Origin of the sequence: Planctopirus limnophila DSM 3776, assembly GCF_000092105.1 — a bacterium.
In the GTDB taxonomy this organism is placed as follows: domain Bacteria; phylum Planctomycetota; class Planctomycetia; order Planctomycetales; family Planctomycetaceae; genus Planctopirus; species Planctopirus limnophila.
The window spans coordinates 288,358-403,700 of the sequence record NC_014148.1 but is presented as its reverse complement, the minus strand read 5'-3'; the positions used below and the strand labels follow the sequence as shown (position 1 = coordinate 403,700).

Here is a 115,343-nt window from a genome sequence, read left to right as displayed (position 1 = left end):
CGTCATTCTGCACATCATCCGCAAGCTCGGTGTGCAAGGTGGTGTGGGCTATGCCTATGAGTATGCAGGTGATGTGTTCGACCGGATGTCGATGGAAGAGCGTATGACCGTCTGCAACATGAGCATCGAAGGGGGGGCCCGTTGCGGGTACATCAACCCTGATCAGACGACAGTCGATTACATCCAGGGGCGGCCTTTTGCGCCGCAGGGCGAAGAATTTGAGCGGGCTGCCAAGTGGTGGTTGAGTCTGGCCAGTGGCAAGGACGCTCAGTTTGATGACGTGGTTGTCTTCAAGGCTGAAGAGATTGAACCCACAGTGACCTGGGGGATTACGCCTGCTCAATCCGTCGGTGTCAAAGAGACATTGCCGACGATTTCCAGCTTTCCTGCTGACGATCAGAAGGTGATCAGCGAAGCCTTCCAGTATATGGATCTGAAGGAAGGTCAGCCGATCCAGGGGCTCAAGATCAATGTGGCGTTTATTGGTTCTTGCACGAACGGTCGCATCAGCGATCTGCGGGAAGCTGCCAGGATTGTCAAGGGGCGCCATGTGGCTGCCGGTGTGAAGGCACTGGTCGTTCCAGGGTCACAACTGGTGCGTAAGCAGGCCATGGAAGAAGGGCTGGACAAGATCTTTGAGGAAGCCGGCTTTGAGTGGCGAGGTGCCGGCTGTTCGATGTGCCTGGCCATGAACCCCGACAAACTTCAGGGGAACGAAGTCTGTGCTTCCAGCAGTAACCGGAATTTCAAAGGCCGCCAGGGGAGCCCCACCGGCCGCACATTACTCATGAGCCCCGCCATGGTCGCCGCCGCCGCCGTGACTGGCGCCGTGACTGATGTGCGGGAGCTGGATTAGTCGAGTCGTGCTTCAGGCTGCTACTCTTCCGATGAGTTTGTTTTGATCGCTAGCGCAGTTTCACAGGATAATCGCTGTTCACTTGGAAGAAGAATCCATGGCACAAGCCCTGACAACTCAGCAGAAAGCAGAGACCCAGTTATGGGTCGATGATCTTTTTCGCCAGTTGGAAGGGATCGAGGGGAAGGCTGAGATTGTTGATGGAGGGATCTTTCTCATGTCTCCTGCAGGTGCCTGGCACACGATCGTTTCCACGAGAATCGGACAGTTGATCGAGCATTACTCACAAGCGACCCGCCACGGGATTGCTGTTTCCGATAACGGAACATTTCGGTGTGTATTGCCACATCGGCAATCGTTTTCGCCAGATGCTGCCTATTACGTTGGCCCGCCAGCTCGCTTTGAACCCTTTCCTATACCACCCGTGTTTGCCGTGGAAATTCGCAGTCGAGACGACTATGGCCCCCGAGCTGAAGTGCGTCTGGCAGACAAACGTCACGATTACTTTGCTGCGGGAACACTGGTCATCTGGGATGTTGACTTACGTTCGCCTCAGGTTGTTCGTGTCTATCGTTCAAGTCACCCGGAGGAACCGACAATCTATCGGGATAACGAACAGGCAGAGGCCGAACCTGCTTTGCCCGGTTGGTCTGTCCGTGTGAAGGATTTTCTGCCCGATGATTGGGAAGTTGAAGCATCGCTTTAACATTTCACAATCGGGGGTGAGACTATTGCCCCAGGTGATGGGAAGTTCGTTATCTTTAAGGTTTATTGTTTAACAGCAGTTTTTTGATACGTACCAGAAAGACACCATGGTTCAAGCCATTACTCAAGTGACAGGGTCAGCCGTTCCACTTTTGCTGGATGACATCGACACAGATCGCATCATTCCCGCGCGGTTTCTGCGGTGTGTGACCTTCGACGGCCTGGGCGAGCACGCCTTTGAAGATGACCGGATTCAAGACCCTTCACATCCGTTCAATCAGGCCCAGTTTCAAGGTAGCAAGATTCTGGTGGCTGGCCGTAATTTTGGCTGTGGCTCATCGCGCGAGCATGCACCACAGGCCCTGATGCGCTGGGGCATCCAGGCCATCATTGCCGAATCGTATGCCGAGATTTTCTTCGGGAACTGCGTCTCGCTAGGGATTCCCTGCGTGCGAGCCAGTCGAGCCGACCTCGAAGCTTTGACGAAGCTCATCAATGCAGATCCTCGCACGTCAGTCGCCATCGATCTGCTGGCTCAGACCGTGACTGCACAATCGGAAAGCGGCCAGCAAGTTAAGGCAACTGTCGAGATTCCCCCGGGTGCCAGGCAATCACTGACCACGGGAGGCTGGGATTTTCTGGGCCAGCTGCTGGATGGAGAACCCAAAGTCCGCGCTCAGGTTGCCAGAATCCCTTACCTGCAGAAGTTTGCAGTTTAAATCCAATGACCAGGTCTTTGTTCAGATCGTCGTAACAGTGATCAGGCAAAAATTGTTGTTGCAGGAATTGAAGTGAACGATCCAAAGCCCGGCTCTATTGGCCGGGCTTTTTCGTGGAGATTGCCGACCTTCGATGGATGGCAACTGGTAAATTGCCAAGGGCTTTCCCTTAGGAAAGGTACCAACTGATCGCGTGATGATCTGTCCCGGTGATACAAGTCCTGCGGATACTGAGGGCATGGACTTTGACGAGTGCTCCTTCAAATTGGTTCCCGGGCTTGCGTTGGCCCCCCAATTGAGTTGTATTGGCAGGCTTTGATTCGGGTAGGTTTTGGAGAAATGCCCGGAGAATGCATTTCATTAATTGACGGCGGTTTTCAAACCTCCGATCTCACTCGGAACTTGATCCGCTAGACCTGTTGACGCGTCTCCCATTGATTCCGGGCAGCTTTGCATTCTGGAGGATGCTGCTTCTGAACAATGAGATTTGCCAGAAAGCCAAGCTGATATGCACCACATTGATACACCGGCTCAATCGTCATCTCCTGTCCTTCCCGGGCCCTGGTGGCGATCGATGACTCGCTACCACTGGTTCGTCCTGCTCGTGGCCGCTCTGGGCTGGCTCTTTGATTGTCTCGATCAGCAGTTGTTCGTATTGGCTCGACCCGCCGTGATGGAGTCTCTGATTCCTGGAAATTCTGCCGATCCCGCCGTCAGGAGTGCTCAAAAAATGGGTGGCGATATCGCCACATCCATCTTTATTGCCGGCTGGGCGACAGGAGGGTTGTTCTTTGGAATGTTGGGGGATCGAATTGGTCGTGCCAAAACCATGATGATCACCATCTTGCTCTATTCGCTGTTTACTGGTCTGAGTGCACTTTCTGTGGGGTTATGGGATTTTGCCTTCTATCGTTTTCTCACCGGGCTTGGTGTCGGTGGTGAGTTTGCTGTCGGTGTAGCACTGGTGGCGGAAGTCATGCCCAATAATGCGAGACCTTACACCCTGGGATTACTCCAGGCACTCTCTGCTGTTGGTAATGTTTCTGCCGCCATGGTCAACCTCTCTTTGGGGCTTGCCGAAGAACAAGGGCTGCCGTACAGCCCCTGGAGGATTATGTTTCTTATTGGTGCTATTCCTGCACTTCTCGCTCTGGTCGTTCGTCGATACCTCAAAGAGCCAGAGCAATGGACCGCTGCTTCAACGAGTGAGCTAAAAGAAAAGCAGCTGGGATCTTATACGGCTCTTTTCAAACACCCGGTTTGGCGAAAGCATGCCTTATTGGGGCTGGTGCTAGGATGTGCCGGAGTGGTGGGGTTGTGGTCGGTTGGATTTTACACTCCTGATTTAACAAGAGAAATTCAGAAAAAACCGATCACGGCCCAGGTCCTCGAAGAGTTCAAAGCGGTTCATGGATCCGAAACGATGGATCGTGTTCTCGCGCAGCCCCAAGAAGGGAGTGCGCCACGCAATCCCGACGACCAAAAAATTCTGGAGAGCTTCGAGAAGACTGTAAAAGGGCGACTGAGCCGGTGGCCAAGTTACTCTTCAATCATGCTGAATATTGGCGCCTTCTTTGGAATGTTCGGATTTGGTGCACTTTCACAAAAGATCGGTCGAAAGCCCACATTTGCGATTGCATTGGTAGCCGCTTTTTCAAGCACCGTGATTGTCTTTCTATTCCTGACGGAGCTGTGGCAGATCTTCGTTTTTGTGCCGATCATGGGTTTCTGTCAGTTGTCGCTCTTTGCCGGCTACGCGATCTATTTTCCAGAGCTTTTCCCAACCTGGCTCAGATCAACCGGAACCAGTTTTTGTTACAACGTCGGGCGTTTTGTGGCAGCGACGGGGCCCATCGCCAAAATTGGTCTCGATTCGATTTACGCAGGCTCGGAACATGCGACACGTTACACTGGCGCTACCATGTGCTTTGTGTTCCTGATTGGTTTAGTGGTACTCCCCTTCCTGCCGGAAACCAAAGGGAAACCACTGCCAGAATAGAGTCAGTCGGACACTTCCTAAGAAAAGAAATCCCGGTGGTGGCACTGCACTCCGGGATTTCTCTTTTCAGGTGCCGGGATCTGCATCATCCCCGGCTGTGGAGGAAGTCGTGGTCTTTCTGGAGCGGTGAGCATCGACCTGCTGCTGCAGCACTCGCTGCTGCTCCTTGAGCTGCTCTAAACTGAAGTGGAGCATCGCCCGCGAAGAGAAAAAGTCGGCAACCGCCAGAAGACCAATCCAGAGTGCAATCAGCAGCACGCCAATCCAGAAGGCCGCCATCAGGACGGCGGCAGGCCTTTGCTCCATCCAGAGATCTCCCGCAGGAATTAACAATCCTTCCAGGATGATCAACGCGGCAATCTGGATCCGCCGTCGAGCCCGCTTTTGCTGTGCTGAGATCGCCTTGGAATTGCCCGGATTCTCACTCGATAGGCCCCACGCGTGCAGCAAAAGAGCTGCCCCCGTCAAGACCAGCAGAACGCCTGCGACTAATGCCGGGATACGGGACACGAAGAGCCTCTTGATTGGGGACGGACAACCAGAACCATAAAATGTCGATCAATCCTCGACATGAGTCTGCGCTTGCCGGGCTTTCCCACGCACATATTGTGCACCACCCAGCAGAATACAATCGGTGGTTCCTTCCAGCAGCCGGTCGACTTCCTTCAGGCTGGCCAACGGATGCAGAAACAGCTCTTCCAGGATATCACCCTCAGGCCCGCCGAGCAGATAGACGGTGGCAAAATCGGCTGTTCTCAGCATCTGATCAATCGAGATTTCATCGACAGGCTGTACGGTTTTCACACGACGAATGGCATCACGAGGTTGTGTGCAATCCCGAACCAGCTCCCAGCCTTCGGTCAATTCGGCAGAGAGGTCGGTGAGTAACACAACGCGCCCGCCATTAATGACCAATCGGCGGGCATTCTGAGCAGCCCGGCTGACATCTTCCCAAGTGCAGGGTTGCCCTGTCTGTCCTGTGACCGCAGCCACAACGGTCTCTGACCTGCGATCGACATTGAGCACCCAATGCTCACGAATCGCCTGGCGTCCCAGCCGATGGACAGAATCCGGTTGGCCTGCCAGCACCTGAGCAACTCCAGTTCCACCAGCCGCGGGAACCAGTTCGATGGAGAACTGCAGACCCAGCATCCCAGCGACTTCTTCAGCGAGTTGCCGAATGGGGCGTTCGTCTTCGGCATGCAATTCATCATGACTGGCTTTGTTAAGCCTCTGGAGACTTTCGAGGTTTGTCAGAGCCGGAAAGATGGCGTGGATGGCACCGCAGAGACCATGGACGGGATCCGCTTCGACGGTGGAGACGGGAATAATAAAATCGGCATCCAGCAAGGCCCGTGAAAGATAAATTCGTTCGCCACTGAGACTGCTGCCCAGATAGCCAGAACCATGCGGATCGGCTGGTTGATGGATTTGCCATTGGACTTCGCTGGCGATGTCCGTTGGGAGTAGAGACCTCGGATCCGTCGATGGCTTCGATAAGACAGGAGCGTCGATAATGGTCAGTTGAGCCGGTGCGATGCCTCTTTCAGCCAGAATCTGCCACAATTCTTTGACGATCACTTCCCGACGGGGAACACGGTGATTGAGCACAATCACCACGCGATCATCAGGGATCAGTGCTTCACCCAGAGCGGGAAAATCGCAAGGCATGCGGCAAGCATTGGCAACCGCCTGTGAGAGATCTGCCAAAGGAGCCGGGCCAGTCTGTGTAGCCACAATCGAACTGGCATCGAGCGAACAGAGCCACGAAGAGCTGGCTCCAAACGACATTGTGGGACTGGTATTCGAGGGGGATTGCGAACTCATCGGTATTCTACTTGTCAATAATGCGGTGCAAACTCTGCGAAGCGAAACGATCCATTGTCGAGTTGTATAGCTGCACGCGGGGGGCGATTGGCTCACCGAACTCTGATTGGGCGATCTCTGCAGTTTATGAGGTTCAAGTTTATACAGAAATTCAAAACTTCAGCCTGATTCCTGCACAACCAACTCTTGCCTCACGATAGACAATTTACAGAGGGAATCATACGCTGCGCGGACAGCGATCGTGCAAAACTGGTACTTGTTCACGCCCTGCTGGATGATCACGTTGCCAGAGACAATGCCAGTTCGTGTTGATGTCGAGGAATATTGTTGGTTTTATGAGTTCTCAGGCCCCCACGGATGATGAATTGATGCTGGCCGTCCAGACGGGTGAGACGCGGGCATTCAATCAGTTGGTATCGCGTTATCAGGGGCCACTGATGGGTTTTTTCGTGCGTCAGATCCATGACGTGCAACAGGCGGAAGACCTGACCCAGGAGACGTTGCTGCGGGTTTATAACCAGTCGTGGGATTATCTGCCGCGAGGTGCATTTCGCGGCTGGCTGTTTCGGATTGCCAGAAATCTGCTGGTCGATAACTTACGCCGCAGGTCGAGCGACGCCTTGATCCATACGATTCAACCTCGCCAGGAAGAAGACGAACTGTTGCAGAACATGGTGGGAGAGATCGGCTCCCCGGAACAGGTGGCTGATATTCGCGAAATCGCGGCACTCGTCGATGAGTTTTTGAAAGAACTTCCTGAAGAGCAGCGATTAACGTTCATTCTGCACCACTACAACCAGTTGACGTTGCCCGAAGTGGCTGACTCGCTGGAAGCCAATCTGCCCACCACCAAAAGTCGTCTGCGTCTGGCGAAAGAAAAGCTGCGACAGAAGCTGCAGGCTCGCGGAATCCTCGAATTCCCGAATTTGCTGGCTGAGGCTGACGGAGAAAGCCGCTCGCAGGAGCTGGATTAAGGAATCGGTACTGCAGAAAGTCCATTCAGACAGAAACCCCAGGAAACGATAAAATCTCAGAAGGTGCTTGCCAGAAGTGATCCGCAAACGATATTCAATCGTTCTTGAAGCTATTCAATCGGTTTTGGGATGGAGAATCGAAGATTTGTGTTTGAAGAACAAATGATTCTGCCGTTCATCGATTCGAAAGCCGTCTGGCCAGCTGGTTTGTGGTTTCGAGGAGGTCATCTTCTCTGCCTGCAGCCTGATATCAGTGGAGAGTTGTACGCATTATGAACTACTTCAGCCGATTAACAGATATCGTAACCTGCAATCTTTCCCAGTTACTGAAAGATGAAACCGACCCAGTTCAGGCTCTGGAAAAAATTATCGAGGAGATGGATCAGGGAATTGCCGGCGCCCGGAGGAGTGTGACGGCAGCACGTCTTGCAGTCGATCGCATGGAGGGCGAAATCTCCGAACGCCGGACTCAGATTATGGCGTGGCAGAATCGAGCCAAAACCGAGTTGCAAGGTGGCAACGAAAGTGGTGCCCGTTTAGCTCTGGCCAGAAAAACCGAGGTCGAAGACCTGGTGGCGGGTCTGCAACAACAGCATCGAGCAGCCCAGAATACATTTGAGCAGTTACAAACGACTGAGCGAGCTCTGGAGTCAAAAAAAGCCGAGGCCGTTCGAAAATTAGCCAGTCTCCGTGCGGGATACGCGACTGACGATGCGGAAGACTTCCCGCAAGAGGCCGGGATTAGCCTGCAACAGGATCGAAATGAGCGAATCAATGCCGATCTGGATGCACTGCGGAAAGAGTTGCTGGCCGGATAAGGCCGTTCGCCTCACTTAAAGAAACTCCCTCGACATTCGACGTGTTTTGCCACTCTCTCTGGTCAAATGCTCAACTGAACCAGGCAAACTTCGAGTAATACCCCTCTGGGCTCGAACAGTGCGCTCTTGAACTCTGTGCTCTTGAGTATTGATCCCGTCTTTGGGCCTCGCTTGGCAGCACCTGTCCACTTCTGCTTCCATCCGGACGAGACTTTTCCTAACATCACGGCTCGGGAAGAAATTCCGGCTGCGACAGGCGACATACGTCCATCCATCGCAGACTGAAATTGGCCCAGTATTCTGGTGCCAGTCACCTCTCCTGGTGATCTTTCACGAGTGGTCTTTCAAGTCAACGTACAGCATGCCTGCGGATTTCCTGCAACACCTCCAGGGATTGCTGGATCTTGCTTAGAATCCTCGGCCTGTAGGAAGTCTCGTCAGAGCACTCGATGTTCCTGTATGGCTCCCGAATGATATTTAACCGTTTTGAATTGAATCTGCAGACCAATGGGAAGGTGCCTCTGATGACCGAACAAAAAGCGACGAACGTGACCTGGCATGAACACAAAGTGAGCCGTGCTGAGCGAGAAAAGATTAAGGGACACAAGGGAGCCGTGCTGTGGTTCACAGGGCTCTCCGCCTGTGGCAAGAGCACCATTGCCAACGAAGTCGATTATCTTCTGAACCAGCGTGGCATTCATACGATTGTGCTCGATGGCGATAACATTCGTATGGGTTTGAACAAGAACCTCGGATTCTCCGCCGAAGATCGCGCTGAAAACATCCGCCGGATTGGTGAAGTGGCCAAGCTGTTTGCCACCTCTGGTACCATCGTGGGTACGGCTTTCATTTCGCCTTACAAGGCTGATCGCGATAAAGTGCGCGCCATTCTGGCTCCAGGCGAGTACGTCGAAATTTATGTGAACGCTTCGCTCGAAACCTGCGAAAAGCGTGATCCGAAGGGCCTCTACAAGAAGGCACGTGCTGGCGAACTCAAGAACTTCACCGGGATCGATGACCCCTACGAAGCACCCGAAAAGCCCGAACTCGTCCTGGATTCGGACAACAAAGGGATTGCCGAACTGGCTCAGGAAGTGGTGGCCTATCTCGAGCAGAACGGCTACCTGAAGGCGTAAGTCGATTTGCCACATATCGCCATTTAAGGCCGCGTGGTGAAAGTTCTGACAACATGCTTGCCCAAAGCTGCAAGCATGGCACATTGAGAACTCGATAGAGCCTGAAAAAATGCGACAACCGACGGGAATCTCCTGCATGAGATTGCCGTCGGTTGTGCATTTCAGGCCAGCTTCAAGCGGCCATTTTTCATCTCGACCGCAACTTCTCCATCAATCGTTGTTCATAACGATCACGATGTTTAGAAGTTGTTTCGAGCATGTTCAATACTGATGGTTCCACTTCCCCTCAAAAATGGAGTTCATCAGACTTTTGACCATCAGGCACGGTGAGTTGTCCCAGCGAAAAGGGCCTCATGGCGTCACTTGTCGATCGGATCAACTGATGATTGGATGCACCTGTGGCGATGGTCTCGATAACTGCTTTTGCACCTCCAGGCCTCCAGCAGGAGCCGCGACTCCTGCCGTGAAAACCTGAGTATGGTTGACCAAATCAGAGCAGAGTCGACGCGAGATGATTTCTTCAACAGGCCTTGGCAGTCGCGAAATTTGTCTCGATAAACCCACCAGTGACGGATGGGCATGGACTCCAGATTTCGTCAACACCGTCCGGGCTGGATGAATCATCGTCTGTTGCGATCCCTGCAACCCACAGCAGGGAACACAACCGATCATTTCTCGCACCTGGTGCTCGATAACGTCCTTAGGACTTGGCAACAGGCTCAACGGTTCGCTGATTCTCGCGTTGAATCGCTTCGTAAACTTCCTGCCGATGAACGGGGACTTCAGTCGGGGCTTCAATGCCCAGCCGAACTTTGTCGCCGCGAATATCGACGATGGTGATCTTGATGTTATCTCCGATGAAAATGCTTTCATCGCGTTGACGTGAGAGGACAAGCATCGGGCAATCTCCTGTGTGCTGTCCAGATCGAGCACGGCCATGTGCGTCCGTTGCAGATGCTGGAGGGGTGTGGCTCTGCGGTCATAAATTGTTGTTTGAAACCGAATCCCAGACCTCGAATGTTCTGTGACGCTGCCCGTCATGGGCCCATCCGTCATGGATGGAAAGTGCTGGTCATCAGCAGGCGTCACAGAGATTCGAGAGATGGGACTCAGGGTCGTCATGATCGTTTCACCTCTGATGGCTGACTTTGCCAGGTGAACCGTGACAACCGCGACACCCTATGAATCGGCGATTCCGACGAATGTTAAGAGTTTACGACGACACAAATTGGGATTCCTGCGCAAATCACAGGGCAGTCTGACACTTGTAGAGAGAATTCATGATGTGCCGGTTGTAGCGAGTCCCAAAGTGCTGCATCCCGCCGAAGAAAATGTCAGGATCGATCGCAACTCCCGCTGGACAAGTCCCAGCCATGCTGGTTATCCCGGATGGGTAGGCGGAGGGTTCGCTCCCCGATGCAAACTCAAAGAAGTCGACAGGATCGACTCCAGAAATGTGACTTTGTGAGTGGGAAATCCCGAGAGTCAGTGAGGAATCCGGATGTTTGCAGTCTGTTCGATGTCTCAGAAGTTCAGGCAGGCCTGGTGTGAATCAGCCATTACGCCAATGTTCACACGACTACCGGTTCTGGTATTTCTCATCGTCTTCGTTGCCAATCCCGGTTTGACGATCGGTCAAGACGCAAAAATCGCTCAACAGTTCGTGGCCAATCCCGATCTGGATGTCCCTTTTGCCAAGTCCAATCCCCACATTTCCAGCAGCCCGGCAACCTACCTGGGGCGGCCGGTAGGAACCGACTTTCAGCTTGCCGACTGGAAACAGGTGGCAGGTTACTATCAGAAGCTCGATCAAGCATCCGACGCATTGTTGCTGCAGAATGCTGGTAAGACGACTGAAGGGCGAGATCTGCTGGTGGCGGTGATCAGCAGCCCTGCGAATCTGGCACGTCTGCCGGAAATTCAACGAGAGGCCAGATTAATTGCCGATCCTCGGCTGGGAACAGCCAATGACCGTCTATTGGCCCTCGCCCAGGGAACACCCATTGTCCTGATCTCACTCAGCATGCATTCCGATGAACCAGCCTCAACAGAAATGGGGATGCAGCTGGCCTGGCTCCTGGCAACTTCCGATGAAGCCCCCTGGCGTGAAATTCGCGAAAACGTCGTCGTGGTGCTGATTCCTTCACTGAATCCAGATGGTGTGGATCATATCGTTTCGTTCTATCGGGAGCGGGTTGGTACCCCCTATGAAGGAGCTGCTCTCAATAAGCTGTATCAGTTCTACACAGGGCACGACAACAATCGTGACTTCTTCAGCCTGACGCAAAACGAAGCGCGCCTGATGACCCACTTGCTTTACCATGAGTGGAAGCCGCAGGTGATGTGGGATGCCCATCAGTATGGTGCCGGGACTCGCGAACGGTTTTTTGTGCCACCTTATCGCGATCCGCTCAATCCGAATCTGGATCGAGATGTGGTCGCAGCAATCAATCTCATGGGAACTCGTGCTGTCGCCGACATGACACGGGCCGGGCATTCAGGAATTGCGACGGGGATTGGTTACGACAACTGGTGGAACGGCGGGAATCGATCAGTACCAGCTCGCCACAACATGGTGGGGATTCTGACAGAAGCAGCTTCGGTCAACATCGCTTCGCCAGTTTTCATCAAACCCAGCGAACTGAAAGATCCACTCCAGCGGCCCGAATATCTCCCCTCCAACCAGTTTATTCATCCATGGCCGGGAGGTTGGTGGCGACTGCAGGATATCGTCAACTACGAACTCGCCTTTGCAAAGTCGATGTTGAGCAGTGTCAGCCGGGAGCCTCGATTCTGGCTGGAAACGACACACGCCGCCGCCAGTCGAGCCATCAGCGATGGCCATGGAAATGGCGTGCGGGGCTGGATCATTCCGGCTCAACAGGTGGATCGCCACGCCATTCGTCGGTTTGCCGATATTCTGCTGCTTTCGGGAATCGAGCTGCATGTGGCCACCAAGCCCCTGCTGATCGATGGCCGGAGTTATCCTGCAGGATCGATCGTGATACGTCGTGATCAACCCTATGGTCGCCATGCGAAAGATCTGCTCGAGCTTAAGGGATTTCCTGCCGGGGAAAAACCTTACGATGTCTCTGGCTGGGCGTTGGCCCATCTTTTTGGACTGCGCCGCGTGGAGGTGCTGGGAGATCTGCCTGACGATCTGCAGCCTGTCGCCACGGCTGATGAAGCAATCCGCGGCATGACCATTGATGCGCGTATTGCCGCTGGCGACCGGCAGACATTGTCCACCAGAGATTCAGGCTCATGGAAAGCACTTACAGCCAGCCTGGGTCGTGGTGATGCGTGGGAGGTGGCCACCCAGGGAAAACTGACCGGCTTAATGCGTCCTGCCAACTCTCCATTTGGTATGGATGAAGCCACAGAGAAGGTGACGATTTCCCGTCTGCCCAGAATTGGACTTTATGCACCATGGACAGCGAGCATGGATGAAGGTTGGCTGCGCTGGGTGCTGGATGATGCGGGAATCCCCTTTGTCACAGTTCGTAACGAGATGCTTAAAGCGGGAGAACTGCAGGAGTTTCTCGATGTCCTCATCCTCCCCGATGTGACATCGAAAACCATCAATGAAGGGCGGGCACCAGGAACGATTGAGGAACGCTACGCCGGTGGGCTGGGGCCGGAGGGAATTCTGGCGATTGATCAGTTCGTGAAGCAGGGTGGCAAGTTGATCACCACGGAAGGATCAGCTGCCTGGGCGATTTCCCAGTTCAGTTTGCCCATCGAGAATGTGGTCACTTCGAAGGATGCGGAAGGATTTTCCTGTCCCGGCAGTGTGCTGCGTGTGACGCCTGCAGACGATCCATTAACTGCCGGTTTGCCCGATTCCATCCCCATGATGTTTTCTGGTTCTGCAGCGTGGCAACTGAATGAAGGGAAATCTGGTAAAGCGAATAAATCGCAGTTGAAGACTTTAGCGAGCTATCCGGAAAACAATCTGCTGCTGGCGGGTTTCATTGCAAGGCCAGAAGTTCTGGCCCAGAAGGGAGCCTGGGTCGAAGCTAAAGTCGATGCGGGGAAAATCCACCTCTTCGCCTTCCGCCCCCATTACCGCGCCTGGTCGCAAGGAACGTTTCCTTTACTCTTCCGGGCAATTTTGTTGCCGTAGAGTGCGAAATCATAATTTCCGTCGGGGATCACTGCCTGAAAACATTAATCAAGGCACCAAAAACTAGCCCTTCACACCATTCACCAGCAGGTTCATCAGGTCGCAGCCTCGCGTCAGGCGGGTGCCGGCGCGGGTGGCTTCGGGTTCGCTGTAGTGGGTGGCATTGTCCTGAGGAACATTCGTGCCACAGAGCGCGAAGGGCGAATAGCCGTGGCTGTGCGTTTTTGTCCGCAGAAACGTGGGGTGATCGGGGCAGACGAGCAAGCGGTACTCGCCCTGTGATTTCAGATATTCATGCACAGGGCCGACAATGTGCCGGTCGATTTCTTCGAGGGCTTTCACCTTTTCGAAGGCGTGGCCCTCATGAGAAGCTTCGTCGGTCGCTTCGACATGCACGACCATCAACTCGACGCCGTTTTTCAAAGCGTCAATCGCGTACCGGCCTTTCGCTGCATAATCGGTATCCAGATAACCCGTAGCCCCTGGTACCTCGATGACTTTCCAGCCAATCAATCGGCCAATGCCTCTTAAAAGATCGACAGCGGTGATGACGGCCCCTTGAGGGCCATACTTACTGGAGAAAGCTTCAAGCGCAGGCCTCTGGCCTTGTCCCCACAACCAGATCTGCGTAGCGGCATTGTCGCCGCGAGCCTGATTGGCAGGGTGCTTCGCACAGAAGTCGCGACTCCACTCCATCAGTTTGAGCAGCTCATCGGCACCCTGGCCTTGCGGCAGGTGAGGCGCAAATGGCTGATCAGTGACATCGTGCGGCGGAGTGGTCGATGTCGCTTTATCGAAAGGTGCCGTTCGGCCTGCACCACGGAAGATCAGCAGATTGCGGTAGCTCACTCCTGGAAAAAACTCCCAGGGGGAATCTGCGGGAAGTGCCGCCTGCATCTCTTTTAAAAGTGAAGCTGCCACATCACTGGGAATCTGCCCGGCTGTAAAGCTTTTCATCAAGCCATCATGCGTCGTGACGAGATTGCAGCGGACGGCCCAATCCTCCGGCCCGAGCGTAATCCCTTGAGCAGCCGCTTCGAGCGGGGCACGACCGGTATGAAAAAGCAGTGGGTCATACCCAAAGAGGCTCATAGTGCCGACATCACTCCCCGAGGGCATAGGAAGCGGGACATGATCGGCTTCTCCTACCATTCCTATCGCGGCGACAGCATCCATATGTGGGATGTGGGCCGCTTCGAGAGGGGTTTTTCCCTTGAGGATTGGCTGGGGTTCATCGGCACAGCCATCGGGAATCACCAGCACCAGTTTCATAGGATCGCTTTCGTGGAATCATGTCGAAATGCAGAAAATCACAGCCAGTCGGTGCTGTGATTGGTCGAATTCGGCCAGAGAACTCCGGGAGTCTCTTCGCGGCAGCACTTTTGGTGGCTATAATTCGGTGCAGTGTAGCCGAAGAGAGGAAATGTATGCGACTGAGGCCTCAGGTTTCATCATCGGTTGGTGTACGCAGTTCGCGTTGGAAAGCGCTACTGCTGGTGGCGTTCTGTGAAGTATTCTGTTCGTCATCGGTTTGGGCATGTCCTTCGTGCAAGCTTCTGGCAGACCAGCAGAGTGAACAGCCGCGTGCGTACATGCTCAGTGTCTTCTTCATGCTGGGAATGATCGGTGCTGTTTGCGGAACCGTCATTTTCGTACTTTACCGATTGCACAAATACGAATGCCTGCAATTGGAAGAAGCGGGCTATTATCACTTGTTCGACAATGCAGCCAGCCCTGCCCCTGCTCACGAAGCGACTGATCATTGAGCGGCGAAACTTTGTGATAGCTCGCTTGGAGAAGGCGGGAACCAGGTAATTGACGGATAGCTCATGCACCCACAGGTCTCATTGAACCATCGAGCTTTCCGGAGAGTTCGCCGCGAATTTTCCCCATGGGCCATGCGGCTGATCGTATCAATTATCGGCCTGTTTGCGGGAGCAATCCCCTGTGCCACAGTGACAAGTGGTGCCGAGTTAACGGCTGCTCGCGTCCTCGAATCGATTGATGCAGGTCGTGAATTTCTTTTGACCCGGCAAAAGCAGGACGGTTCGTTTGATGCGGGGAACAACCTCGGGCATCGCTCGGGTGTTTCCGCCTTGTGCACTCTCGCCTTGCTGAACAGCGGGATGGAAGCCAACCAGCCACAAATTCGTAAAGCTCTCCAGTATCTCAGGCGTCTTCCGGAAGACGAAATCTCCCAGACTTACGATATCTCGCTGGTGATTATGGCATTGGTCGCTGCGAAAGATTCCAGCACCAACGATCTCCCCCGGATCGCCCGGCTGGCCAGTCGATTAGAAAGCTGGCAGATCCGCGAAGGGAACAGCGGGTCGTGGACTTACAGTTCGCCTGGTGGCGGGATCAATCTGGGCGGAGACCGCAGTAACGCCCAGTATGCAGTGTTGGGCTTGCGCGAAGCTGCCGAAGCGGGCGTCGAGATTGATCGCAAAACCTGGGAACGCATTCGTACCCATTGGACGAGCCAGCAGAACCCGGATGGTGGCTGGAATTACTCCTCTGATGGCCAGAGCACTGGGAGTATGACTGTCGCTGGTGTGGCCACGCTATCGATTGTGGAACAGATGCTGGTGGAAGATCGAAAAATTGGGCCCGATGGTTCGCCACCTTGCTGTGAACCGGCAGAGCCCAACGAAGCTCTGGATCGAGGGTTAAGGTGGCTGGCCAATCGATTTACACCGCTTCAAAATCCCGGATCGGGAACATGGTTGCTCTACTATCTTTATGGCGTTGAACGTGCTGGCCGGTTGAGTGGACAACGTTTTTTTGGCCAGCATGACTGGTACCGCGAAGGTGCCGAAGTGCTGCTCAAGGTGCAGAACCAAAGGACAGGAGCCTGGGTTGGCGTGGGCTTGTATGAATCGGAACCAACAGTGGCCTCGGCTTTTGCACTGCTGTTCCTATCCAAAGGTCTGGCACCCGTCTTGGTGAACAAGCTCAAGTATGGGCCACCCAACCCGAATCGACCCGGACATACCTTAACCGACGATTGGAATCGGCATCCACGCGATGCCCGCAATCTCACGGAGTATCTGAGTGGTCGGCCGTTATGGCCCAAGTTGCTCACCGCGCAGGAAGTCGATCTTTCAAAAGCTGTCGCTGCCAAATCCGTGGCATCTCTTGCACAGGCTCCCGTTTTATACATCACCGGCCAGGATGCTCTCGATTTGACAGATGCGGAAATTGCCCTGCTCAAAGAGTATGTCGAACAGGGAGGCTTTATTCTGGGAGTGGCCGGTTGCCAGAGTGCACGATTTGAAGAAAGTTTTCGCGAGTTGACGCCGCGATTGTTCCCGCCCGGCGAAGGTGTGCTCAAAAAACTTTCCTTTGATCATCCGGTCTTTCGCAGCGAGTTTCTGCTCGATCCCGAAGGCTTGGAACTCTGGGGCGTTGATGCTGGCTGCCGCACGCCAGTGATCTTTTGCCCAGAGGATATCGGCTGTTTGTGGCATTACTGGAGCCGGCTGGAATCGGCAAACCGAAATCCGAATCTGCGAGCCAAAGTAATTCGTGCGACGCAGATTGGTACGAACATCATCGCCTACGCCACAGGTCGTGAACCGCCGAATAAGCTGGATTCGCAGGAACTGGCGAATCTCAGCTCGAAAACAGATCGCATTGAGCGTTCCTTCCTGCAGATTGCCCGCATTCAACATTCGGGACAGTGGGATGCAGCCCCGGCGGCTGTGCGAAACCTGCTGACGGCACTCGATCAATCGGCAGGGATCGGCACCAATCCCAAGATCCGTCATTTGCCACTTTCCGATACCAATCTGTATCGCTATCCGCTGGTGTACATGCACGGACGTTCGACCTTCGAACTTTCCTCTGCGGAAATTGAAGGACTGCGAACGTATCTTTCTCGCGGTGGTGTCCTTCTGGCGGATGCCTGCTGCGGAGCCAAGGGCTTCGATGAATCGTTCCGTGCAGCGATGAAAAAAGCCTTCCCGGCGACACCTCTCACGCGCATTCCTGTCACTCACGAAGTCTTCTCAGCGAAATCTGGTCAGGATGTCACGCGCATACGTCGGCGGGTTAACTCTTCCCTGCCCGGTCAGGCAGTGAAGTCGCAAGTGCTTGAAGGTGAGCCGTACCTCGAAGCGATCGAGATTGATGGACGACTGGCTGTAATTTACAGCAAGTACGACATCAGCTGCGCCTTGGAACGACAATCGACCGTCAGTTGCGAAGGGTATGTTCCCGAAGATGCCGTCAAGCTGGCAATCAATCTCGTGATTCATGCCCTGTCACAGGAAGTTCCCTTACCTCCCGAACTGGCCAATCCAGCACCTTAATCGGATGACATCACTGTCAATTTCGTGACTTTCAATCGCGAGGAATCGTCGCCTAATCCGTATCGCGAGGGATGCGACCGAAGGCAATTTTGTTCTCCATATGCTGCCGGTAGTTGTGGACTGAGCCGACATAAACTTTCGAGGGGCCCCATTGCAGATTGATGCGATCCATGGCTTGCGAAACCCGCTGTCGCTTCTGGACTTCGTCGAATAATGGCCTCGAAATCTGTGTTGCCAGAACGAGTCCAGAAACCGAAACTTCCACTTGTTTGGGTGGCGCACCTCCCGGTTGGCGGGTCTGCCAGAGATCTTCAAAAGCTCTCATCAGCGTGTGAGTGTCATCCACGCCGGGCAAGCCAACTTCCAGCCTCGTCTCTCGGCTGCGCGTATCCTTCACCCTCAGATGCAAGGCATTGGCAATGTAGCCGCTCTGCCTCAGTCTCTGGCCCAGTTTGCAGACCAGCCGCTGGAGAATACCGTGAGCCCCGGCTTCGGTTCTAAAGGCGGGATCGAGCACGTTGCCATGACTCATCATGCGACGCCGGGTCAGTTGCTCGGGTTCATCTTCGCCATGAAAACCGGCCCACCAGCGCGCCCCGGTGACGGAACCCCAGATCCGAATGGCTTCATCCCGGCTGATGTTCCACAAATCCCGCACTGAGTGAATGTTGTGCAGCTCCAGCCGAGCCAGCATCCCTTTGCCGATCCCGGTTAATTTCGATAGAGGTAAATGTTCGAGCCGGCCAGGAGGATCGGCTGCCGAGAGAATGGTCAGACCATCGGGTTTTTCGAGCCCGCAGGCAATTTTGGCCAGCAACCGGGAAGGAGCAATCCCGATCGAACATGTGAGAAACGGACTGAAATCATGGGCGAGTTGCTGCTTCAGACGAAGTGCCAGACGACATGCTTCATCAGGGTGCTTGTATTCGGCTGTTAACTTGATGGTCCATTCGTCGATGGAATAGACCTTCTCGACGGGAGCAACTTTGTCGATACTGCGGAGAATCGCTCGATGAACTTCAACGTAGGTCGCGGGCCGAGCCTTGATCAGAACAAGACCGGGGCAGATCTCTCTGGCATCGCGCACTTTTGTGCCCGTTTTCGCGCCATGTTTTTTCGCTTCGTAACTGGCAGCAATGAGACAGGTGTGATCCGATTCCAGCGGCACAATCCCCACAGGTAACCCACGGAGTTCGGGCCGCAGATGCTGTTCGACAGATGCAAAGAAGGAATCCATGTCAGTCATCAGCCAGTTCATGCTCCACCCTTCGCCGGCTTATGAAGTCCACGCTTGAACAGTATAGTGTACGCACGATCCATCCATCGGCAAGGGCATGTACGCAATTTCAGATCATTTTGCCAAAGATCGCTGTGGGCGAAGGGATTTGAGTCCTCGTTGGAGACGGAAGAACTGCTGAGGGACGAGGTTTGGATGCTGTCTTCCCCGTCGAATCAATTCTTGTAGGGCGCCGTATTCGAATTAAGTGTCTTCAATGTCTCTGGAAGCACTTATCCACAGGTCACAATCTTCACGATTCACTCCGTAAACCGTGTCTCGATGAGTTACGAAGCAACCCAGAGTCTCTCCGTTCGTCAGCACTCGATGGATTGCCACATCGCAGTTTTCAAGAGGATTCTACCGGTTGAAACGATTGTGCCAGCGGAAATGAGGGTGATCGTCGGATGGTCGTTCGCTCAAGAATTTGCCCGGAGATTGGCACACAACCTGCAATTCAGTGGGAAAGTGAGACAGGAACGGACAGATTGTGGCGAACTTCAACAGGTGATGCGGCTTTCCCGAACAGTTTGCAGCAAGTTGCAGCGATGGCGAGAAAGTCGGTTTAAAATCTTCTAAGGCAAGCCTTTTCAGATCGACACCCGATCGAGGAAACCACATAATTTGTTGAGAAGTCCGAGGCATTCTGGCACGATCGTGCAGAATGTCTTGAAACTCACCTGTCGTCATGATTCAGAGATTTTCCAGAGGTCCCACCAAAGTATCCACGGCAAGCCATTGGTAGCGGATGATTCCACTCTCAGGCATGCAGACCAAAACTTTGGAAGAACCTAGAAAGCCTCGGTCCATCAAAAGCCTATCAACCCGAACCATCACCCAGTTCTTGCAGATCAGAAAGTGGAGACCCGTCAATGAAAGCCCTTCGCCCCACCTGTTTTCGTTCTGGTGGCGCCGCTCGCCCCGGATTTACGCTGATTGAACTCCTGGTGGTGATTGCCATCATCACCACTCTGATCTCGCTGATCGCCCCGGCCGTTCAAGGTGCCCGCCGCGCAGCCCGCAAGCTGGAATGCCTCAACAACATGAAGAACCTCGGCATCGCGATGCACAACTTCGCCTCAGGCCGCGGTGGCAAACTCCCACGTCTGGCAGAAGATCAGACGGTCACGACCACATTCACAACAGCTGACCAGTCCACATTCTCAGCACTGACTCCATCTGAGCAGCACACGTTACGAGTGGGTTGGACCATGCAACTCCTGCCTGTCCTCGACAACGCTGCTCTCTATCGCTCCATTCAGAGTCGCTCAGCGAAGTTCACAGGTTCCGGCGGGCCTTATGCTGTTCTTAGCACCAATGAACGCACCTGGTTGCCGTTCTTTACCTGCCCCGATGACCTCGTCAATCATCGCAAGGCACTGGGCCTCTCGTATGTGGTGAACTCCGGCATTGCCTCTGATGAGAACTGGGGTCAGGTTACCGATAACACCAATGATCCAGCCGGTGGACACAGTTCCGCTTCGATCAGTTGGGCAGATGCGACTCTCACGACCGCCAGCACGAATGATCGCAATATGGGCAAGTCAACAGGGGTGATCTGGCGTGATACCGATATGACACTCGATTTTGTGGGCACTGGCGATGGAACTGAAAACACTATGATGATTGCCGAAAACCTCAACTCGGATAACTGGGCCTCGGGAAATACATGGGATCTGGCTTTCGCCGCTAAGGTGGGCAGCACCGGTTGGGCTCCTGCAACATCGCCCGCCTTCACCCAGGGATCTGCTCCATTTGGCGTCGGAAATATGGCCGCTTCAACCAGTTCACCAGTCGGTGATTCAAGACCAGGGGCTCCCGTTGTTGACAACACACGCAAAGCTCCCCGACCCAGCTCCAATCATGGCGGCAGTGTTAACGTAGTTATGGTTAGCGGTGCCGGTCGATCGATTGCCGATACCATTGACCAGCGAGTCTACCTGAAGCTGCTCACCTCAAACGGCCAGCAGTACGGCGAAACGACTCTCAACAGCAGCGACTTCTAATCGGCCTTAAGTCGAGTCCCTCCGCGAGATTCAATTGCTGAAATTCGCAGCGGAAACTTGATGAACACACAGAGGGTGATCAGCATTCAACAGCTGATCACCCTCTTTTTTGCGCCCGTTGAAAGACAAGTCCCAGATTTTGACAAGAGTTGTGCCGGGCGTACGGCTCCAAGCAAGCATGCTCCACAAATTCCGCTATGCACAGTGGTTTTTGGTTTCGATACCAGGGATCCATGCGTGGAATCAGTCCCATACAGTCGTGGAGAAGCGAAAACGATTCTGCTCACCACTCACAACTTCAGAGCTGATCGCCGGAATCTGTGTGGCAGATGCCTTCAACAGAAAAGAGATCGAGGACTGAACTCGCCACATCGGGGTGCCAAACTGGATTCCGGCAGCATAACCAGAATCAACAATTTGTCTGCTCATCAAGAGCTCAAGGTCACCCGGGAGAGCTAACCTCAGAGTGAGAACTGATCCTGTCTGAGGAAGAGTTTGAAGAAGGAAAGATCTTCGCAACTTCAAATATGGGATCGACCCACACTGAATTCGAAGAGCCTTCAAGCCGCACTGCCAGTTGGACTTACAACCTAGGACAAAGAGTAGTTGACACTCTAACCACAGCATTCGGCAGGACTTAGGAAAAATGCACCCCGGTGGGTTCGAACCACCAACCTTCGGTTCCGTAGACCGATGCTCTATCCAGTTGAGCTAGGGGTGCATAAGGGCAGAAATCTCTTCCCTCCACAGGACTTTAATCTTGCCCGATCGAAGGGTCAACCGTTCCGGCTGGTTTACCCGTGATCAGTTCGGCACTTGGTGCTTCTGAATCACAGTGATGTATCAAATCTCTGGAAAGACACAGCTCGTGGTGACTCGTTTGTTGCCCTTTGTCAAACAATTGGCAGTCATCAGCTTTCTGGCCCCAATAATCGAGTTTCAGGACTTTCGACCTGGAAGCCAAGCGATCACCAGACACCTGCTCAAAAACAAAACGGATCCAGCGCAATTCTCTGCGTGAATCCGTTTCAGCAAACTGAATTTCTTCGAACGATCAACCGCTAGCCCTCAAGCAGCAGCAGCTTAGAACACATCCAGCACAAAGTGGTGACCCATGTGGTAAGGACGTGGTGACGGATAAAAGTTGTGCCAATCCTTCCGGTACACGGGAATCTGCCGTTCCTGTGGGTACCGGTAATACATGTGATTGTATTCCACCGGTGCCTGGAAGTTGTGGGGATAATACACATATGGGTAATAGTAAAAACGGTTCCAGTCGGTGGGTTGACCTTCCCCAGCGGCCTTGGCTTCGGTTGTCAGGCATGCGGCGAGGCACGCAACAAACAAGCCGGACATCATCCACGAACGCAGCATGATCGTACTCCAGTTTGGCTGCCGAAACGAAGCATCTCGTTGCTGTCGCAACCTCGTCGGCTGTATCCATCGAAATGTGAAATAATCTGGTTCGAGAGTCTGATGATCGAATTCAGTGCAATCGGCGGCATGTCCCCACAGCCTTCGATAGCCCACCTGTCCCCTCAACATGGTTGGTTTCTGAATTCCAGCTCGAAACTTTCTGTTCACAGGCCATGTCGTTAGACATTCTGGCATTGAACAGCCAACGAACCGTTAGCACACGAGATATCGGCGGGCCATCAGTCGCTACAACAGGAAACTTCGTAACAGCTGTTATCTTTGGAACCGAGAATCGTTCGATCCGGTCGCAGTTCTTGCGGGTTTCTCCACTTCGTAGCCCGTCAGTTGCAATTCCTGCTGCTCACGCCGTCTCGTGGCCAGTTCCTGATGTCCACGAGCCCAGACTTCGCAGACAAGCTTATCTAGAACTTCGTCATACCCGCAGGCATGAGTGATCTTCCGCTGATTGAACAAGACATCCAATCGAGCAGGGCCCTGATTTTCAGCATTCCTGCGAAAGTGCCCCTCTTTTTCCAGATGACTCAGGATTTGTTCAATTTCACTTCGGGGAAGGTCGAGTGTCGCCACTGCATTGGGCGGAAGTTCCACCCCTTGTGGTTTCGCCCGCCACAACCAGCGATTCACCCACATCGAGTATCTGGATTGCCGCTCACTTTGCCGATCGCTTCGAACCTCCGAAAGCGATTTCGAATCGCAGCGTTCTCCGCACGAAAGAGGCTTGAGCTCAACAGTCGCCCTGCCAACATCCGTGCGTCCATCCGGATGTGGCAAGTCAATCCGCAGTTCAGCCATGGCCCACTGCTGCCCGACGAGATCTGCAGTGGTTTCGTCGTTGCCACCGGCCTGCTGAATGGCAGAATTACTGATAAAGACTCCCCCTTCGGGCATGTGGGCCACATAAGTCAGTGCCACTCTCTTGGAAGACGAAAACGATGTCGACTTGGTGGTTTTCTCTTCGGACTCAAGGTTCGACGTCGATCGCGTGACTGAACTATCTTCAGACGCTGTCGTTTGAGTGACCTTTTCTTGTGGCACACCCGAGGATGATCGAAGCATCGCGCAGCCACAGAGACTGTTCGACCAGGCCATCATCAGACCGGCGACAACTGCCAGTAATGGGGAATATTGCCGGGAGGCCATGAGTCTCATGAGATCACTCCCCTTTCCACACTTGGATTTCACATCGATTTCAAGACATCACTAACACCGCATCTTAGAAAATCGGCGGATTTCTGTTCGAAAATGGCGGGAGAACAGCATTCCGAAGCCAACTGTCCGGAAGACTTTTCCGAATGTATCGATTGTCGGAGTCGAAACAGCTGGAAGCCGTCAAAACCTGCAAGTCCTTCCGGTCGATCAATCCGGAGATATCGATTGGAGGAATCCCGCGAGCTTTCCCTGCACTCTGCAGACGATGAAGCGTTTCAAGCCTTAACGAATTCATCAGTTGCCGTGGCCTTGTTGCAAAAGTCGCTCGAAAACCAATTTCAGTAAATGATGAACCTCGCCCGACACATGGGGGGCCGCCGATGACGATTCAGGAATCGGGCGATTGAATCTGTCCAGAGAATCAATTGTGGCGATCTCGCGTACCACAACCTGTGCTGGACGGAATTTTTAAGCGGATTCGCAAGTTTTTGTTGCGAACTGCCGCGTGACATAATTAGCCTGAAGGTAGCAAACTCCCAATCGATGAAAACCGCCATCACGAAGGTTTTCTTCAATGTTCAATTCATTCAGCTGGAATTCAACCATGCTCAGATCCCTTTCCAAACTCATGCTGGCACAGGGTTCAAAAGCTCTTTTCTCAACATGCCTGGCCTTCACCGTTATGGCAGGTTCTGTTCCTGCTGCTGACGAATCGGAAGTCAAAGCTCCGGCCAAGCCCGTCAAGAAGGTCAATCAGCGTCCATTGACGAAATTGACATACGATCCATCCGCTAAAGAAGTGGAACTCTTTGAGGCCATGGAGCGTGGAGAAGTGGGAGTGCGAGTCATTCCCATGAATGCCATGGGTGCGAACGTGCTCATTGAGAACAAAACAAACGAACCATTGAACGTCAAAGTCCCGAATGCCGTCGTCATGGTCAGTATTCATGCCCAGTTTGGTGGTGGTGCTGGTTTCGGCGGTGGGCAACAAGGTGGCTTGGGAGGTCAGCAGGGCGGTGGGGGTGGCCAACAGGCTGGTGGTGGTGGTCTTGGTGGCCAGCAGGGTGGCATTGGCGGGGGACAGGGGTTTGGCGGTGGACAGCAGCCCGGCATCTTCTCGATCCCTGCTGAGAAAATTGCCTCGATCCCTATGAAAAGCGTCTGCCTCGAGCACGGCAAGCCCGAACCATCACCCAAAAGCAAATACACCCTCGTTCCAGTCGAGAGATTTTCGACAGATCCTCTGCTTCGTGAACTTCTGACATACGTCAATGATCCGCGGGTCAATCCACAGGCTGCTCAGGCTGCTGCCTGGCATCTGACCAACAAGATGACCTTTGCCCAACTGGCTGCCGAGCAAAATCGCTCACTGATCAGCCCCAACGGTCAGCCACTCTTCACTGCCCAGGATCTTTTCCAGGCACAGAGTCTGCTGGCTGCCGCCAAGGAAAAGGCTGAAAAGAATCCATCGCCCGCCACCAAGGGTCAGGGAACAATCCGTTCAGCCACTGAAGCACAGTAGAAGCTTGAACATTTTCAGTTGTGTCTATGAAATGCCCATACGACGAACAAGTTCGAGTATGGGCATTTTCGTTCCAGAGCGTTATCCCTCTCGATATCGATAAACGTCCAGTTCGCTGCCACTCCTGAGTGTTGCACTTAACATGAGACAGATGTTGTTCAACCGCGATCGGCCATCCCAGCGAAGGTGGCGTTTGTGGGTTTTGTCACTGAGCTTCAGCCTCTGGTTCACCTCGAACTTGCCAGCGACATCCGGTGCCGAGCCGACTGAAAAGACGGTTTTTGAACAGAAAATCGCACCCATCTTTGTGAAGCATTGTGTGAAGTGCCATGGGCCGGAAAAACAGGAATCTGGATTTCGTTTAGACCGGCGGGATGACTTTCTCAATGGTGGCGACAACGGTCCTGTAGTCGTTCCCCAGCAACCGGAGGAAAGCCGCCTGATGCATCTGGTGCAGGGAACCGATGCCGATGTCATCATGCCACCCGATGGCAACCGCCTCTCCGATCAGCAGAAAGCCGACTTGAAGCAGTGGATCAAGCAGGGGGCCGACTGGCCGGAGAAGTTGACCGTCCTGCCAGGGCTGTCCAAATAACTTCTGCCTCGCTTTCTTTGGAATCTGCACCCGCAGGAAATCTGTCGTAAACCGCCTCCCAGAACTTGCGAGCCTGGCTGAGAGCAGGCCACCTGCTTGAAATCTGGCATCTGGTGATCAAGCGACTGCAGGCCCTTAACGTCTTGCATCACTTCAAGTTGCAACACCTGACAAGCCACTTGACTCTCGGGAACCAGTTTGACTTGCATCATTTCCACCATCCACTAAGATACTTGCAGATTCCCCGATAGCTCAACCGGTAGAGCGCCGGACTGTTAATCCGTAGGTTCTTGGTTCGAATCCAAGTCGGGGAGCCTTTCAGAAAAGTGTCGAAACTGTTCTCGTTTAGTTAACGCAGAAAGACGGGGTCTCTACCTCGGCTTTTTTGCGTTAACTAAACCCTAGGGTTTTGCGGCTTTCTTGTTAACCGCTGCCTCGAACCGTTCGTCTCTTCCTGCCAAGTCAGCGTCCAGGATCGCTCGTTTCCTGATCCCCACCCCGTCCAGGATAGCGAAATCTCTCAGACTCTCTCGGTTAACGGGGACAAACGGGTTAACAGAATTGGGGCTTTAGAGAGTACTGCCGGCGGCTGCAAACAGAGAGTTTGAGATATGTCCCTTTTGGGTGGGTAAAATGTCGCTTGGCCTACCGAGGAAGTCATCATGTCGACCACACCATCCGCATCGTCCTTGTTCGACGAAGTAGCAACTCTGTTTGCTTCTGCGCCGTCGCAAAACAGTATCCTCGAGTTCCGCCCATCACAAGCAACCATCGAGCGAGCCAAACAGTTGCTTGAGTTGAATCGTGCCAACTCGCTCGACGAGGCATCACGCCGCGAACTGGATCAGTTCGAACAGGCAGAGCTGCTCATGAGATTGGTCAAGGCTCGCATTCGAGCCAGCCAGAACGGAGGCTTGCCCCTGCAATGAGCCAGGCGTCTGCAGCAAACTGTTTACTTCACGGTTTGCGCCCAAGCAGATGAAGAGCTTCGGTCCGCACAGCTAAAGAAATTCACTCAGCTCCAACAGTGCCGATATCCGGGTGTTGCCGGAAACTGTGTCGTACATCTGCCTATCCGTTGCCAAGCTAAGTAACCAATGAAGCTGTTGGTATGTTGCTTTATAGTGCTCCGTATACAATCTGCCAGAACCGTCAAATTGTTCGCGACATCAATCATCACTAACATCAAGCTGAGCCAAAATCGCTATGACCCTAAAAGACAAGATCATCATCATTACCGGAGCCGCTTCTGGCATGGGACGCGCGGCGACTGAGATGTTGTGCAATGAAGGCGCGGTGGTGTACGCCGCTGACCGGCAACAAGAGACTTTGGAACAGGCCTGCGAGACGACCGGCGCTTGTCCAAGTGTGATCGACATCAGTTGTTCGAGCGAGTGCGATGCGCTGGTGACACGCGTTGTTCAGGAGCGGGGAAGACTTGACGGAATCGTTAATTTCGCTGGGGTCCTCAAACGCACCGGAATTGTTGACTGCACGGATGAGGAGTTCGACTTCGTCATGAATGTCAACGTCAAGGGTTGCTTCTATCTTTGCCGCGCCGCCGCTCGTGTGATGAAGAAGCAGGGGTTCGGCTCGATTGTGAACGTCAGCTCGATTTGGAGTGACGTTGGTGCTGCCGGCGTGTTGGCCTACTGTGCCTCGAAAGGGGCCGTCAGCCAAATTACACGCAGCGCAGCGCTCGACTTGGCTGGCAGTGGCGTTCGCGTGAATGAAATTCGCCCGGGCGAAACCAATACGCCCATGCTCGCCTCGGAGCGAGGCCGTTCGCTGACGCAGCAGGAAATCGACGAAAAGCTCAAGCAGATCGCTGCCACCATCCCGGAGAAACGTCTTGCCGATCCGCATGAGATCGTAGCGGCCGCACTCTTCCTTCTCTCCGATGCTTCAAGCTACATGCAGGGAAGCTCTATTACCGTCGATGGAGGTTACACGGCATGCTAGACCATAGTTTTTACCGTCCCTTGGGACGCACGGGACTGTACGTTTCACCGATTTGTTTGGGATGCGACAATTTTGCGAATCCGACATCGGCTGAAGAGTCGTCCAGCATCATCAACTGTGCGATTGATAATGGCATCAATCTGATCGATACCGCCAATGGATATGCCAACGGTCAGAGCGAAGAAATCATCGGTCGTTGTTTGAAGGAAAACGGCCGACGAGACGATGTGATTCTTGCGACCAAGGCGTACTACCCAGTCGGTAACAAAGGAATCAACGATCGAGGCAATTCCCGAAAGCACCTCATCAAGGCTTGTGAAGATTCACTACGTCGTCTGCAAACCGATTACATCGACCTATATCAAACGCACCGCGTTTGTATGCAAACGCCCTTGGAAGAGACACTTGGCGCGCTGACGGATTTACAGCGCCAAGGCAAGATCCGCTATGCCGGCTCCACAACGTCTCCGTCATGGAAGATCACTGAATCTTCCATGCTTGCCGATTACCGAGGTCTGATTCGCATGGTTTCTGAGCAGTTGCCTTACAATCTGCTGGACCGACGTGTTGAAAATGAAATCCTTCCGGCCGCGAGCGCCGCAGGACTGGCGGTATTTGTTTGGTCTCCTTTGGCGATGGGACTGCTAACAGGCCGCTACGACAGCAGCAAACCGGAGTCGTTTGACACGCCACGATTCGGACGCGGCGGGATTTATGCTGAGCGGATCACTCATCGAGCGGCCGACGCCGGCCAGCAGTTTGTGAGGGTGGCGCGAGACTTCGATATCAGTCCTGCCCACTTGGCATTGCTATGGGTCAAAGATCAGCCTGGCGTCACGGCTCCACTTTGCGGCCCCCGAACTTTAGCCCAGCTAGAGGATGTTCTACCCGTCATGAAGATGAGTTTGAGCGAGGCGATGCGCTGTGAGTGCGATCAAGTCGTCCCTCCCGGCAGCGCGATTGCCAACTTTCTGAATTCAGCACCTTGGATGAAAGGCCGACTCTTGTAGTCGTTCCCCGTCTCAGAGGCACACAGAGGTACCGGTTGCATTACCCTGTGCTCTCTGTGTTCTCTGGCTTCGTAACGCCCTAACCCGTTGGCCATATAACTCGTCTGAAAATACTGCTTGCAATCGGCAAGCCCGAGGCGGCCGGCCTCGTTAACGGACAAAACCCAACAAGCGAGGCGAATCCTCGCAGTGTTTTGATCGCTGCATTATTATAAGGAGGCAGATCACTTCTTTGCTTGAACATCAGGTATCATCATGAATTCACATCACCCTTGGATGCTCGCCGTTCTCATATTTGTATCGGTAACCGCGTCGTCGATGCGATGCTGTGTTGCCGACGAGCGGGCCGCGTTGCCCGCACCGATTGCCGGATATACAACGCACGAGGTGGAGGGCTGGGTCGTGCGGGTCAGCGAGCGATTGTCACAGGAACAACCTGAGAAAACAAAGCGAGCGTTGGAGTTGCTCGCCGAGCAACTTCGCATCGTGATCCGCGTTTTGCCTGCGGAGCCGTTGGCGTTCGTTCGCACGGTGCCGATTTGGTTCTCGCCACCTTACGCCGGCGTTCGTCCGAAGGCTGAGTATCATTCCGACAAAGAGTGGCTCGAAAAACAAGGTCGCTTGAAGGAGCTTTATCAATGCGTCGAATTCACCACCACGGCGATTTTCGAGCGTGAGATTGAGCGGATGCCGGTTATCGTGCTGCATGAACTCGCCCACGCGTACCACTACCAAGTGCTCGGGTTCGATAACGCCCTGATCAAAACCGCGTTCGAGCGGGCACGTAATAGCGGCAGTTACGAAGTGGTGCTGCGGAAAGACGGAAATAAAGAAAAGGCCTACGCGCTCACCAACCCGCAAGAGTATTTTGCGGAATCCACGGAAGCCTACTTTGGCCGCAATGATTTCTTCCCCTTTGATCGCGCGGAACTGCAACAACACGACCCGGCGATGGTAAAGGTTTTGCAGGAAGTTTGGCAGGTCGAGCCGGATGCGAGTAACGCCGTTAAGGTCAAGTAAATGCGTCAGTCGCCTCTTTGATGAAACAATTCACCGGACGTGCGTGCGTGGGGGGCAGTAGGTCGCGGCTGGACGGATCGGACTCGTAGTGAGGATATTGTCTCCAAAATTACCAACTCGGGTCAGGATCGATCTAACGTGAAACACGCGATATAGAGCGTTTTCGATGCCTTCAATTGCGAGGGATTTTCAAAATCCCCAGCTTCGACCGTCAACTGGCAGTTAGCTTCATTACTGTACAGACTGGTCTAGCTAGTTCGCTTGACGAGCCGTTTCCAAAGCACCCGTTGCTTCTCCCAGTTTGGGACGATCGCGATGGTGCGCACTTCGCGTTCGCGGAAGCGGGGGACGTGGTCGGTGGTTGGTTCGAGGTCGAGGATCGCTTCTTGGATGTTAGGGGCGAGCTGGGCGAGGTTGATGATCTCGATAGGTAACCCCCACCGAAAGTGCCGGGAGATCAACACATGGCAGACTTGCGCTTCTTTCCCAGGTTGCCGCGATCCTTCACTTTTTGGATATATTCAGGCGCGAACGGGACATTGCAGTCGGTGTCGCCCATGTCGACTTTCAACCGGCCGATTCGATTTCCAGTTTCGATCGCCACTTCGGTTAAGGGGCGAAGATAACTTCCCACCGAGATGACAAAAGAGTTCATCTGATACTGTACGGCATCCTTCGCCGCATGAATTTTGCTTTCGACCTCGGCCAGCAATCGTTGATACTCCGTGAGATCAAGTTTTTCGTCGGGGTCAATACTGGCCATCGCAGAAAGAGTGGCCCAACCGGCGATATTCTCAATTTCCTTCCTGGACTTGATCCAGGCCAGCGCGATGTTCCAACCCGCTGGACTGCCAGCCGCTGTCGGGCCGACGACGAAATTGGCGATCGGCCTGGACGCTGTCTTGACCCATTGCGTCAGGTCTTTCTTGGTCATCAGTTCTGGCTCTGCAATCAATCCGGCAAGATACATAGCGTCGTAAATGCCGGTATCGTAGAGCTCCAGCGATAACCCATAGTTTTTTTTGATCTGCTTCTGCAGGGGCTTCATATCGCCGATTTTAACCCCAAGACAAGGATCATGAGCACCATGTTTACGGAGAACCTTGGCCGTCCCTTCGCTTCCCAGCTTTTGGAGTTGTGCCACGATTTCTTCTGCGGTCATGCCACGTCCCTTATCCAGATCATTAACAGAGGCCGGCCAGCCTCGCGGCGACCATCGGCGAACTCTCCTCGATGGTTTATCCTATGCATGGATCTCACCAAAAACATCAGCCTTGTGGCTACAAAATTGACGCTCTTACCGCGGAGAAACACCAGAGAAAACCTGACCGAACTCTTCTTCGTTGCAACTGCGAACGCAGACTTTTGCCAACGATTCCCCGTGTGCCACTGCTGGCTCGCCAGCAGTGCTCCGACTGTTCCATCACCGGCACCCACCAGACCAAACCTCCCTCCGGCTTCTTTCCTTCCCTCCTTCTTGCCTTTTCTCCTTCCGTTTCTCCTCTCCTAACCCCAAAACCCGCCCCGCGAATGATCGAAGATCGCCTCTTTGCCTCGATGGCCGGTATCCACCTTGCCATCAGCGAAGACGACTTCCCCATGCACCAGCGTCACCACTGGCCAGCCCGTCAGAGTTGTCCCGGCCCAGGGGCTCCAGCCGCATTTGGTCAGTTGGTCCTCGTTGCGGATGGTCTGTGACTTATTGAGATCGACCAGCACCAGATCGGCATCATAACCCGGCTGAATCCGTCCTTTTCCCACGAGATCCCACACACGGGCTGGGGCGTCACACATCCAGCTCACCACTTCTTCGATAGTGCAGAACCCGCGATGAGCCGCATCGAGCATGAGTGCCAGCGAATTTTCGACGGCTGGCAAACCAGAAGGCGACTTCGGATACGGTTGCCGCTTTTCCTCCAGTGTATGCGGTGCATGATCTGTCGCGATGACCTGAATCCGCCCGTCACGCAGCGCCTTCCACAGGGCCGTCACGTCGTCCTGCGTCTTGATCGATGGGTTCATCTGGATCAGCGTGCCCAGACGGTCGTAGTCGTCCACGTTAAAGAACAGATGATGCGGGCAGGCCTCGGCTGTGATCAGCCCGCGATGATCAGCCACAATCTCGGTTTCAATCGCAGTCGAAACATGCAGCACATGGAAGCGGTGCTTGTGCCGATATGCCAGATCGAGTGCCCTGCGAGTGGCGATCTCCGCCGCCTTGTGATCACGAATCAGCGAATGGTCCTGCACCTTCGAGCCACCATTCAAACGAGCGGCATTCGCACGGACAGTCGCCTCATCTTCGCAATGGGCACAAATGGGAAGTGTGGTTTCGGCAAAAATCTGTTCGAGGGCGGCCTGCTCATCCACCAGCAGATCGCCAGTGCTGGAACCGATGAAGATTTTGATGCCGGGCGTTCGCCGGGCCAATTTGAGTTCTTCGACATTGGTCGGCGTTGCACCGATGTAGAACGCATAGTTCACGACCGATTTGGTGGCTGCCAAGGCCAGCTTTTCGTGCAGCCTCTCGACAGTGGTGGTTGTGGGCTTGGTGTTCGGCATTTCAAAGAAGGTGGTGACTCCCCCCTTGGCACAGGCTGCTGAAGCGGTGGCGAGATCTTCCTTATGCGTTAATCCCGGCTCACGAAAGTGCACCTGATCATCAATCACGCCCGGGATCAGATGGAGTCCGGCGGCCTGAATCACATCATCGGCCCTTGCAGAGGCTGGCGGATCCAGATCCAGAATCCTCCCCCCCTCAATCAACACATCCCCCTTCCACAATCCAGAAGGCAACACACACTCCGCCCCCGAAATTCTAATTCGCCGCGACATGATCAATGTTCCTGAGAGATTGCCGACTCCAAGTCTTGAGATCGGATGATTGTCTCCAATTGGAAGGCATTCCTTCAATCGTGGCGGTGACAAACGCGGAAGTGAAACATTTTGCAATCATCCCGCTGACAAAGCAGCCTGAAATTGATGTAAAAGAATTCGGTAAAGCCCAACTCACCCACCGCTAAATTAGCGCGACAACATCTTGGTACAGCGTCCGAAGATGTTCGTCTGACATATCGAGAATTGGCTCATACATGAATGAATTCAGGTGAATATTCTCCGGCGTCATCAAGCATACACGATGCAGAACTTCGTTAGTTGTGACATCATTTGGGAATGTTTTCTTGAATTTTGATACCAGTGCTTGTGTCTGATTCTTGGTGATCGATGAAACAAATGCTTGGTCAGCGATCTTGTCGATCATGTACTTTTCAGCAGTGAGCCTAATGGCAATTGCAAGGACGATCTTGTTTGCGAAGTTGATTCCATCGCTAGCAGACAGACACTTAGTGGCCTCTGACGCCAGCAGGTCAACAACTGGAGTCGTGCTACCTCCGCAAGCTCCCATGCCAACGGCAAACATTGTAATGAAGATGGTGTCAAGGTCTGCCTCTGTGATTGATGGGGTGTCTGACTTCCAATGCAGAAGAGAAGTCAACTTCAGGTACTCCGGGTCTCCGTCACCCTTCGTGTACTCAAGGATGTTTCGCATGAAAGGAATGGAGCCAATCTTCTTCATTTGATCAGTGAAGAAGTTTTTCTTCCAGTCGTTGAGGAACACGTTCTGAATGCCTTCTGCCTTCTTAAAGATAAGTCCAGTGCTTGTCTTGAAAGCCATGCGGCATTGGGCGTAGGGAACGAACCGGCTTTCCAGGGTGCGAAAGAAGTCGAAATTATGGGTAAGGATAATTTGGCGGAAGCTGGGAACATCCGTGATGTCTTGCATGTACTGGATGATCGCGTACTTGTTCTTGTAGTCGAACGAATCCGCGATGTCGTCAAACACGAATAGAGTTTCAACGCCAGCCTTTCGCCTTACCTCCACCTCGAAGATGATGTTAAGGATGTAAAACGCCTTGCGTTCACCCGTGCTAAGCACCTCCAGCAGTGTGTTGCGTTCAACAGACGCGCTGTCAACCCCGTCCTTGAACTGAAACCCCAGTTTAAGGATGCCCTCTTGTCCCAGACAGACCTCAACGCGGTTCTCTGCAATCAGCGTAAACGGAACCGAGAACCGGCTATTGAAGATGCCGATCACCTCTTCCCATTGGCTTCGCTGAGTCCTCGCCTTCTCTTGGATCTCCTTCTTGCGTTTTGCAACCTTCTGAATCTTCTCGATCAAATCGAGGTACAGCGCTGAGTTCGCTTTAAAATATGACTTCCAGATTTCTTCCTTAAGGCTTTTGGGGTTTTCAAGCCGAGGCAGAATCTCCGGCCTGTCGCTGATGTACTGCTGAAACTCGCGACATGCAGCATTCTTTTCAAGAGCCTTCTCGATCTTGGCGTATACCGACTTCAGAGCTTTGTCGTTGGTGATTGCCTCCTTCTCCTTGGTGACAACTTCTTCAAGTTCCTTCTGGCTAGAAATCACTTTGCATTCTTGGGCGTTCAGCGACACCGTGTGGTTTGCATTGAAGAATCCGTTGTCCGCCAGACTCTTCGCAATCTGTCCGGCGTTGTAATAGTTGAAGATGCCATGCTTGAAGTATGTGGACTTTGCCAGCAGGTCGTTGTACTTGGCGACGTAGGTGTGCAAGTCTTTCCTAACGGCCTCTTGCTCAAAGAGAGTTAGCACCTGGTCGGTAAACAGAACGTCATAGAGAATCTCCGCCCATGGAGAACTCGCCATCTCTACCACTTCATCCTTGACTCGACTAAGGGCGAGGTGGAAGGAATTTGAATCACTCGTGAAGGTGGAAGAGATTTCTCGCTTTATGTCCTTTTTTGATCGCGACTGCGCCTTCATGGCGTCCAAGAATGCTGTCTCTGCACGATCCACCTCCAAGTGCAATTGCTCGTACTCTGTTCGAAGCTTATGGTCTACGAGCAGGGTTGATGTCTTCTCTGCGTGGGCACAGTCCCTGTCATATGGGGACACGACAACCACTGTTTCTGGTAGCAGATCCATGCCGTTTTCGTCGCGGACAGTTCTTTCACAGACCCTTTCTGGGAAGATTCTGTCCTTGGATGCTTTACCGTCCGCGATGTCCTTGAAGGTCTGTGCGAAGGACGACTTCATCGCGCCGTTGGGGGCGTAGATCGCAAAGACGTTCGGTCGTGACGACTTACTCGAAGCGAAGTCGAACTCCGTCTTAAGGTGCTTGATCCCATAGCAGTTGGTCAGCTCAATGCTCAGCTTGTTCATGGTCTATGCCCTCAGTGCGTGACTGCTCTCGAATACGATGACTTGTGTACAGACTCCCCGACGACCGTTTTACATGATCCTACCCGGCAGCGAGAAGAGGTTCACCCATAGGCAAACCTGCTTTATCTGCGGGATAACTTCGATTACGTCAACACCATAAGGCAATAGAGAGACGCTGCAAACTCGAATCAAAACGGGAACAAAAACTGCGTCTCAGAAGAGAATTTGGCGAGAAGTTTTCTACAGTGTTTCGATGGGATTTATTCTGCTGGAAGTTTGTGTCGGAAAAAAGGACATTATGCACGACGATGGAATCAGTACTTTCCACCCTATGCAATGTCGGTGCGCGCGACGATTTCAAATGATTCGAAAATCTCCTCGCTCAGCTGGATAAGAGACACTATGTCCAACTCACCATTCTGCGGGATTGCTTCTTTTGGGCGGCAGGAGATTTGTCTGGCACCTGTTGCGGGCCGGAATGTTGATGTTGCGGTGCTGGGGTGCCCTTTTGACTCTTCGGTCAGCTATCGCTCGGGAACGAGGTTTGGTCCGCGGGCGATACGGGAACAGTCGATGATGCTCTGGGGGTATCACAACGCTCTGAACATCGCCCCGTTCGATGTCCTCAAGGTGGTCGATGCCGGCGATGTGGATGTCATCCCGGTCGATATTGCCCGTACACACGCATTGATCGAACAAGCGGCCAGAGCCTGGATTGATCAAGGCACAATGGTCCTGGGACTGGGCGGCGAACATTCCGTCGCATTACCCTTGCTGAAAGCGGCCGCCGCAAAACATGGGCCGCTCGCCGTCGTGCATTTCGATGCACACGGCGACACCTGGACGGAAGAGTATCCGGGCTATCCACTCAGCCATGGCACACCTTTTATTCGAGCCATTGAAGCGGGTGCGATTGATACTCAGCGCTACTTTCAGATTGGTATTCGCGGGCCGACCTATTCGGCCAGCGATTACCTCGATGCCCGGGCTTTAGGAGCACGCATTATCTCTGCCGATGACGTGGGAGAGCGCGGCGTGCGCTCGATTGTGGACGAAATCCGCCAGCAGGTGGGTAATCAGCCGGTCTATCTTTCCTTCGACGTCGATGCCCTCGACCCGGCATTTGCACCGGGGACGGGGACTCCCGAAATTGGTGGGTTAACCAGTCGTGAAGCCACTGGAATTCTGCGTGGGCTGGCAGGCCTGAGAATTGTTGGCGGAGATGTCGTCGAAGTCAGCCCCCCTTACGATCCTTCAGCCATTACCTCGGTATTGGGTGCCAATCTCGCTTTTGAAATGCTGGCACTCATTGCGAAATCAAAATCATCGAGCCAGTAACATCCGATTGAAAAACAAACTCGAATTTTCAAGTCCGCGGACTCAGGGAAGTTTGTCGATGGCACTGGCTTTGTGAAGCGAAAGAACTTCATCATCGCTCAAAGCGCGATTGAACACAGCCAGCCCGCCCAGTTGGCCTTTCATAGCTTCACCCAGCATGCTGCCGACTGCATAACGTGCCGCCACTGTAAAGTCGGCCGGGCCACCTGGTTTTGACTGCGCGTGCAGTTCTGGCTGGAAGTGAAAGATCCCTCGACCGTGATAATAAGGATTAATGCCTCGTGGCGATCCGCCAGGCCCTTCTGTCATAAAGTAAGGGTCGTCCCGCTTGTCGGTCTTGGGCTCTATCGCTCGGGGCTCAAGCAGACCATTGAAGTAAGCTTTGAGATACTTTGCATCGTAGGTAAAAGCGAGAGTCACCCATTTCCCCTCGGGAACAACCGATTTAGACGCGGCATAGTCGGCACACCAGGGAAACGGGCTACCATCCGCCCGACGGGTCACACCGCCTTCACTCGATACATGGGGTGTCAATTGCCGCGGGCCACCATAAGTCGGCATGTTCAGCAGCATGGCATATTGCCGGGCACCGGTATCGTCGTGAGCACCTTTGCCTTCACTCCAGATCCCGGCAATTGTCACGCCTCGTTTCATTTCGGTGAGTTTGACGACTGCAAACATACTGACCTGCGCCTCGGGACCATGAATATCCAGGTCGCCCAGTTCCGCATGCTTCGCCATCAGGTACTGCTGACCATTGAAGTCGATGGAATAGCCCGAAAATGGCCCTCCCGCCACTCGTCCAATCGGCCCGCCAACTTCAACCAAAGGATGCTTTTCTGGAGTACCGGTCGAAAGCCGCGGCTGGCCCGGCTCTTCGCCAAACTTCCAGAAGGCGACCAGTCCCGGAGTTCGTTCGACAATCTCTGGACGACCGACAACTGCTGCGGGATTGACAACAACTTGTGCAGCCAATCCCGTTTCGCCCCGCAGTTGCTGTATAGGCCATTTGAAAGCGAAGATTGCTACCGTGAGAAGAATAGCGAATTTCGTCATCGCTCCAGCCGTGCGACGGATGACTAAAACCGTTCGATCTTGAGAAAGCAGAGAATCACTCATGAAGGCTACCTCAGAGAATGTGGCTTACCCCGTCATGGCATATCGCATGAATGAACATTGATCAATCCATGAGTAGGACAAACTGCGTCTTCTCGCGAGGAAAGGCAAGGACTCGTTCCGTAACCATCATCTTTTGAATCAGCCCCTGACCAAAACCCCGGCTCAAAAGAGCAACTGAGCTGCCGGCTTCGCAATCAGGTGTTGCCTGAGGACAAAACCGGCGGCGGCGATGCCAGAAAGATAGGCCGCTTCGACTCGACTTTCGCTCGTCCAGTCTCCGCAAACAGTCAGGCCATGCTCGGGATCATGCAAGGCGCGCTCGATCGACAGCTTCTGGTAAATCTCCGCAGGAACCTTCGTGGGATCCAGCGTGGAAAACATCCAGCGGTGTGCTACAAGCTCGGGCGTCCTGTGGACCTGAAGGCTGTGGGACTGAAGGCTGATCTGCTCACACCAGTGGTGCCAGAGTTCGGTGGCCACCTGATCTGCGGAAAGGTCGAGGTGACTCCTCGTCCATGCCGGTGTCGCCTGCAACACCCAGCGTTCGGCATCTGTCGGCCGTTTGGGTTTGGATGTATCTCGCGCTGCCCACCCCACAGCCGGTGCCAATGCCGCGTGGCTCAGGTAACCATCAAAGGGAAGATTGAGTCGATCAGATAAAGTGGCCATCACGGTCCAGCAGGGATCCATGGGAATTCTGGCCAGAGTTTCCGCCAAAGGATGTTCACCCACAAGTCGCGCAGCCTGTCCGGCGGGTATTGCCAGAATGAGTTGATCGAAAGGTCCTGCAACAGTTCCCTGTGTGCTCTGCAGTTGCCACTGGTTGGCGATCCGCTCGACTTTTTGAATCTGCACCTCCTGATGAACTTTCAGACCCTGACTTAAATGCCGGGCCATCGAGGTCATGCCGGGAAGCCCCACATAGCGAGGCCCGTTCGCTGCGAGTTCTTTCCACGAACCATCGGTCCGCTGTGCTGCCAAGAGCCCTTGCCAGGGTGTGATCAGCCCCTGGCTCTCCCATGAGCGTAAGGATCTCTCAAATTGAGGCGACTTCGCCGTGATGTACTGGCAGCCATGATCGAACTGACCACCTTCGGGAAGGCGACGAGTGGCCATGCGTCCGCCCAGCCCACGGCTCTTTTCAAAGACCTCCACTTCGAAGCCATGATCGGACAGCGTGCGGGCTGCCATCAGTCCCGTGATGCCGGCACCAATCACAGCCACTTTGACAGGTTCCGCTGTCAGGCGACGGGAGGTTTTCGCCAGATACTTCTCGGGGTTCAACCGGCGGGCATGCTCGGCCGTCGAACGTCCTCGAATACTCCGCAAGATGGGTTCTTCGGGAGTAAATGGCCTGTCGAACTGTCCCAGACACCACAACAGACCGCCATACGATGCCGGATCGCAGCCATCGAGGGCGTATCGATGATTAAGATCGAACAGCAGTCGCAAGGCCTCTTCGGTCGTGCGTGTCCAGAGAGGAATGGCTTTGCCCCAGGTCATCCGCACATTGTTATGGAGTTCTCCCTGGCGAAGGAGTGACATTTGAGCCGCATTCCAGAGGGGATCATGCGTCTGCGCACGAGCCAGCGTTTCTTCATCGTACAAAGCAGGCCTGGTATCGGCTTCTCCAGCCTTCAAAGCCTGTCGAGCCCAGGTGGGGAGTGCTGAAAGAGCCTCGTGATCTGTGCGGTAGTGGCAAAAGCACCAGGCGAGTTCACGCCAGATGAGGAGTTCATCGAGATATTTCTCGGCACTGGCGCCACCGACTTCAAAACAATCTCGCACCAGTGTGAAGGGGGAAACCATGCCGTAATGCAGATAGGCCGACATCCGGCTGACGCCATCCTTGAGGGCATCGTTCCGCTGATCGGCATAGCGTCTCAATCCCTGCTTTTTGAAGTTTTCCCAGCGGGTATAACCTGCCTGAGAACCTCCCACGGTATGTTGAACAGGACCAACCGAGTGATCGATCTGGCTGATTGCCAGCAGATCGGCAATCGACGTCTGCTGCAGATCGACTGATTGGAAGGGTCGCTGATCAAGTGGAAACGGCTTCCCTGCATAACGAAGCACTGGCCACGGGCGGGTATTGCGGGTTTTGTAGAGCCATGCCGTTGCTTCTCGATAGGCAAAGGCGCGATCAAAGGCCCGCTTGACCAATTGGGGCGGCACAATGCACGCACCATTGACACACACAATCGGCGTCTTGATGGAGGCAGCCAGTCGATTGCGCCAGTGAATCGTCGGAGCGGTCGGGACATCATCTGTCACGAGAACCGCCGCGTGAGCAGCCAGTGTCTTGAGGTGAGGCCCGCGATCTTCGGCCCGCGCGACATGGAGCACCGAGGAAATCTTCTGCTCGGCCAGTTCCGCATGAACATCGCGTGCTCCCTGGAGAATGAACGTATGCCTGCGATCATTGGCATAGGGGTGATCTTCCGAGAGCCCCTGATAAACCAGCAGTGGCTTCTCGAGCCAATGTGCCAAATGAATGGCGACATCAAGTGCCGGGTTTTCGTGGCCCCGGAGTGAATGGTGCATCCAGTACAGGACAAAGTCACCATGGGTTGTGGCTTGATCCGGATCATTTGCGGCCGTCGACAAACTCAATGGCGAAGAGAGTATCCGTGTCCGCTCTTGAAGATGCTCAGGAAGGCCCGAGAGCATCGATGTAAGTTCTTGATGTAGCATTCTTTGCGGCTCAATTGCTTAGATTGACGGACTTTTTGAGAAGCAGTCCACGAAAACTCGCCGTCGAGGTTGATCATTAACCCGTGGTGCCTACTGAAGATCGATCAAATAACTCGCAGATTCGACGTGTTGCCTGAATTCTTGACGCATTGCACATTCTGGCGACACCAGAGCGCCAACAGATTCAGAGTTTTTGTCGTAATCCATTGTTAGTGCAATAATTAGGGAATGCGTAAAACCCTCTTTCTTGTGGTGGACTTTTGCTTGAATCGCGCGCTATACTTACAACAGTGAATTTGGATGCGTTCGTCCAAACTGAATTCACACATCCCGCCTGTCGCCTCCTGCCCCGGAAGTTTCGCCTGCCATGCGCATTCGTGTGACATGTCCTGCCTGCGATCATGCCTTTAAGGTGGATGCTAAGTTTGCAGGCAAAAAGGCATACTGTCCTAACACTGATTGTCGGCAGGTGCTCCGGATTCCTGTGGCTTCCGCTCCAGAGGAAGAGCTCGAGGAGTTCGGCTTCTCCAGTGATGATCTCGAAGATTACGAAGAAGCCCCTGCTGCTGCACCTCCTCCTCTCAAGGGAAAAGGGAAAGCTGGCCGCTCGACTGGCGATAGTTCCAAACCCTCTCGAAGCGCTCCACTTCCTGCCTCGCGCCGAAAAGGTTCAGGCAATCGCACTTCACGAGGGAAATCCTCATCATCACAACCCGTCGTCGGCATCATTGTCGGTGGCGTAGCTTTCCTGGGTCTACTGGGGGGAATCGTTGCATTTCTGTGGCCACGCTCACCCAGTGGCGACGCGTCACCGTCGACTGCCGGTGTGGCACAGGCGGCTGAACACCGCCTCCCCTCGTATGCCGAAAATGCAGCCCCCTTCATGCAGAAGTACTGCATTGACTGCCATCAGGGGCCTGATGCCGAAGCCGGTATCGCTTTCGACAAATACTCCGACACCGCTTCAATCCTGAAAGATCGCAAGCAGTGGGAGCGTATCATGCAGATCGTCGAGGGGCAGATCATGCCACCCGATGACAGCCCTCAACCCACCGAAGAAGAACGGGCGAAGCTCGTCAGCTTCCTCGATTCGACTGTGTATTACGTCGATTGTGCGACCAATCCCGATCCTGGCCGTGTGACGGTTCGCCGGCTCAATCGCACAGAATACAACAACACCGTCCGCGACCTGCTGGGCGTCGATCTCCGACCGGCTGACAGCTTTCCTTCCGATGACGTGGGTTACGGTTTTGACAACATCGGTGATGTCCTGTCACTCCCGCCACTTCTCATGGAAAAGTATCTCGATGCGGCAGATAAGCTGGCTCAGGCTGCCATTGTTTCCATCGATCCCAATGATCTTCCCGTCAAAAAATGGAAAGGTCGTGAACTTCAGCGAAGCAAAGTGGCCCACAATCATGGAGGCGAAGACGATCCCAGCATCATTCTCGTCTCCACAGGGGATGCCACCATTCCCGTGGATGTCGCACTTTCTGGTGAATACGTCCTCAAAGTCGTCGCTGCCGAAACACCCGCAGGAACTGACCGCGCGAAGATGGCAGTTCGCCTCGATGGTCAGGAACTCAAAGTTTTTGAAGTCTCGGCTACTGATCGTAAACCTGAAACATATTCGCTTCCGGTCACTCTCCTGCAGGGGAAGCGAAACATTTCGCTCGCCTTCCTGAACGATTTTTATGATGAGAAGGCCAAGGATCCGAAGCGGCGGGATCGCAATCTCGTCATCCTGTCAGCCTCCCTTACCGGGCCATCGAAGGTTTTGCCCAATAGCTATCCCGCTTCGCATACCCGGCTGGTGAAAGCTGTTCCCTCGGCCAGTGGTGAAAATGGAGCACCCGGCAAAACGATCAGCGAAGCAGCCCGGGAGAACCTTACTCCGTTTGTCACGCGAGCATTCCGTCGTCCGCCACAAGACGAGGAACTATCGAAGTTTGTCGGTCTGGTCGAGCAAGCCACCGCAGCCGGTGAAACCTTTGAATTCGGGATGCAGGTCGCCGTTCAAGCAGTGCTGGTTTCGCCACATTTCCTCTTCCGTATTGAATCCGACAAAGAGCCGGAAAATCCCAAGAGTGCCCACATCATCAACTCGTACGAACTGGCGTCACGGCTGTCGTACTTCTTGTGGAGCACGATGCCCGATGACGAACTGTTTGAACATGCCCGGGTGGGCGATCTCGGCAACGAATTGATTCTCGATGCCCAGGTCCGCCGCATGCTTCAGGATCCCAGATCCTCAGCGCTTGTTGAGAACTTTGCCGAACAATGGCTGCAATTGCGCATTCTTGACGAAGTCACCCCTGATCCAAAAGCCTTCCCGCAGTTCAATGACGATCTGCGCCGTGACATGAAGGAAGAGACCCGGCAGTTCATCCGCGCCATTGTACAGGAAGACCGCAGCGTTCTGGACCTGCTCGTGGGAGACTACACATTTGTGAATGAACGACTGGCCGCACACTACGGCCTCCCGGATGTTAAGGGGAATGAATTCCGCCAGGTGAGCCTGGCCGGGACAAATCGAGCCGGCGTGCTGACACAGGCCAGTGTGCTCACCATTACTTCCAACCCCACGCGCACTTCCCCCGTGAAGCGCGGCAAATGGATTATGGAAACGATTCTCGATTCTCCACCTCCTGCGCCACCCCCCAATGTCCCTGAATTGGAAGACAAAAAGGAGCAATCCGCCGGCCTTTCACTTCGCCAGCAGATGGAACAACACCGGTCAAATCCGGCTTGTGCCTCGTGCCATAAGACGATGGACACTCTGGGCTTCGGCCTGGAAAACTTCGATGCTATCGGCCGGTATCGTAAAGATGATGGTGGCAAACCAGTCGATACCTCAGGAACATTGCCCAGTGGCGATTCGTTCAGCGGGCCAGTCGAAATGGTCAATATTCTGAAGACCAAGAAACAAAAAGCGTTCACCGAGTGTTTAACTGAGAAGCTTCTAACGTATGCACTGGGCCGGGGGCTGGAATATTATGATCGCTGCTCGGTGAATCGTATTAATAGTGAGCTAAGTGCCCAGAATTTCCGTTTCTCAGTATTGGTCAAAGAGATCGTCAAGAGCGAACCATTCCGGCTTCGTCGTGGTGAAGGGTCAACACTATGAACATCAATAAACTCTCCCGCTGGCAATCAGCTGTAGATCGCCGCACGATGCTCAAAGGGCTGGGTGTGACGATGTCTCTCCCGGTGTTGGAAGCGATGCTTCCCGCTCACTTGGCGACCGCTGAAGCGGCGATGGCATCGACAGCTCTGAACCGCATGGCTTTTGTCTTTGTGCCCAACGGTGTGGTCATGGATTCCTGGCAGCCTGTCAAAGAAGGTGCCGGCTTCTCACTCCCGCCATCACTGGAACCACTTGCCAAGGTCAAGGAAAAGCTCAACGTCATGTCCCACCTGGCGCAGAACAATGCACGGGCTTTAGGCGACGGGCCGGGTGATCATGCACGCTCGGCAGCAACATTCCTCACAGGTGTGCATCCTCGCAAAACCGCCGGGGCCGATATTCAAGCCGGTGTTTCCGTCGATCAGGTGGCTGCCGCACAGATTGGTGCTGCCACCAAACTTCCATCGCTCGAACTGGGGCTCGAAGGGGGCCGCAATGCCGGCCAGTGCGACTCAGGCTATAGCTGCGCTTACTCAAATACGATTTCGTGGAAATCCCCCACGACACCGATGGCGAAAGAAATCCGGCCCAAACTCGTCTTTGAACGTTTGTTTGGCGGTGGCGTTGATGAAATCAAGAATCGTAAAAAGCGAGATCATTACCGCCAGAGCATTCTCGATATGGTTCAGGCAGATGCCGACCAGCTTCAGCAGAAGCTGGGCAAGACTGACCGCCGCAAACTCGATGAGTACTTTACGAGCGTTCGCGAAATCGAGCAGCGTCTGGAACGGGCAGCGAGCGACTCCGCCAAGATTGTGATCCCTGATATGGATCTTCCCGATGGAGTTCCCAAGGATCAAATCGTTCATACCCGGCTGATGTTCGATCTGCTGGCACTCGCCTTCCAGACAGATTCCACACGCATTGCGACCTTCATGCTCTCCAATGAGGGTTCCAACCGCTCCTACTCAGTCGTGGGGGTCAATGAAGGTCACCACCAGATTTCACATCACCAGAAGAAGGCCGAAAATCTCGAAAAGCTGCGAAAAGTCGATCGACACCTGATCACACAATTCGCTTACTTCCTGGAAAAACTCGATTCGATGAAGGAAGGCGACGGCACAGTTCTCGATCATTCGATGATCGTTTACGGCAGTGCAATTGGCGATGGCGACCGCCACAACCACAACGATCTGCCAGTTCTTCTGGCAGGGGGTGGTTCGGGCCGGATCGATACAGGTCGGCATGTGGTCTATCCAAAAGATACGCCCCTGAATAACCTGTTCCTCTCGATGCTCGACTGCATGGGTGTCTCAGCGGATCGACTGGGAGACAGCACAGGCAAGCTCGATAAACTCAAAGCCTGAGTCGCTGTTTTCTCCAGTCACTGGTTGTCCGACCTTGGGATCGCCAGAGGCAAATATCTTCGCACGTCAGCGGGAGTGGTCAGCAATGCCACTTCCGCTATTTTTTTCAGATTTGTTTCACTTCGTCCAATCACCCGCGACGTTTTTCGTACCGAGTGAGGTCATTGTGAAGAGTGTCGATCACGGGCGTAACAGCGACTGGTAACTCACATCAAGCAGGGCTGATTCCAATCGGTCTCCCCGTCGGCACTACTCTCGTGTATCCTGATGCCGGAAATGCTTGGCGTAACCTGCCTGCACTGGTCCCACTGGAATCTGACAAACAGAAGTCCGGCGGGCATCGATAGTGATTTCGTTGCGAAGACAAGAGGTGAACAAGTGGTTTTCAATCAATTCGTTCAGCGAGCTGGCTTGTTTGGTACATTGGCGACCAGCCTGCTCTTCCTATCGGCCTGTGGCGGTAGTGCCAAGCCCCCCATGTCCACCTCTCAGGCTCCCGGCTCCCAGACGCCCACGGTTCAAGCCACACCTGCACCTGCCGCAACTCAGGCAGATACAAACGCTGCCACCACCAACTCTCAAACTCCTGCGACATCTCAGGCCTCAGCCACTCCACCCAGGAAACGCTTCCAGCCCATTCAGCTCGGCGCCATTGGTTCTGGAACTGATACCGAAACGATCGATGAATCCAAGATCGATTCGGTGATGGATGCCCTGAAGCCACTGCAGGTCCTTCTGGGCCGCTGGAAAGGGAATGCCCGCAAAGCTCTCCTCGACCAACCGGAGTGGATGTGGGATTTAACGACCGACCCCAAGCAGCCCGCACTCGTCATCAAGTCACCCACTGGAAAATACATCCGCGAAGGGCGTTTGACCTTTCTGGTGAAAGATCAGTCCTATCAGCTCACCACGACTGATGCCGATGGTGTGACTCGCAACTGGCTGGGTAGCTTTACGAAAGAAGTTCAGGACGTGGCGGGTGATGACGACAAACTGCAGCGTACTTATAAACTCGAATTTCTGGAAAAGGCAGCCGAACCAGCCGATGAGATCTGGAAGCTCGCCCTGAGCCAGCAGGATAACAATCGCTATCTGATCGAACTCGACCGTCAGCGTGGCAGTGGGACTTACGTGCGTGTTGATACGATCAACACACAGCGCGAGGGAACCAGCTTTGCCCTCAATGACAGCGATTACGGCGAGAAAGAATGCATCGTTTCTCAAGGCCTGGGAACCACCAGTGTCGCCTATCTGGGGCAGACTTACTGGGTCTGTTGTTCAGGCTGTAAATCAGCCTTTGAAGCCGATCCCGTTCGCTGGCTGGCCAAGCTGGCTGAACGCAAAAAGATGGATCCCGCAAAAACGAACTGATACGCATTCTCATTTGAAATAGTGATCTGTGTGCCATGCTTGCAGCTTTGGGCAAGCATGTTGACGTAATCTTGGACTCGCTATTTCATATTGCGATTCGTGTGATGTTTACCACTCCGCTCGACTGGTCTTCCAGCAAGCTCCATCATCAGCAGAAGTTTCTACCATTGCAGCAGCCTCGCTATAGCCCGCCACGACCAGTGCTGCCTGTGGTCCGAAGATCTGTCGATAGCCCAGATAACTCATGCACAGCCTGGGGTTAATCTCGACCACCAGTGGCTCTGCCGATTCCTCTGGCCACACCAAATCAACGCCTGTATATCCGCGTAGACCCTCGATCGATTGGCACGCCTTAAGTGCTAAGGCTTCCAGCGTTGCCCGTTCTTCAGGACTGAACTCATCTGCGGGCAAGGCACCGCCCTGGTACTTCAGGCTGGCCGGAAGATGGCCTTCGCCCGGGCTTTCAATGATCCGTTGAGAAGCCGCGGGCCACACAATCGATGCCATCGAGCTTTGCCCAGATGAGTCACGATTCTCTACATCAACCAAGGCAGGCATAATCACTGCCACAGAAGCCGACCGGCCGCGCAGGTAAGGTTGCACGATCTGGCAGGTCTCCGTCTCTGGGGCCTCTCTCCAGTCGTTGACCACAAAGACGTCGAGACTCCCCGCGCCGTCAATCGGCTTCACGACATATCGGGAGTGTGTGCCAAGTTCTTCTGCGTGTTGAACAAGTCGTGTCGGGATTGTCGGGATCCTGTGCTTCTCCAGATGCTCTGCCAATTGCAGCTTATCCGAAGTGAGCTGAATTGCTGCCGATGTCGAGTTATGGACGCGGGCCCCCAGAAACTCACACAACTGGATGATAGCTGCCAGTGTCCCATCAATCTCGGGAGCAATAATGACCACTTTCCAGCCACCACTGATTGCCGAGTGAATCAGTGATCTCGAGTGATCATCGTCTTCTGTCCAGATCCATCTCACACCCGGGTGACCAGTCCAACTCTCTTTCCAGCCGGCATGCACCAGCCCCGCGACCTGAATCTGGCTGGCAGCGAGATCTTCTGTCAACGCCTGCAGCATGGCGGCGCCTTCCCGCCGAATCTCTGCGGTAGAAGCGGAATCAGTGGCCGGGAGATTTTCACCTTCAAAGGCACAGAGATATTCACAGACCAGACAGGGAGGATTCATGCAGCACTTTCCGACAACACTTCCATCAACGTCATGGTCAGAAGTATGTCTTTCGTCGGACCTCAAGAAAAGCCTGAGATCTCCATCGCATGACGACCATCGTCTCTTGACCAAAAGCAGAAGCCACGAGAGGCGGTTCTCGCGGCTTCTGACAGCAATGTTTTTATTGAGAGAAAAACATGGAGTGGATGGGGAAGAGGTTCTCTCATTTACCAGCCACAGCCAGGGTACCATGGGCGGGGAGCCACATAGACCGGTGGGACAGGCCGATAAATTGGCGGATATGGTTGATAACCTGGCCCTCCATAAACCGGCCCACCATAGACTGGCCGGCCGTAAACGGGAGGATAGTAGCCACCTCGGTTGTAACCAAAGCCAACTCCCCCTGCGTTGATGGATAGGGACAAGGAATTTCTCGAAGGCCCTCCATGATACCCTCCGCCATAAGCCCCTCCTCCATGATACCCACCCCCATGATGGTGATGCCCGACCGGATACACGACCGGTGGTCCTGCTTCAGCCAGGTTACTCGATGACGTGGCAATCGCTGTGATTCCTGCGGCAATCAAACTTAGAAATGTCTTCATTTCCCGTCTCCCACTCTCTTGTTGAGGCCATTGTCTCTGCTTCCATTCCATGCGGATCAGAGATGCCGGTATGAGAAGGCAAGAAGTGAGCCATTTTTCCCAAGCCAGATCGCTTTTTGATAACTATCAACCAGATAAGCAGTTACTGCCGATGAATCAGTTCACACCTGCGTCTCAGATTGATTTTCTTTCAATCATTTTGACAACAGTTTTACTGAGAGGTGATTACCAAAGAGCGGGGAGAAAACTCGCTGCATCGTTTCTGGCAATGATTGCTCGTTGAGTCACCGCAAAAGACGACTCTTTTACCTATGCGATACAATTTGTTAAGTCTACTTAAGCTTCCTGCATATCCGGCCGATACTGTCTTTCGTGAATGGCAGCCGCTCCTGGTCATCAGAATTATCTGGCTGCCACTAGACGTGTGGACTTATCGACCTCGCCTTCATTGGCGATTTGCCGGGTGCTGTTCATGACGCAGGACTTCTCGCGTAAGGATGCCTCGACACAGGCGACGGATGCCCTGTTACCACTTTTACAGCATCTGCGACAAAGTCTGCAGGATGCCCGGCACTGGGAAGAAAAGCTGGAATCGCTGTTCGTCGAATGGCGTGAACAGCAGCTCACAGAGTATGCAGCCATAGGCCAGAAGCTCGAGCAGATCAGCCAGAGACTTGGCTCCAACATACCGCCGATGCAGGAAGCTCTCCCCAAATCGGTCAGAGCCCAACTGCCAGTCTTTCGCCTGCACCCCGAAGGCTCAAGTCTGCCTTAGAAATCTGGAAACCGCAATTCTGAAAGGATTCCAGGATTTAGCAGTGCTTGATGTGCCATGCTTGCGGCTCCGAGCAAGCATGCTTTACTGACTCTCCACACGCCATTAGTTTTCGAGGCGTTTAAGGCAGGCGACCACCTCGCCTGGCCATGGTGTTACTGCGACCTGTAGCCAGCATGGGGAGCACGATGGCCGACTGATTCATACCACCCATCGAAATCGAATCGCCCCCCGTTTTTCCTTGCACAGGAACCAGTCTCACGGTCACCGGGCGACCGCTCGCATGGCCGATACTCATCTGGTCGGCCAGCACTGCAGCCAAAGTTTCCGCATCGGTATCGCCAGGGACTGGTACCAGATCGAGCCCCTGGGCCCCAGCTCCTGTCAGCAATGAGAGTTGATTAAAACTCATCTCGCCGGAACGTAACGCTTCTGTCAGACCAACGTCATCCATCAGCGGCAGACGCACTCCCCACGAGCCACAGATTCTTGTGGCAGCGAAACGGCCACCATCGCGCACAGCGCGGTCAATCAAGGCAATAAGAGCGGCAGTTCCGGGGGCACCAAAGCGTTCAATCCCCATCAGGCCCATCAATTCGGCAATGCTGTCCCCCGGGCGCAGTGAAGGTGCGACTGTCAGATCGATACCTCCCCAGGTGGCTCCCAGTCGACGGGCAATTTCCCGGCCCGTCAACTCCGCAGCGCGAGTGGCTCGGAAGGTGGCTGTCCGCACTTCGGCGGCAAGATCTTCCAACCGGCAATCAGGGTCCTCTGCCATCCGCGCACGCAGACATTGATTGATAATCCGGGGTGCACTGATTCCCGAATAAAGCTGCATGTCGGGCATCCCATCCGGGCAACCGGCTTTACCAAAGCAGGCACTGGGTGGGTTGGCGACCACACTCATCCGCGCGGCGGTTCCCGGGCGATCTTTTGTTAACCGCGAAAGCTCCAGCAACTGCTGAGCAACCGGGAGCAGACCCGAAAAGTTAATCCCCACTTCACTTGTCCCGGCCACAATCGCCGAATGCACTCGTTCCGTCTGTGAGAGTGCCTGCGGGAGACTTTCGATCAGTTGGCGGGCCCCACCCGAAAGGCCGTGCTGCATCCAGGCCGAGAATCCTCCAATCGCATCGACCCGTACGTTCGCAGCAGCTCCATCGAGAGTTCGAGCAATATGAAACAGATCTTCTGCTGTAAAACCATCGGCCAGATGGTCAATCGCTGTCACACTCAGCCAGCGCTGAATGACCGGGACACCCATTTCGCCCGAAACCTGATGGCATGTTTCTACATAGCGACTGGCTGCGCTTGTGATTCGCTGATACACGTTTTCACAGAAGCGATGCAGCGAACGATCCACACAATTCGCGAGACTGATCCCCAGCGTCACAGTACGAACATCGAAGAGATGTGCGGGGCCATCCAGATGCATCCAGCTCGTGGTTGGCAGTGTAGGCTGCATGAAGGTTTCCGTGAGAAAAATCGATGGTCGTAATGTTTTTAGGATTAGCACTTTATCGCAGCAGATCGTACCGACCTGCCGCATCGACATGTTTCAAATTCACTGATGATCGATTCGCTGATGATCAATTCATTGGGAAGCCAGACGGATCGGGATGGGACTCTGGGTCGCCAACCCCACCAGATGATGCTGCAGTGTGATCGTGCTTCCGGTCGTCTCGCTCAATTCGAAAAGCTCTTTCTGCAATTGACCGCGATCAATCGACTTGGGAACTGTTAGTGCGAATCGCGCCACGAAGTGATCATTTCCTGGTAATGTCGTGGCATGCAGATCGGCAATATCAATTCCGTGATGGGCCAGCCGATAACAAACCTGCCGCAGACTTCCGCGACGATCCGGGCCCACCACTGTCAAAGAATATCGCTCGGTGGCCGCAGCTTTGCCATTCGTCGTGGGTTCGCTGAGTTCTGCACTGGAAAGTGGTTTCAGCGTCAGTTCGATACCAAAGGGATCGCAAAAGGCCCGAATATGGTCGTTGATCACTCCAGCCGGTCGATCATCGGGGAAGTCAGCCGTCAGCAACATGGTGAAATAGTTGCCGGTCACTGTCTGACTCACTTCGCGGAGATTTCCACCCAATTCATCGAGAGCTGTTGTTAATGCCGCCATGACTCCCACGCGATTGGTGGCCATCAAGGTCATCACATAGGGTTTGGGCATCGAATAACTCCACCAGCATCACTCTGTCTCAGCAGACCACCAACAACCATCTCTCATGACATCAAAACGGACGGATTCTTAGGAAATATCCTCATGGAGCAGCATGATTCTTCGCATGATTTAACCATGCAGGAGCCAGCATTCTCTCATAAATTGCCATCGTTTTCTGAGTATTCACCTGCAAAACAAAATCTACGAACTGAACTCATTTCGATAATTCGCGTGATCCCAACCGCCGAGTCAATCCGTTCGCTGAAACCAGCCCCCGTTTGAACTCTCCTTTCAGTGATTGTATCGACTGGTAAGAGTGAATGCTCGTCAGGATTTGGGTTGCAGATCCGTATCAAAGGCGACCAAGATCAATCATCGAATGCAGATTCTCTCTCACAACCAGGGCCCTGGAAAAACTCAATATGCCATCGACCGTTGACAATCTGCGTGATCAATCGACCGTCAAAATCGTCTCTTTGCTGGTCCTTTCAGTCGTGATGGTCATTTTCATTCTGATGTTCTATCAGGTGATGGCCCCCTACCTGATGTCGCTTCTGTTAGCGGGAGTGCTTGCCATACTTGCGCAGCCGATGCATAGCAGCAGTCTGGCTTACTGCCGCGGGTGGACATCTCTCGCTGCTGCCGCCACCACCACCGGTGTCGTCGTGGTGATTGTCCTGCCCATCCTGTTTGCCATCCTGCTGACAGGATTAGAACTGTCGGTCTTTGTGCAGGATAATCTTTCCGATTCCTCCTGGGAGCAGATCAAGTCGACTGTCTCACTTCGAATCGATCAGTTTGTTCAACGCATCATGCCTCTGATGCCTGCGGGAGCCGACCAGGAGGCTGTCAAAGAGCAACTTCTGACTGGCATCCAGAATCAGGTCAAGCAACTGGGCGTGGGTGCCTCGGAAATTGCCAGCTCCACCTGGGGAATCATCGGTACTCTCATCAACTTCTTTATTCAATTGACTGTCTGCCTGCTGGGACTTTACTTCTTTCTGGCCGATGGCCCACGCATTCTGCACGGCGCTCAGAATCTCATCCCCATCCAGCCGGAATACCAGCAGCAGGTCTTTGATCAATTCACGAAAGTGACCCGCTCTGTCGTCATGGGGACACTCGTGGCAGCCGTGGGTCAGGGGATCGCCATGTCTCTCGCGGTAGGAGTTCTGGGGATTGGGCACATTTTCGTCATTGGCATGGTCACCACTGTCGCTGCCATGGTTCCGATGATTGGTGCCGCCGGGGTGTATGTGCCCATGTCGATCTATCTGGCAACGCAAGGGCACTACTTCACTGCGGCAGGATTATTCCTGTTTGGTTTTCTGGTGATCAGCAGCATCGATAACGTCGTGCGTGCCTATACGTTGAGCAGCAATGTGCAGATGCATCCGCTGCTCGGATTCGTTTCCATTCTCGGCGGGCTGGAAGCCTTTGGATTGTGGGGGATTTTTCTGGGGCCCATGATCGCTTCGGTGTTGTACGCGCTGGCCAAGATTTTCAATCAGGAACTGAAGGGCTTCATGGCCACTTCCTCTCCAGCCAGAGGAGAATCAGCGGGTGAGAAGCCAGGAGCAAATTTTGTCTCGGATGTGACCGCCACCATCATTGCTACGCCAGTATCTGTGGTGGCCACCATAGTCGATGCGGCACCACCAGCGCCCGAGGTTCCTAAGCCACCCGCCTGCTGAAAGAATTCTATCAGGCAGGCCGGTTGGATATGCACATCACTCTGAGCGCCGAATCTTCTGATCGGCCAGCCACTTCGCCCACGCGTCGATCTTCATCTGCCGTGTGGGATAACCTAACCTCGTATCGAAGACCGGCTGATCATGGGGCGGAACAAGTTCTTCGAGCGTCCGCAGGATTTCGACAATCACCGAATCCGTTTTCTCTGTCCAGAGCTGCTCGATCAGTGGTTCTACGAAACGAGGCTGACCGGTTTGTCGAATCAGTTCCACAGCCTGCAAGCGGGCTCGTGGATTATCATGCCGACTGCGCCTTAACAGTTCCGCCATGGCCTGATCATCTCTTAGACGCACCAGAGCCACGAGTGCTGTTTCCATCAGCTCATGATCGGTCGATTGCAGGAGTGGTCGCAGTGAACCGACCCGTGAACCATCATTCACCGGTAACCCTTCAATGAGTTGCGGATTCCCACAGACACCAGCGGCCTCAATCGCTGCCAGACGAACCGGACGATGAGGGTCTTCAATCACAGGGGCCAGCCACAAGCCCCTCTCGATCGCGGGATGCTTGAGCACATACTGGCAACCACATAGCCGGATATCGGGCCAGTGATGATGAATAGCCATTTGGGCCAGCGCAGCAGCTTCTGGTGTCGATTCGCGGTCAATTGCCCGCATGATTTCCTGCCAGACCTGCTGATCCTGCTCTGTTCGCAATTTTTCCTGCAACAGTTTGACCGCGATACGCCCAGGATTTTGTGAGGCAGCCAGTTGCCTCAGAGCACTGGCCGACTGACGACGCGCGAGGACCTCATTGGCATTCATGTCGAGCACCAGTTTTACCGCCTCGTCGGCAGGGGCAAAGACTTCACGGGCAATCTCTGTCAGTTGCTCGGGAGGAAGTCTCATGGCGGCATCAGTCAGTACAGGAAGACTGACCGGCAATGACCTCGCCAGAAATTCGGTTCGATCCAGCCTTTCACTGCTTCCCTGGGGAAGTTTGACAATCGTCGAAAGCTCATTTTGCAGCTCGCCCACAGACCATTCGTTTCTTGACGCCGGGACAGAATTCACCATCTGCGAAACGGAACTCGCGGCACTCTGAGAATCGGCTCGACTTGTGAAATCGTACGCCTCGGAATTAGCGGTATTCAGCCAGGTGGCTGGTAAGCCCTGCACACGCGAAAGCTCCTTCACAGCAGCGATTCGCTCCTCTCTGGGCCCATGGATCGGAAAGACTGGCGAATAACCCAAATGCGCCGAGATCGAACGCATGGCCTCTTCCCGGGCAGGGCCGGAACCCTCCGTCAGTATTTCCAGAAGTAATGGCGAAGCGAGTTCCATCGGCCAGTCGGCAAGAAGTTTCGCCAGTGCCAGTTGCACATCGAGACTGCGATCACGAATCGAAGGCCTGAGCAGTGTCGCATTGGTCAATGAAGGGTAACGACCAAACTGACTCACCACAGCTGCTCGAAATCGAGGTGTCGAAGTCTGCCCAGCCGGAGGGTTGAGAAACTCCGCGAGGCGTTCAGGCTGTCTGAGTGAGATGGCCATCGCAGCCAGTGTCTGCTGATTCTCATTGGCAGAACGCACGAATTTTTCCAACGCTTGTTGTGCTTCGGCGGCAGTCAGTAACCCGAGGTTCAAAATCGCATCGTCTGCCACACGTAAGTCGGCATCCTGTCCCTGCGCCAGAGCAATCGCACAGGCCTGATCATGATTGAGCAACGCCAGCCAGCGACCATACAGCCGACGAATCATCGGATCGCGATCAAATCGGGCCAGCGACATCCCTTCCGGCCAATCGGACAGTTGAGGATCACTCTCATGGGCCGCCTGAACAAAAAGCATTTCGTGCTGCGGCAGAAGACCTTGTTCAAGTTTCTGCATCGTTGCAAAAATCAGACAGGCTTCATAGGCACCCTGTCTTAAGGGAAGATCACCTTGCTGTTCGTTAATCGCGTCGGCCAGCCCGGGCAATCGATCTGGCAGAATTCTTTGAGCCAGCAATTGCCACAAGACGACTTTGACCTCTCCAGCCAGCGAATCCTGCTTCAGCAGTTCACCAGCGGGCGCCAATCTGAGTTCAGGTTCCCCTGGTTTTTCTAAAAGCATCCGGCACCAGGCCTCGGCTGCAGCAGCTCGCAGCCGCGGAGACATCGTCACGGGCTCGCCCTTCAGACGAATGCGGCCATCAACCACAATTTCTCCCAAAGGAGCGATCAGTTCAACAGCTCGCTGGGGCTCACAGTTCGACAGAAGAATGGCAGCATTAACACCTGCCAACTCTCGTGCTGCCAGCATGGTCTTCAAGGCTTCGAGACTGGCTCTTAGCTCTGAATTGGTTAATCTGGCCGGATCCGATCTTTGATTCGTGGCCTGCTCTTCCACTGGCGTCTCGCTGGCTTCTGCCGCGGGAGTGATCGTACTGGATGGCAATTCGGAAACAGCAGGCGGAAGTTGAGCCTTGGATTCACCAGACTGCCTCATGGCCAGCCAGGTAACATCGGCAGTGAGTGTTCTGGCAGACTTCCCGGTGGCTGCCAAGGCGGCACTCTCTTTATCACGCACCATGTACCGGAAATAGCTGGGCCAGCGATGACTGGAGTGGATCTGGCCCGATTGTAATTGGGCATTCTTGGGCAGGTTTGCATGCACCGGCAAATCCGTCGCGGAATTCCGGCTGATGAGTTGCCAGCTCTGCTGAATGACAGGCGTGGCATCATAGGCTTTTTGCCACGCATCGAGAGCAAACTTCTGGCGATAGTGCAGGATCAAAGGTGAAGCGGAACCATCATCGACCACTGCGGATTGACCAGCTTTTGATCCCGGCAAGGTGATGGTCGGTGGAGTGGACTCTTTTGACTCAGTCGTTTCTGGTGTTTTTGTCGTTGTGGCTTTCGGATCACTCGCTGCGGAGCTCTTTTCTGGTGATTTGGCAGCAGCTTCCGGATCACTCACATCGGGTGTCGTGATACCGGCAACTGTCCGGAGTCCATCCAGAAAGGTCGGGGCCTCCAGTATCTTGCAGCCTTCCAAGAGCCCGCACACTGCCAAAACTGCCAGCGTTAACAATGGTCGCAGAGATCGAGAATTTACCATCCTGCCACGAACGGTGACTGCGCAAAAGGGGACGAAAACCCCTTGGGGCGCAGTCGTTTCGGGCTGATCTGGCCCGCCATCCATGGCCGGTCTCCTCCTGGAACATCGCCACGACTGCCAATCGGCACCCTGGGCTCATCATCGGAGTTTACGCTCTTTGCACTGGTTGAGTGAAGACCGACTCACCCATCGATCGACCGCAGCCACCACGAATTCAGGATGCTCTTTTTCATGGTGCAGACTGGGAATGGAGGAAGGAAAGGTGCAATTCTGCATGGCGGCATTGCAGTTGTGTCCAATCTTCGCGAGACATCGGGCCAAAAGCCGGACTTCGAGGCAAGAGAGGGCCTGCTTCAAAGCGTTCAATCGCACGACGAAAATGTGCCAGACCTGTTTCTGCTTCGATTTCCGTCTGAGGTGTCGCCAGGAGTGCGATTTGACCTCGCCACTGAAACCCCGGACGCATGGGTTGTTCGAGCATGGTACGTTTCATCAGCGGGCCGAACCATCTCATGAGCCAGGGCAACTGGAAAGGAAAGCCATCGACAGGCCGTTCGACCCAGAAAGCCAGATGGTCAAGGATTTGTCCTGCTGACCATCTGCCAGTCACAAAATAGCCTTCAGGTGCTTGAAGAATGATTTCAGCATCTTCGAGAGCCTGTTGCAGGTTCTCGAAGCGGAGTGACCTTCGGCGAATGTTCGATACAGGCATGATGCTCACTCTCTGTCAGCAGCCAGAGTGCAAATGGCAAAGATTTGGTAAATCGCACGACAACCTTATGATATTCAACATGGTCGGCGATGAAGCATTCGTTCAATCAAGAGATGAAAAAGCCCCGAAAATGGGAATACATGTCGCAGCATGCCCGATTCGTAAATCACCAGCCTCAGGTGAGAGTTCCCAAAGCGATTTTTCAGCCAGCCACTTCTGGCATTTTGCACCAGCATCCTGCAGCAATCGCAGGGATGGGCATGTATCGATCCTTGTCAGATCTCCCCAGCCAATCTCGTGAAAATGCTGAGACCCGAGATTCAATACGGCTGTCTGTATCGTGGGGCGACTGATCACAACCCCCTGCAAGAGCGCCAATGGAACCGCACTCGCCTTCTGCAGCATGTCCCACCAAGTTGGAAAGGAGCAGGAGAAAATGCATTGAGGGATGGTCAGTGCATTCTCGACACGATCGACAAGTGGCCAGAACTTCTGTGGTAGTTCGTGGCAGATCGAAGGCAGGTTGATGTTGACAACGTCGGCGAGTTGCCGGGCCGCCAGTTGCATTAGTGAGAGTCCTCGTGGCACTTCACTTTCTGGCAACCAGGAAAAATCGCCCCAGATCGCTTCAATTTTCAACCCGGGCATACGACCCACACCGAGCAGCAGATCTTTCAAGTCATGCCCGATCCTGACTCCTTCGCCTCGATCCACCAGCCTGACCGACAAAGCGACTGAAAGGGGTGTATGGAAGTTTGTGGCACTCCAGACATTCTGCAGCAGCAAGGCCTGGCTGTAGTGATCAATCACCACGGCTGGCTGACCGGAAGGGCATGTTTCGGTCGAATGATTTACTTTCGGTGGATCTGCCTCAAAAGAAAGTCGGCTCGCCAGTTGCTCCAGTGCCTGTTCTGTCACGGGCGGGATGATCCACCAGTCTTGCTGACTCCACGACAGACTCAGGTGATGTGGCGGAGATATCCCTTGAGAGATAAACGTCTTCTGCAAGGCTTCTGGGGCACCCGTCACAAACCAGGGTGCAGGGCAATTCCACAGCCTGATGGCAGCATTCAGCGCTGGACCTAACACATCGACAGCAGGCGGGTGAGCGGCTCGACCAAGGGATAGATCAACGCTGGCAACTTGCGGCCATGCCGATGAAAGAAGTTCTGGCAATGAGTCTGCAGAAAGAGCAGTCCTCGGGGCGACATCCCACATCAGCGGCATGAAGCGATCTCAGCGGCATCTCAAGGAAAAGCAGAGCATCGACTTTTGCAGATGAGCAAAACGACTGAATGCTTCACGAGAAATCGGGATAGCAGGCAAAGAGAAAAAAATGGCCAGCCGTGGCCCCGTGAGCGTCCGTGCAAGGCGAGGAGTCTAACCACAAACATCGATGACGACAAACGAGGATTTCAGATTTTCTTTCAACCGCATTTTCCGATGGAAAAGTCAATCCGCACTCCTGACAAAGCCTTCAAAAATTATCAACTTTCTCAGTGCTGTCAGAAGGGATACCAAAAGAATTTTGATGGATGATCAATCAACAAACTGAAGCACTGGTGCAGGAATTGATGTGATCCCGGATGAACAGAAACAACGCCCGGATGAAATCACTTTCCCGGATGTTGACGTTGCTTCTCATGCACATTAATTCTGCGCGATGCCTTGCTGAAGCTTCTCAATCTCCTGTGAGATCAATGCTTCTCCAGAAGCAATCCGCTCCAGCAATGGTCGAGCTTCTACATCGTCCATCAGCTCATGAGCAGCCTGTCGGGCCAGGCTGGCTCGTTGTTGTTGATCCAGGCACAGTGGCCGCAGCAGATAGTTCAACGACACGTAATGATGTGTGGCAAACTCCATGGGGAAAGCACTGTCGAGAGCCACAAAACGTCGGTCAGACAATAAATCGAGGATCGCCTCAGCGTGTGACAATTGTGTCTCCGCCAATTGTCCGAGTGTTCTCCAGATCGAATGGGCTTCTGGCGGTATGTAAGGCGATGTGTAAGCCAGGTATTGCAAAAAACTTCGCTTGAGCTGCACCGCCAGCTCACTCAGACTGCGATTATGATGAATCAGTTTGCGATGTGCCGACGAGTTCGCAGTCACGGGTGATCTCCATTGCTCAATGCACCGGACACTAAATTGCCCTGCACAGTTTCCGAGGCAACTGGCGGCTTTTTTAATTCCGGAACAAGACTGGAAGATTTCCGGCTCTCATCTTGAGTTTGATCCCATAGTGAGACAGCCGCATCGCGTGAAAGGCGACTTAATCCTGAGACATCGATTCCTGACGAGAGCACAGGAATACTCACCGTGACAACAAACATCGTTGCCATCGAAAACGGAGCGATACAGACAGGTGGAGCCCCTTCGACGGGCTGATCAAAAAACATGGCCCGGAACAGCTTCAGATAAACCAGTAGACTGAGCAGGATATTGACCACCCCCACAATCAGCACTGCATAAAACAAGGGGAGCTTCGCACCCGCATCGTACAGACTCGAGAACAACATGAGCTTGGCGACAAACCCGCCAGTCGGTGGCAAACCAATCAGACTGGCCAGCGAGAGTGACATGGCCACAGCCAGAACCGGCGCCTGGCTGGCCAGCCCACGGAAGTCATCAATCGATTCTCCCAGCGTCTGGTTCCGTACGAGAATCAAACAGGAGAACACACCCAGATTCATAAAGAGTGTCACAACGATGTAATAGAGCATCGACTCGACAGCTCGCACAGCCACGCTGCTGGCGAGCATCTCCTGAGTTTGCAGAACATCGTTGGTTGAAGGTGCCGGCGTCACCGTACTAGCGATCTGATTGACACCCGCCAAAGCCGGAATGGCCAGCACAGCAATCGGGATCAGCAGATAGCCGGCATGAGCAATCGTCGAATAGGCCATCAGTCGTTTGATATTGGTTTGCCCGAAAGCAGCCAGGTTCCCGAATGTGATCGTGATCGCCGCGATGACTCCCAGGCCTTGTGCCAGCAGATTCCAGAACGCTTCCAGTTCGCCACCTGCCACCATGCCCAGCACCAGCCGTACGAGGAGTGCCAATGTGGCCCCTTTGGAAGCAATCGACAAAAATGCACCCACTTCCGCAGCAGCACCATGGAAGACATCCGGGCACCAGAAGTGAAAGGGGACGAGACTCAGCTTGAATGCCATTCCGGCAAAGATCATCACCAGTGCCAACAGCAAGGTCCTCACGGCAGGATTAGCCAGAGTCGCGCCATCGATCGAAATCACAGCTTCCAGTCGAGAACCGACCAGAGAAAGATCGCCAGTCCCGGCCAGTCCACAAATCAGCGTGACGCCAAAGAGCAGCAGCCCTGCGGAAGCAGAACCAAAGATCACAAACTTGAGAGCTGCTTCGCTTGATTGCCGGCGACCTTTGAGAAAACCAGCCAGCACATAACCCGGGACACTCGACATTTCGAGAGCCAGAAAGACCAGCAATAAATGGTGGGCACTTGTCATCAGGAGCAGACCCACGACGGCGCCACAGAGCATGGTGTAAAAATCAGGGCTGTCTTCCTGATCGGGAATTCCCCCCAGCGTGGTCAGCACGATCTGCAAAACGAGAAACAGCAGCAGATAAACTCTGAGAAACAGGGCAAATCGATCCAGCCGGATCATCCCGGTAAACAGAATCTCCGCAGGCTGGAGCTGCAAAATACTCGCCTGGAGTTGCCAGCCAGCCCAACCTAAAGAGACTACGACACCCAGTGTGGCAATCGCTGCAACTGGGACATACCGGTCCAGATTCAATAAACGCCACAAGAGCGTGGCGATGATTGTCGCACACAACAACAGTTCGGGGGCCAGCAGCACTAAGGCGCGGCCTGTCCCATTGGCCAGAAAGTCAGCGAAGAGGTCGTCAAGTGTCATATCGCTCAAGGCCGGTTCAATAATTGGATCAGACTCTCAAGGTAATCGGTCAGACTGCGTTTGAGTTTGTTCTTGGGGATACGAAAGTCGTCGTGAGGCTGCAGAAGGTGATACGTTATTTGTCCAATGGCGATTCAATGCTGGCTCGATTCAAAGAAAGTTGTCGTTCCTGGCTACCACTGATCTGTTGAACCAGTTGCCGGGATGCGGGTTCAATCACGTTGAGGGCCATCGCAGGATAGACACCCAGGCCAATCGCAAAGGCCAGCAGAATATAGCCGACAGTATATTCTCGAAAATTGATCTCTGTCAGGTACTCGCGATTGGGGCCGGTGTACGTTGGCCCGAGATAAACCCGCTGCAACGCCCAGAGGATGTAACCTGCAGTCAGAATCATCCCCAGGGCACCGCCAACTGAGAAGAATCGATCCACATGCCAGACCGAAAAGATCGAGAACGCTTCGCCGATAAACCCGCACAGACCCGGCAGACCCAGACCAGCGAAGAAAATCCCCGCAGCAATCGCTGAGAAGTGAGGTTGCAGGCTGGCAATCCCGCCAAACTGACGTAGATCGCGATGTTTGACACGGTCGTAAAGCACACCCACAACAAAGAACATCCCGGCAGAGACAATCCCGTGAGCCACCATCTGGAAGGTAGCCGCGGAAAGTCCCATGGTGGAAAAGTCGGGATTGAGGACAACACCCGTCAATTCCTGAAAACGGAAAGCTCCCAGACCCATCAGCACATAGCCCATGTGGCTGACTGAGCTATAAGCCACCAATCGTTTGAAATCACTCTGAGCCAGCGCTGCCAGTGCGCCATACAGTACACAGAACACGCCGAGCGCCACCATGAACCACGCCCATTCGGCAAACCCCAGCGGGCAGATCGGAATCGCAATTCGCAAGAAGCCATACCCACCCAGTTTCAAGAGAATCCCTGCGAGGATCATACTCACAGGAGTCGGAGCTTCGACGTGAGCATCAGGTAGCCAGGTATGCAGGGGAACAGCCGGCAGCTTGATCAGAAAGGCAATCAGGAGGAGCACGAAGACTCTCCATTGCAGACTGGTATCACCCATGGCTGCCGTCAATGCAATTCCCTGATCCAGATCCATTCCTGGCTTTGGTGCCTGCCCCTGAGCCATGCGGGCCAGCTCAAGCAGATCAAAACTTCCTCCCGAAGCAGAATAGACCATCAACATGGCCATCAGCAGACAAACACCGCCCGCCAGCGTGTACAGGAAGAATTTAATCGCGGCATACTCCCGGCGTGGGCCACCCCACAGACCGATGAGAAAGTACATCGGGAGCAGCATCACTTCCCACATGACAAAAAACAGAAAGAAATCCAGGGCCAGGAAGACACCCATGACCCCTGTTTCCAGCAGCAACAGCAGAAACAGAAATCCTCGAATGTGAGTTTTAATACTCCATGATGCCACAATCGAAAGCACAAAAATCAGCGAGGTCAAGAGGATGAGTGGCAGGCTGAAGCCATCGACTCCCAGCGAGTAATTCACATTCCAGGTGGGAATCCACGGCAGGCTCATGCCCAGCAGAATGTCGTTTCTTAAACTCGTTGTGGATGCATTCACTGCGGGTGAAGCGTCGATCCAACCCAGAGCAATTCCAGCCAGTTGCACAGTGATTGCCAGTTCGCAGCAGGCCCCGGCCAGTGCATACCAGCGAATCGCACTCACAGCTCTGGATGGAAAACCAAACAGACCCAGACCCCACAGGACAGGCAGGAACAGAGCACAGCTCATCAGGAATTGCGGGTCGGCAAACATGGGGTCGGCAATGTTCCGTAAAGGAAAGATATAACGTCAGTGAACGTTAATGCCCTGCAATTTCCAGGGCCTGTTACAACAGCGACTCATTTTCATGAAACACGATTTTTAAGGTTTTAGCAGATTCACAGGAAATACCCATCAGCGCCCGGCCCGATCTCCCGGCATCCAGGCAAACAAAATCAGGAACAGCACAATCACAGCCATGGTGGCCAGCAGCACATACTGGCGAATATGTCCCGTCTGTGCTTTTCTCAGCGATAAACCGGAGGCCCAGACGCTGCTGGCCATGTTGTCAAAAAAGCGGTTGATCATCGCTTCATCGAACCACTGGCTGGCATGAGAAACTCGCTCACTTAAGCGGGCACAACCATCAATGAATGGATCAATGAGAATTCGGTCAATCCAGGCGGTGTGTCTGGCCAGATTCAGAATGGGAAGTACCAGAAGCCCACGGTATAGCGTATCAAAATACCAGCGATGACTCGCCAGCCTGACCAGAGGCGTCAACTGATGCGACAGATCCTTTGATGATATCGCCTGCAATCCATACAGCGCCCACGCAATCAAAGCTCCCAGCCAGGCAGCGGCCAAAGCCATGGCACCGGCCGTTCCATGAACGGCATGGCGATCACTGGCATTCGTCCATTGAATGGAAACCACTTCACCAGTCGAGTCACTGAACCAGGCGGGGGCAGGGCTCAGACTTTCTTCTACCAATGTGGATACAAACCCCTCTTCACCACCCAATGCACAGAATGCAGCAAAGAACGCCAGCACCACGAGCGGCCATGTCATCAGCCATGGGCCTTCGTGAACCTGCTGCAGAGCAGGATCAACGGGCGTATCCCGGGCAAAGAGCTTGAACCATAACCGCAGACTGTAAGCCGCAGTCAGGCAGGCACCCAGCAGTACACTGATTAAGAGCAGAATGTGATGGGGATTCTTCAGTACAAACGCCATCGTCCCCGAGACAATGGCGTCTTTGGAATGAAACCCCGAAAAGCCCAGGCTCTCTCCAAAAATCGTCACATAAGGGACAGCCAACCCCGAAAGAGCAATCACTCCGATGAGCATCGTCAGTGATGTCAGTGGCAGGTGGGCCCTTAACCCACCCAGCTTTTCCAGATCCTGCTCGTGATGCGTGGTATGAATCACGCTGCCGGCCCCCAGGAACAATAGTGATTTGAAGAAGGCATGGGTGATCAGATGAAAAATCGCCGCTTCCCACGCACCGACACCAATTCCTAAGAGCATGAGCCCCAGTTGACTGATTGTGGAATGTGCGAGGACAAGTTTTAAGTCTCGCGCAACGATCGCCATGCTGGCCCCCAGCAGCAAGGTCACGACACCCATATAAGCCAGCAGCAACAACGCCTCAGGAAGCAATAGCGGAGCGATTCTGGCAGCGAGATAAACTCCAGCCGCAACCATCGTCGCTGAGTGCACCAGAGCCGAAACCGGAGTCGGCCCTTCCATGGCATCTGCCAGCCACGGATGCAAAGGAAACTGGGCACTTTTGCCCACACAACCAGCCAGCAGACCCAAACCGGCAGCCACCAGCAACGCATAGCTGATCCCCTGTTCTGTGGGTATCAGATTTGCCTGATCGTGTATTGCCTGTGAGGGAACAGCCTTCTCGACGGCTGCCTGGAAAGCTTCTGGCAAAGCCATCGGCACGCTGCTGGCAGAGGTGCCATTCAAGTCATGCACCGGGTACAGTAGGAGTGTGCCACAAGTTGCCAGCAGGATCGTCATCCCGAGGACGAAGCCCACATCTCCCACGCGATTCATGAGAAAGGCTTTCATCGATGCCAATCGGGCAGTACGCCGCTCGTGATAGAAGCCAATCAGTAAGTAGCTGGAGAAGCCGACAAGTTCCCAGAAAATAAAAATCTGGAGCAGACCATGAGCGAGGACAATCCCCAGCATGGCAAAGGTGAATAAGCCTAAAGCTGCATAGAAATGGGCAAAGCGGCCCGGTCGCTCAGAAGTTTCACCGGCGGAATGATCGAGATGATGATCCTGATAGCTTTCCGTCTGTTCGTCGGCCATGTAAACGAGCGAGTAAGCATGGACTGCCAGTGAAATCATCGTCACGAGGACAAACATCAGCACAGTCAACGCGTCAATCGCATAACCCAGCGGAAAATCGATCTCGCCGAATTTCGCCAGTGAGTACCAGTGCCCGACCAGTCGCCGCTGCAACAAGTTTCCAGTTTCATGAGCGGCGACATCGCTGACACTTGACGCTTGAAAGGCAGCAGTCTCAGCAGGGCTCGTCATCAGCCAGACACCTGCACTGATCAGGCTCAGGCAAAAGGCGACCAGTAACGAGCCAGTCCCGATCCAGCCGGGAACTGCCGAGAGCCGACTCAGCTTGAGGCGCAGCACCGAGATCACCACACATCCCGCAAGTGGGAGGAGCCAGGCCAGCATCAGACAGGAAATGATCAGTGAATCGGCAGTCACAGTTATCGTCGGACCGTTGCTTCAAAAGGTAAGGTGGAAGTTTCCCAACAGGAATTCGATTATCGCTTCAACTCGTCACCCCGATCGACATCAACCGTGAGGAAGTTATTGTAGTAATTCAAGGCAATCGCCAGTGCGACGGCAGCCTCGGCGGCAGCAATCACGATGACAAACAGGGCAAAGACCTGTCCATCAATCCCTAAAGTGGTATACCGGGCAAAAGCAATGAGATTGAGACAAGCCGAGTTGAGGATCAATTCGACACCCATCAGCACACCCAGTGCATGCCGCTTGGTCATCATGCATGTCAGCCCGGAGGCAAAAAGTACGGCTGAGACCGCAAGGTAAGCTCCCAGACTCATGTTGCCTCTCCTGAGTTTTGGGATGGAGATTCGCTGCTGAACATCGAGAATCCGGTTCCTGAAACAAGATTCTGGCTGCGCGACAAGTCATCCCTGACTGGTGAAGAATGACTCAGCGCCGGATTCGCTGAGCCTGAACTGTCAAGCTGTGCTGAGTCTTGATCCCACAACAAAGAGGTCGAGGTGGCATCTGTACTCCGCCTGGAGGAAGGAAGTTGCCGCTTGGCACGAGCCAGATAAGCGGCTCCGATCAAGACGACCAGCAGATGAACCGAGATGATTTCAAAAGGAAGCAAATAGCCGGTTCCCAGAACAAGCTGATTTTCGCGATTCCACTGCGGTCGAAAACCAATCATGGCACTTCCCAGAGCATGACCAGTGTCTCCATTCCGGCCTGCTCCCAGAACTGGTGATCTTTCATCACCCGTTGGAGAACTTTCAGTGAGCTGAGGTTCGGTATGATTTTCCGGCTGTACAGCACTTGGCAAGATCTGGTCTGCTTTTGCCAGTGTATTCAGCCGTTCCCAATCCACCGAACCTACGGTAAAGAGCAACAGCATGATCAGTGACAGGGCCAATGCCGCTGCCAGAATCGTTTCACCGCCAGTTGGCGAAAGTGATTTCGTGCGTCCACCGGCAGTCAGCATGACACCGAAGACGAGAATCACCACAGTTCCTCCCAGATAGACCAGCAACTGGGCCGCAGCGAGAAAATCAGCATGGAGGAGGAAGAACAAACCCGCAGCCGAAGCGACAGAGACCATGAGCCAGAACGCCATCCGCACAATGTTCTGCGTCAAGGCCACCATCACAGCCCCCAGGCAGGTGGTGCTGGCAAAGACGGCAAAGAGAAACTGCAGCACTGTCATCGCACCACCTCCTTAGCCGCAGGGGTTCTGGTGAGATTGGTTGCAGCAGGCAATGACGAAGAATGGTGACTGGCCTCATACAAACGATCGCCCACGGGCCTGCCCAGCAGCATGGGGCGGCCCAGAATCGTTGTCAGAGTCAAGGGCCACAGCGATGCTCCCAGAAAGAGCGCACAACTGATTGGAATCAGATACTTCAGGCAAGTCGTCATCACCTGATCGATACGCAGTCTTGGGAGCGTCCACCTTACCCAGATTTGCACCGTCACCAGCAGACTGGCCTTGAACAGGAAGATATGGGCCCCCAGGAGATTCAGAGCATAGTTCCCGGCAGAAAAGCCCTGCACGGGAAAATTCTGACCCCAGTTTCGAACAGGTGCCAGCAAGTCTTCCAGACCAGTTCCGCTCCACCAGCCGCCAAGAAAGAGCAGCACAGCCACACAACTGACACTCAGCATGCTCGCATACTCAGCGAGGAAAAAATACGACCAGCGCATACCGCTGTACTCGGTATGAAACCCGGCGACCAGCTCACTCTCAGCTTCCGCAAGATCGAAGGGAGCTCGTTTCACACTGGCAATCGCTACGGTGAAGTAGACAAAGAAAGCGACAAACGTGAATGGATCATGAAAGATCAGCCAGTTCGTCAGAAAGAACCCGCTTTGAACTTCAGCGATCGTGACAAAGTTTAAAGTTCCCACAGCCATGACAGGGATCAGGGCGCACAAAGCGAGGGGGATTTCATAGCTCACCATCTGGGCAGCTTCACGCATCGAGCCGAATAGTGCCCACTTCGAGCCACTCGACCAGCCTGCCAGAATGATCCCCAGAACCTCCAGCGAGATAATCGCCAATGCCAGAAACACACTCGATTCGATGACCACAGCGGCCCACCCGCGCGAAAACGGGAGGACCATAAAGACGGTAAACGACGCGACCAATGCCAGATAAGGAGCCAGTCGAAAGAGCCATTGATCGGCAGCAGCCGGTGCGAGATCTTCTTTCTGAATGAGCTTGATTCCATCGGCCACTGATTGGAGCCAGCCGAACTTTCCACCCACACGCGTCGGCCCCAGACGGTCTTGAATTCGTCCGGAAACTTTTCGTTCGAGCCAGATAAAAAATGCTGGCGAAACTGCAAAGACGTGGAACAGCAGTAGCGTGTGAATCAGGACTGCGAGCAGAAATCCTGTAAACTCACCGGCATAACCCGACAGGAACTGCTCCAGTGTCAATCCTGTTGCCAAAATGGCCATCAGCCAACCCAATTCCGATCAAACTCAATGGTGTTCTCAGCTGGCGATACATGCCACCTGCGAATGACCTGCTGGTGAATCTTCCCAGCCCGGCAACTCCGTAAAAACAAGCGTTTTCCTAATATGGACTATGACAGACTGTGGTCACTCTCACAAGCCAGCCATGCCTTAGCAATATCAATTGCCGCAGGGATTGTTTGCGGGCCAACCCTGCTTCAGACCTGCTGATGTTCGCAGCTCTACAAATAATGGTTTTGAATTGGGAATTCGGGATCGACGAGGAAAAAAATCCCTCCAGAGACTGTCACGAGCGGGCAGAATCAGTAATTTGAAGGAAATTTGATTCACGAGAGTGAATGATCACACCCAAGTCTGACGTTTGTAAATTGTTTCCCATTCTATGGTTCGGGAAAACTGCCTGGCTAAAACTCACTGTCTGGCTAAAACTTACAGAGCAATGGATGCTGTTGGATATGTCTATGGTCAGCACTCACACGAGCTTGGAAGACGCTCCCGCCACACTGGCTCCGAACAGCCAACTCCCTGATTCACAGTTGGCCATCGAGAGTGCTGCTCCCGTCAGGCCCCGGCATATTGCTGTCATCATGGATGGAAATGGTCGCTGGGCTCAAAGGCAGGGGCTAGAGCGATTAGAAGGACATCGTCGAGGGGTTCAGTCTGTCCGCTGTGTGGTGGAGGAGTGTGTCCGGCTGGGAATCGAACAGCTCACGCTGTATTGCCTGAGCAGTGAAAACTGGAAAAGACCAAAATCAGAACTCGACTTCTTAATGGCTCTGCTCAAAGAATTTCTGATTGCCGAACGCCCGGAAATCATACGTCAGAACCTGCAGTTCTCGGTCATCGGCCGCAGGACAGAGCTTCCTGAAGATGTCCTGATCGAAATCGACACCACAGCCAGAATTGCAGAGTCTCACACCGGGATGCGATTGTGCCTGGCCATTAACTACGGGAGCCGCGCCGAGATTGTTGATGCCGTGCGCTGGATCGCTCACGATGTCGCCTCAGGACGATTATCGCCCGAAGCCATCGACGAAGATTTGATTTCAGCCCGACTGAACACCCGGGAGATGCCCGAGCCTGATCTGGTCATTCGTACGGCAGGCGAAATGCGCCTGTCGAATTTTCTGCTCTGGCAGATCAGCTATGCTGAACTCTTTGTGACCACCACTTTGTGGCCAGAATTTCGCGAGCCGGAACTCCAGGCGGCACTCGAGGCCTTTTCACGCAGGCAACGCCGGTTTGGTGGCCTCAATCAACCGGAATGTCATCGTTGATCATTCAGCGATAGGGAATCAATTCATGGCCAAATGTGATCAAGGTTATCTGTGCGAAGTCTGCGGCGAAGAGGTCGAAGATCTTTCCGAAAGCGATTTGTACCTCAGGTTCATCATCGGAGAAGTCCCCGTTCGTGACCTCCTGACTTCCCCCGAGCGGCATTTGAAATGCCATCCCTTTCTGGCTCAGTTCATCCTCGATGATCGTTTTGAGCCCGTGAAACTGGATAGCCCCTTCAGCAAAGAAAACCTCGATCCCGCCGAGCGCAGCCGCATGGAAGCGCTGGTCACCAGAGGCTTTCAGCGCCTGCAGGAACTGCGCACACTTCCTCCCATGCCATTCGCCCATTATCCACTTCCTGAGTTTCAGACAGCAGGATAGTGGGATGATCGAGGTTGACCCATCAGTTCTGATTCGATTTTGAGTTATGAAACCTGACCCATTTCTCAAATTCAACAATCAGAAAAGAGATCACTCCGACCGCCACAATTCTTAACCAGGTTTCGAATGAAAGGGAAGCTGTTCCAAACAGAGTCTGCATCAGAGGCAGATAGGTCAGCAGCACCTGGGCTGCAAGCATCGTGGCTATCCCGGCTGGTACATACGGGTTGGAAAAAACACCAATCGAAAAGATCGAGCGATGGAGGCAGCGGCAATTCAGCAGGTAAGCGCACTCCACCATGACGATCACATTGACGACGGCAGTACGTGCCTGGGCCAGAGTGCTACCCGGACGACTCTGTTCCATTTGAAACACCCAGAATGAACCCAGCAGAATGATCAACGACACAAGTCCCGTCCGCATAAAGAGCGGAAAAGTGAGAATAGGCTCGCGGGGATTGCGCGGTGGCCGCTGCATCAGATTTTGCTCATGAGGTTCAAAGACCAGCATTAACCCCAGCAAAACCGATGACGCCATATTGATCCACAACAGTTGCACCGGCAGGATAGGTAGTTCTGTCGCCAGAAGGATGGCAACAAACAACACCATCGCTTCGCCCACATTGGTGGGTAGTGTCCAGACGATAAACTTGACCAGATTATCGAACACGCCGCGTCCTTCTTCGACGGCGGCTTTAATCGTGGCAAAGTTATCATCGGTTAGAATCATGGCGGCTGCACCTTTGGCAACCTCTGTCCCGGTGATCCCCATAGCAATTCCAATATCTGCCTGTTTCAATGCCGGGGCATCATTCACTCCATCACCCGTCATCGCCACGATATGACCGCGAGATTGCAGCGCCTGGACAAGCCGCAATTTCTGCTCTGGGGCAACACGAGCGAAGACTGTGGTCTTCTCAGCAAGGAGTGGCAAATCCTCGTTCGATATCTGTTCCAACTCACTCCCAGTGATCGATGCTAATGTTTCATCTCCCAGCCCGATTCTTTGCGCAATCGAGCGTGCTGTTGCCACATGATCGCCCGTGATCATCTTCACTTGAATCCGGGCTTGCTGACATTCATGAATGGCATCAATGACTTCCGGTCGCGGGGGATCAATCATCCCCGTTAATCCGAGAAATATCAGATTCCCAGCCACATGATCATGCTCGAGTTCTCGCTGCTGATCTTCTCCTGCGACTTTAGCGACCATCAACACGCGTAAGCCACGCCTCGCCATAGCTTCAGCTTGACCTTGAATTTCGGCAGCATCCAACTCCACAGTTTGGCTGGCCTGATTAACAGCCTGATCACAGCGAGGTAACAGACGTTCGAGTGCCCCGATGATGTAAATCACCCGGTTCTCATCGGGTGTTTCATGCAATACTGCGCGAAACATGTGCTCAGATTCAAAGGGAATCATGTCATGCCGAGGCCAGGGATCTTCTCGATGCCTGTGATGCAATCCGGCTTTATGGGCAGCGACCAATAGGGCCGCTTCAGTCGGGTCACCCTCAATTTCCCATAGGCCCGCTTCTTCTCGAAGATTGGATTCGTTACACAACAGCCCTGCGCGAAGAATTTCAATCAATGCCGGGTGATCCCAGGGGGCGATCGATTTCCCACGATGGCTGAATTCACCTGATGGTTCATAACCGGTACCAGAAACGTGGTAACAGGTTCCCGCTGCATAAATCTCGACCAGAGTCATCTTGTTCTGTGTCAAGGTACCAGTTTTATCAGAACAGATGATCGATGTGCTTCCCAGAGTTTCCACTGCGGGCAACTTGCGAATAACAGCTTTCCGCTGGGCCATACGGGAGACACCAATCGCGAGGACAATCGTGACGGCAGCGGGTAAACCTTCAGGAATCGCACCGACGGCCAGAGCCACAGCCGCCATGAAGACGTCAGCCGCCGGCTCTCCGCGTAAAATGCCCAGCGCAAAAACAGCTAAGGCGAGCAACAGAATCACCACCATCAACAACCGACTGAACTGCGCAATATTCTTTGTCAGTGGTGTTGATAGATCGACCGTGTTCGACATCAACCCGGCAATCTGTCCGGTTTCTGTCGCATCGGCAGTCGCAATCACCACACCTTCGCCAAAGCCGGCAGTCACCAACGTCCCTGCAAATGCCAGATTTCGCCGATCAGCAAGAGTGGTCTGAATCGGTAATGGATTGATCTGTTTTGTCGCTGGTACCGATTCACCTGTAAGAGCCGCTTCTTCAACCTGCAGGTTTTTCTGCAGACAAAGCCGGAGATCGGCGGGAACCCGGTCGCCACCTTGAATCAGAACGATATCGCCAGGGACCAGCGTTTCTGCCGGGACACTTTTACGCAGACCATCGCGACGAACCGATGTTTGCACAGCCACCATTCGTCCCAGGGCATCAATCGCTTTTTCCGCCTTTGTTTCCTGCAGAAAACCGATGATGGCATTGATGAAGACCACACCAAAAATGACGGCAGCATCCACCCATTCATGAAGACTGAGACTGACAATGGTCGCCACCAGCAGCAGGTAGATCAGTGGTTGATGAAACTGCTGAATGAACTTAAGCCACAATGGTGTGGAGTGCTGTTGACTGATTCGATTGGGGCCGAATCGGGCTTGCCGCCGGGCCACCTCCTCGCTGGCTAATCCGTGATCAAGCGAGACCTGCAGTCGTGCGAGAACTTCCTCGGGCGTCTGTGCATATTCCGCCCGCTGTCCATCAGCCGGAGTGATGTCTTTGCTGCCGGTGTTTGCATTCGGCAAAGATGGCACCATGGATGACACTCCGTCAAACTTCTTGTCGCTGCAGAGTCAGCAAAGTCCAGAACATCTTAATGATTAACTGGGACGTGATCGATCCGCGATCCAGCGACTGCCAGGTTCTTCATGCGGAGTTCGAGCCAGTTCCATCAATCGAATCAGCTCGTGCAATTCATCCGCAGCGAGATGCCCCAACTGCCGCTCATGACATTGCCGCACAGGCTCTTCAAGGTCTTTCAAAAGCTTCAGCCCCGCATCGGTCAGCGCCACTTCGACGACACGCCGGTTTTCGGGTTTTCGTGTCCTCAGAACCAGACCTCGATCGTCCAGCCGATCAATGAGCCTGGTGATATCAGGAGCCCTGCTGATGAGTCGATCAGCAATTTGCAGAGTCGCCATTCCTTCGGGATGAACACTTCGCAGCAGCCTTAACGTGTTGTACTGCTGGGCTGAAAGTTCGAACTGACTGAAGATCTCTTCTTCAATCGCTTTCATCCGGTCGTACGTTCGCCATAGCTGCAGATAAGCCTCTTGCGTCAATGAGTCGAATCGAAGTGGCCTCGATCGCTCATTCATCTCCTGCGAAGCCTCCCGGTCTTCTTTCGCATTTTTTTTTATTTGCGAGGCCGGATCAGCAGGCATGAGATTGAGGCTTTCCAATATCAAAGACTTCCGCTGCTCAGCGTTCCGGGAAGCGAAAGGATTCGTTCCAACTGTGAGATCAGCACATGGACATCACAAATGTTCTGAGCCTAAAGGGTTATACGACAATGCGGCCACACAGGGAGTCTACCAGCGAGGAAAGTTCTGATTCTAGCGAATTTGCCGTCTGTAAGGGCGGGTGGTGTTTCGATTTGGAAACATGCGTTGTCTTTTTTCGTCACGGGGACTTTTCCTGAACTACGTTTGAAAGCGGAGAGCTGTTTCTCCGGCAGCGCGCAGGCTAACCCTCAGGGCCAGCGGTGCTGCGACTCTATCGACTGGTCCTTTCAAAGGATTGCTGGCCATGCGTTTGACTGTTGCCGACCTGATGACGACTGCCGTGACGATTTCCCCTCAGGCGACTTTGACAGCCGCACTCAAGCTGCTGATCAGTTCGAAAGCTCAGGAGTTGTATGTGGTAGGGCCACGCAAAAAACTGCTGGGAATTCTTCCGGATTATGAACTGCTGAAGGCTCAACTGGCAGAAACCGATCCTGACGCCAAAGTTGAACGCTGGATGGTGACCAGCGTGCAGACGTTGTCGCCAACAACTGATCTGGCGATCGCCACCAACCTGTTCCGCGCAGGGAACTGCTCGCGGGCCGCCGTGGTTGAAAAGGGTCAATTCGTGGGCGTGGTCTCCCGTTTTGAGATCTTGAGGTTATGCCTCATTCTCCGGGTCGATGCACCGCATACGGCGGCCAGTACGGTCGAAGTCGAAACACATGTCGAACCTGCACAAAACTCGAAAACCAAAGGTCGTCGCACGACGACTTCCCGGACCTCACAAGGGGCAACACCTGTGCCTGCCACAACAAAGTGCCAGGTGCCCGAACCCAAATTCATCTCGACGACGACGGGCCGTCAAAAGTCAAAATCTTCAGGGCACTCAAAGACCGCCAGCCGTGAGAAAATGACCAGTCGTGCCAAAGCTCGATGAGATCGCCCATGATGAGACTCGACTGGAATTTTTTCAGACTTGAAATCCATCCATAGATTACGTGACGTTTGGATCACTCGTACCTGTCAAAAACGAGTTCATCAACGGTGGTTTGAGATTAGGATTTGAAGCCATCAATTGCCAATGTCGCGATCCTGATCTCGACTCTCTTTGAAGTTAATATTTGTGCGATAGAGCGGTGTCACACGATCAATCAATTTTGATGGAATAGGAGACGAGAAGATGATTTCGATGGATTCATCGTATTGATCCAATGTTCTGAAGCCATGGGATTGAACGGTGTGTAAGATCTTGCCAAGCGCCGCTTCATTTCGAACGGAGAGTTTGAGATCCGCCACAAAGCCTTGACTGTGAGCTTCTCGCACAAATTGCAAATCTTCTTCGGCAATAAAAGCGAGTTCTGGATCAACAGTTGAAAGCCAATCTGTACCGACTCCAGCTTTGAGTTCTATGTAAAGGTCGGCCGGCCAATGGTCTGGTGTTGTCCGAAAAGTGACGACCGCCAGATTGCGGTGGCGACTTCTCAAACTGGCAAGCCAAGTCCATAGTGTTGTCGACGAGCGCGGATCAGCGGCGACAAAAGTCTCGTCATCGATGTACGCGACTTGTGGCAAGAGCATAAGTGGGACGGCATAAACTCCACGTCCTCGTCGTCCCTGGCCCGTACGAATACCACTCCGTTTGACACGGGAAATGCTTGGCTGAGGTGTCAGGTGCACAAATTTCATGGTTAGTTTAGATAACGTACGAAGGAACTTTCTGTATGTCGATCTGATGGCTTTGACGACTTAACAAGCGCTAATGTTGAGCAAACCTCCAGCTGACTTGACACCATCACTAGAATTGCAGTTTCCTACTGGATTCACACCTGTTGAACTGAGATGATCAGTTACCTGAAGCAGTTCTCTCAAATCTTGAGCACACGGCTTCACTCTAAAACATGATCATCCGATAAAACATGATCATCCGATGGCAGTGGCAGGTGAGGTAAGTTTTATGGTGTTTCGTGCACAGTCTCCGTTTTGCAGCAGAACGACTTCACAACCCGGCGATGCCATCAAGCCTTCGATCTATCGAATTGGGCTCACGCTTGCCGCTCTGTTGCTATTCACCCCGCTAACCTGGGCGAATGACAAAACCGCTTCTCTCGCCGATCTCGTTGCCAGAATCAAATCGATTGGCCTAAAGGGAGAAGGTTATCCAGCGGCTGTCGCTGCCCAGAAAGAATTGTCATCGCAAGGGCCAGAAGCTTTACTGCCGCTGCTCGATGCCATGGAGGGGGCTTCGCCACTGGCGATGAACTGGCTGGCCGGGGCTTTCGACACCATTGCCGACCGCTCACTTCGAGCCGGTGCTGTCAGCCAGGAATCGGGAGCCGGGATTCCTGCGGTCGCATTTGAGAAAGTGCTGCTGGATCGCACGCGATCGGCCACCCCAAGGCTTCTGGCTTTCGAGTGGCTCGTCAAGGTTGATCCTGCTGCCCAGGATCGACTGATCCCCGGGATGCTTGACGATCCTTCCGCCGATTTTCGTCGGCTCGCAGTGGCCCGGCTCATTGCTGCTGCCGATGCATCGAAAGATGATGCCGAGCGACTGGATTTTTGGAAAAAGGGTTTATCTGGTGCGACGGATGAAGATCAGGTCAAAGTGCTGGTCGATCATTTGAAAGCAGCGGGTGTCACTGTCGATCTGGCCAGACATTTTGGCTATCTGCTGGAGTGGAATCTGATCGGGCCTTTTGACAACTCCGGAAGAGAAGGCTTTGCTAAAACCTATCCGCCTGAAGCCTCACGCGATCTGGCAGTTCCTCTGCAAGGTCGAGAAGGGGAAGTCAAATGGGAGCCATTCACTTCGACCGACAAGATGTGCGAAGTCAATCTCATTCCCATCTTCAAGAACTATCGCGATTCGCTCGCTTACGCAGTCACTAACTACAAAGCTGCGAAGGCTGGCCCGGCCCAGGTTCGCTTGACGACTCCCAATGCCTGGAAAGTCTGGGTCAACGGGAAGCTGGTCTTTGCACGAGATGAATATCATCGCGGATCCATGTTCGACCAGTATGTGATTCCCGTCACGTTTCAGGAAGGTAACAATGAGATCCTGCTCAAGATCTGCCAGAATGAACAAACCGAAGACTGGGCGCAGAAGTGGTTTTTCAAAGTGCGGATTACTGACAGTTCAGGTAAAGCCATCCTGCCAGCCGAGTAACATTGATCCCCATTCCGCACTTTGTTGGAATTTGCCTCTACAAAATGACTAATTGACACAGTCGATCATCCATCATGGCACATTATTGCCAGAATTACGGATCCTGTTGCCACCAGAGCAGAATTGAGCCTTCTATGGTCCGTCCATTAACGCGTGCGAACATCTCTCCGGTGAAGCCACTGTTTTCCGTTGGCTGGCTCAGTGCAGGGCTGATTCTGGCGCTGGGGATCCATGCGAATCATCGACTGCTTGCCGAAGACTGGCGGCAATTTCGCGGGAGTTCCAGTACGGCAATCTCCCGCAGTGCCGCACCACCCGTCGAGTTTGACAGCAGTGGCAAAAATGTGGCATGGAAGGTCGATCTTCCCGGCCGTGGCCTTTCCAGCCCGATCATTATCGATGACCGGGTCGTCGTGACAGCAAGTTCCGGCCCCAGGCAGGACAATCTGCACATCCTCTGCTTCAAAGCGAGTACAGGAGAATTACTTTGGGAACGCCGATTTCTGGCGACAGGCCGCAGCCTGACGCATCCCAAAACCTGCAATGCAGCTCCCACTCCCGCCAGTGATGGCGAGAAGATCTTCGCCTTTTTCTCCAGCAACGATGTGATCTGTCTCGACCTTACGGGCCAGTTGCTCTGGATGCGCGGCCTGACACTCGATTACCCCAATGCCAGTAACAGTCTGGGCATGTCTTCCTCTCCGGTGGTGGCGGGTGATGTCCTGGTGACACAGGTCGAGAATGACAGCGAATCGCTCACGACCGGGCTCAACACCTCAACGGGTGAAACCCTCTGGAAACTGGACCGCCCCAGGCGAGCGAACTGGACATCGCCACTCCTCCTGGCCGATGGCCAGACAGTGCTGCTCCAGTCCTCCAAAGGCGCCGATGCTGTCGATGCCCGAACAGGAAACATCCTGTGGTCATTTGGTGAAGGGGCCGCCACCATTCCTTCTTCAGCACGGGAAGGCGAGACGATCTTCATTCCATCCAATGGCTTGGTGGCACTCCGGCCTGCCAACTCGAATACGCCTCCCGAAAAACTCTGGCAGGAGAACAAACTCAAACCTGGAACAGCCACGCCAGTGGTTGCGGAAGGTAAAGTTTATTGTCTCTCAGGAGCGGGGGTCTTGCTCTGTGCGAATGTCGATAAGGGAGAACTCCTCTGGCAGTTGAGGCTCGAAGGTCCTTTCAGTGCTTCTCCAGTCATTGCTGACCGTAAGCTTTATTGCGTCAATGAATCGGGTAAATGTTTTGTGGTCGATCTCACTGGCAGCAAAGGCACCATCGTCGCTGAGAGTCTTCTGGATGAAACGATCCTGGCCACGCCATCGCTTTCTGATGGTGCTCTCTATCTGCGAAGCGATGCCCACTTGTGGAAAATCGCCACGCCATAGTCAATGTATTGGCGGTTGCCAGAAAAGCAGATGTCAACTTGATCGAGACCATTCGTGCGGGTTCAGGAATTGATATTTCAGAATCCCTGCAGAGCCAGTTCGACCAGTGCCCGTGCACAGGCCACTTCGGAGCCTGCAGTCGTCCAATAGTCTTTGAGAGAGAGAATTTCCTCCATCGGAAAGCACGCCTGCACTGCGACCTGCCGGCCTAAAAACTCTCCCGAGCCCGAGAGCACAATTTTCTTGATAGGCCGCGATGCGCAATTAATGACTCTTCGCGTCGCCTGAACAATCTGCTGCTGCTGAGCAGCGGCGGCGGCCATGGCGAGTTTGATCACGTCGTGAGTCGTCAGTTCCGATTGATCCGAACAGATCTGCCGGGCCAGCCGCGCCTCTGCGAACTCTTTCGTGGCGGGCCGACCATCAGCCGTCTCGCAGTTTTCGGGCTCTTCCTCAATCAACCCCAGGAGCAGATAGACATCCAGGCTCGTGGCGAAAAGTTCACTGCTCAAAGGGATCGAAACATGGCCATATCGGCCAAGTTCACCCTGAAAAGAGGGGAGCATATGGCAGACAACTGTTCTGCGAACACCGGTATAGACCAGTTCGCCGGCAGCGAGCCGTTCGAGATCTGTGCGGCCCTCAGCACTCGCCTGGCCCTGCAGAATGGGAATCAGATCAGTCGTCGTGCTCCCGATGTCGAGCAACAGCAGATCATCTTGAGGAAACAGCAATCCCACCATCGACGCCAATGCCTGCCAGTTGGAAGCAGCGGTCAACAGAGGACTCGCCACTGCATCGTTCGGAGCAACAAATTTCCCGTGTGTCTGCCAGAACTGGATGATCGAATCTGGCAGAACCGAACGGACGGCTTGCTCCACCGCACGAACAATAAACTCGACTCCCTCCGCGCGGGTGGCAAAACAATCCGCCAGTTCGCCAGTCATGGTAACAACCACGCGATCTGCCGCTGGTAATTGCTGCAACATGGCCGCTATCTGGCTCGACAATTCCTGCGGCGATTTCCAGAGTGCAAATGGGATGGCGAGAGCCTGGCCCCCAGCATGCCACGCCTTGAGATTGGCACCCCCAACATCCAAGCCCACAATCGCTGGGTGAGAGTTGCTCATCTTAAACTGGGCCGGTGTGGATCGGATTTCTTCGGGCAGGCTCCACTACTGCACCAGTCCACGAGTCAATGAGAGGAAGGCCGTTTCGAGATTCACTTCTTCTTCGCGGAACAACGTCAGCTTGAAGCCATTCTCGATCAGAGTACTGGGAATCGAGCTGTAATCAAGAACTTCCAGTGCGAGTGTCGCGTGGATCTGGCCCTTTACGATTTCGATTTTTGAAATCTGCGGATGCTGTTCGAGAAGCTTAGCTGCCTCTTCCAGTCGTTCCCGCACCTGAATCTGCAGAAGAATCTGCTGGCGGGCTTTGCGCATGACTTCATCGACATAGCCATCGACAATCAGATGACCTTTTTCAATCATGCCCACGCGGGTACAGACATCGGCGAGTTCAGGCAGAATGTGGCTCGAGACGATCACTGTCTTATTGAGTTCACCGAGTCTTTTGAGCAGATTTCGAATTTCGATACGAGCGCGTGGATCGAGACCACTGGCGGGTTCATCGAGCAGCAGCACCTGGGGCTCATGCAGGAGCACACGCGCCAGACCAATACGCTGCGTCTGTCCCCGTGAAAGCTGGTTGACCATGGCATCACGTTTGAAGCTCATGTCCACCAGTTCCAGTTTCTCTTCGCAAATCTTGCGGCGAGCGGGCCCGGAAATCCGATACGAGGCGGCGAAGAATTCCAGGTATTCCAGCACCGTCATATCGTCATAGACACCGAAAAAATCGGGCATATAGCCCACCAGTCGACGAATCTCTTCCTGATTCGTATAGATCGACTTCCCGCAGACGTAAGCTTCGCCGTAATCAGGATTCAACAGCGTGGCGAGCATGCGCATGGTCGTCGTTTTACCCGAACCATTCGGCCCGATGAAGCCAAAGACATCACCTTCGCGCAGGCTCAGGTTAATCTCGTTGACCGCAATGAGATCGCCATAACGTTTTGTCAGTTGTTTCGTTTCAATCACGGAAGATCATCTTTCAGTGATATGCAAAAATAGGATGGACTTATGTGGTACCTAGAGTCATTGATCGAAGTCAGGAAGACAAATTCTGGACAATTCTCAAACACTTGCCATGACTGGCGGAATGTCATTTCGAGTTCAACTTTGGCAAAGGTGCCAGTTCACCGCCGGAGGAACTGGTGACAGGCAGAATGCAGCGAATGATCGTGATGACTTCTCCTGACTTCGTTTGTGTCGGCCCCTTGGAACCTTTGCTGGGTCTCAAATAGTTATCCGCATCAATTTCCAGACTCGTCGCTGGCTGAGCAATGCGGCCCACCAGGATGGCTTTTCCGAGCCGAAGCTGCATCGAAAGATCAGCACCCGAGATCAACTTGCTCGTCAGGCCCGTATAGCCGGCACCGCCAATGTCCTCATGGAAGCTCATCATGCGCACAATATCGACGGGATCACTCCCCAGGGCATTGTAGGCCGCCTGCTCAACAGCAATTGTGCCGCCAGCACCGGACGCATCCCCTTTGACCGTTCGAGCCCGGGCACCGGTCATAAAGCCGCGCAACTCTCGCTGTGTAATGCCTGGTTGATCGACACGCCAGACGAAATTGGCTTCCAACGGCACAATCCGTTCCTCATCGCCTCGATCCAGCCAGCGATAGAGTCGGTTGCCATGCACCAGCACCCAATCGGTAATTGGCGCTGGAAGCTTGTGGCGAATTGTGCCAGTGAGCTTTCCTAAGCCGTTGGTTTCGAGGTTGGCTTCGAACAATGGCTCCGGGATGCGATAGCGACTTTCGCTCTGCAGTAACCGGGTTCCCCAATGTTCGACAGGTAGCCCATTGAGCATCGATTTTTGTGGTTCCAGTTCGTAGGGTGCAGCCGCAAAGAAATTGCCGCCCGGACGCAGCAACCCACCCAGCGAACCTTCTGGCGGAGCCCACCACGAAAGAATGGGCAGATCATCCTCGCTACCGGTCACCCTCTGCGCTTGAGGCCATTGGGATTTGGCCTTCACCACCAGACGATTAGGTTCCGCACCATAGATCGCATGCAGCGAGAATGTGCGACCAACCTGTGCCACAGGGTCAAGATCGACCACGCTGATGGTCTGGCTGGTGGCTTCAATACCATTGGTTTTCGCTGCCCAGAGACTCATCCCCATCACCAGGAGTACGACCATCGCAGGAAACGTGATCCACGTAAGTGCTGGCCGCTTAAGGAGACGATGGACAATCAGATAATCGATCGGTCCGACCAGGAGCACAATAACCAGTAAGGTGGCCATCAATAGACCAGGTGTGATCCGCTGCACCCCGGGAAACGTTTCGACCACTCCAGATAACTGTGTCGCGAGATCTGTTACGCCCGTTGAAACCAGTTGACGTGAGGACTCCAAAGAGGATTCCGATCGAGTGACAGATTCCGCCGCCAGCTGCTGCCATAATCGCGGCTGCGCTTCCCAGTTCTGCAGCGGTGTCTTCGCAGGATCCAGCGCCAGAATCGTTACGACTCCCAGCCCATAAGCGGAGCGGACCAGCAGTTGATCATCCCGGCTGGCAGCGAGCAGTTCTCCTTGCCGCATGCGAAAGCGAGGCAGGCTGATGCGGCCACTTTGTGGAATGCGTTTATCGCTTTGGGCGAGTTTTTCCAGTGAACCCAGTTCGCGAACAATAGTCACTTCTGTTGTCAGATCGGCAGGTAGCCAACTGGCAAGACCACGTGATACCAGGGCTAAACGAGCTTCTGGTGATAAGCCTGTGGCTTCCGCATCGGTGACCAGTTGCAGCGATGTCCAGAGTGTGCCACCGGTTTCGACCCACGCTTTGAGCTTCTGGCTTTCGACATCCTGGAACGTGGCTGTTCCCCCCACGAGCAGGTAATCTATGGCTGACCACCCTGCGAGATCCTGCGGCAATTCGGCAGGACTCTCGAGATGGACAACCTGGAGCGGGCCGCGAGTTCGAGAAGCTGCCATGCCCTTGAGCTGATTCAACAGGTTTCGCGTGGCCTGGGGCAACCCGATCGTCGCGACAAGCCTTTCTTCCAATCCGTGGCCTGACTGAAAACCGGGTGCGAAACCAGCTTCAATACGATCCGTTTTGAGCAGCTTACCAGCCTCATCCAACTGCGAAATCGTGATTGCAGCCGAAGGGCTGGCCAGCTTGATAAAGCCACTCCAAAGAACCGGCCTCTTTCCAGAGAGAGAAGCTTGCCGTGCCAGCCGGAGCGAAACGGGTGAGCCATCGACATCGGGAGTCGCCAGTTGAACAGATGTCGTTTCCGGCAGAAGATCGCTCGAACTCAGTCGGCAGGGAGCCCAGATTCCTGGCTGCCAGAAACCTGCTACACCCACTTCCAGCGTGGCCCAGGGGCGTGCAGGAGTGCCTGAGATCGCGGCTGATGAGATTTCGGGAGCTGTGGTGTTCTCTCCCCGAGCCTCGATCAAACAGAGACTATTTCCGCAAAGAATCGTCCAACATGCCATGGTGAGGCAGAGCCAGACGTTTCGACTGACTTTCCGGATGATCGCAATAGGTGGCGTTGGTCGATCCGTGACTGACCCTCGATCACTCGATGTCGAGGAACTTTGTAGACTCGCAACCGGCGTGATTGATACGAAGTGAAAGCAATTCAAGGTTGGTCTCGGAGGCATCGGCCCAAACCGACTTTCTCACAGAAGAGCGGTAGAGTCATGACAAGCATGGCAATCCGATTTCCAGAAAGACAATCAGAAAATCGGATGCTGACTTACTGGAAATGATGGTATCGGAGAACACGACCGATTACGAACAGAACGGCTTTTCCTCTGGGCGGCTTCGCGAAAATTTCGCGAAGTTGCGGCGTTTGGCGAGTTCTGGAACGATGGATTCCCTCAGTCCCCATCACCACTTCCTCACGTAATGGATCGACCGATCATTCGTGGGAGATTTTGATAATGTAGAAGTGATGCGCAAGATTTCCGTTCCAAAGAGCTGGAAAAACTCCAGCCTGTTTCTCAGGTGTAAGGAACAATTCGTTCGATGAAATCCCACACGGAATACCTGACCTTCAACCTCCCGGCTCGCATGGCGTTTGAGAACATCACGCCGAAGATCGAGGCCATTGTGCGGGCCAGCGGCGTGCAGGAAGGGCTGGTGCTGGTCAACGCGATGCACATTACCGCCAGCGTGTTCATTAATGATGATGAGCCGGGTCTGCACAGCGACTACAAAAAGTGGCTCGAAAATCTCGCACCCTTCGACGCTTCACCTCAGCGTTACGCTCACAATCGCACCGGTGAAGACAACGCCGACGCTCACATGAAGCGGCAGATCATGGGCCGGGAAGTGGTGGTGGCGATTACCAAAGGCCAACTCGACTTCGGACCGTGGGAACAGATTTTTTATGGCGAGTTCGACGGACGTAGGGATAAGCGGGTGCTGGTGAAAGTGATTGGGGAGTGAGGTGAGTCTTTAAATGAAGATCGATTGGCTTGCAGCTAGTTTGGTGTCTAAGGGGCGACTCGTTCGTCCTCCGCTTAATCCATCTAAACTTACCAGCGAGCACTTGCCGGATATCTGTCTTCGGATGCACCTGATCCTCGATTCGATTGAGTTCACACGATGTGAAGGGCGATTGATAAATCTAGAGGTTTTCGAGCCAATCGACAAACTTTATTCAGACCTGCTCCACAAGACTACAAACCATTTGGGCGACTGGATGGACTGCATTGAGAGGTTTGGCGATTACTACGAACTGTCAGGGAGGGACGTGATTGAAGTGTCGCCCCGTTCCGTGAGCGATCAGTCTTACATGTTCGAGCAACTGAGTATTGATCTTGTAGATGGATTAACCCGCAAATGAACGATGACATCGACGGTGAAGAACTACTCAGGAGATACTCGAACGGGGAACGAGTATTTGTGGGAGTCTGCCTCGCGGATGGTTCAGTGCTGGAGGGTGCAAATCTACAAGGAACGACCTTTCAGGATGGGTTCTTCAGTGATATCGATGCCAGACGAACAAATCTTCAAGGGGTGACGTTTCGCAACATGAACCTCAAATGCACTGACTTCAGAGGAGCGGATTTGACAGACGCCGTTTTCGAGAACGTCCTGATAGAACATGCAGCATTCAAGGGGGCAGTTGTAACGAACACAGTATTCACGGGGATGATGTTCCACGGCCAAGAGATCAAGGGCTTTCGACCTGATGAATGGGACTGGGATGACTCACCTGCCTAAAGTGGAGATTTGTATGCGATCAGTTTTCGACGAATCTGCTCTTCTAAAAGTCCTTCAACGATGCCGTGACATAGTGGCCCAGTCGGAGGACTCAGACTGGTCGTGCATGGATGCTAAGGACATCCTTGAACGTCTCGATCACTCAATTCGACGATTGGAGCAATCCTTGACGGTCAAGATTGATGAATTGAGGTTTCTGTTTGTGGTAACTGGCCCGTTACAGGAAACTTCCATGAGCAACGGCTGGGCCGATGAGTTCCTCGTACTGGCGGAACGCTTTGATGAGATCATCGGAGAGTCCTCATAACAGGTTCGGCAGCCTGACTTGGCCCCATGGAAAGAACGAAGGTGTTTCACGATTTGTTGATGGTGCCGCCTGAGCTTGCCAGTGCGAGTCCTGAACCGAAGGTCGTTCCGGGCCTCGCAGACTTTAATGCCTGATCTTGGCGAAACGCGTATAGCTGGATCGGTGAAGACAATCCCGACGCTCACATGAAGCGGCAGATCATGGGCCGGGAAGTCGAAAAAGGTGCGATTCACTGGAATTCGCCCGCAGCAGGTGCTTGAAACCTGTGTCGATTCTTCACAACATGAAGAAGTTTTCATGTTGTTTTTGCACCTGACACTCGAACCTCTTGCAGCAACAGCTCGCATTGACGCGAAAGATTCGAGTATCCCCGCCTGTGCATCTGCCAGTGTTTAAGTTGATCGATACTCAGATTTAGACGTTCCATTGTTGATCGAGTGCCTGCCCATGGTTTGTCTCTTGACTGCCCGCCTTCGCTTGTCCGCCAGTTTCTCTTCCCGCTCTTTGTGCCAGTTTCTAGGTGTGGCCAGTCTGCTGGTCATGCTGAGTGTCTCTTTCTCAAAGACCAGGGTGCTGGCAGCGGATTGGCCGCAGTTCCGTGGTCCTTCGGGCGAAGGCCTGAGTTCCGAAACGATGCTCCCCATCGAATGGAGCGAAGAGAAGAACATTCGCTGGAAAACCGAGATCCCTGGCCGTGGCTGGAGTTCCCCCGCACTGCGTGATGGCAAAATCTGGCTGACAACCGCCGTCGATGACGGCAAGCAGTTGCGGGCCATTTGCGTCGATGCCGCCCAGGGCCAGATTCTGCACGATGTCCTCGTTTTTGAACTCGACGATCCTGGTGCCATTCATTCCAAAAACTCGCATGCCTCACCCACGCCTTGGATTGAAGACAATCGCATCTATGTCCACTTTGGTGCTCATGGCACTGCTTGTCTCGACCCGTCCGGGAAGATCCTCTGGAAGACCAAACTCGAATACGATCACCGGCACGGGCCAGCGGCATCACCAGTGGTGGTCGATCAGTTGCTGATCATCAGTTGCGATGGCGACGACAAACAGTTCGTCGTGGCACTCGATAAACTGACCGGCAAGGAAGTCTGGCGTACCAGTCGCGAAGGGGCCATGGCCTATTGCACTCCGCTACTCATTCAAGTGCCGCTACCGGATGGCACAAAGCAGGCACAGGTCGTGTGCCCGGGCGGAGAATGGGTCATCGCCTATAACCCAAAAACTGGCGAAGAAATCTGGAAAGTGCGATACCCCAAAGGGTATTCCAATGTACCCCGGCCAGTCTATGCCCATGGTCTCGTCGTCGTTTCGTCGGGCTATAACACACCGGTTGTCTTTGCGATCGATCCCACAGGTCAAGGCGATATCACAGAAACACACGTGCGCTGGCAGATGAAAAAAGGAGCTCCACTCAATCCTTCGCCCGTCGTAGTGGGTGACGAAATCTACTTCATCAGTGACGGCGGCATTGCCAGTTGCGTTGATATGAAGACGGGGAAAGTTCACTGGCAGCAGCGGATCCCCGGGAACTACTCAGCCTCCTGGGTCTTTGCAGCCGGCAAGCTGTACATCACCAATGAAGCCGGTCTCACCACAGTCGTGAGACCGGGAACCGAGTTTGAAGTTCTCGCCGAGAACCCACTTCCAGGCCGCACGCTGGCCACTCTTGCACCAGTTGATCAATCGATCTACTTGCGAACCGATCATCATCTGTATCGGATTGAAGCACCCAAGCCATGACGAGTCGACAATTCACCAGTCACTGCTGACTACATCCGGTTGCTCGCACGACCGGGTGGCAGGGGTCGGATGTCTTCATCCGCCCCCTGGTCATCAATGTTCGCAAGCACGATTGCACCTGTAACGTCCCTTGCCATGATGATTGCCATGAACATTCAACGCCCTGTGACCTGGGGGCAAACGAGGACGTTTGACCCCAGCCACGCATCTCATGAGCACTTCAGCGAAGATGTGTGAAATAGACAGCAGCTTTGGGCAAGCATGTTTTATGCAGTCGTGAAATCGCTATAGCACACTGCGATTCGTATCAGGTGCGGATCAAGACAAACAGCATCTCATCACTACATCCGGTTGCTCGCACGGCAGACTGCGAAGAGTGCACCCCCGGCCAGAGCGGCAAAGATCCCAGCATCCAGCCAGCTGATGGTGGCCACTGGTCTGGCCACTGGAGCCGTAGGCTGAGCAGGCGCTGCAGGCTGGGCCCACGCTGCCGATGGCAAATCGCCCATCTCCGGGAATATGAGCACTGCCGTCCACAGAAATCCCGTACGGAATATCAACCGGGCACTTTTGGGTCGTTGGTTTGCCGGGTGAACAGTTCTTGAATTGGTCATGGCCCAACCTCACAAACTATCTGTGCAGATCTTCAAGTTTTTATTCAGCAACCAAATCGTATCGCGTGAGATCAGTGGATGCACTGGGGCAACACCTGATCGGAACAACTTTTCACTGCTCCACAGTGTATTCCTTCAGAGAATCAGCGACATATCAGCCGCAAAGCGATAAACTTTCGAGTCATTCCACTTCGCGTCAGCCAAGTCATCTGGCAAATTGCGGCTCCTCTCACGGATCTCAGGCAGAAATGACGAAATCGTCGAAGAAACCCTCTAAGCCCAGTCCATTTCGTCCTTTGCCGGCTTATCCCGGGCCCTCGATTTCATGGTCGCCCATTGTTCCCAACCCGGAATGGGAAATGACGATCGCGGGTGATCTCTTCGAACAGCAAACCGAACTGCTGGAAAAACTGGTCGAACTTCCCCGGCGGTCAGCAGGCCTCATTTACATCGACTCGTGCGGCGGGAATGCGTATGTGGGCCTGGCACTCGCTTCGATCATTCGCTTACGCGGTCTCCGGGCGGCGGCCGTGGTCACAGGGGAATGCAGTTCGGCAGCACTGATGCCCTTAGCGGCCTGCCGGGAACGCTATGTGACGCCCCATGCTTCGCTGCTGTTTCATCCCATTCGCTGGCAATCCGATGACCAGCTCAAGCTGGAAGAAGCCGTCGAATGGGCCCGACATTTCCGCTGGATGGAGTCGGATCAGGATCAGCTATTGGCTCGTTTGTTCAACTGCAGTGTCGAGTTGATTACCGAGTGGTCCCGACCAGGCCGCTTCCTTTCTGGAAGAGAACTGGCGGATGCAGGTCTGGCACATTTGCTCGATCTGTTTGACAGCCACGACTTGTGGCAGCAGATCGAAAAACACCGATTCGAGCAGGCTCACAAAAAAGGCCCGGATCGACAGACAGAACTCGCCTGGGCGTAGTTCGTGGCGAAAACTTTCAACCCCCACCGACCAGTGTGACCACTTCGAGAACATCGCCCTCGGTGAGCCTCGTGGTGGCGTGCAGTTTCCGGGAAATGACTTGCCCGTTGAGTTCAATGGCCAGATAGCGAGGCTCCAGCTTGAGCACTTCAATGAGCTGTGTCAGGTTCATTTCCGCTGGCAGCGAACGTTCCTGCGAGTTGATTGTGACAACAATCTCTCCTGGCGACTGTTGAGCGTTCAATTGGGCCATGTTGCCAGCTTTCTTTTGAGCACGTCCATCGATTCGATTTCGCCAGCCGCCTGTCGCGCCAGAAAATCCTGCTCGAACTGATCGATCTCGACCTGACGCTCTTTTCGCGCGCGATCTGTCATGCGGTCGATGAACAGCATGCCATCGAGATGATCGGATTCATGCTGGACAGCTCGCACCGCCAGATCGTCTTCCTTCGCAGAAAGTGTCATCTCAAAGCAGTTCCCATCCAGATCGAACGCTTCGATAAGCACCTCACCAGCACGTTTCACCGGGCCATATAACCCTGGAAAACTCAAGCAGCCCTCTTCACCTTCGCATGAGCTTTTGCGATTGAGAATGACCGGATTGATAAAGACCACTTCCTCGTCTTTTTCAGCGGCATCACCGGTGAGGTTCAAAATGAAAAACTGCCTTGGAATGGCCACCTGATTCGAGGCCAGGCCAATCCCTTTGGCTGCATACATCAGTTCAAACATTTCGGCAATCGCTTTGCGAAGTTCGCTGTTGATTTCGGTCACAGGGGTGGACTTATGCCGGAGAGCCGGATGTCCATACTTCACAATTTCCAAAGCCATGTTCCGCATATCCGCTGAAGGTCTGCTGTACAGTCTTATTGGTCTCAATGCCAAAGACCCTTGTTCGGTCTCTCGATCATATTGGCATTGTCTTTGAGGGCTGCGAGATTTCTGGAAACCTCGTATTGTAATCGGAGTTTGTCTCGAATCGAAGCGAGGGGAGCATCAGGATGGCATCTCTCAGCGAATCTGTGGCAATCGTCCTCGAAAAGCGTTCCCATGACCGAACAGCCAGTCCCACTGCTTGCTCCCTCTGCCTGGCCGGAGCTGACCAGTCAAACGGCAGGGGTGGGCGGTGTCTGGAAACAATCCCCCGAAGATTTTCTTGTCGAAGAAATCCCGGCTTACCTTCCCTGCGGAGAAGGTGAGCATCTGTTTCTCTGGATCGAGAAGCGAAATCTTTCGAGTGAAATGCTAGTGGCACAGCTCTCGAAACAGCTCGCCGTTCCCCGCTCAGAAATTGGCATGGCGGGGTTGAAAGACAGGCAGGCCATTACCAGGCAATGGGTTTCTGTCCCCACCCGGGCTGAAAAGCTGGTACCAGCTGTTGAGAGCGATGATTTACAGGTGCTCGAAGCCAGACGACATCGCAACAAGCTCAAGACGGGCCACTTAAAAGGGAATCGTTTTGTCGCTATTTTGAGGGGCGTTGAACCCGATCTTTCCAAAATCGATGCCATTACCCGGCAACTGCAGGCTCAAGGCTGCCCAAATTACTTCGGCATGCAGCGATTTGGGCACCAGCACTCGACGTGGAAGCTGGGCTGGCAACTGCTGCTGGGCCAGATCTCGCCACAAGATATTCCCGCCCCCAGGCGAAAGTTTCTGCTCCGACTCGCTCTCTCTGCTGTCCAATCCGGGCTGTTTAACGAGGTGCTGGCTCAGCGACTGCGGGACGGGCTTTTCTCGACAGTTCTCTGCGGCGACCTGATGGAAATTCTCCCCGCTGGTGCGAAGTTTCTGGTCACAGATGCCGCTGCTGATCAGCCGCGCTTCGACTCGTGGGAAATCTCCACCACCGGACCCATTTTTGGTGTGCGCATGCGTTCGCCTGGGGGCGAAGTTCATGCTCGCGAACTGGCGATCCTGCAGAAGTTAGTATTGACGATCGAGCACTTTCAGAAATTCTCCTCGCTGATGGAAGGAACCCGGCGGCCCTTCCGATTCTTGCCTGCAGGCCTGACCTGCGAATTGTTGCCCGCCAACAGTTCAGATCACGAAACGCCTCGCGGTGACCTCCGCGTTTCCGTCGAACTCCCTGCTGGTGCCTATCTAACGGTTCTGCTGCACGAGTTTCAGAAGTCGCCCCTGGAAGCAGCGGAGTCTCCCGATTCTGCTGGCAATTCCGAGGATGCCGACGAGATCGCCTCACAATCGGCAGATTAAGTATTCTCTTCCGCAGTGCAGCCGAAATTGCTGATGAGGCATAGTGGCAGTGATCACAGATGGTGCTCACGACCGAAATGCGCTAAGGAGTGGTGGGTTCTGGCGTCGGGCACGAACCACGACGATCTGATAAGGAGCTGGCGAATTATGATGCGAGCCGCCTTCTTTGGGCTGGGCGCCTTTGTGGCTCTGACGGGCTACTCGTTTCTCGTTGTCGATAAATTCGTCATGAGCGGCGAGCACGAAGAGCGGGCCAAAGGCTTTCGAGGCATGCTCACCTCTCCAGAAACCATCCACGAACGCACCAAAGATGTCTTTGATCCCCCCGAGTGGAGTGCGTTCGTGCTGATGTCCGTCGGCTGTGTCACCATGCTCTATGCGGCGGCACTTCCCAAGCATGGTCATTAACCTGCGGTCCAAACATGGGCACTAAGCCTCTGGCCAAGCACGGGCATTAACTCTCAGGCACCACGATTCAGCGAGTGCGTCCCTGCAAATGCAAGAACGACCCGGCCAATAGCTGGCACGGGTCGTCTATGGATCTTTCAGTCAATACCGAGCAGTCAACTACATGTTGGTTGAGATCGATCCCGCCAGCTTGGCCTTCGGAACGACACCCACGAACTTATCGACAATAATCCCACCTTTGAACATCAGCACGGTCGGAATCGAGCTGATGCCGTGCATCGAAGGAATGCGGGGGTTTTCATCGGTGTTCAGCTTGCCGATTTTGACTTTGCCAGCGTATTCCGTGGCCAGTTCATCAATGGTTGGTGCCAGCATGCGGCAAGGACCGCACCACGGAGCCCAGAAGTCGACCAGAGTCAGCGTGCTGCTGTCGAGAACTTCGGACTGAAAGTTTGCATCGGTAATTTCGAGAACGTGATCGCCAGCCATGTGCATCTTCCTTTCAACTTGTCGGCCGGTCACTTCCTGCCAACATTTACACTCAACGGAATTGATTCATAAAAAGGGCCACCCAGCCCCTGTTGTTTCGATCAAAACTTTATCACTCAGGTGACGCCAAAAACTTTTACTCAGTTGTGGGCAATCACCTTCGGCATGAACTTCAAACTGGTGAATCAGTATCTCTCCCGCCTGATGGTCACTTCGCGTCACGAAACGACCCTTAAGCTGAAGTATAGGTTCACACAAGATACTGTCAATTCGCTGCTCCTGCTGCAACTGGAGAGACCTGCTGCCCCGTTTGCCTGATCAACAAAAACGCGAGCCACTACCGCCAAATCGTTTCTTCCCAGCAACCGATCGGTTCCATTCTGCAAATTCCCCATGCAATCTGCCTGGGGGATGATCCGATCGCTCCGCCCATCCTGTTATGATTATTCGATTCACAGCTCCAAAATCACAGATACTCAACGCATCCGATTGAGCAGGGCTCTCATCAGAAATACCCTACCAGCGAAGCAACCTTACGCATGACGATCGAATCTCATTCGCAGCGACGCCAGAAATCGACAGTCAAAGCCCAGAGTGGGCAAAATCTGCCAGAAGTCGATCTTCGGGAGCGGGTCGGTCTCATGATGGCATGGCTGATGTGCCTGCTGGCTTCAATTGCTGCTGGACTCGATTTTCTCGTCGATACCTGGCAACCCAATCTGGCACTGCTGCAAGCGGGCCTGTTGCTCATTCTGCCTTTCGTCCTGAATGTCAAAGGCTCCCAGACCAACAGCCCACTTTCGCCTGCTTCCACTCCGTCGATGTTCGCCAAATGGACTCCTCTCGAAAGGGTCTACCCCCTGTGGTTCAGCCAGACCATTCTCGCTCTCATCGCTCTCGCCATGATTGGCAGTTTCGGAACGCAGCTCCTGGGAACACCACCGTGCTATCACGACGAATACAGCTATCTCTTCGGTGCCCAAACCATTGCTGGCGGGCATTGGACAGCACCAGGGCCACCTGCATTCCCGGCACTGTTTGATCAGGTCCATGTCCTCAACGAAGGGACACCTCCCGATGGCCGGATGGCGAGCCGGTATTATCCGGGCACAAGCTTATGGATATGGCCCTGGGTGATGGTCGGTATTCCGATACTGGGGCATTGGCTGGCTCAAGTCTGGCTCGTGCTGGCAACCAACCTGATCGGACGCGAACTTGGGGCACCCCGGACGGGTTTTCTCGCCGCGCTGATGCTGGCACTTTCGCCGGGACTGGCCACTTTTGGCAACCTCTTGCTCTCCCATCATCCCACACTGGCAGGTCTGGCTCTGTTCTGGCTCATGATGTTACGCTGGCTCCGCACTCACCAGCCTCTCGATTCCCTGCTCGCAATAACGGGCCTCTCTTTTACCATGCTTTGCCGACCGGCCACGGCTTTTGCCATGGGCTTGCCATTTGCCATTCCCGTACTGGCCTGGCTCTTCCGTCGCTCCACCGAGAATTCGCCCTCATCAACACTGACTCGTAAAGCCAGTTCTCTTCTGGCCATGTTGATTCCCATCGTGGCAGGCTGGGGCATCATGCTGTCCTACAATCACGCTACCACGGGCTCCGCCTGGCAATCCCCATATCAGCTCTACACAGCCACCTACACGCCGCGGCATGTCTATGGTTTCAACAACGGAATTCGCGGCGATCAATCGAACAGTCCCAAGATCTGGAAGGCCTACGATCAATGGGCCGATAACCTCACGTGGCCATTGGCCCTGCAGAATCTCACCACAAGATTCTTCGGGAGCCTGCTCTGGACTTTCGACCCCCTCTTCGCCTGGGCCGCCTGTCTGCTCTACTGGTTCTGGTCACCTCCGGATTCGCGCTGGCGCTGGCTGATGGCGGGCATCCTCACCATTCACCTCGTGCATTTTCCTTACTGGTACCCGGGCATCATGGGGTGGCATTATGTCTTCGAATCGGCACCGCTTATCGCATTAGCCATGGCACAGATGGCCATCTCACTGGCAGATCGCTGGGCGAAGGAACAACGTCCCGTCGCCATCCATTGGCTGCTGGTCATGTGCATTATGGCCGGGCTGGGCGCAAACGCTTCCATTCCCGGTCTTTGGGACAGCCGACGGGCCTTGGCTTATGGTTCGATTGAGTATCCCAAAGTGCGAGTCTACCAGCAATTCGATGACTGGCTCACTCGCGCATTACCCGATGAACCAGTCCTGGTGCTGATCAAGCAGGATGCGGGAGAGATTGCCATTGATCATGTCACCAACGAACCTGGCTGGCAGGCGAAAGTGATTCGAGCTCGTTATCGGCCAGAAATCCTCGATCCGCAAAATAAAGCCGCCCTGGATGAACTGGCCGCAGCGTTCCCGGGCCGCAGCTTCTGGCTGGCCGACCCCAAAGAACGCTCGCTCCAGCAACTTCGCCAACCGGATATGAATCCCGCTCATGATGGGAAATAGGGTTCAGCGACACTCGGGATTGCCACAGGAATCATTATATTGACATTGTCACATTTATCAGGATTCGTTGGCGAAGCTCGGTTGGAGTGTTAGGATCATAAAGTGCTGAGGGATGTTCACTGGATGAGCAATCTCTGAACTGGCCCGGCCAATCACTCACGAGTTGAACTGCTCAGGCCGGCTTCCCTGCGATAAACACAATTCTAACAAATGGAGTGGAACCGGATGATCCGCAGGACGATGCGTCTCTTGAATCAAGTGACAGCACAGGCTGTTCTGGCCCCGGTGTTATCGACCCGGATGTTTTTAACCCGGAAGGGTCTGACCTCTCGACAATCTGTTTTATCTGGTGCTGCCCGCCTCTCCCTGCTGGCGATGGTCATTGTCAGCCAGATCATCTTCTGTTCCTCCAGTTCAAAAGCCGAAATGCCCATGAAAGTTACTGAGATCGAAGGGATCAGCGAATACAAACTCGAAAACGGCCTGCGCGTGCTCCTGTTTCCAGATCCTTCCAAACCCACTGTGACAGTCAACCTGACGGTCTTCGTCGGGTCGCGTCATGAAGGTTATGGCGAAGCCGGCATGGCTCACCTCCTCGAACACATGCTCTTCAAGGGGACACCAGATGTTCCCAGTGTCCCCAAAGCCCTGCAGGAACGCGGTGCCGACTTCAATGGCACGACCTGGCTCGACCGCACCAACTACTTTGAAACGCTCCCGGCCCAAGGCGACAACCTCGAGTTTGCCATTCGCCTCGAAGCCGATCGCATGATGAACAGCCATGTCAAAGGAGAAGACCTCACTTCCGAAATGACGGTCGTGCGTAACGAATTCGAACGTGGTGAAAACAGCCCTGCTTCCATCCTTGGTCAACGCATGATGGCTGCGGCCTTCGAATGGCACAACTACGGCAAATCAACCATTGGTAACCGGGCCGATATTGAACGAGTCCCGGTTGAACGTTTGAAATCGTTCTATCGCAAGTACTATCAGCCTGATAACGCCATGCTCGTCGTCGCGGGCCGCTTTGAACCCAAAGAAGCCTTGCGGATTATCGGCGAAACATTCGGCAAGCTTCCTCGGCCCACGCGCGTGCTCGATAACACTTACACCGAAGAACCTGCTCAAGATGGTGAGCGTCAGGTCGTTCTCCGCCGGGTGGGAGATGTCGCTGTCGTCGGTGCGGTTTATCACATTCCTTCCGGGGCTCACCCGGATTTCGTGGCCATCGACGTTCTCGAATCGATCCTTACCATGCAGCCCTCGGGTCGATTGTACAAAGCTCTGGTTCAAGGCAAGAAAGCCGCCAGTGTTTCCGGTGCCGCCTATGCCCTGCATGATCCCGGTGTGCTTCGATTTATGGCCGAAGTCGCCGCTGGTAACGATCCACAGGTCGTCCTCGATTCCATGCTCGATGTCCTCAATGAGACCGCATCAAAAGGCGTCACTCAGGAAGAGCTCGAACGCGCTCGCTTGCGTCTGCTCAAGCAGCGGGAAATGGGAGCTTCAGACTCTGCCGAGATTGCCATCGAACTGAGTGAGTGGGCCGCCCAGGGGGATTGGCGATTGTACTTCCTCTATCGTGATCGCCTCGAAGCCGTCACTGTCGAAGACGTCAACCGCGTGGCCAAGGCGTATCTCCAGCCATCCAATCGAACTGTGGGCCTGTATATTCCCACCGAAAAGCCCGAACGCACTTCGGTTCCTGCGACTCCCGAACTCGCCAAGATGATTGGGGATTACAAGGGCCGCGAAGAAACCTCCGTGGGCGAAGCGTTCGACGTCAGCCCGCTGGCGATCGAAGAGCGTACCCTTCGCACCAGGATTGATGGCGTCCAGGTTGCCATGCTCCCCAAAAAGACCCGTTCTTCAACTGTCGTCTTGCGATTAACCCTCCGCTATGGCAACGAAAAATCACTCTTTGGCCTCGCTAAGGCCTGCGAGTTTTTGCCCCCGATGATGCTCCGCGGCACCAAGTCACTCACCCGGCAGCAACTGCAGGATGCGCTCGACAAGAACTTTGCTTCACTCAGTGCTGGTGGCAATGCGGGCGAAGCGACGTTTGTCCTTGAGACCAAACGCCAGAATCTGGTGGCAGTCCTGGGCTTATTGAAGCAGGTTCTACGAGAGCCTGCGTTCCCGGAAAGTGAACTGGCTGTCATCAAGCAGCAGGTCAGAGCCAATCTCGAACAGGGTCTGACAGATCCTCAGACACTGGCTGTCAAAACGGTCTCAAAGGCTCTTTCGCCTTACCCTGCTGGCGATGTTCGCTCAGTTCCTACCGTGGAAGAAGAACTCAAACTCGTCGAAGCAATTGAAGTGGAAGGCCTCAAGCTGCTCTACAACGATTTTCTGAGTGCTCAAGTCGGCCAGATTGCGATTGTGGGCGACTTCGATCCAGCCGAAGTCGAGTCAACTCTCAAGGGAGTACTGGCCGATTGGAAGTCCGATCAGACGTACGAACGCATTAGCCGCACCGGGTCTGTTCCGATCACAGCCGAAGTGAAGCGGATTCAGATTCCCGATAAAGCCAATGCCTTCTACTTTGGTGGTGCCGTCATGCCGATGAGTGACGATCACCCCGATTACCCAGCCATGATTGTGGGCAATTATGTGCTCGGAGCTGGCGCACTTTCCTCGCGGCTGGGTGACCGCATTCGTCAAAAGGAAGGTCTCTCGTATGGGGTGGGCTCCGCCTTCCGGGCAGCCATGCTCGACCAGCGGGCCACGCTTTCCCTCTATGCCATTGCCAATCCGGCGAACATGGAAAAGGTGAATGCTGCGGTCAACGAAGAACTCGCCCGACTGCTGAAGGAAGGGGTCACGCAGCAGGAACTGGACGCCGCCAAGCAGGGCTATCTGCAAGCCCAGCAGGTTGGTCGTACAGAAGACCCCAAGATCGCCCGGCTGCTCGAAGAAAACCTTTACGCTGGCCGCACCATGCAGTATGTCGCCAAACTTGAAACAGCAATTGGCGACCTGACGACGGAAAAGGTTCTGGAAGCCGTCCGCAGGCACATCCATCCCAACCAGATCCTCACTGTGATCGCGGGAGATCTGGCCAAGGAGTAAGCCAGCCTCTCCTATTGGCTCAAGTCACAACGGTCCGGGCGTGGTCATCATGCCCGGATCGTTCTTGACTTCACGCTTTGGCAAGCTCGGCAATTCTCGAACAAGCGTGTCAACATACTGATGGAGATTGCGATTGAGATGAGATCATGCGACGTAGAGCGTGTTGTATGCTGAGTGCTAAGCAATCTACATGAATGCAGACTGATCGACGTCTGACAGCCTAATGCATTCCACTCGCCTGCATCATGCGCATGCGGGCCAGAGCTTCTTCGGCCTCGGCGATCCGTCCGCAGCGCTGACAGATGACTGACATCTGTGTGTACGAGAAACTGTCGTGAGGCTCCAACTCCGTCACCTTGCGGGCGTGAGCAATCGCTTCATCGTGGCGCCCCAGCTTCTGCAAAATAACAGCCAGTGCCGAGTAGGTCAGCACATGCTCGGGATACTCTACGAGAATGGCTTCCAGGCTCTTGGCAGCTCCATCCAGATCTCCCTGGTTCTTGAGCCGAATGGCAGCATCATAAGCATCATCAACGGCAGCCATGAGAATCTCCGAAAAGGACTGTGAGTGCAGGTCGTTGCAGAAGAATAGTTGCTAGTAGTGTAGCAGAACCACCAGCTCTCAACGACTCCTGGCAGCTTATGCGTCTCCCAGAAGATAACGGCACGGTGTTGGTTGCGAAACATGCTTTCCTAGAGCTGCTGTCTTTTACACACAACTGTTATCCAAGGGTGGCACGTCCCTGGAGGCTTTGCGGAAGGGCGTGGTCTTTACCGGGGTGGCTAGGGTCGGATGTCTTCAACCGCCCCCAGTAACAGAGCGATCCCAGCAAAGATGCATCCGAGCCATGCTTTCATGACTTTCAAGCATGTTCGCCATCAGCAATCGTCCAATGACCTGGGGGCAAACGAGGACGTTTGACCCCAGCCACCCAGTCTCCAGCCTCATCTCAAATCAATACGCAAGCAAAGTTGTGTGTAATAGACAGCTCGGAGCCGCAAGCATGTCACGCACAGTCCCAGAATTTCATCGAAAGCGTGCTCGTTACGCGATTGAGTATTGGTCAATTGAACATGGGCAGAAATGGCAAGGCCCAGCCAGCAACTAGAGTCACTGCTCGAGCAGTTCTCTCCATGCTGACTGGGCCTCAATGTACAGGCAATGCCCTGCATCGCCGAGATGATCAGACGGCAGGGGTTGATAGTCGACTAGCTGGCGACAGCCACTTCCACAGGCTTGATGTTCACACGTCGTCCTTCTTGGTCGAAGAACACTGTGCCTTCAACAAGGGAGAACAGGGTGTGATCACGGCCCATGCCGACGTTTTTGCCGGCATGCCAGCGAGTACCCCGCTGACGGATCAGAATATTTCCAGCCAGAACCAGCTGGCCGCCAAACTTCTTCACACCCAGTCGCTTGGCATTCGAATCGCGACCGTTACGGCTGGATCCTTGGCCTTTCTTATGTGCCATGACAATTCATCCTCATTCGTGCGAGATGCAGACTCAGGGCCAATTTGCCCCGAACTGCAGGTTGTTGTTGAAATCTGCAAAGCGAACACATAGTTTCGTCGCCAGAGAGAGAAAATGCAACTTCGCAAGAACAGATTGCAAATTCTTTCTGCATAACAGGTTACGTTTGGTTTCGAGAGATTGTGCCAGTTTGACTTTGGCCCATTCGCACTTCAATCTCTGATAAAGACCCCATGAATCTGCCCTCTGAGTAGCTGGAGACGACAAAAATTCCCATCGCGAGAGCCTCACTTCTGATCGTTCAGGGGGCGGATCAGGGAACCCGTTTTGAACTCGGGGATGTTCCGATCACGATCGGTCGCAGTCTGCATAATCCTGTGCGGTTGCTCGACACCGAGGTCTCGCGCACTCATGCCGCCATCGAACGCGAAGGCGACAAGTTCGTGCTCAAGGATCGCAACAGTTCGAATGGTACATTTGTTAATGGAGCGCAGGTCAAGTCGCGAACACTTAAACCCGGTGATCAGATCCAGATTGGCCGGACAATTCTGCAGTTCCTTCAGGGAGATCATGTCGGTTCCAGACGGGCGGCAGATCGTGTCGAGTTATTGCATCAGGCCGATGGGACGGATCGATCGAGCATTGTGGGGCAAATGGCTTTGACGGGCGGATTGCCCCTGAAGGATTTGCCTGCTGCTGTTTCGAACAATACCGATGCCCGACTCCAGGCGACGATGAATCTGCAGATGCTCTATCGCATTTCGGAGGAAGCCGTTCGACCGTCGTCATCGATGACGCAGATTCTGCAACGCATGCTGGATCTTGCGATTGAAACCTTAGGAGCGGATCGAGGCTGTGTCCTCTTGCGGGATGCAGAGACGGAAGCACTGCAAGCGGTCGCAGTCGGTTTTCGCGGGCAGGAAAGCACCATTCAGGACGAAAGCTCCTCTCTGGGTGCATCATTCAGAGAGGGAACATCAACTAAAGAAGCCTCAGCAGCTAAAGACCCTGGAGAAAAGACAACGGGCAGAATTCCCGTTTCTCGAACCATCGTCGATTATGTTGTCAAAAGTTTGCAGGCTGTCAGGACATCCGATGCCCGGCACGACAGCCGCTTTGAAACCGGTCAAAGTATTGTGAGGGCCGGTATCCGCGAAGCGATGTGTGTCCCACTCCAGGCCCGCCACGAACTGATGGGTGTGGTTTATCTTGATATCACATCGTCGGCTGAAGAAATGATTCTGTTAGGAGATCAGCCGCGATTCAGCGAAGAGCAACTGCGTGTGCTCGCGGCCATCGGTCGGCAGGCAGCACTGGCTGTGGAGAATCAGCGTTTCCAGGAGGCTTTCGTCAAGTCGGAACGATTAGCGGCTATGGGCCAGACCATCGCCACGTTGAGCCATCATATTAAGAACATTTTGCAGGGTGTGCGGGGAGGGAGTTATCTGATTGACCTGGGTCTGGGGAAGACAGACACCGAACTGATTCGCAAAGGCTGGGGGATCGTCGATAAGAACCAGGGCAAAATCTATAACCTCGTGATGGATATGCTGACCTTCTCCAAAGAGCGTCAGCCCGAAATGAAGCTTTCACAACTCAACGATGTGGCCCAGGATGTTGTCGAGTTGATGCAGCCTCAGGCGGGTGAAGTCGAAACCAAACTGATTTTTCAGCCCGCCACTCAATTACCGACCAGCACGTTTGATCCCGAGGGGATTCACCGGGCGATTTTGAACGTCGTCAGTAACGCCATGGATGCCGTCGAACATGCCGATGATCCTCGCGTGGTCGTGCAGACAGGCTTCGATGAGCCCCGGGATCTGTTGTGGGTCTCGGTCGAAGACAATGGCACAGGAATCGCGCCGGAAAATCTGTCCAAAATGTTTCTGATGTTCGAATCGACCAAAGGAGCCCGTGGGACGGGCCTGGGCCTGGCTGTGAGCCAAAAAATCATTCGCGAGCATGGTGGCGACATCACGGTCGAATCGCAGATCGGCAAAGGATCGCGGTTTGTCCTCACGTGGCCGCGACTCGAAGATGAAACGCAAATGCCTGGCATGCGCACTCTGGTCGATGGCTGACGCGACGTAGTTCCCGTCGAACATCCCCAGACTGTCCCCTTTGAAAATTCGTCGATTGCCTTTGTGTTCCCATACCAATTTTTTCTGATGAGTTTTTTGAATGAATGATCCACAGGCTGTTTCGTTTGGCCCGCTGAATGCCGTCGCTTTTTCGCCGGAAAAGCCACAATGGCTGGTCGTGTTCTGCCATGGTTATGGAGCCTCAGGGACAGATCTCGTGGGCCTGGCCGAAGCCATCGAAGAGGCAGCGCCAGAAGTGGCTGGCCGCATGGAATTTCTCTTCCCGGAAGCGCCGATCGATATGGCCGAGTGGGGCATTCCCGGTGGTCGCGCGTGGTGGCCGATCAATATGCAGAGGCTTCTTTCGCTCACTCAGGCCGGGAGCCTGCTCGAACTGGTTGATGAAGTTCCCCCGGGCATTGAAGAGGCTTCCCGGCAATTGCAGAGCGGAATCAAGGCTCGTCTGCAGGCCCTCGATCTTCCGGAGGATCGTTTGATTCTGGGAGGGTTTTCTCAAGGAGCCATGGTCTCGACCCATCTGACTCTCACAGGAGCACTCCAGCCGCGATGGCTGGTTTTGTTTTCTGGAGCACTCATTTGCCGACCCGCCTGGACAGAATATCTTTCCAGTCATCCGGATCTGGGCCAGAAGCTGAATGTCTTTCAATCGCATGGAAAATACGATCCTGTATTGCCTTTTGCGGGGGCCCAAATGCTGGGACAGTTACTCGAATCCAGCGGAATTCCCTTGGACTTCTGGGCCTTTGGCGGGCAACATGAAATACCCGGCGGTGTGATCGAGAAATTGGCGAAACGATTCGAGTCGCTCGATCAATGATGGGCAGTGGTCTTCTCAGCAGCTTTTCTCAAATAATGAACATTGGCGGATGGTGTCAGCCGTTGACCAGGAATTGATGCAGCGAGTTCTCGAAGGAGATCGAGCAGCCTTTTCACAGGTGATTGAACTGCATCAGCGTGCCATCTATGGCTTTCTGCGGGCACGACTGGCACAGGCGGCCGATGCGGATGATCTCGTTCAGGAAGTGTTTCTGCGGTTCTACGAAGCACGCACGCGGTTCGATTCGACGTCATTGATCAGGCCATGGCTTCTGGGCATTGCCCGCAATGTCCTGCGGGAGTGGACACGAAGTGTCCGCCGCCGCCGGGAGGTGGGTTGGACAGAGCTTTGCTTCGACCTGGAATCGTTAACCGGGGGAGCTGCAGGGACCTTGGATGCCGATGTGCTCGAAAACCTTCCTCAATGCCTCGAAGCGTTAGGGCCAAGTGCCCGCCAGGCCATTGAACTCAAGTATCGCTCGGAGCAGAAACTGTGTGATATCGGGCACGTTCTTCGCCGCAGCGAAGGCGCTATCAAACTGCTGGTACATCGAGCCAGACTGGCACTGAAAAGTTGTCTCGAACGAAAACTGAAAAAAATGTGATCATCAGCAGGCAAAATGATGCGTCGTGAATTGAAACAATCAACGTTGCTCCCAATTGATGTTGAAGTGGGTAGGTAAGCCATGGCGAGTGATCAAGAACTTCTGCAGCTCGTCCAGGAAAAAACCGCTGAAGAATTCACTGCGGCTGAGATTGCATTGCTCAGGCAGCGTCTGCCTTTCTCACCCGAATTGCAGCAGGCCTTGAGTGCAAATCTTTCGTTGCAGGAAGCCTTGAGCACACATTATGCATCGATTGATCTCTCCGTCGAAAAGATCCTGTTACGGGCTGCGGACAAAAGGCAGAATGCTGCCAGCCAGAATGTCCGTCAACTGAAGCTGCTGGTGGGGTTTCTGGCAATTGCCATGCTGGTCGGTGCCGGTGCTCTCTTCTGGCCCAAAGTCAGGAATCCACTGGCGAACAACGATCTTCTGGTCGAAGAAGGTCAACCAGAAGATCGTCCAGCAGAACCTACTCCCCAGACACAGGCCACCATTGATGCTGCGAAGGCCTCCGAAGCACAACTTCTCGCACAAAACCGAGGTGAAAAGTTCGATACCACCTCGCCTCAAGGAGTTGATCCGAAGTCCGCAACGGGCAAGTCAGATCCTGCGATGACCACCCCGAATCAACCGGTTGAAGGGGCGATGACAACAGCTCAGACAGTTCCAGTAGTACCTGCAGCGGAAGTCGTCGTGGCTGCCCCGCCTCCCTGGAGCGAATGGCTGCCGAACAGTTCTCTGCCCGATCCGGAACATCCAGCAGCCATCGAGCGACAGCCAGTGAGCTACCGCGAATCAGTTTTCGCTGCCGATCTGGCGACCATGCAACTCGATAGCCTTCAGCAGAACCGCTTCAATGACTGGTTGGGGCCCGTGGCCGGTCGCCGGGCCGATCTGCACGAACATAATCATCAGAAAACCCGGACTGTGCAGGTCAATGGTCTGGCCAGGCTCAAGGCCCCCTGGTTCACGAATAGCTGTCTCAGGCTCGCAATGTTCGATGTCAACGAACTTTCGATCAATGTCTGGTCAGGGAAAAAAGGAATCCAGTTGCGATACTTCCCTCATCGGCAGCCCGCGATGTGGGTTGCTGTGGATGTCAAACGTTCCGGGCCTGATGAGGCGATTGACCGCAAGGCGGCTGGCGAACAATTCCTGGGGACTGACGGCTCCGCCTGGTCTCGATTAGGCCAGGGAACAATCGACCTGACCTGGCACGAGGGAAAACTTCTTCTCATTAAACAACGTGCAGTTCTCTTGGAAGTTCCCTTCGAGAATTGTCCCGAGCAGATTGAACTCGATGGTCAATATCGATTGCGTGGACTGGATTACCTGCGAGTGACAGATGTCCCCCGGCGTGATCCACTCGGTGTGCTCGCCACTCTCCCGGATATGGAGGCTGTGCAGCCTAAAACTTTGGAGTGGGAACCGACCAAAGATTCTCGAGGCGAGTTGCAACAGCTTGAGAGTGGTGCTGTTCTGCTGACCGGCAACTCACGCGAACAACCCGCAGAGCATTTCGCAAAACTCCCATATCAAGGTTTTTTTGATGTCAGTGTGCAGCTCAACTCGGCCACCCGCGGCACAGGCATTTATCTGGGTAACAGTGCGGGAAAACCCGTCGTCACAATACAGGTGCATCACAACCGGCGCACTGGTCGAAATGTGGTACAACTGGGGCATCCTCATCATGGTCACGACGAAGTGGATTACGATCCGCAGCATCAACCTCTACTGCACCTGGGCGAAAAACAGTGGTGGCGACTGATTGGTCATTCCGCCGGGGTGATGCTCTTCACCAGTGCCGATGGGCGAACATGGTCGCCTGTGCCGGATGGCTATACTCAGGATCTGCCCCTCGAGCCGGTCGCCACGATTGGTCTGCAATGCCTGCGAGGAGAAGCAGCACGTGCCATTGAAATTGGTCAACTCATTATCCGGCCAGCGATTCATATCGAGTCGATTGTCGATCGGAGCCTGCTGGCAAAACTTGCCAATGAAGGGCCGCGACCTGAGTTGACTCCCTCACTCTCTGAAGCCAAGTGGTCCGAGCAGGTGGAAACGAATTGCCCTGTCGGCACCAATCCTGAAGAGTGGTGGTTCGCCAACGCGTATTGGTCATTAACTCAGCCCATCTATCGAGAACTGTCTCGAAAGCTCCAGAGCCGGCTGATCAATCAAATCGTCATGGGGCGAAGACCTGCGGTTGAACGTCTGAAAGCCATGGCCTGGTTATTGCCATTACAGCATGCCTGGGATGAATGGCGTGCCCGAGAACTGGCTGGTCAATTTGGACAGATTGCTGCTGATACGGTGGATCAACCCGCCTGGCCCGACCTCGATGAATCGCTGATTCTCTGGGCCAACACACCACTCTGGACACATACCACCCTATGGAATGGTCTCGTGCGGCGCGATTCCAAAGCCCTGAATACCGCAGCACTTCTTGGCTCAGCCAGCGAGCAACTGAAAACCTCTCACGAACTTCTGGCTCGCTGGGATCTGACACATCCGGATCAGAATCCACCCTATCAATATGAAATGCTGGTCAAGCGGATGAGATGGTTACAGGCCCTCTCGTCAACATCTGGCGATGCTCCTGTTCTGTCACGCAGCTGGCGGCACCCACTCCTGCTGCAATTGAGCAAAGAGGGATACAACGCCAGTGCCGAACTTCAGGCGGCTCTGGATGGTGAAGCGTTTCTGGATGGTTGCCGGGTCATTGCCAGTCTGGTTTCGACAGATCAGGGAGAACTCCTGCCCGTGGCGACAGATCCTGATCTGTTTGTTTCATTACCCGCGGCGATTGATCGAGTCATGAAGCAATATCCGTCACTATTGGCAGTGATGCGTGACCAGATGGGAAGCACAGGCGATGTGCGTATTCGTCAGGCCATGGCCGATGGCAACATCATCTCCATTCGCAATATTACGCTGCAGTTTCCACAAACTATGGCTGCTGCTCAGGCCCATTTATGGCTGGGTGATCGCGCACTTTCGGCTGGCCAGTGGCAGGATGCCATTGAGCACTTTGCCAAGGCGGGCGCTATTCCGGATTCCACACTGGAGGATGCCATCCAACTGCGGCAATGGCTCCTGGGAGCAAAACTTCCAGATCGCTTTGACCCGGAAAAAACGCTACTCCGCCTGCGTGATGATGCACTTCAGGGAACTTCATGGGCGGGTTTGGTACAGACGCGCGAATTCCTCAAGCAGAATGTCTGGGGTGAAGCAGAAACTACAGCTCGAAACGTGGCTCTTCAGCCTGTACCGGCAGTGGCCAACAGTTGGGAAAGCCAGGTCGTTTTTCCCTTTGATCCACCCGCTGGAAAAGATGCGGATCGTTCAGAGTATCGACAGGGCGATCTGTGGACACGTCAGTTAGCCTGCCTTGAGACGGACCACCAGCTCATTCTTCATCATCGCTCGCGAACGGTGGCCTTGGATCGAGCCACATTGAATCGGAAGTGGCAAAGCGATGCCAATGAAGAACCAGGCTCAGCCATTGCCTACTCGCACCTTCCCTTTAACCCGGTGCAGGCGGGCTCACATCTGTATGTGCGACGTCTCGTCAAAGAGGGTGTAGAACTGGCAGCACTCGATCTCGAAAGTGGTGAAATCCGCTGGACATATCGCGGCGGCAACGAAGGGAGTGAAGACCGTAAGGTCAGTGTGCTTTCCGATGGCTGGTACCTCTTTTCGAGACTGGGAGTGATCGTCGAACGACCAGTGGAAAGCGATGCCGTCTCTATTGAATGGCATGTGCTCGATGCCAGAAGTGGAAAGCTGCTCGAAAGTGTGCCTTTAATCCGGATTCGCGATGTGCTCCCGGGGCAATTCAGCATCACCTCGACCATTTCTGATCAGAAACTCTGGATCACGGCTCCGGGATTGAGTGCCTGCATCACTCATCGTGGCGAAATCCTGTGGCTCAGGCGTCATGTCTGGGTGCCTCGAAGCATTGATACCCGCGAGTTCAACAAAATCTTGAATCCACCGGCACGAGTGGGAGATCTGGTGCTTGTTGAACCACCGGGTGTTTCTGGTGTCATCGCCATGCATGCCGAGAGCGGGGCTGTCCAGTGGACATTACCGATCGATGGTTTGATTGGCCGCCTGGGCATCGTGAATTCTTTATGGATTGGGCGATCCACCGATGGACTGATCGCCATTGATTGGGCGACGGGAAAAATCGTGTGGCAGACATCCATGAATGAGTTGGTCGATGCTGTTGCGCTCGATGAAGAGCAACTCCTCGTGGCCCGAAGATCTCGAACGAGCAAAGGCAAGAAAAACCTGGAGATCGTCTGGCTCGACCCTCGCAGTGGAACCATTCTCGGCCAGGGAACCATGGAGATTCCTCAGCAGGATGAATATCAGTTGGGTCAGCTTTTTTCGCTCGATCAAAGGATTCTGGGATGGGCAGGAGTGTCGAATAAACGTCAGCGGGAATTGATCGAAATCACTCCCCAGAATAATTCTCCTGATTCCACCAAAGCCTCGGATTAAGAACTCCAAGTGGATCGGCTGGATTCGTCAACGGGAGGATTCGATCGCGTGTCGAATTCGTTGCATCAATCCGCGAACGCCCTGCTGACGTGTCATCCCGAGGGCCGTGGTCAGATGAAGTTTTTCCAGCAGATCGAGTGGTAGATCCCGAAGTTGATCAATAGGTTGCTGATTCAGGCTGGTCACAACAAGAGCCACCAGACCACGCACAATCGGCGATTTGCGAGGAACATCAGCTTCCAGAGTTAACAGCCCATCACGAACTTCAGCAAAGAGGTACACAGGTGTCTGACATTCCTGCACCCGGCAGTTTTCGGGAAGTGGGGCTGCCTGCTTATCTGCGGAAAGGGGTGGCAAAGTCTCCGCGAGTTCCACAATGGTTTCCATGCGGTCGCGATCATCGAGATCTGCCAGTTCCAAAGCCCAGTCGTTCAAAGTCATTGTGGTCGCCTTCCTCCTGTATCAAATCCATTACGTATGCTCGATATCCGAACCATCCGACAGATGATTGACTCCAGTATCATACCTTATGCGAGCTTGGTGTTCGTCACTCCCAGAATCCACCCTTCTGTCGTGACTGCATTTGATTGGAGAGATTCTGTCAAACCCTGAGGCACTCGGAAGTAACTGGAAAGCGTTTGATTTCGAGACATCGCCTGTGCCCAGCGGCACCATGCAAGCACCTGAAGTTCATCGCGAATCCGCCCGGGTTCGAGCGCCTGCTGCGTCGCGACTTCCTGTTTGAGTAAGCCCGGCCAGATCTCTGCGAAAAGAATCAAAGGTCGTTGTTCCGGCACAGTCCAGCCGGTTTCCATAGGCCAGATGCACAGATGTGGCTGAAAGTCCGGATCCTTGCGGAACGCTTCCAACCGGGCAATACCTGTCAGCGATTGACTTCCGACGCTGCCAATCCCGCACAGCTTCCACGTTTCCTGAGTTCCGGGTGCAAGCGTTTCGACAAACCTTTGACGTGGGAGCAGAATTCCGCTGGTCGTGCGAAAGGGAAACTTTGGTGAATAGGGTGGAGTCAGACTGCCAGCGCGTGCATGGGGAGTTCCCCAATAGGGTCCTTGAATGCCATGAGCCAATTCGCAAGAGATTGCGCCGACCGCCGTTGAGGACAGTGAAGTTGATGAGCGAGTGGCTTTCCTGAAGTTCAGGCCGGATTGATGGGGTGAAATTCTGCTGTTGAAGTTGGCCGCCACTTCAAAGCGGTTATTGGTGTTCTGTTCATCGTCGCAAAGTTGAGCTTCGATTTCTTTCCAGAGGTCGCGCCAGTCGGCATCGGTCCGCCGGGTTAACGCTTGAGGCAAACCTTTGGGCGCACCCAGCGCAATATCGATTCCCACAAGTAAACGTTTCTCGGCCTTCAGGCATTGCCGAAATATCTCTCGCATCAGGCGGCAAGCCTCGTGACGTGTGCGACAATAACTCGATTCAGGCTTCTTTCGTGAGGAAAGCTGTGTGGCAATCCAGATGGCATTAGCAGTCGGACGCGAGGGCGAGGGGACACTGGCCGCACTCCAGTCGATAAACATCCAGGCATCAAAACCAGGTGCAGCTCCAGGTGATCGGATCGATTTTTGAATAGAGTTCTTCACGTCATGTCGATTGTTCAATCATCGGTCCGATCATGCATTCATCGATATCGACTGGTCACTTAGTGCAGGCAAACGTGAGTCCTGCGACCTATCGAGATTTCCCTCTTGTGACAGCCCCGCCCACTCATGGTAGAGTATAGGCGAGGTCAGCGATCGAAACGTCTGGCCTGAAAATGATGAGCTGATGCCAAGCGGCTTGGACACGGCTGGCGGTGGCCGGTACTTCTGAAATCCAGAGAACCCGACCCTCGCCACTCTTGTCGACGGCTTTGCCAGGCTTCATCGAAAGTGGTGGTTGCTTTTGCTCAGGCATGTCTGGTCAACAGCCAGAAATGAGCATAAGTCCCGGAGCCACCGAAGATTTTTCGTTTGGCAAAACAGATTCGCGGCAGATGAGTCACTGGGAAAGCCTCCCCAAGTGACCAGTCATGTCCGCATGACAGGAGTATGTATGGATGAGGCCGCCGGGCAAGTGCCCCTGACGGAATGCGAAGCCCGGCTGGGCTATCATTTTCGCTCGCCCGAATTGCTGATGCAGGCCCTTTCACATGCCTCCGCTGCAAAAACGCGGCTCGAATCGAATGAGCGACTCGAATTTCTCGGCGATGCCATTCTTGGTGCCGCCGTTTGTGATCTGCTGTTTCGCAAATATCCCAAATCGACAGAAGGCGAACTGACACGGATCAAGTCGTTTGTTGTCAGCCGGCATGTCTGTGGTTTGCTGGCGAAAGAACTTCATCTCGATCAATTTGTCATCATTGGGAAGGGATTGTGCGGAACTCCCAATGTCCCGGTCTCTATCTTATCGGCGACGTTCGAATCCGTGATTGCTGCTGTCTTTCTCGATGGAGGTTTTGATGCGGCTAAAGAGTTCATTATTCGACTGATCGAGCCTCATGTCGAACAGATGGTCGGTGCCGAATATGGCCGCAACTATAAAAGTGTTCTGCAGCAATACGCCCAGAAGACTTTGGGCGAAACTCCGCGCTACGATCTGCTGAAGGAATATGGGCCAGACCATTTGAAGTATTTCAAAGTCTCGGCTGCACTGGGTGAAGTGGTTTACGCTGCCGCCTGGGGGATCAACAAAAAAGAGGCCGAGCAGAAGGCCGCGGCCAATGCCTTATCTGAACTGGAAGGGAAACCAGCGCCTCACAGTGCCGATGAACTTCCCCCTGAAATCGCCAGGCTCCAGGCTTCCACCGGGATGAATCTTGCTCAGGAAGATATCATCTCCAGTTAACACGACCGCGACCCTGCCTCATCGTGCTGATCATCTTTTCTGATCCATACCCCTGTCCGTTCAAGAACTGTCCACTCAATAAACATGACGACAGGAAACAGGTGCCATCATGAACTCGCATTTCCAGGCCATGCAGATCCCTTTTCCTGTCGAACAGTACTTCGTTAGAGGTCAGCATCGAGTCCGTTTTCTACAGAACTTTTGTACCAATGATGTTGCTCGACTGACTTCAAATACAGGCGTCGAGGTCTTCTTTCCGAATGTCAAAGGCCGGATTGTCGGGCACGGCTGGATTCATGCTCTGGAAGACTCACTCGTGATGACCATAGGTGCCGGGACGGGCACATCGCTGCTCCCGCATTTAGAACGCTACATCATTACGGAAGATGTCACATTCACGAAAGCGGCTCTGAAGGATACCTGGCTGGTTGGGGGAGAAACAGCCAACCAACTCTGGGCCGAGATCAGTCAACAACAACAGCGTGATCTGGCCGCAGAGTCTGTGCATCAGATGATTGCTGGCGTAGGCTGGCGGGCAGCCTTGATGACGGGTTGGAGCCTGCCTGTCGTGGCTGTCTTTATGGATGAACATGCAGCCCGTGAGGAACTGTCAACTCTGGCGTCGCTGGCAGCCATCAGAAAGGAAACCCCTCTCGATTTCGATCGCTTCCGAGCGAGTGTTGGCATGGGCTGGATGGGGATTGATTACAGCGATGCTCAACTCGCCCAGGAATCGGGGCGGACTGCAGTCGCGATCTCATTTCATAAAGGCTGTTATCTCGGGCAGGAGCCCATTGCCAGGCTTGACGCCATGGGTCACACCAACAAAGAACTCGTCAGGCTTTCGACCGAAGTTTCTTTGAGCGATCAAGATAAAAGCTCGTGGGCCGGTGCCGAACTCTTTGCGGATTCTGAACCGAAAAGCGTAGGAGTTATCACCACGTTCTGTCCGCATGATGACCAGTTGGGTGGAGTCGGCCTGGGGTATGTTCGCACCAAGTGGCAGGTCGAAAACCAGATGCTGCATGTCGGCACACCCGAGGGGCCCACAATCAATGTGCATGTGCCGCTCATTCCTGCGGATGAACGGATTCGATGAATCCTTCCACTGTTCCCCTTATCAGTGACGGTCAATCAACAGCGACAAGACTGTCTCCGCAAGACCGGCTTTTGCCAATCGCTGACGAAGTTGCTGCAGCAGATACGACTTATGGTTGGCGACAGTCTGTTCGCTGATCGACAGGAGCTGCGCCACTCGTTGATTGGGGAATCCTTTAGCAATGATGAGTTCGCAGCATTTGAGCCGCTCGAATTCTCCCCGACTTTGCCAGCGGAGAACAAGTTCCTTCAGGCTTTGAGCCAGGCAGGCTTCAATCGCAGCGGTCGTTTCTCGACCGCGAAAAATGCTCGATGCCTTCAGTTGTCGAGAATCCTGCGGCACAAGTTTTTCGAAGGGCATGTGCCCCGATGAGGAATCGTCAACTACGGTTCCTGTACTGACAACCTGCCGTCTCCCCTCTTTGCGTAAGTGATCAATCAGCAGATGTGCGGCAATCTGATTGATAAAGGGTTCGATGGGCCTCGAATCATCAAAGTTTGGCAACGCCCTCAGAAAGGAGAGGAAGACTTCCTGTACGAGATCTTCGGCTGTCGAGCGGTTCCCTGTGCGGGATTTCATCCAGGCAAAAAGCCGGGGTTCATGCTGATCGACAAGTTCGCGCCAGGCACCGGGCTCCTGGGCACGAATGCGGGCAATCAACCACTGTTCTCGAGTGTTCTCATCCGCAGTCGGAGACGGTTCCTGTGACATCACTCAAATCACCCTGGATGAAGAAACATCCGAACTTAAGCCATGCTGTGCTTCCGGCGACTGTACTGCATCATGCCCCAGGCCAGCAAAGCCAGACCTGCACCGGCAACACCAAGAATCGTCAATCTCTGGGAAGAAACCTGTTCTTCATGCAATTGATGCAATCGATGGAGCGTCACTGTGGGGACGAACTGACTGGAGGAAATCAATAAATGGACGGCATACATTTTGGCAGTGGCATTTCCAAACTGATGTTCGGTTTCTTCGACAGCCTTTTGCATTACGGCCGCCATCACCTCTGCTGAAGGATCAATCGATGTTCTGTTGAGTGGGGGCAAATCTGGATGCCGCCGCTGAATCTCGCTGATACTCCAGGCAGAGAGCTTCTGGCTGGCATCGGCTTCAGCTTCGGCCAAAGTGGGAAACCTGCCCGAAACCAGATGGATGTGGTGTGGTGGTACTTTGCTGATTTCAACGGCCCAATCGGGCAAAGGCGAAAGTCGTTCGAAATCTGTCGATGCCAGTGGGGCTTGTTCTGGAAGTGAAGCGACAATCACAGCCGGGACGTTTTCCGGCTGAGTGGCATCTGCGGGATGTGCTTCGAGGCCACTCGTCGATTGAGGTCGAGGAGCATCAGTGGCTTTGGCACTGTTCAATGCTTTGTTTGTTTGTGGAGCCAGTGCTGGGGATGATGCTGGCAGACTGGCTTTCCACGTGGGCACGTTGCGCAATTGTTCTGTCAGGATCGACTCAACCGGTTGAGGCCCTGCCCATGGCCCATGTTCTGGTTGAATGACGACATGCTCGGAGAACTGCCCGCTCAGAGGCTCCAGCCGTGGAAATCCAGTTTGACTTTCAATTCCTGAATGATGAGTGATGTGGACGCTGGTGGCGACAGTCCGGACGCCAATCAGCGACAAAAGACCGGCACCAATCAAAACGGCACTCACCAGTGCAATCACTCCGGCGTGCGACTTTTGTGGCTTCCTGCTGGCAGAGACATCACGTCCGAAATCCTGCGCACGATCCGCAGGAAGAGCTTGGGGAGTCGTTTTTCGGGGCTGAGACGAACCCTGATTCTTTTCGCGGGAAGGGCTCACAGCCTGACCAATCCCAAAGAACAGCAGTGCCAGTATGACTCCCACAGTCAAAGCACCAAACACCACCACCGCGAGGATGATGATTATAAGAAACCCAAAGGTTAAGCTCATGTTTCCAAGCCCTTTATCTTAATGCGAACCAGTCTACGAGCCGTCTCATGGATGGCCGGTCACTCGATCACCCTCGGACGAATCTGCCCCCACACCGTTCACTGCTACTCAGACTCTCGATAGGTGGTCGTGACTTGGATGACTGGTGTCGAAAGTTGCAGCACGCAGGAAATCCAAGCGGCAAACAAGCAGCCCCAAACCGGTGGAAACCAGATCACAAACGACAACATCCAACCCGCCATCGTTGAGAAGAGAATTGTCATGGCTGAGAACCGTTCATCTCGCTGAAGGCTCGCCTGCTGTGACCAATTCCCGAGAGCCACGAGGCTGGCAAAGTACAGAACCCATGAAAGCCAGGAGGGGACTCCGCCATCCAGTCGCAATTTTTGAGCACCCAGTTGACGCACCATGGCGGCATGTTCTGGTGCTGCCAGCAGATTTTCAGCCATCAGGTAATTCATCAACAGATAACCACAGGCCCCCATCATTCCACCCAGCAACAGACTCGACATCCATGTCAATGGGGCCGGCTTACTCTCGCGTCTCGACCACCAGAAGATTGTTTGAAAAGCCAATACGACCAGTGCGGACTGTGCAGCAAGTAATCCCATCCCCGTCAGGTTCTGCCAGGGTGGTGAAGGGACAAATGGCGGCAAGGCGATTGCCAGAGCGGCAGCCAGGCCCATTGAAAGCACCATGGTCAGAAACACCGCCTGAGACCAGCCACCCAGTAAACCACCAGGAATCAGACGAGCCAATTCCCCATTGGAATCACTCGCAGGCGACCAATGACGCAACTGGTTGCTCTCTGCACGCTTTCTGTGAGCCAGCCTCCGATGACCCGATTTCTGGCCTGATGGCAAAAACTCAGTGATTGGGACAGGGGACTGCAGCGCAGGCATAGGAGGCAGGTCTTTCTTGACTTCATAAAAAGAGACTGGTTGTTGAGTTTTTGTTGGAATCGATCTCGCCACTGCGTCCCCGGCGACAGCCGCTACCCGCTCGAAACCGGCAGGTACCAGAGCCGACATGACGCCTTCATGAAACTCCTGAAGCGAGGGATAGCGCTCGGCTGCGTTCTTCGCGAGAGCCTTTTGTAACACGGGTCGCAAGGTGAGCGGCAAATGCGTCGTTTCGGGCAGGTGTGTCAGATGTCGCATCAGGACTTCGCCCGTGGTCTCACCTGAAAAGGGGACTTTGCCTGTCAATAACTCATACAGAATGACCGCCAGGCTGTAGTAGTCGATGCTCGGACCATATCGTCCATGCGAAACTTCCGGTGCCATATAATGCACCGTCCCAATGGTCTGTGTATGCAGGGCATCCACCTGATCCATCAGTTTCGAAAGACCAACATCGCCAATTTTGACCACACCATGCGTGCGGTAAATGTTCGCGGGCTTCAGATCGCGATGCACAATTCCCCGCGAATGGAGATATTCCAGACCCTGCACAATTCCCGAAAACCACTCAGCCACCTCTTCATGAGGTAAACCCTGGGGATGATTGGCAATGACATCGTCCAGAGTCACGCCGTCGATGTACTCCATGACAATCCAGGCAGAGGCCTCGTTGTCATACAGAATGTCATAAATCGAAACGAGGTTGGGGTGATTGAGGTTCAGGCATTGGCGGACACCACGAAGTTCAATCTCTGTTCCTCGTTGTAGTAGCTTGAGTGCGACGCGCTTCCCGCCAGCCGACAGACCTTCGTAGACTTCACCAAATCCGCCCCGCTGGATCCCCCGTGTAATCACGTAACCAGAGAGCGGACGACTTTGAGGAGCGTACTGAAATCGCATGCACACTCCTCCTTTCCTGTTCCAGCAACTCGTACCTGAATGACCTGTCACACCATGCATACTGCCTCCCCCTTGCGGGGGAGTGGCAGCTTTGACTGAGCCTACGCCGTGCATTTCTCTTCAGGTAGGGTACATGAAGTTCTGACGGAATGTACCAGCGCCTTATCGAATTGCTGCACAGCCTGCCTGACTTCGTGGAGCGAGCATTGTGCAACAACCTCACCCACACTCATGTCCCGTGTGCTAGTGAGCCTGTGCCACACCGGCCTGAGGCTTGGCTTCAGGCTGGAAGTAGTTGTCGATCTGACGGGCCAGATCTTCTGTGGTTTGGGGAATGGCCGATTCTTCGATGGGAATCAACCCGGAGATCTGTCCTGATTGATCGATCAACTTCTCCTTGATGTCGAGCTGGCGATTCAGATTGGTGATCAATTCACGTGCCCGGCTCAAATTGGAGTCGTCAATCGTCACGCTGGTCGCGGCTTCGGCGGCACGCACAGTTTCCAGTCGAGCCGTCAACTGTTCGAGTTGGACTTCGAGATCCTGTTTGGATTTGAGCATCGTCGCCAGTTTTTCCTGATTGGCAGTCAACGTCTGCTCCCGAGCAAGCAACACCTTCTGATCAGCAGCGAGAGTCTGCTCGGCAGCTTTGAAACGTTCAAAACGGATCGAAAGATCACGCTGTACGTCATTGGCTGAATAGGTATGGCCTGCGTAACGGAATGTCCCCTGACCACTCGACAGGTTCGCCTTCTGGGACAAAATCAACTGTTTCTGATGATCCAGATTGCCACTCCGGCTGGCGATCTGATTGCGCAACTGCTGCGTATCGACCTGCTGCTCGGCAATCACCTGCATGCACTTCCGAATGTCAGGCACCAGCTTTTCGACCAGTTCACGAGCCCTGGCAATCTCAAATTCGACGGGGACTTCCGCCTTCACGGCACTCCGCAGACTTTTCGCACTCGTAAAGAGATAACTCGGCAGTTCTGCACCGAACACGAGTGCCCCCAGACTCAGAACTCCCACACCGGCAAACAGCAATTTTTTGAGCATGATTCCCCCCGTCGTCCTGGATCAAACTTTGCATTGAACAGTTCGTGAGTCGCAGCACTCAGCCATATGAACACATTTTCACTTCAAACGGATTCTCGGGCTGATGACGACTCTCTGAGGGGTGATTCGCTCGATGTTTCGATTTCTTGGCGCAATTTTGGATTCTTGTGAGATTTTCTCATGCAGCAAGCAAACAGCATTAAAAGTCAAATGGATCGCAGTTCGGTGGATGTCACTTTGCAACACGATGCTCTTTGTGAACTGACAATCGCGACAATCCGGATTATTCGGAATTGTTGCCGGTGAACTCTCGAATTTTCACCTCGTTTTTTGACTTCGTTCCGACATGACCTAGGTTCCTTTCAGTTGCGGGAAAATCCTCTAAGGAACTTGTCATGAAGAAGTATTGCGGGTTGTTACTGATACTGGTGGCAGCCACCTGGTCAACGATGCATGAGGCCTGTGCACAGGCAGCCAAGAATCCATTCAATCTGCCAAAATATACTGCCGTACAAAAGGCGAAGTCGGATACTCGTTCGACGCAGTTCGCTAACCAGGTCATGCCCACCTTTCAGCAGTTCATCGACAAGAGCCTGAAGGAAGCATCGCAATTCAAGGTGGCACCAGACTACGTGCTTGATCCCACCCGGCTGTATCTGCCACTGACCACACTTCAACCTGTCCGCGTCTACTTCGTCCATGAGGGGGCTGGTTATCGCAACCAGTTGGGTGTATCGATTGTGGATGCCGGCCATGGACGCAGTGGATCTTCGACGCTGATTGATCCACTGACGCAAGGCAAGCTGATTTTTGACGATGCTTCTTTCGAAGTCACCCAGATTAAGGACAAAAAGGGGAAAGTCACCAGTCAGTCGGGTGGACTTAAAGCTGGTGATTTTGTGGAGATCGGCACGATTCAGGCAGGGAAGCAGGTGGATTTCTTCCTCTGCTCGGATGGTGCGAATGGGACCAAGAATCTGCTGCGAAACTTTCCAGAACTCAACTCGGACAAGCTCCAGCATGTGATCGCGGTCTACTTCAAAGATACTCACCCCGGCTACGTCATGATTGGCTTTGAAGACATCGTGGGCGGTGGTGACCTCGACTACAACGATACTCTCTTCGTGATCGACTTTGGTTACGACATCTCGATTGAAAAAGGTGATCTGCCTCACTAGGCCCACGCGAACCTGAACTCTCATCGATCCGATGAGTGGCAATCAGCGGCATGTTCCATCGAAACGGTCATTTTTTGAAATGCATTGATCATGCGATTGTCCCGTCCCCGATCCCGCCAGATTCCTCAACCAGCTCGTCGCGGAGCGGCGGCTGTGGAAATGGCACTGGTACTTCCAGTGCTGATCCTGGTGGTGTTCGGCACGATTGCCGTTTCGCAGATTATTCACTTTCGCAAGGGTGTGGTTGCTGCCACTGCTGAAGGAATTCGTATTGCCTCACGCAGGGATGTCAGCAGTACGGAAGTCACAACCTTGGTTCGTCAGATTCTGACTGGCCGCAGGATCAGTCAGGCAACAATTACAATTACCCCTACGGAAATTTCGAATCTGCGACCTGGCGAATTGATCGAGATTCAAGTTCGGGCCAATTACACAGCCCTGGGAGTTGAACCCCTGGGCTGGACTGTTCCCACTGAGATTGTTTATCGCGGTGCTGTGCTGCGGGAATAAGCGATTTTCTGCGTGAAGTTTCCCCGAAAGGGAGATTGATGATGCGAAAAAATTCCTCAGGTCATCGACGAGTCATTCACAAGCCACATCCCAGGCGGGGTGCGATTGCGATCCTGGCTGCCTTTGTGATGGTCGCGCTCCTGGCTTTGGCGGGGTTTTTTCTTTCACTCTCCTATGTCGAACTGACGCGTGCTGAACTCCGGGCCGCAACCGACGCCGCTGCTCGTTCGGCAGTGATCCGACTGGTGGAAACACAATCGACAACTTCGGGCCGTGCTGCCGCCCGCGATATTGCCTCTCGTTTTGAAGTGGGAGGCAAGGCTCTTTCGTTAAACGATAACGATATTCAATTTGGCAGATCGACTCGGCAGTCGAATGGCAGCTATTCGTTTGCGATCAATGGCACACCGACGAATGCAGCGCGAGTTTTTGGTCGCAAGACCAAAACATCGGCAGCGGGGCCGGTGGAACTTCCCTTTGGTGGTTTTGTCGGAGCTCCTGAGTATTCGACAGAACTCAATGCCGTCGCTATGCGGCTGGACTATGACATTGTCATCGTGCTCGATCGATCAGGCTCGATGGGTTGG

Annotated in this window: 94 protein-coding genes and 2 tRNA genes (2 of these 96 only partly in view); 50 read left to right on the top strand and 46 right to left on the bottom strand. The window is 53.9% G+C overall.

The genetic code is table 11. The features are described 5' to 3' along the window. The 4 genes from leuC to PLIM_RS01645 all read left to right on the top strand — a co-directional run. On the top strand, nt 1-856 hold the 3' portion of the coding sequence (leuC, locus tag PLIM_RS01660) for a 3-isopropylmalate dehydratase large subunit (protein WP_013108605.1). 551 nt of this gene lie to the left of the window's left edge; only the last 856 of its 1,407 coding nucleotides appear in the window; its start codon lies off the left edge, out of view; it ends in the stop codon at nt 854-856. A gap of 97 nt (nt 857-953) precedes the next feature. After that, nucleotides 954-1,562 (top strand): Uma2 family endonuclease, encoded by a 609-nt coding sequence (locus tag PLIM_RS01655; RefSeq protein ID WP_013108604.1) that lies wholly within the window; start codon nt 954-956, stop codon nt 1,560-1,562. A gap of 106 nt (nt 1,563-1,668) precedes the next feature. After that, on the top strand, nt 1,669-2,280 hold the full coding sequence (gene leuD, locus PLIM_RS01650; protein WP_013108603.1) for a 3-isopropylmalate dehydratase small subunit: 612 nt from the start codon (nt 1,669-1,671) through the stop codon (nt 2,278-2,280). A 508-nt stretch (nt 2,281-2,788) separates the two neighbouring features. Further along, a complete protein-coding gene (locus tag PLIM_RS01645; protein ID WP_041400906.1) occupies nt 2,789-4,279 on the top strand; it encodes an MFS transporter in 1,491 nt (496 codons plus the stop codon). Between the two features lie 66 nt (nt 4,280-4,345). Here PLIM_RS01645 and PLIM_RS01640 read toward each other — a convergent pair whose 3' ends face one another. Beyond that, on the bottom strand, nt 4,346-4,789 hold the full coding sequence (locus PLIM_RS01640; RefSeq protein WP_013108600.1) for a hypothetical protein: 444 nt from the start codon (nt 4,787-4,789) through the stop codon (nt 4,346-4,348). 48 nt (nt 4,790-4,837) lie between these two features. Then, nucleotides 4,838-6,106: a lactate racemase domain-containing protein gene (locus PLIM_RS01635; RefSeq protein ID WP_013108599.1), complete on the bottom strand. Its 1,269-nt coding sequence runs from the start codon at nt 6,104-6,106 to the stop codon at nt 4,838-4,840. Nucleotides 6,107-6,441: 335 nt separating this feature from the next. Between PLIM_RS01635 and PLIM_RS01630 the strand changes: the two genes are divergently transcribed. The 3 genes from PLIM_RS01630 (at nt 6,442) to cysC (ending at nt 9,034) form a co-directional block, all read left to right on the top strand. Further along, nucleotides 6,442-7,080, top strand: a complete 639-nt coding sequence (locus PLIM_RS01630) for an RNA polymerase sigma factor (RefSeq protein ID WP_013108598.1) — start codon at nt 6,442-6,444, stop codon at nt 7,078-7,080. 272 nt (nt 7,081-7,352) lie between these two features. Beyond that, a complete protein-coding gene (locus tag PLIM_RS22240) occupies nt 7,353-7,898 on the top strand; it encodes a PspA/IM30 family protein (RefSeq protein ID WP_013108597.1) in 546 nt (181 codons plus the stop codon). Between the two features lie 524 nt (nt 7,899-8,422). Then, nucleotides 8,423-9,034: an adenylyl-sulfate kinase gene (cysC, locus tag PLIM_RS01615; RefSeq protein ID WP_013108595.1), complete on the top strand. Its 612-nt coding sequence runs from the start codon at nt 8,423-8,425 to the stop codon at nt 9,032-9,034. Between the two features lie 700 nt (nt 9,035-9,734). Here the strand turns inward: cysC and csrA are convergent. Together csrA and PLIM_RS24880 are read right to left on the bottom strand one after the other, a co-directional pair. Beyond that, the gene (gene csrA, locus PLIM_RS01605) at nt 9,735-9,932 is read right to left on the bottom strand and encodes a carbon storage regulator CsrA (protein ID WP_013108593.1); all 198 of its coding nucleotides are present in this window, start codon (nt 9,930-9,932) and stop codon (nt 9,735-9,737) included. A 348-nt stretch (nt 9,933-10,280) separates the two neighbouring features. After that, complete coding sequence (locus tag PLIM_RS24880) at nt 10,281-10,409, bottom strand: hypothetical protein (RefSeq protein ID WP_261340084.1); 129 nt, start codon at nt 10,407-10,409, stop codon at nt 10,281-10,283. A gap of 126 nt (nt 10,410-10,535) precedes the next feature. Between PLIM_RS24880 and PLIM_RS01595 the strand changes: the two genes are divergently transcribed. Next, entirely contained in the window at nt 10,536-13,160 is a 2,625-nt protein-coding gene (locus PLIM_RS01595) for a M14 family zinc carboxypeptidase (protein WP_013108591.1), read from the top strand. A 63-nt stretch (nt 13,161-13,223) separates the two neighbouring features. On the opposite strand, the gene PLIM_RS01590 is transcribed toward PLIM_RS01595, so the two are convergent. Further along, complete coding sequence (locus PLIM_RS01590) at nt 13,224-14,432, bottom strand: cofactor-independent phosphoglycerate mutase (protein ID WP_013108590.1); 1,209 nt, start codon at nt 14,430-14,432, stop codon at nt 13,224-13,226. A 155-nt stretch (nt 14,433-14,587) separates the two neighbouring features. Between PLIM_RS01590 and PLIM_RS23960 the strand changes: the two genes are divergently transcribed. Together PLIM_RS23960 and PLIM_RS01585 are read left to right on the top strand one after the other, a co-directional pair. Then, nucleotides 14,588-14,926, top strand: coding sequence for a hypothetical protein (locus tag PLIM_RS23960; RefSeq protein ID WP_013108589.1), 339 nt, complete (start codon nt 14,588-14,590; stop codon nt 14,924-14,926). 63 nt (nt 14,927-14,989) lie between these two features. Then, entirely contained in the window at nt 14,990-17,473 is a 2,484-nt protein-coding gene (locus PLIM_RS01585; protein ID WP_013108588.1) for a DUF4159 domain-containing protein, read from the top strand. Nucleotides 17,474-17,525: 52 nt separating this feature from the next. Here the strand turns inward: PLIM_RS01585 and PLIM_RS01580 are convergent, their stop codons facing one another. Next, nucleotides 17,526-18,731: a Y-family DNA polymerase gene (locus tag PLIM_RS01580; protein ID WP_013108587.1), complete on the bottom strand. Its 1,206-nt coding sequence runs from the start codon at nt 18,729-18,731 to the stop codon at nt 17,526-17,528. An 890-nt stretch (nt 18,732-19,621) separates the two neighbouring features. Here PLIM_RS01580 and PLIM_RS01565 point away from each other — a divergent pair. Continuing rightward, nucleotides 19,622-20,755: a DUF1559 family PulG-like putative transporter gene (locus PLIM_RS01565; protein ID WP_013108586.1), complete on the top strand. Its 1,134-nt coding sequence runs from the start codon at nt 19,622-19,624 to the stop codon at nt 20,753-20,755. A gap of 647 nt (nt 20,756-21,402) precedes the next feature. Here PLIM_RS01565 and PLIM_RS01555 read toward each other — a convergent pair. From PLIM_RS01555 to PLIM_RS01540, 3 genes are all read right to left on the bottom strand, one after another. Continuing rightward, nucleotides 21,403-21,476, bottom strand: a tRNA-Arg gene (locus PLIM_RS01555). Between the two features lie 362 nt (nt 21,477-21,838). Continuing rightward, complete coding sequence (locus PLIM_RS01545) at nt 21,839-22,129, bottom strand: hypothetical protein (RefSeq protein WP_013108584.1); 291 nt, start codon at nt 22,127-22,129, stop codon at nt 21,839-21,841. Between the two features lie 315 nt (nt 22,130-22,444). Beyond that, nucleotides 22,445-23,341, bottom strand: a complete 897-nt coding sequence (locus PLIM_RS01540; RefSeq protein ID WP_013108583.1) for a hypothetical protein — start codon at nt 23,339-23,341, stop codon at nt 22,445-22,447. Between the two features lie 604 nt (nt 23,342-23,945). On the opposite strand from PLIM_RS01540, the gene PLIM_RS24325 reads away from it, so the two are divergent. The 7 genes from PLIM_RS24325 to PLIM_RS01500 all read left to right on the top strand — a co-directional run bounded on the left by PLIM_RS24325 (nt 23,946) and on the right by PLIM_RS01500 (nt 29,450). Further along, on the top strand, nt 23,946-24,863 hold the full coding sequence (locus tag PLIM_RS24325) for a hypothetical protein (RefSeq protein ID WP_013108582.1): 918 nt from the start codon (nt 23,946-23,948) through the stop codon (nt 24,861-24,863). 238 nt (nt 24,864-25,101) lie between these two features. Next, nucleotides 25,102-25,458 (top strand): c-type cytochrome domain-containing protein, encoded by a 357-nt coding sequence (locus PLIM_RS01525; RefSeq protein ID WP_196349509.1) that lies wholly within the window; start codon nt 25,102-25,104, stop codon nt 25,456-25,458. A gap of 241 nt (nt 25,459-25,699) precedes the next feature. Next, nucleotides 25,700-25,772: transfer RNA gene (locus tag PLIM_RS01520), tRNA-Asn, on the top strand. A gap of 348 nt (nt 25,773-26,120) precedes the next feature. Further along, complete coding sequence (locus PLIM_RS01515; protein ID WP_013108580.1) at nt 26,121-26,387, top strand: hypothetical protein; 267 nt, start codon at nt 26,121-26,123, stop codon at nt 26,385-26,387. 277 nt (nt 26,388-26,664) lie between these two features. Beyond that, nucleotides 26,665-27,420 carry an SDR family NAD(P)-dependent oxidoreductase gene (locus PLIM_RS01510; RefSeq protein WP_013108579.1) on the top strand — a complete coding sequence of 252 codons (756 nt, stop codon included), beginning with the start codon at nt 26,665-26,667 and terminating at the stop codon, nt 27,418-27,420. Further along, nucleotides 27,414-28,430, top strand: a complete 1,017-nt coding sequence (locus PLIM_RS01505) for an aldo/keto reductase (protein WP_013108578.1) — start codon at nt 27,414-27,416, stop codon at nt 28,428-28,430. Before PLIM_RS01510 ends, PLIM_RS01505 begins: the two co-directional genes overlap by 7 nt. Before the next feature lie 255 nt (nt 28,431-28,685). Then, nucleotides 28,686-29,450 (top strand): metallopeptidase, encoded by a 765-nt coding sequence (locus tag PLIM_RS01500; RefSeq protein WP_013108577.1) that lies wholly within the window; start codon nt 28,686-28,688, stop codon nt 29,448-29,450. A gap of 457 nt (nt 29,451-29,907) precedes the next feature. Here the strand turns inward: PLIM_RS01500 and PLIM_RS01490 are convergent, their stop codons facing one another. Together PLIM_RS01490 and PLIM_RS01480 are read right to left on the bottom strand one after the other, a co-directional pair. Next, nucleotides 29,908-30,612 carry a DNA alkylation repair protein gene (locus tag PLIM_RS01490; RefSeq protein ID WP_013108576.1) on the bottom strand — a complete coding sequence of 235 codons (705 nt, stop codon included), beginning with the start codon at nt 30,610-30,612 and terminating at the stop codon, nt 29,908-29,910. 344 nt (nt 30,613-30,956) lie between these two features. Next, complete coding sequence (locus PLIM_RS01480; RefSeq protein WP_013108574.1) at nt 30,957-32,285, bottom strand: dihydroorotase; 1,329 nt, start codon at nt 32,283-32,285, stop codon at nt 30,957-30,959. Nucleotides 32,286-32,344: 59 nt separating this feature from the next. Between PLIM_RS01480 and PLIM_RS24875 the strand changes: the two genes are divergently transcribed. Next, nucleotides 32,345-32,473, top strand: coding sequence for a hypothetical protein (locus PLIM_RS24875; protein WP_261340083.1), 129 nt, complete (start codon nt 32,345-32,347; stop codon nt 32,471-32,473). On the opposite strand, the gene PLIM_RS01470 is transcribed toward PLIM_RS24875, so the two are convergent. After that, nucleotides 32,470-34,653 carry an ATP-binding protein gene (locus PLIM_RS01470; RefSeq protein ID WP_013108573.1) on the bottom strand — a complete coding sequence of 728 codons (2,184 nt, stop codon included), beginning with the start codon at nt 34,651-34,653 and terminating at the stop codon, nt 32,470-32,472. The genes PLIM_RS24875 and PLIM_RS01470 overlap by 4 nt on opposite strands. Before the next feature lie 402 nt (nt 34,654-35,055). Between PLIM_RS01470 and speB the strand changes: the two genes are divergently transcribed. Beyond that, the gene (gene speB / locus PLIM_RS01465) at nt 35,056-35,991 is read left to right on the top strand and encodes an agmatinase (protein ID WP_013108572.1); all 936 of its coding nucleotides are present in this window, start codon (nt 35,056-35,058) and stop codon (nt 35,989-35,991) included. 42 nt (nt 35,992-36,033) lie between these two features. Here speB and PLIM_RS01460 read toward each other — a convergent pair whose 3' ends face one another. Next, a complete protein-coding gene (locus tag PLIM_RS01460; RefSeq protein WP_013108571.1) occupies nt 36,034-37,110 on the bottom strand; it encodes a LamG domain-containing protein in 1,077 nt (358 codons plus the stop codon). A 162-nt stretch (nt 37,111-37,272) separates the two neighbouring features. After that, nucleotides 37,273-39,780, bottom strand: a complete 2,508-nt coding sequence (locus tag PLIM_RS01455; RefSeq protein ID WP_196349508.1) for an FAD-dependent oxidoreductase — start codon at nt 39,778-39,780, stop codon at nt 37,273-37,275. A gap of 493 nt (nt 39,781-40,273) precedes the next feature. Here PLIM_RS01455 and PLIM_RS01450 point away from each other — a divergent pair, with 493 nt between their 5' ends. The 3 genes from PLIM_RS01450 (at nt 40,274) to PLIM_RS01440 (ending at nt 45,669) form a co-directional block, all read left to right on the top strand. Beyond that, entirely contained in the window at nt 40,274-42,931 is a 2,658-nt protein-coding gene (locus PLIM_RS01450; protein ID WP_196349507.1) for a DUF1592 domain-containing protein, read from the top strand. Continuing rightward, nucleotides 42,928-44,298: a DUF1552 domain-containing protein gene (locus PLIM_RS01445; protein ID WP_013108568.1), complete on the top strand. Its 1,371-nt coding sequence runs from the start codon at nt 42,928-42,930 to the stop codon at nt 44,296-44,298. Before PLIM_RS01450 ends, PLIM_RS01445 begins: the two co-directional genes overlap by 4 nt. A 378-nt stretch (nt 44,299-44,676) precedes the next feature. Further along, a complete protein-coding gene (locus tag PLIM_RS01440; RefSeq protein ID WP_013108566.1) occupies nt 44,677-45,669 on the top strand; it encodes a hypothetical protein in 993 nt (330 codons plus the stop codon). A gap of 108 nt (nt 45,670-45,777) precedes the next feature. Here the strand turns inward: PLIM_RS01440 and PLIM_RS01435 are convergent, their stop codons facing one another. Both PLIM_RS01435 and PLIM_RS23955 read right to left on the bottom strand, forming a co-directional pair. Beyond that, the gene (locus PLIM_RS01435; protein ID WP_013108565.1) at nt 45,778-46,860 is read right to left on the bottom strand and encodes an ATP-grasp domain-containing protein; all 1,083 of its coding nucleotides are present in this window, start codon (nt 46,858-46,860) and stop codon (nt 45,778-45,780) included. Nucleotides 46,861-47,069: 209 nt separating this feature from the next. Then, nucleotides 47,070-47,447: a hypothetical protein gene (locus tag PLIM_RS23955; protein ID WP_013108564.1), complete on the bottom strand. Its 378-nt coding sequence runs from the start codon at nt 47,445-47,447 to the stop codon at nt 47,070-47,072. A 70-nt stretch (nt 47,448-47,517) separates the two neighbouring features. Here PLIM_RS23955 and PLIM_RS01425 point away from each other — a divergent pair, with 70 nt between their 5' ends. Together PLIM_RS01425 and PLIM_RS01420 are read left to right on the top strand one after the other, a co-directional pair. After that, on the top strand, nt 47,518-47,730 hold the full coding sequence (locus PLIM_RS01425) for a hypothetical protein (protein WP_013108563.1): 213 nt from the start codon (nt 47,518-47,520) through the stop codon (nt 47,728-47,730). Nucleotides 47,731-47,919: 189 nt separating this feature from the next. Further along, nucleotides 47,920-48,222 carry a hypothetical protein gene (locus PLIM_RS01420; RefSeq protein ID WP_145296673.1) on the top strand — a complete coding sequence of 101 codons (303 nt, stop codon included), beginning with the start codon at nt 47,920-47,922 and terminating at the stop codon, nt 48,220-48,222. A 121-nt stretch (nt 48,223-48,343) separates the two neighbouring features. Here the strand turns inward: PLIM_RS01420 and PLIM_RS01415 are convergent, their stop codons facing one another. Together PLIM_RS01415 and PLIM_RS01410 are read right to left on the bottom strand one after the other, a co-directional pair. Further along, nucleotides 48,344-49,687, bottom strand: a complete 1,344-nt coding sequence (locus tag PLIM_RS01415) for a PFL family protein (RefSeq protein ID WP_013108561.1) — start codon at nt 49,685-49,687, stop codon at nt 48,344-48,346. 129 nt (nt 49,688-49,816) lie between these two features. After that, the gene (locus tag PLIM_RS01410; RefSeq protein WP_013108560.1) at nt 49,817-50,407 is read right to left on the bottom strand and encodes a glycine cleavage system protein R; all 591 of its coding nucleotides are present in this window, start codon (nt 50,405-50,407) and stop codon (nt 49,817-49,819) included. A 413-nt stretch (nt 50,408-50,820) separates the two neighbouring features. Here PLIM_RS01410 and PLIM_RS01400 point away from each other — a divergent pair, with 413 nt between their 5' ends. Further along, nucleotides 50,821-52,092: an AI-2E family transporter gene (locus tag PLIM_RS01400; protein WP_013108558.1), complete on the top strand. Its 1,272-nt coding sequence runs from the start codon at nt 50,821-50,823 to the stop codon at nt 52,090-52,092. 36 nt (nt 52,093-52,128) lie between these two features. Here PLIM_RS01400 and PLIM_RS01395 read toward each other — a convergent pair whose 3' ends face one another. The 10 genes from PLIM_RS01395 to nuoH all read right to left on the bottom strand — a co-directional run bounded on the left by PLIM_RS01395 (nt 52,129) and on the right by nuoH (nt 66,550). After that, nucleotides 52,129-55,275 carry a HEAT repeat domain-containing protein gene (locus PLIM_RS01395; RefSeq protein WP_013108557.1) on the bottom strand — a complete coding sequence of 1,049 codons (3,147 nt, stop codon included), beginning with the start codon at nt 55,273-55,275 and terminating at the stop codon, nt 52,129-52,131. A gap of 145 nt (nt 55,276-55,420) precedes the next feature. Continuing rightward, nucleotides 55,421-55,903 (bottom strand): DUF1569 domain-containing protein, encoded by a 483-nt coding sequence (locus PLIM_RS01390; RefSeq protein ID WP_013108556.1) that lies wholly within the window; start codon nt 55,901-55,903, stop codon nt 55,421-55,423. A gap of 102 nt (nt 55,904-56,005) precedes the next feature. Beyond that, nucleotides 56,006-57,130: a hypothetical protein gene (locus PLIM_RS01385; protein WP_013108555.1), complete on the bottom strand. Its 1,125-nt coding sequence runs from the start codon at nt 57,128-57,130 to the stop codon at nt 56,006-56,008. 423 nt (nt 57,131-57,553) lie between these two features. Continuing rightward, a complete protein-coding gene (locus tag PLIM_RS01380) occupies nt 57,554-58,012 on the bottom strand; it encodes a hypothetical protein (RefSeq protein ID WP_013108554.1) in 459 nt (152 codons plus the stop codon). Continuing rightward, entirely contained in the window at nt 58,009-59,796 is a 1,788-nt protein-coding gene (locus PLIM_RS01375) for an NADH-quinone oxidoreductase subunit N (RefSeq protein WP_013108553.1), read from the bottom strand. Before PLIM_RS01375 ends, PLIM_RS01380 begins: the two co-directional genes overlap by 4 nt. Before the next feature lie 115 nt (nt 59,797-59,911). Next, nucleotides 59,912-61,591, bottom strand: a complete 1,680-nt coding sequence (locus PLIM_RS01370) for a complex I subunit 4 family protein (protein WP_013108552.1) — start codon at nt 61,589-61,591, stop codon at nt 59,912-59,914. A 141-nt stretch (nt 61,592-61,732) separates the two neighbouring features. Further along, nucleotides 61,733-64,063, bottom strand: a complete 2,331-nt coding sequence (locus tag PLIM_RS01365) for an NADH-quinone oxidoreductase subunit 5 family protein (protein ID WP_052301459.1) — start codon at nt 64,061-64,063, stop codon at nt 61,733-61,735. A 59-nt stretch (nt 64,064-64,122) separates the two neighbouring features. After that, the gene (nuoK, locus tag PLIM_RS01360; RefSeq protein WP_013108550.1) at nt 64,123-64,425 is read right to left on the bottom strand and encodes an NADH-quinone oxidoreductase subunit NuoK; all 303 of its coding nucleotides are present in this window, start codon (nt 64,423-64,425) and stop codon (nt 64,123-64,125) included. After that, nucleotides 64,422-65,294: an NADH-quinone oxidoreductase subunit J family protein gene (locus tag PLIM_RS22235; protein WP_013108549.1), complete on the bottom strand. Its 873-nt coding sequence runs from the start codon at nt 65,292-65,294 to the stop codon at nt 64,422-64,424. Before PLIM_RS22235 ends, nuoK begins: the two co-directional genes overlap by 4 nt. Beyond that, nucleotides 65,291-66,550, bottom strand: a complete 1,260-nt coding sequence (gene nuoH / locus PLIM_RS01350; RefSeq protein WP_013108548.1) for an NADH-quinone oxidoreductase subunit NuoH — start codon at nt 66,548-66,550, stop codon at nt 65,291-65,293. The genes PLIM_RS22235 and nuoH overlap by 4 nt, the downstream gene beginning before the upstream one ends. Nucleotides 66,551-66,906: 356 nt before the next feature. Here nuoH and PLIM_RS01345 point away from each other — a divergent pair, with 356 nt between their 5' ends. Then, nucleotides 66,907-67,845 (top strand): isoprenyl transferase, encoded by a 939-nt coding sequence (locus PLIM_RS01345; protein ID WP_013108547.1) that lies wholly within the window; start codon nt 66,907-66,909, stop codon nt 67,843-67,845. Between the two features lie 25 nt (nt 67,846-67,870). Then, nucleotides 67,871-68,227 carry a hypothetical protein gene (locus tag PLIM_RS01340; protein WP_013108546.1) on the top strand — a complete coding sequence of 119 codons (357 nt, stop codon included), beginning with the start codon at nt 67,871-67,873 and terminating at the stop codon, nt 68,225-68,227. Nucleotides 68,228-68,249: 22 nt separating this feature from the next. On the opposite strand, the gene PLIM_RS01335 is transcribed toward PLIM_RS01340, so the two are convergent. Next, the gene (locus tag PLIM_RS01335; protein ID WP_013108545.1) at nt 68,250-71,003 is read right to left on the bottom strand and encodes a cation-translocating P-type ATPase; all 2,754 of its coding nucleotides are present in this window, start codon (nt 71,001-71,003) and stop codon (nt 68,250-68,252) included. Between the two features lie 63 nt (nt 71,004-71,066). Further along, entirely contained in the window at nt 71,067-71,564 is a 498-nt protein-coding gene (locus PLIM_RS01330; RefSeq protein ID WP_013108544.1) for a MarR family winged helix-turn-helix transcriptional regulator, read from the bottom strand. A 430-nt stretch (nt 71,565-71,994) separates the two neighbouring features. On the opposite strand from PLIM_RS01330, the gene PLIM_RS01325 reads away from it, so the two are divergent. Beyond that, nucleotides 71,995-72,630, top strand: a complete 636-nt coding sequence (locus tag PLIM_RS01325) for a CBS domain-containing protein (RefSeq protein ID WP_041400892.1) — start codon at nt 71,995-71,997, stop codon at nt 72,628-72,630. 134 nt (nt 72,631-72,764) lie between these two features. On the opposite strand, the gene PLIM_RS01320 is transcribed toward PLIM_RS01325, so the two are convergent. Beyond that, nucleotides 72,765-73,379, bottom strand: coding sequence for a hypothetical protein (locus PLIM_RS01320; RefSeq protein WP_013108543.1), 615 nt, complete (start codon nt 73,377-73,379; stop codon nt 72,765-72,767). Between the two features lie 268 nt (nt 73,380-73,647). On the opposite strand from PLIM_RS01320, the gene PLIM_RS01315 reads away from it, so the two are divergent. Further along, complete coding sequence (locus PLIM_RS01315; RefSeq protein WP_013108542.1) at nt 73,648-74,859, top strand: hypothetical protein; 1,212 nt, start codon at nt 73,648-73,650, stop codon at nt 74,857-74,859. 134 nt (nt 74,860-74,993) lie between these two features. After that, nucleotides 74,994-76,256: an outer membrane protein assembly factor BamB family protein gene (locus tag PLIM_RS01310; protein WP_013108541.1), complete on the top strand. Its 1,263-nt coding sequence runs from the start codon at nt 74,994-74,996 to the stop codon at nt 76,254-76,256. Between the two features lie 77 nt (nt 76,257-76,333). Here PLIM_RS01310 and PLIM_RS01305 read toward each other — a convergent pair whose 3' ends face one another. From PLIM_RS01305 to PLIM_RS01295, 3 genes are all read right to left on the bottom strand, one after another. After that, nucleotides 76,334-77,386 (bottom strand): hydantoinase/oxoprolinase family protein, encoded by a 1,053-nt coding sequence (locus tag PLIM_RS01305; RefSeq protein ID WP_013108540.1) that lies wholly within the window; start codon nt 77,384-77,386, stop codon nt 76,334-76,336. A 45-nt stretch (nt 77,387-77,431) separates the two neighbouring features. Continuing rightward, nucleotides 77,432-78,358 (bottom strand): ABC transporter ATP-binding protein, encoded by a 927-nt coding sequence (locus PLIM_RS01300; RefSeq protein WP_013108539.1) that lies wholly within the window; start codon nt 78,356-78,358, stop codon nt 77,432-77,434. A 124-nt stretch (nt 78,359-78,482) separates the two neighbouring features. Next, nucleotides 78,483-80,798, bottom strand: a complete 2,316-nt coding sequence (locus tag PLIM_RS01295) for a hypothetical protein (RefSeq protein WP_041400890.1) — start codon at nt 80,796-80,798, stop codon at nt 78,483-78,485. A gap of 574 nt (nt 80,799-81,372) precedes the next feature. On the opposite strand from PLIM_RS01295, the gene PLIM_RS01290 reads away from it, so the two are divergent. The 5 genes from PLIM_RS01290 to PLIM_RS01270 all read left to right on the top strand — a co-directional run bounded on the left by PLIM_RS01290 (nt 81,373) and on the right by PLIM_RS01270 (nt 84,634). Continuing rightward, the gene (locus tag PLIM_RS01290; RefSeq protein ID WP_013108537.1) at nt 81,373-81,795 is read left to right on the top strand and encodes a secondary thiamine-phosphate synthase enzyme YjbQ; all 423 of its coding nucleotides are present in this window, start codon (nt 81,373-81,375) and stop codon (nt 81,793-81,795) included. A 13-nt stretch (nt 81,796-81,808) separates the two neighbouring features. Further along, complete coding sequence (locus PLIM_RS01285) at nt 81,809-82,195, top strand: hypothetical protein (protein ID WP_013108536.1); 387 nt, start codon at nt 81,809-81,811, stop codon at nt 82,193-82,195. Further along, nucleotides 82,192-82,575 carry a pentapeptide repeat-containing protein gene (locus PLIM_RS01280; protein ID WP_013108535.1) on the top strand — a complete coding sequence of 128 codons (384 nt, stop codon included), beginning with the start codon at nt 82,192-82,194 and terminating at the stop codon, nt 82,573-82,575. The genes PLIM_RS01285 and PLIM_RS01280 overlap by 4 nt, the downstream gene beginning before the upstream one ends. A 106-nt stretch (nt 82,576-82,681) precedes the next feature. After that, nucleotides 82,682-82,882, top strand: coding sequence for a hypothetical protein (locus tag PLIM_RS23950; protein WP_148226933.1), 201 nt, complete (start codon nt 82,682-82,684; stop codon nt 82,880-82,882). A 459-nt stretch (nt 82,883-83,341) separates the two neighbouring features. Further along, a complete protein-coding gene (locus PLIM_RS01270) occupies nt 83,342-84,634 on the top strand; it encodes a PQQ-binding-like beta-propeller repeat protein (RefSeq protein WP_230849370.1) in 1,293 nt (430 codons plus the stop codon). A 341-nt stretch (nt 84,635-84,975) separates the two neighbouring features. Here the strand turns inward: PLIM_RS01270 and PLIM_RS01265 are convergent, their stop codons facing one another. Then, nucleotides 84,976-85,248: a hypothetical protein gene (locus PLIM_RS01265; RefSeq protein ID WP_013108532.1), complete on the bottom strand. Its 273-nt coding sequence runs from the start codon at nt 85,246-85,248 to the stop codon at nt 84,976-84,978. Nucleotides 85,249-85,496: 248 nt separating this feature from the next. On the opposite strand from PLIM_RS01265, the gene PLIM_RS01260 reads away from it, so the two are divergent. Further along, a complete protein-coding gene (locus PLIM_RS01260) occupies nt 85,497-86,180 on the top strand; it encodes a ClpP family protease (protein WP_013108531.1) in 684 nt (227 codons plus the stop codon). Between the two features lie 16 nt (nt 86,181-86,196). Here PLIM_RS01260 and thiS read toward each other — a convergent pair whose 3' ends face one another. Continuing rightward, nucleotides 86,197-86,433, bottom strand: a complete 237-nt coding sequence (thiS, locus tag PLIM_RS01255) for a sulfur carrier protein ThiS (protein WP_013108530.1) — start codon at nt 86,431-86,433, stop codon at nt 86,197-86,199. Further along, the gene (gene def / locus PLIM_RS01250) at nt 86,421-87,011 is read right to left on the bottom strand and encodes a peptide deformylase (protein WP_013108529.1); all 591 of its coding nucleotides are present in this window, start codon (nt 87,009-87,011) and stop codon (nt 86,421-86,423) included. Before def ends, thiS begins: the two co-directional genes overlap by 13 nt. A gap of 219 nt (nt 87,012-87,230) precedes the next feature. On the opposite strand from def, the gene truD reads away from it, so the two are divergent. Both truD and PLIM_RS01240 read left to right on the top strand, forming a co-directional pair. Beyond that, a complete protein-coding gene (truD, locus tag PLIM_RS01245) occupies nt 87,231-88,397 on the top strand; it encodes a tRNA pseudouridine(13) synthase TruD (RefSeq protein ID WP_013108528.1) in 1,167 nt (388 codons plus the stop codon). A 147-nt stretch (nt 88,398-88,544) separates the two neighbouring features. Next, nucleotides 88,545-88,805, top strand: a complete 261-nt coding sequence (locus PLIM_RS01240; RefSeq protein WP_013108527.1) for a hypothetical protein — start codon at nt 88,545-88,547, stop codon at nt 88,803-88,805. A gap of 159 nt (nt 88,806-88,964) precedes the next feature. Here PLIM_RS01240 and trxA read toward each other — a convergent pair whose 3' ends face one another. Then, nucleotides 88,965-89,294 carry a thioredoxin gene (gene trxA, locus PLIM_RS01235; RefSeq protein WP_013108526.1) on the bottom strand — a complete coding sequence of 110 codons (330 nt, stop codon included), beginning with the start codon at nt 89,292-89,294 and terminating at the stop codon, nt 88,965-88,967. Between the two features lie 539 nt (nt 89,295-89,833). Between trxA and PLIM_RS01230 the strand changes: the two genes are divergently transcribed. Continuing rightward, nucleotides 89,834-91,768 carry a hypothetical protein gene (locus tag PLIM_RS01230; RefSeq protein WP_013108524.1) on the top strand — a complete coding sequence of 645 codons (1,935 nt, stop codon included), beginning with the start codon at nt 89,834-89,836 and terminating at the stop codon, nt 91,766-91,768. A gap of 240 nt (nt 91,769-92,008) precedes the next feature. Next, a complete protein-coding gene (locus PLIM_RS01225; RefSeq protein WP_230849369.1) occupies nt 92,009-94,840 on the top strand; it encodes a M16 family metallopeptidase in 2,832 nt (943 codons plus the stop codon). 220 nt (nt 94,841-95,060) lie between these two features. Here the strand turns inward: PLIM_RS01225 and PLIM_RS01220 are convergent, their stop codons facing one another. Both PLIM_RS01220 and rpmA read right to left on the bottom strand, forming a co-directional pair. Then, nucleotides 95,061-95,384 (bottom strand): tetratricopeptide repeat protein, encoded by a 324-nt coding sequence (locus tag PLIM_RS01220; RefSeq protein WP_013108522.1) that lies wholly within the window; start codon nt 95,382-95,384, stop codon nt 95,061-95,063. 665 nt (nt 95,385-96,049) lie between these two features. Then, nucleotides 96,050-96,313 carry a 50S ribosomal protein L27 gene (rpmA, locus tag PLIM_RS01215; RefSeq protein WP_013108521.1) on the bottom strand — a complete coding sequence of 88 codons (264 nt, stop codon included), beginning with the start codon at nt 96,311-96,313 and terminating at the stop codon, nt 96,050-96,052. Nucleotides 96,314-96,567: 254 nt separating this feature from the next. Between rpmA and PLIM_RS01205 the strand changes: the two genes are divergently transcribed. The 4 genes from PLIM_RS01205 (at nt 96,568) to PLIM_RS01190 (ending at nt 104,345) form a co-directional block, all read left to right on the top strand. After that, a complete protein-coding gene (locus PLIM_RS01205) occupies nt 96,568-98,394 on the top strand; it encodes an ATP-binding protein (RefSeq protein ID WP_315849974.1) in 1,827 nt (608 codons plus the stop codon). 100 nt (nt 98,395-98,494) lie between these two features. Further along, nucleotides 98,495-99,232 carry an alpha/beta hydrolase gene (locus PLIM_RS01200; protein WP_013108519.1) on the top strand — a complete coding sequence of 246 codons (738 nt, stop codon included), beginning with the start codon at nt 98,495-98,497 and terminating at the stop codon, nt 99,230-99,232. Between the two features lie 49 nt (nt 99,233-99,281). Then, complete coding sequence (locus PLIM_RS22230; RefSeq protein WP_013108518.1) at nt 99,282-99,836, top strand: RNA polymerase sigma factor; 555 nt, start codon at nt 99,282-99,284, stop codon at nt 99,834-99,836. Between the two features lie 81 nt (nt 99,837-99,917). Beyond that, nucleotides 99,918-104,345, top strand: coding sequence for an outer membrane protein assembly factor BamB family protein (locus PLIM_RS01190; RefSeq protein WP_013108517.1), 4,428 nt, complete (start codon nt 99,918-99,920; stop codon nt 104,343-104,345). A gap of 27 nt (nt 104,346-104,372) precedes the next feature. Here PLIM_RS01190 and PLIM_RS01185 read toward each other — a convergent pair whose 3' ends face one another. Further along, on the bottom strand, nt 104,373-104,786 hold the full coding sequence (locus PLIM_RS01185) for a SufE family protein (RefSeq protein ID WP_013108516.1): 414 nt from the start codon (nt 104,784-104,786) through the stop codon (nt 104,373-104,375). An 86-nt stretch (nt 104,787-104,872) separates the two neighbouring features. After that, nucleotides 104,873-105,946 (bottom strand): hypothetical protein, encoded by a 1,074-nt coding sequence (locus tag PLIM_RS01180; protein ID WP_041400887.1) that lies wholly within the window; start codon nt 105,944-105,946, stop codon nt 104,873-104,875. A 451-nt stretch (nt 105,947-106,397) separates the two neighbouring features. On the opposite strand from PLIM_RS01180, the gene rnc reads away from it, so the two are divergent. After that, on the top strand, nt 106,398-107,189 hold the full coding sequence (gene rnc / locus PLIM_RS01170) for a ribonuclease III (RefSeq protein WP_013108514.1): 792 nt from the start codon (nt 106,398-106,400) through the stop codon (nt 107,187-107,189). A 109-nt stretch (nt 107,190-107,298) separates the two neighbouring features. Beyond that, nucleotides 107,299-108,288: a CAF17-like 4Fe-4S cluster assembly/insertion protein YgfZ gene (gene ygfZ / locus PLIM_RS22225; protein ID WP_013108513.1), complete on the top strand. Its 990-nt coding sequence runs from the start codon at nt 107,299-107,301 to the stop codon at nt 108,286-108,288. Between the two features lie 21 nt (nt 108,289-108,309). Here ygfZ and PLIM_RS01160 read toward each other — a convergent pair whose 3' ends face one another. The 4 genes from PLIM_RS01160 to PLIM_RS01145 form a co-directional block, all read right to left on the bottom strand. Beyond that, nucleotides 108,310-108,999 carry an RNA polymerase sigma factor gene (locus PLIM_RS01160; protein WP_013108512.1) on the bottom strand — a complete coding sequence of 230 codons (690 nt, stop codon included), beginning with the start codon at nt 108,997-108,999 and terminating at the stop codon, nt 108,310-108,312. Between the two features lie 35 nt (nt 109,000-109,034). Beyond that, on the bottom strand, nt 109,035-110,210 hold the full coding sequence (locus PLIM_RS01155; protein ID WP_013108511.1) for a hypothetical protein: 1,176 nt from the start codon (nt 110,208-110,210) through the stop codon (nt 109,035-109,037). Nucleotides 110,211-110,314: 104 nt separating this feature from the next. Continuing rightward, nucleotides 110,315-112,012, bottom strand: a complete 1,698-nt coding sequence (locus PLIM_RS22220) for a serine/threonine-protein kinase (RefSeq protein WP_013108510.1) — start codon at nt 112,010-112,012, stop codon at nt 110,315-110,317. Nucleotides 112,013-112,255: 243 nt separating this feature from the next. Beyond that, nucleotides 112,256-113,068 (bottom strand): coiled-coil domain-containing protein, encoded by an 813-nt coding sequence (locus PLIM_RS01145; protein ID WP_013108509.1) that lies wholly within the window; start codon nt 113,066-113,068, stop codon nt 112,256-112,258. A 395-nt stretch (nt 113,069-113,463) separates the two neighbouring features. Between PLIM_RS01145 and PLIM_RS22215 the strand changes: the two genes are divergently transcribed. From PLIM_RS22215 to PLIM_RS01130, 3 genes are all read left to right on the top strand, one after another. Continuing rightward, a complete protein-coding gene (locus PLIM_RS22215; RefSeq protein WP_013108508.1) occupies nt 113,464-114,246 on the top strand; it encodes a DUF4114 domain-containing protein in 783 nt (260 codons plus the stop codon). Between the two features lie 90 nt (nt 114,247-114,336). Next, complete coding sequence (locus tag PLIM_RS22210; RefSeq protein ID WP_052301458.1) at nt 114,337-114,756, top strand: TadE/TadG family type IV pilus assembly protein; 420 nt, start codon at nt 114,337-114,339, stop codon at nt 114,754-114,756. 38 nt (nt 114,757-114,794) lie between these two features. Continuing rightward, nucleotides 114,795-115,343, top strand: partial view of a vWA domain-containing protein gene (locus PLIM_RS01130; RefSeq protein WP_041400885.1) — the 5' end (the start) only. Its footprint extends 645 nt past the window's final position; 549 of the gene's 1,194 nt are visible here — the first part of the coding sequence; the start codon lies at nt 114,795-114,797; its stop codon lies beyond the right edge, outside the window.

Bases quoted from the DNA above. Each gene is read 5' to 3' on its own strand.
- trxA (WP_013108526.1), bottom strand. From the start codon at position 89,294: ATGGCTGGCGATCACGTTCTCGAAATTACCGATGCAAACTTTCAGTCC.
- PLIM_RS01400 (WP_013108558.1), top strand. From the start codon at position 50,821: ATGCCATCGACCGTTGACAATCTGCGTGATCAATCGACCGTCAAAATC.
- ygfZ (WP_013108513.1), top strand. From the start codon at position 107,299: ATGAACTCGCATTTCCAGGCCATGCAGATCCCTTTTCCTGTCGAACAG.
- PLIM_RS01435 (WP_013108565.1), bottom strand. From the start codon at position 46,860: ATGAATCCTCCCTGTCTGGTCTGTGAATATCTCTGTGCCTTTGAAGGT.
- PLIM_RS23960 (WP_013108589.1), top strand. From the start codon at position 14,588: ATGCGACTGAGGCCTCAGGTTTCATCATCGGTTGGTGTACGCAGTTCG.
- PLIM_RS01225 (WP_230849369.1), top strand. From the start codon at position 92,009: ATGCGTCTCTTGAATCAAGTGACAGCACAGGCTGTTCTGGCCCCGGTG.
- PLIM_RS01510 (WP_013108579.1), top strand. From the start codon at position 26,665: ATGACCCTAAAAGACAAGATCATCATCATTACCGGAGCCGCTTCTGGC.
- PLIM_RS01480 (WP_013108574.1), bottom strand. From the start codon at position 32,285: ATGTCGCGGCGAATTAGAATTTCGGGGGCGGAGTGTGTGTTGCCTTCT.
- PLIM_RS01265 (WP_013108532.1), bottom strand. From the start codon at position 85,248: ATGACCAATTCAAGAACTGTTCACCCGGCAAACCAACGACCCAAAAGT.
- speB (WP_013108572.1), top strand. From the start codon at position 35,056: ATGTCCAACTCACCATTCTGCGGGATTGCTTCTTTTGGGCGGCAGGAG.
- PLIM_RS01425 (WP_013108563.1), top strand. From the start codon at position 47,518: ATGAGAAGGCAAGAAGTGAGCCATTTTTCCCAAGCCAGATCGCTTTTT.
- thiS (WP_013108530.1), bottom strand. From the start codon at position 86,433: ATGGCCCAATTGAACGCTCAACAGTCGCCAGGAGAGATTGTTGTCACA.
- PLIM_RS01595 (WP_013108591.1), top strand. From the start codon at position 10,536: ATGTTTGCAGTCTGTTCGATGTCTCAGAAGTTCAGGCAGGCCTGGTGT.
- PLIM_RS01320 (WP_013108543.1), bottom strand. From the start codon at position 73,379: ATGAAATTTGTGCACCTGACACCTCAGCCAAGCATTTCCCGTGTCAAA.
- PLIM_RS01345 (WP_013108547.1), top strand. From the start codon at position 66,907: ATGATCACACCCAAGTCTGACGTTTGTAAATTGTTTCCCATTCTATGG.
- PLIM_RS01635 (WP_013108599.1), bottom strand. From the start codon at position 6,106: ATGAGTTCGCAATCCCCCTCGAATACCAGTCCCACAATGTCGTTTGGA.
- PLIM_RS01410 (WP_013108560.1), bottom strand. From the start codon at position 50,407: ATGCCCAAACCCTATGTGATGACCTTGATGGCCACCAATCGCGTGGGA.
- PLIM_RS01585 (WP_013108588.1), top strand. From the start codon at position 14,990: ATGCACCCACAGGTCTCATTGAACCATCGAGCTTTCCGGAGAGTTCGC.
- PLIM_RS01515 (WP_013108580.1), top strand. From the start codon at position 26,121: ATGTCGACCACACCATCCGCATCGTCCTTGTTCGACGAAGTAGCAACT.
- PLIM_RS01280 (WP_013108535.1), top strand. From the start codon at position 82,192: ATGAACGATGACATCGACGGTGAAGAACTACTCAGGAGATACTCGAAC.
- nuoK (WP_013108550.1), bottom strand. From the start codon at position 64,425: ATGAGTCTGGGAGCTTACCTTGCGGTCTCAGCCGTACTTTTTGCCTCC.
- PLIM_RS01315 (WP_013108542.1), top strand. From the start codon at position 73,648: ATGGTGTTTCGTGCACAGTCTCCGTTTTGCAGCAGAACGACTTCACAA.
- PLIM_RS01220 (WP_013108522.1), bottom strand. From the start codon at position 95,384: ATGGCTGCCGTTGATGATGCTTATGATGCTGCCATTCGGCTCAAGAAC.
- PLIM_RS01500 (WP_013108577.1), top strand. From the start codon at position 28,686: ATGAATTCACATCACCCTTGGATGCTCGCCGTTCTCATATTTGTATCG.
- rpmA (WP_013108521.1), bottom strand. From the start codon at position 96,313: ATGGCACATAAGAAAGGCCAAGGATCCAGCCGTAACGGTCGCGATTCG.
- PLIM_RS01385 (WP_013108555.1), bottom strand. From the start codon at position 57,130: ATGCCGCTGATGTGGGATGTCGCCCCGAGGACTGCTCTTTCTGCAGAC.
- PLIM_RS01420 (WP_145296673.1), top strand. From the start codon at position 47,920: ATGACGCAGGACTTCTCGCGTAAGGATGCCTCGACACAGGCGACGGAT.
- PLIM_RS01630 (WP_013108598.1), top strand. From the start codon at position 6,442: ATGAGTTCTCAGGCCCCCACGGATGATGAATTGATGCTGGCCGTCCAG.
- PLIM_RS22230 (WP_013108518.1), top strand. From the start codon at position 99,282: ATGGTGTCAGCCGTTGACCAGGAATTGATGCAGCGAGTTCTCGAAGGA.
- PLIM_RS01230 (WP_013108524.1), top strand. From the start codon at position 89,834: ATGACGATCGAATCTCATTCGCAGCGACGCCAGAAATCGACAGTCAAA.
- PLIM_RS01490 (WP_013108576.1), bottom strand. From the start codon at position 30,612: ATGACCGCAGAAGAAATCGTGGCACAACTCCAAAAGCTGGGAAGCGAA.
- PLIM_RS22240 (WP_013108597.1), top strand. From the start codon at position 7,353: ATGAACTACTTCAGCCGATTAACAGATATCGTAACCTGCAATCTTTCC.
- PLIM_RS01160 (WP_013108512.1), bottom strand. From the start codon at position 108,999: ATGTCACAGGAACCGTCTCCGACTGCGGATGAGAACACTCGAGAACAG.
- PLIM_RS01395 (WP_013108557.1), bottom strand. From the start codon at position 55,275: ATGGATGGCGGGCCAGATCAGCCCGAAACGACTGCGCCCCAAGGGGTT.
- PLIM_RS01565 (WP_013108586.1), top strand. From the start codon at position 19,622: ATGAAAGCCCTTCGCCCCACCTGTTTTCGTTCTGGTGGCGCCGCTCGC.
- PLIM_RS22220 (WP_013108510.1), bottom strand. From the start codon at position 112,012: ATGCGATTTCAGTACGCTCCTCAAAGTCGTCCGCTCTCTGGTTACGTG.
- PLIM_RS01145 (WP_013108509.1), bottom strand. From the start codon at position 113,068: ATGCTCAAAAAATTGCTGTTTGCCGGTGTGGGAGTTCTGAGTCTGGGG.
- PLIM_RS01370 (WP_013108552.1), bottom strand. From the start codon at position 61,591: ATGTTTGCCGACCCGCAATTCCTGATGAGCTGTGCTCTGTTCCTGCCT.
- PLIM_RS01260 (WP_013108531.1), top strand. From the start codon at position 85,497: ATGACGAAATCGTCGAAGAAACCCTCTAAGCCCAGTCCATTTCGTCCT.
- PLIM_RS01340 (WP_013108546.1), top strand. From the start codon at position 67,871: ATGGCCAAATGTGATCAAGGTTATCTGTGCGAAGTCTGCGGCGAAGAG.
- def (WP_013108529.1), bottom strand. From the start codon at position 87,011: ATGGCTTTGGAAATTGTGAAGTATGGACATCCGGCTCTCCGGCATAAG.
- PLIM_RS22215 (WP_013108508.1), top strand. From the start codon at position 113,464: ATGAAGAAGTATTGCGGGTTGTTACTGATACTGGTGGCAGCCACCTGG.
- PLIM_RS01310 (WP_013108541.1), top strand. From the start codon at position 74,994: ATGGTCCGTCCATTAACGCGTGCGAACATCTCTCCGGTGAAGCCACTG.
- leuD (WP_013108603.1), top strand. From the start codon at position 1,669: ATGGTTCAAGCCATTACTCAAGTGACAGGGTCAGCCGTTCCACTTTTG.
- PLIM_RS01505 (WP_013108578.1), top strand. From the start codon at position 27,414: ATGCTAGACCATAGTTTTTACCGTCCCTTGGGACGCACGGGACTGTAC.
- PLIM_RS01290 (WP_013108537.1), top strand. From the start codon at position 81,373: ATGAAATCCCACACGGAATACCTGACCTTCAACCTCCCGGCTCGCATG.
- PLIM_RS01185 (WP_013108516.1), bottom strand. From the start codon at position 104,786: ATGACTTTGAACGACTGGGCTTTGGAACTGGCAGATCTCGATGATCGC.
- rnc (WP_013108514.1), top strand. From the start codon at position 106,398: ATGGATGAGGCCGCCGGGCAAGTGCCCCTGACGGAATGCGAAGCCCGG.
- PLIM_RS01200 (WP_013108519.1), top strand. From the start codon at position 98,495: ATGAATGATCCACAGGCTGTTTCGTTTGGCCCGCTGAATGCCGTCGCT.
- PLIM_RS01325 (WP_041400892.1), top strand. From the start codon at position 71,995: ATGCGTTTGACTGTTGCCGACCTGATGACGACTGCCGTGACGATTTCC.
- PLIM_RS01330 (WP_013108544.1), bottom strand. From the start codon at position 71,564: ATGAATGAGCGATCGAGGCCACTTCGATTCGACTCATTGACGCAAGAG.
- PLIM_RS23950 (WP_148226933.1), top strand. From the start codon at position 82,682: ATGGATGCTAAGGACATCCTTGAACGTCTCGATCACTCAATTCGACGA.
- nuoH (WP_013108548.1), bottom strand. From the start codon at position 66,550: ATGGCCATTTTGGCAACAGGATTGACACTGGAGCAGTTCCTGTCGGGT.
- PLIM_RS01470 (WP_013108573.1), bottom strand. From the start codon at position 34,653: ATGAACAAGCTGAGCATTGAGCTGACCAACTGCTATGGGATCAAGCAC.
- PLIM_RS01390 (WP_013108556.1), bottom strand. From the start codon at position 55,903: ATGCCTGTATCGAACATTCGCCGAAGGTCACTCCGCTTCGAGAACCTG.
- cysC (WP_013108595.1), top strand. From the start codon at position 8,423: ATGACCGAACAAAAAGCGACGAACGTGACCTGGCATGAACACAAAGTG.
- PLIM_RS01305 (WP_013108540.1), bottom strand. From the start codon at position 77,386: ATGAGCAACTCTCACCCAGCGATTGTGGGCTTGGATGTTGGGGGTGCC.
- PLIM_RS22235 (WP_013108549.1), bottom strand. From the start codon at position 65,294: ATGACAGTGCTGCAGTTTCTCTTTGCCGTCTTTGCCAGCACCACCTGC.
- PLIM_RS01655 (WP_013108604.1), top strand. From the start codon at position 954: ATGGCACAAGCCCTGACAACTCAGCAGAAAGCAGAGACCCAGTTATGG.
- PLIM_RS01645 (WP_041400906.1), top strand. From the start codon at position 2,789: ATGCACCACATTGATACACCGGCTCAATCGTCATCTCCTGTCCTTCCC.
- PLIM_RS01240 (WP_013108527.1), top strand. From the start codon at position 88,545: ATGATGCGAGCCGCCTTCTTTGGGCTGGGCGCCTTTGTGGCTCTGACG.
- PLIM_RS24325 (WP_013108582.1), top strand. From the start codon at position 23,946: ATGCTCAGATCCCTTTCCAAACTCATGCTGGCACAGGGTTCAAAAGCT.
- PLIM_RS01460 (WP_013108571.1), bottom strand. From the start codon at position 37,110: ATGAGTGATTCTCTGCTTTCTCAAGATCGAACGGTTTTAGTCATCCGT.
- PLIM_RS01335 (WP_013108545.1), bottom strand. From the start codon at position 71,003: ATGGTGCCATCTTTGCCGAATGCAAACACCGGCAGCAAAGACATCACT.
- PLIM_RS01580 (WP_013108587.1), bottom strand. From the start codon at position 18,731: ATGAACTGGCTGATGACTGACATGGATTCCTTCTTTGCATCTGTCGAA.
- PLIM_RS01190 (WP_013108517.1), top strand. From the start codon at position 99,918: ATGGCGAGTGATCAAGAACTTCTGCAGCTCGTCCAGGAAAAAACCGCT.
- PLIM_RS01455 (WP_196349508.1), bottom strand. From the start codon at position 39,780: ATGCTCTCGGGCCTTCCTGAGCATCTTCAAGAGCGGACACGGATACTC.
- PLIM_RS22210 (WP_052301458.1), top strand. From the start codon at position 114,337: ATGCGATTGTCCCGTCCCCGATCCCGCCAGATTCCTCAACCAGCTCGT.
- csrA (WP_013108593.1), bottom strand. From the start codon at position 9,932: ATGCTTGTCCTCTCACGTCAACGCGATGAAAGCATTTTCATCGGAGAT.
- PLIM_RS01415 (WP_013108561.1), bottom strand. From the start codon at position 49,687: ATGCAGCCTACACTGCCAACCACGAGCTGGATGCATCTGGATGGCCCC.
- PLIM_RS01590 (WP_013108590.1), bottom strand. From the start codon at position 14,432: ATGAAACTGGTGCTGGTGATTCCCGATGGCTGTGCCGATGAACCCCAG.
- PLIM_RS01545 (WP_013108584.1), bottom strand. From the start codon at position 22,129: ATGCTGCGTTCGTGGATGATGTCCGGCTTGTTTGTTGCGTGCCTCGCC.
- PLIM_RS23955 (WP_013108564.1), bottom strand. From the start codon at position 47,447: ATGAAGACATTTCTAAGTTTGATTGCCGCAGGAATCACAGCGATTGCC.
- PLIM_RS01445 (WP_013108568.1), top strand. From the start codon at position 42,928: ATGAACATCAATAAACTCTCCCGCTGGCAATCAGCTGTAGATCGCCGC.
- truD (WP_013108528.1), top strand. From the start codon at position 87,231: ATGACCGAACAGCCAGTCCCACTGCTTGCTCCCTCTGCCTGGCCGGAG.
- PLIM_RS01540 (WP_013108583.1), bottom strand. From the start codon at position 23,341: ATGAGACTCATGGCCTCCCGGCAATATTCCCCATTACTGGCAGTTGTC.
- PLIM_RS24880 (WP_261340084.1), bottom strand. From the start codon at position 10,409: ATGGCTGGGACTTGTCCAGCGGGAGTTGCGATCGATCCTGACATTTTC.
- PLIM_RS01155 (WP_013108511.1), bottom strand. From the start codon at position 110,210: ATGAGCTTAACCTTTGGGTTTCTTATAATCATCATCCTCGCGGTGGTG.
- PLIM_RS01285 (WP_013108536.1), top strand. From the start codon at position 81,809: ATGAAGATCGATTGGCTTGCAGCTAGTTTGGTGTCTAAGGGGCGACTC.
- PLIM_RS01375 (WP_013108553.1), bottom strand. From the start codon at position 59,796: ATGACACTTGACGACCTCTTCGCTGACTTTCTGGCCAATGGGACAGGC.